The organism is Alcaligenes sp. CHO6 (assembly GCF_037120595.1).
Classification (GTDB): Bacteria; Pseudomonadota; Gammaproteobacteria; order Burkholderiales; family Burkholderiaceae_B; genus Alcaligenes; species Alcaligenes ammonioxydans.
The window spans coordinates 567675-682198 of record NZ_JBANCI010000002.1 but is presented as its reverse complement, the minus strand read 5'-3'; the positions used below and the strand labels follow the sequence as shown (position 1 = coordinate 682198).

Annotated in this window: 104 protein-coding genes, 1 tRNA gene and 2 pseudogenes (2 of these 107 cut by a window edge); 53 read left to right on the top strand and 54 right to left on the bottom strand. The window is 57.5% G+C overall.

Features of this window, described 5'->3' with window-relative positions; translation table 11 throughout:
- Positions 1 to 275, top strand: the 3' end of a protein-coding gene (locus V6936_RS11140) for a GNAT family N-acetyltransferase (protein WP_336579867.1). The gene continues 277 nt to the left of window position 1, outside the view; the window shows 275 of its 552 coding nt (coding positions 278–552); its start codon lies beyond the left edge, outside the window; its stop codon occupies positions 273 to 275.
- 135 nt (positions 276 to 410) lie between these two features.
- On the opposite strand, the gene dld is transcribed toward V6936_RS11140, so the two are convergent.
- From dld to lldP, 4 genes are all read right to left on the bottom strand, one after another.
- Entirely contained in the window at positions 411 to 2132 is a 1722-nt protein-coding gene (gene dld / locus V6936_RS11135) for a D-lactate dehydrogenase (protein WP_336579865.1), read from the bottom strand.
- 2 nt (positions 2133 to 2134) lie between these two features.
- Positions 2135 to 3274, bottom strand: coding sequence for an FMN-dependent L-lactate dehydrogenase LldD (gene lldD, locus V6936_RS11130; protein ID WP_003804027.1), 1140 nt, complete (start codon positions 3272 to 3274; stop codon positions 2135 to 2137).
- Positions 3271 to 4050 (bottom strand): transcriptional regulator LldR, encoded by a 780-nt coding sequence (lldR, locus tag V6936_RS11125; protein WP_003804025.1) that lies wholly within the window; start codon positions 4048 to 4050, stop codon positions 3271 to 3273. Before lldR ends, lldD begins: the two co-directional genes overlap by 4 nt.
- Positions 4051 to 4127: 77 nt before the next feature.
- Positions 4128 to 5795, bottom strand: a complete 1668-nt coding sequence (lldP, locus tag V6936_RS11120; RefSeq protein WP_003804023.1) for an L-lactate permease — start codon at positions 5793 to 5795, stop codon at positions 4128 to 4130.
- Between the two features lie 470 nt (positions 5796 to 6265).
- Between lldP and V6936_RS11115 the strand changes: the two genes are divergently transcribed.
- Together V6936_RS11115 and V6936_RS11110 are read left to right on the top strand one after the other, a co-directional pair.
- Complete coding sequence (locus tag V6936_RS11115; protein ID WP_131071248.1) at positions 6266 to 6694, top strand: hypothetical protein; 429 nt, start codon at positions 6266 to 6268, stop codon at positions 6692 to 6694.
- Positions 6695 to 6808: 114 nt separating this feature from the next.
- Entirely contained in the window at positions 6809 to 7513 is a 705-nt protein-coding gene (locus V6936_RS11110; RefSeq protein WP_336579861.1) for a GntR family transcriptional regulator, read from the top strand.
- A gap of 42 nt (positions 7514 to 7555) precedes the next feature.
- Here V6936_RS11110 and V6936_RS11105 read toward each other — a convergent pair whose 3' ends face one another.
- Positions 7556 to 8017, bottom strand: coding sequence for an Lrp/AsnC family transcriptional regulator (locus tag V6936_RS11105; protein ID WP_003804018.1), 462 nt, complete (start codon positions 8015 to 8017; stop codon positions 7556 to 7558).
- Positions 8018 to 8160: 143 nt separating this feature from the next.
- On the opposite strand from V6936_RS11105, the gene kynU reads away from it, so the two are divergent.
- The 14 genes from kynU (at position 8161) to V6936_RS11035 (ending at position 21684) form a co-directional block, all read left to right on the top strand.
- Positions 8161 to 9411: a kynureninase gene (gene kynU / locus V6936_RS11100; protein ID WP_003804016.1), complete on the top strand. Its 1251-nt coding sequence runs from the start codon at positions 8161 to 8163 to the stop codon at positions 9409 to 9411.
- Positions 9412 to 9447: 36 nt separating this feature from the next.
- The gene (locus V6936_RS11095; protein WP_003804014.1) at positions 9448 to 10821 is read left to right on the top strand and encodes an amino acid permease; all 1374 of its coding nucleotides are present in this window, start codon (positions 9448 to 9450) and stop codon (positions 10819 to 10821) included.
- Positions 10822 to 10988: 167 nt separating this feature from the next.
- A complete protein-coding gene (locus V6936_RS11090; RefSeq protein ID WP_336579860.1) occupies positions 10989 to 12851 on the top strand; it encodes an amidohydrolase in 1863 nt (620 codons plus the stop codon).
- Between the two features lie 170 nt (positions 12852 to 13021).
- The gene (locus V6936_RS11085; protein WP_003804007.1) at positions 13022 to 13792 is read left to right on the top strand and encodes a DeoR/GlpR family DNA-binding transcription regulator; all 771 of its coding nucleotides are present in this window, start codon (positions 13022 to 13024) and stop codon (positions 13790 to 13792) included.
- The gene (locus V6936_RS11080) at positions 13789 to 14883 is read left to right on the top strand and encodes an ABC transporter ATP-binding protein (RefSeq protein ID WP_003804005.1); all 1095 of its coding nucleotides are present in this window, start codon (positions 13789 to 13791) and stop codon (positions 14881 to 14883) included. The genes V6936_RS11085 and V6936_RS11080 overlap by 4 nt, the downstream gene beginning before the upstream one ends.
- 19 nt (positions 14884 to 14902) lie before the next feature.
- On the top strand, positions 14903 to 16165 hold the full coding sequence (locus V6936_RS11075; protein WP_003804003.1) for an ABC transporter substrate-binding protein: 1263 nt from the start codon (positions 14903 to 14905) through the stop codon (positions 16163 to 16165).
- A gap of 12 nt (positions 16166 to 16177) precedes the next feature.
- Positions 16178 to 17068 (top strand): carbohydrate ABC transporter permease, encoded by an 891-nt coding sequence (locus tag V6936_RS11070; RefSeq protein ID WP_003804001.1) that lies wholly within the window; start codon positions 16178 to 16180, stop codon positions 17066 to 17068.
- On the top strand, positions 17068 to 17910 hold the full coding sequence (locus V6936_RS11065) for a carbohydrate ABC transporter permease (protein ID WP_059318538.1): 843 nt from the start codon (positions 17068 to 17070) through the stop codon (positions 17908 to 17910). Before V6936_RS11070 ends, V6936_RS11065 begins: the two co-directional genes overlap by 1 nt.
- Positions 17911 to 17919: 9 nt before the next feature.
- Positions 17920 to 18729 (top strand): phosphodiesterase, encoded by an 810-nt coding sequence (locus V6936_RS11060; protein ID WP_336579859.1) that lies wholly within the window; start codon positions 17920 to 17922, stop codon positions 18727 to 18729.
- Positions 18730 to 19111: 382 nt separating this feature from the next.
- A complete protein-coding gene (locus V6936_RS11055; protein WP_059318540.1) occupies positions 19112 to 19813 on the top strand; it encodes a TerC family protein in 702 nt (233 codons plus the stop codon).
- A 100-nt stretch (positions 19814 to 19913) separates the two neighbouring features.
- A complete protein-coding gene (locus V6936_RS17380; RefSeq protein ID WP_003803993.1) occupies positions 19914 to 20195 on the top strand; it encodes a peptidylprolyl isomerase in 282 nt (93 codons plus the stop codon).
- A 311-nt stretch (positions 20196 to 20506) separates the two neighbouring features.
- Positions 20507 to 20773 carry a hypothetical protein gene (locus V6936_RS11045; RefSeq protein WP_003803991.1) on the top strand — a complete coding sequence of 89 codons (267 nt, stop codon included), beginning with the start codon at positions 20507 to 20509 and terminating at the stop codon, positions 20771 to 20773.
- 3 nt (positions 20774 to 20776) lie between these two features.
- A complete protein-coding gene (locus V6936_RS11040; RefSeq protein ID WP_003803990.1) occupies positions 20777 to 21238 on the top strand; it encodes a YaiI/YqxD family protein in 462 nt (153 codons plus the stop codon).
- Positions 21239 to 21309: 71 nt separating this feature from the next.
- Positions 21310 to 21684 (top strand): nucleotide pyrophosphohydrolase, encoded by a 375-nt coding sequence (locus V6936_RS11035; protein ID WP_003803988.1) that lies wholly within the window; start codon positions 21310 to 21312, stop codon positions 21682 to 21684.
- A 24-nt stretch (positions 21685 to 21708) separates the two neighbouring features.
- Here the strand turns inward: V6936_RS11035 and V6936_RS11030 are convergent, their stop codons facing one another.
- The 7 genes from V6936_RS11030 to V6936_RS11000 all read right to left on the bottom strand — a co-directional run bounded on the left by V6936_RS11030 (position 21709) and on the right by V6936_RS11000 (position 29133).
- Positions 21709 to 22350, bottom strand: coding sequence for an HD domain-containing protein (locus V6936_RS11030; protein ID WP_301606578.1), 642 nt, complete (start codon positions 22348 to 22350; stop codon positions 21709 to 21711).
- 104 nt (positions 22351 to 22454) lie between these two features.
- Complete coding sequence (locus V6936_RS11025; protein WP_003803983.1) at positions 22455 to 23429, bottom strand: Bug family tripartite tricarboxylate transporter substrate binding protein; 975 nt, start codon at positions 23427 to 23429, stop codon at positions 22455 to 22457.
- A gap of 30 nt (positions 23430 to 23459) precedes the next feature.
- Positions 23460 to 24614 carry a mandelate racemase/muconate lactonizing enzyme family protein gene (locus tag V6936_RS11020; RefSeq protein WP_131071254.1) on the bottom strand — a complete coding sequence of 385 codons (1155 nt, stop codon included), beginning with the start codon at positions 24612 to 24614 and terminating at the stop codon, positions 23460 to 23462.
- 300 nt (positions 24615 to 24914) lie between these two features.
- Positions 24915 to 25295, bottom strand: coding sequence for an RNA-binding S4 domain-containing protein (locus V6936_RS11015; protein WP_003803980.1), 381 nt, complete (start codon positions 25293 to 25295; stop codon positions 24915 to 24917).
- A gap of 78 nt (positions 25296 to 25373) precedes the next feature.
- Complete coding sequence (locus V6936_RS11010; protein WP_336579856.1) at positions 25374 to 26687, bottom strand: ferredoxin reductase family protein; 1314 nt, start codon at positions 26685 to 26687, stop codon at positions 25374 to 25376.
- Between the two features lie 262 nt (positions 26688 to 26949).
- The gene (locus V6936_RS11005) at positions 26950 to 28125 is read right to left on the bottom strand and encodes an amidase (RefSeq protein WP_336579855.1); all 1176 of its coding nucleotides are present in this window, start codon (positions 28123 to 28125) and stop codon (positions 26950 to 26952) included.
- 15 nt (positions 28126 to 28140) lie between these two features.
- Positions 28141 to 29133, bottom strand: a complete 993-nt coding sequence (locus V6936_RS11000) for a Bug family tripartite tricarboxylate transporter substrate binding protein (protein WP_003803973.1) — start codon at positions 29131 to 29133, stop codon at positions 28141 to 28143.
- 156 nt (positions 29134 to 29289) lie between these two features.
- Here V6936_RS11000 and V6936_RS10995 point away from each other — a divergent pair, with 156 nt between their 5' ends.
- Positions 29290 to 30183 carry a LysR substrate-binding domain-containing protein gene (locus V6936_RS10995; RefSeq protein WP_003803971.1) on the top strand — a complete coding sequence of 298 codons (894 nt, stop codon included), beginning with the start codon at positions 29290 to 29292 and terminating at the stop codon, positions 30181 to 30183.
- Here V6936_RS10995 and V6936_RS10990 read toward each other — a convergent pair.
- Complete coding sequence (locus V6936_RS10990) at positions 30175 to 31029, bottom strand: AraC family transcriptional regulator (protein WP_003803969.1); 855 nt, start codon at positions 31027 to 31029, stop codon at positions 30175 to 30177. The genes V6936_RS10995 and V6936_RS10990 overlap by 9 nt on opposite strands.
- A 131-nt stretch (positions 31030 to 31160) precedes the next feature.
- On the opposite strand from V6936_RS10990, the gene V6936_RS10985 reads away from it, so the two are divergent.
- The gene (locus V6936_RS10985; RefSeq protein ID WP_003803967.1) at positions 31161 to 31703 is read left to right on the top strand and encodes a carboxymuconolactone decarboxylase family protein; all 543 of its coding nucleotides are present in this window, start codon (positions 31161 to 31163) and stop codon (positions 31701 to 31703) included.
- 64 nt (positions 31704 to 31767) lie between these two features.
- Here V6936_RS10985 and V6936_RS10980 read toward each other — a convergent pair whose 3' ends face one another.
- Positions 31768 to 32079 carry a monooxygenase gene (locus tag V6936_RS10980; RefSeq protein ID WP_131071260.1) on the bottom strand — a complete coding sequence of 104 codons (312 nt, stop codon included), beginning with the start codon at positions 32077 to 32079 and terminating at the stop codon, positions 31768 to 31770.
- A gap of 166 nt (positions 32080 to 32245) precedes the next feature.
- Between V6936_RS10980 and V6936_RS10975 the strand changes: the two genes are divergently transcribed.
- From V6936_RS10975 to V6936_RS10955, 5 genes are all read left to right on the top strand, one after another.
- Entirely contained in the window at positions 32246 to 33130 is an 885-nt protein-coding gene (locus V6936_RS10975; protein WP_336579854.1) for an EamA family transporter, read from the top strand.
- 93 nt (positions 33131 to 33223) lie between these two features.
- Positions 33224 to 35128, top strand: a complete 1905-nt coding sequence (gene htpG, locus V6936_RS10970; RefSeq protein ID WP_003803961.1) for a molecular chaperone HtpG — start codon at positions 33224 to 33226, stop codon at positions 35126 to 35128.
- 412 nt (positions 35129 to 35540) lie between these two features.
- Complete coding sequence (locus V6936_RS10965) at positions 35541 to 37736, top strand: TonB-dependent receptor (protein WP_003803960.1); 2196 nt, start codon at positions 35541 to 35543, stop codon at positions 37734 to 37736.
- Between the two features lie 99 nt (positions 37737 to 37835).
- Positions 37836 to 38516: a Fe2+-dependent dioxygenase gene (locus tag V6936_RS10960; RefSeq protein WP_336579853.1), complete on the top strand. Its 681-nt coding sequence runs from the start codon at positions 37836 to 37838 to the stop codon at positions 38514 to 38516.
- Positions 38517 to 38537: 21 nt separating this feature from the next.
- A complete protein-coding gene (locus tag V6936_RS10955) occupies positions 38538 to 39650 on the top strand; it encodes an alpha-hydroxy acid oxidase (RefSeq protein ID WP_131071262.1) in 1113 nt (370 codons plus the stop codon).
- Here V6936_RS10955 and ampD read toward each other — a convergent pair.
- From ampD to V6936_RS10940, 3 genes are read right to left on the bottom strand one after another with little or no spacing between them, the layout of a single operon-like run.
- Positions 39638 to 40273, bottom strand: a complete 636-nt coding sequence (gene ampD / locus V6936_RS10950; RefSeq protein ID WP_131071263.1) for a 1,6-anhydro-N-acetylmuramyl-L-alanine amidase AmpD — start codon at positions 40271 to 40273, stop codon at positions 39638 to 39640. The two genes, V6936_RS10955 and ampD, sit on opposite strands and share 13 nt — an antisense overlap.
- 4 nt (positions 40274 to 40277) lie before the next feature.
- On the bottom strand, positions 40278 to 40529 hold the full coding sequence (locus V6936_RS10945; RefSeq protein ID WP_131071264.1) for a PP0621 family protein: 252 nt from the start codon (positions 40527 to 40529) through the stop codon (positions 40278 to 40280).
- Positions 40522 to 41373, bottom strand: a complete 852-nt coding sequence (locus tag V6936_RS10940; RefSeq protein WP_003803955.1) for a cytochrome C assembly family protein — start codon at positions 41371 to 41373, stop codon at positions 40522 to 40524. Before V6936_RS10940 ends, V6936_RS10945 begins: the two co-directional genes overlap by 8 nt.
- 103 nt (positions 41374 to 41476) lie before the next feature.
- Between V6936_RS10940 and ffh the strand changes: the two genes are divergently transcribed.
- Positions 41477 to 42901, top strand: coding sequence for a signal recognition particle protein (gene ffh, locus V6936_RS10935; protein ID WP_240208942.1), 1425 nt, complete (start codon positions 41477 to 41479; stop codon positions 42899 to 42901).
- Between the two features lie 155 nt (positions 42902 to 43056).
- On the opposite strand, the gene lysM is transcribed toward ffh, so the two are convergent.
- The 4 genes from lysM to trmB all read right to left on the bottom strand — a co-directional run bounded on the left by lysM (position 43057) and on the right by trmB (position 45584).
- Positions 43057 to 43500: a peptidoglycan-binding protein LysM gene (lysM, locus tag V6936_RS10930; RefSeq protein ID WP_003803953.1), complete on the bottom strand. Its 444-nt coding sequence runs from the start codon at positions 43498 to 43500 to the stop codon at positions 43057 to 43059.
- Positions 43501 to 43629: 129 nt separating this feature from the next.
- Positions 43630 to 43830, bottom strand: a complete 201-nt coding sequence (gene thiS, locus V6936_RS10925; protein ID WP_059318612.1) for a sulfur carrier protein ThiS — start codon at positions 43828 to 43830, stop codon at positions 43630 to 43632.
- 42 nt (positions 43831 to 43872) lie between these two features.
- Positions 43873 to 44820 carry a prolyl aminopeptidase gene (gene pip, locus V6936_RS10920; protein ID WP_003803951.1) on the bottom strand — a complete coding sequence of 316 codons (948 nt, stop codon included), beginning with the start codon at positions 44818 to 44820 and terminating at the stop codon, positions 43873 to 43875.
- Entirely contained in the window at positions 44817 to 45584 is a 768-nt protein-coding gene (gene trmB / locus V6936_RS10915) for a tRNA (guanosine(46)-N7)-methyltransferase TrmB (protein ID WP_336579850.1), read from the bottom strand. The genes pip and trmB overlap by 4 nt, the downstream gene beginning before the upstream one ends.
- A 202-nt stretch (positions 45585 to 45786) precedes the next feature.
- Between trmB and V6936_RS10910 the strand changes: the two genes are divergently transcribed.
- Together V6936_RS10910 and V6936_RS10905 are read left to right on the top strand one after the other, a co-directional pair.
- Positions 45787 to 45860, top strand: a tRNA-Gly gene (locus tag V6936_RS10910).
- Positions 45861 to 46333: 473 nt separating this feature from the next.
- Positions 46334 to 47371, top strand: coding sequence for a DUF72 domain-containing protein (locus V6936_RS10905; RefSeq protein ID WP_336579849.1), 1038 nt, complete (start codon positions 46334 to 46336; stop codon positions 47369 to 47371).
- Between the two features lie 56 nt (positions 47372 to 47427).
- Here V6936_RS10905 and V6936_RS10900 read toward each other — a convergent pair whose 3' ends face one another.
- The 10 genes and pseudogenes from V6936_RS10900 to V6936_RS10855 all read right to left on the bottom strand — a co-directional run bounded on the left by V6936_RS10900 (position 47428) and on the right by V6936_RS10855 (position 58289).
- Positions 47428 to 48561: a calcium:proton antiporter gene (locus V6936_RS10900; protein WP_336579848.1), complete on the bottom strand. Its 1134-nt coding sequence runs from the start codon at positions 48559 to 48561 to the stop codon at positions 47428 to 47430.
- Between the two features lie 334 nt (positions 48562 to 48895).
- Positions 48896 to 49723 carry a response regulator transcription factor gene (locus V6936_RS10895; protein ID WP_240208945.1) on the bottom strand — a complete coding sequence of 276 codons (828 nt, stop codon included), beginning with the start codon at positions 49721 to 49723 and terminating at the stop codon, positions 48896 to 48898.
- A 740-nt stretch (positions 49724 to 50463) separates the two neighbouring features.
- Positions 50464 to 51071, bottom strand: a pseudogene (locus V6936_RS10890) (2-hydroxychromene-2-carboxylate isomerase).
- Positions 51068 to 52396, bottom strand: coding sequence for an MFS transporter (locus tag V6936_RS10885; RefSeq protein ID WP_240208947.1), 1329 nt, complete (start codon positions 52394 to 52396; stop codon positions 51068 to 51070). Before V6936_RS10885 ends, V6936_RS10890 begins: the two are co-directional and overlap by 4 nt.
- Positions 52397 to 52435: 39 nt before the next feature.
- Complete coding sequence (locus V6936_RS10880; RefSeq protein WP_059318619.1) at positions 52436 to 53221, bottom strand: aldolase; 786 nt, start codon at positions 53219 to 53221, stop codon at positions 52436 to 52438.
- A 180-nt stretch (positions 53222 to 53401) separates the two neighbouring features.
- Positions 53402 to 53581, bottom strand: coding sequence for a hypothetical protein (locus tag V6936_RS10875; protein WP_131071271.1), 180 nt, complete (start codon positions 53579 to 53581; stop codon positions 53402 to 53404).
- Positions 53582 to 53594: 13 nt separating this feature from the next.
- Positions 53595 to 55007 carry a GNAT family N-acetyltransferase gene (locus tag V6936_RS10870; RefSeq protein ID WP_336579847.1) on the bottom strand — a complete coding sequence of 471 codons (1413 nt, stop codon included), beginning with the start codon at positions 55005 to 55007 and terminating at the stop codon, positions 53595 to 53597.
- A gap of 370 nt (positions 55008 to 55377) precedes the next feature.
- Positions 55378 to 56547 carry a YncE family protein gene (locus V6936_RS10865; protein ID WP_336579846.1) on the bottom strand — a complete coding sequence of 390 codons (1170 nt, stop codon included), beginning with the start codon at positions 56545 to 56547 and terminating at the stop codon, positions 55378 to 55380.
- A 259-nt stretch (positions 56548 to 56806) separates the two neighbouring features.
- Positions 56807 to 57280, bottom strand: a complete 474-nt coding sequence (locus V6936_RS10860) for a nucleoside deaminase (protein WP_003803938.1) — start codon at positions 57278 to 57280, stop codon at positions 56807 to 56809.
- 172 nt (positions 57281 to 57452) lie between these two features.
- On the bottom strand, positions 57453 to 58289 hold the full coding sequence (locus V6936_RS10855) for a bifunctional allantoicase/(S)-ureidoglycine aminohydrolase (protein ID WP_131071273.1): 837 nt from the start codon (positions 58287 to 58289) through the stop codon (positions 57453 to 57455).
- Between the two features lie 410 nt (positions 58290 to 58699).
- Here V6936_RS10855 and V6936_RS10850 point away from each other — a divergent pair, with 410 nt between their 5' ends.
- A complete protein-coding gene (locus V6936_RS10850) occupies positions 58700 to 59605 on the top strand; it encodes a LysR family transcriptional regulator (RefSeq protein WP_336579845.1) in 906 nt (301 codons plus the stop codon).
- 42 nt (positions 59606 to 59647) lie between these two features.
- Here V6936_RS10850 and V6936_RS10845 read toward each other — a convergent pair whose 3' ends face one another.
- From V6936_RS10845 to V6936_RS10835, 3 genes are all read right to left on the bottom strand, one after another.
- Positions 59648 to 60544: a cation diffusion facilitator family transporter gene (locus tag V6936_RS10845; protein WP_003803929.1), complete on the bottom strand. Its 897-nt coding sequence runs from the start codon at positions 60542 to 60544 to the stop codon at positions 59648 to 59650.
- 195 nt (positions 60545 to 60739) lie between these two features.
- Positions 60740 to 62809 (bottom strand): methionine--tRNA ligase, encoded by a 2070-nt coding sequence (gene metG / locus V6936_RS10840; RefSeq protein WP_336579844.1) that lies wholly within the window; start codon positions 62807 to 62809, stop codon positions 60740 to 60742.
- Positions 62810 to 63025: 216 nt separating this feature from the next.
- A complete protein-coding gene (locus V6936_RS10835) occupies positions 63026 to 63283 on the bottom strand; it encodes a hypothetical protein (protein WP_003803926.1) in 258 nt (85 codons plus the stop codon).
- Between the two features lie 102 nt (positions 63284 to 63385).
- Between V6936_RS10835 and apbC the strand changes: the two genes are divergently transcribed.
- From apbC to gcvH, 7 genes are all read left to right on the top strand, one after another.
- Positions 63386 to 64471, top strand: a complete 1086-nt coding sequence (gene apbC / locus V6936_RS10830; RefSeq protein WP_003803924.1) for an iron-sulfur cluster carrier protein ApbC — start codon at positions 63386 to 63388, stop codon at positions 64469 to 64471.
- Positions 64472 to 64477: 6 nt separating this feature from the next.
- The gene (locus V6936_RS10825; protein WP_003803922.1) at positions 64478 to 66256 is read left to right on the top strand and encodes an autotransporter assembly complex protein TamA; all 1779 of its coding nucleotides are present in this window, start codon (positions 64478 to 64480) and stop codon (positions 66254 to 66256) included.
- Positions 66256 to 70305, top strand: coding sequence for a translocation/assembly module TamB domain-containing protein (locus tag V6936_RS10820; protein ID WP_336579843.1), 4050 nt, complete (start codon positions 66256 to 66258; stop codon positions 70303 to 70305). Before V6936_RS10825 ends, V6936_RS10820 begins: the two co-directional genes overlap by 1 nt.
- Positions 70306 to 70432: 127 nt before the next feature.
- Positions 70433 to 70996 (top strand): dCTP deaminase, encoded by a 564-nt coding sequence (gene dcd, locus V6936_RS10815; protein ID WP_003803918.1) that lies wholly within the window; start codon positions 70433 to 70435, stop codon positions 70994 to 70996.
- A 9-nt stretch (positions 70997 to 71005) separates the two neighbouring features.
- Complete coding sequence (locus V6936_RS10810) at positions 71006 to 73279, top strand: arginine/lysine/ornithine decarboxylase (RefSeq protein ID WP_003803916.1); 2274 nt, start codon at positions 71006 to 71008, stop codon at positions 73277 to 73279.
- A gap of 6 nt (positions 73280 to 73285) precedes the next feature.
- A complete protein-coding gene (locus V6936_RS10805; protein WP_081050091.1) occupies positions 73286 to 74509 on the top strand; it encodes an aminoacetone oxidase family FAD-binding enzyme in 1224 nt (407 codons plus the stop codon).
- A gap of 92 nt (positions 74510 to 74601) precedes the next feature.
- On the top strand, positions 74602 to 74976 hold the full coding sequence (gene gcvH, locus V6936_RS10800; RefSeq protein WP_039943780.1) for a glycine cleavage system protein GcvH: 375 nt from the start codon (positions 74602 to 74604) through the stop codon (positions 74974 to 74976).
- Between the two features lie 355 nt (positions 74977 to 75331).
- Here gcvH and V6936_RS10795 read toward each other — a convergent pair whose 3' ends face one another.
- The 3 genes from V6936_RS10795 to V6936_RS10785 are packed head-to-tail and all read right to left on the bottom strand — an operon-like array spanning position 75332 to position 77050.
- On the bottom strand, positions 75332 to 75823 hold the full coding sequence (locus V6936_RS10795) for a dihydrofolate reductase (RefSeq protein WP_003803908.1): 492 nt from the start codon (positions 75821 to 75823) through the stop codon (positions 75332 to 75334).
- Positions 75820 to 76620: a thymidylate synthase gene (locus V6936_RS10790; protein WP_003803907.1), complete on the bottom strand. Its 801-nt coding sequence runs from the start codon at positions 76618 to 76620 to the stop codon at positions 75820 to 75822. The genes V6936_RS10795 and V6936_RS10790 overlap by 4 nt, the downstream gene beginning before the upstream one ends.
- A gap of 7 nt (positions 76621 to 76627) precedes the next feature.
- The gene (locus tag V6936_RS10785; RefSeq protein WP_003803905.1) at positions 76628 to 77050 is read right to left on the bottom strand and encodes an OsmC family protein; all 423 of its coding nucleotides are present in this window, start codon (positions 77048 to 77050) and stop codon (positions 76628 to 76630) included.
- A 539-nt stretch (positions 77051 to 77589) separates the two neighbouring features.
- On the opposite strand from V6936_RS10785, the gene V6936_RS10780 reads away from it, so the two are divergent.
- Genes V6936_RS10780 through coq7 form a run of 6 tightly spaced genes read left to right on the top strand, consistent with a single transcriptional unit; the run spans position 77590 to position 82478 of the window.
- Positions 77590 to 79245 (top strand): cbb3-type cytochrome c oxidase subunit I, encoded by a 1656-nt coding sequence (locus V6936_RS10780; RefSeq protein ID WP_039943885.1) that lies wholly within the window; start codon positions 77590 to 77592, stop codon positions 79243 to 79245.
- A 7-nt stretch (positions 79246 to 79252) separates the two neighbouring features.
- A complete protein-coding gene (locus V6936_RS10775; protein WP_003803902.1) occupies positions 79253 to 79843 on the top strand; it encodes a cbb3-type cytochrome c oxidase subunit II in 591 nt (196 codons plus the stop codon).
- A gap of 55 nt (positions 79844 to 79898) precedes the next feature.
- Positions 79899 to 80486: a c-type cytochrome gene (locus tag V6936_RS10770; protein ID WP_336579842.1), complete on the top strand. Its 588-nt coding sequence runs from the start codon at positions 79899 to 79901 to the stop codon at positions 80484 to 80486.
- Positions 80487 to 80507: 21 nt separating this feature from the next.
- Complete coding sequence (locus V6936_RS10765; RefSeq protein WP_003803897.1) at positions 80508 to 81143, top strand: SCO family protein; 636 nt, start codon at positions 80508 to 80510, stop codon at positions 81141 to 81143.
- Positions 81143 to 81778 carry a hypothetical protein gene (locus V6936_RS10760; protein WP_003803896.1) on the top strand — a complete coding sequence of 212 codons (636 nt, stop codon included), beginning with the start codon at positions 81143 to 81145 and terminating at the stop codon, positions 81776 to 81778. The genes V6936_RS10765 and V6936_RS10760 overlap by 1 nt, the downstream gene beginning before the upstream one ends.
- Positions 81779 to 81809: 31 nt before the next feature.
- Positions 81810 to 82478, top strand: coding sequence for a 2-polyprenyl-3-methyl-6-methoxy-1,4-benzoquinone monooxygenase (gene coq7 / locus V6936_RS10755; protein ID WP_003803894.1), 669 nt, complete (start codon positions 81810 to 81812; stop codon positions 82476 to 82478).
- A 207-nt stretch (positions 82479 to 82685) separates the two neighbouring features.
- Here the strand turns inward: coq7 and V6936_RS10750 are convergent, their stop codons facing one another.
- The 7 genes from V6936_RS10750 to gcl form a co-directional block, all read right to left on the bottom strand.
- Positions 82686 to 82985 carry a hypothetical protein gene (locus tag V6936_RS10750; protein ID WP_336579841.1) on the bottom strand — a complete coding sequence of 100 codons (300 nt, stop codon included), beginning with the start codon at positions 82983 to 82985 and terminating at the stop codon, positions 82686 to 82688.
- 610 nt (positions 82986 to 83595) lie between these two features.
- Entirely contained in the window at positions 83596 to 85017 is a 1422-nt protein-coding gene (pyk, locus tag V6936_RS10745; protein WP_003803891.1) for a pyruvate kinase, read from the bottom strand.
- A gap of 29 nt (positions 85018 to 85046) precedes the next feature.
- On the bottom strand, positions 85047 to 85445 hold the full coding sequence (locus V6936_RS10740) for a GlcG/HbpS family heme-binding protein (RefSeq protein WP_003803889.1): 399 nt from the start codon (positions 85443 to 85445) through the stop codon (positions 85047 to 85049).
- Between the two features lie 23 nt (positions 85446 to 85468).
- Entirely contained in the window at positions 85469 to 86746 is a 1278-nt protein-coding gene (locus tag V6936_RS10735) for a glycerate kinase type-2 family protein (protein ID WP_131071278.1), read from the bottom strand.
- A 223-nt stretch (positions 86747 to 86969) separates the two neighbouring features.
- Positions 86970 to 87854, bottom strand: a complete 885-nt coding sequence (locus V6936_RS10730) for a 2-hydroxy-3-oxopropionate reductase (protein WP_003803882.1) — start codon at positions 87852 to 87854, stop codon at positions 86970 to 86972.
- Positions 87855 to 87893: 39 nt separating this feature from the next.
- A complete protein-coding gene (gene hyi / locus V6936_RS10725; RefSeq protein WP_131071279.1) occupies positions 87894 to 88682 on the bottom strand; it encodes a hydroxypyruvate isomerase in 789 nt (262 codons plus the stop codon).
- 28 nt (positions 88683 to 88710) lie between these two features.
- Positions 88711 to 90486 carry a glyoxylate carboligase gene (gene gcl, locus V6936_RS10720; protein WP_003803878.1) on the bottom strand — a complete coding sequence of 592 codons (1776 nt, stop codon included), beginning with the start codon at positions 90484 to 90486 and terminating at the stop codon, positions 88711 to 88713.
- A gap of 110 nt (positions 90487 to 90596) precedes the next feature.
- On the opposite strand from gcl, the gene V6936_RS10715 reads away from it, so the two are divergent.
- On the top strand, positions 90597 to 91514 hold the full coding sequence (locus V6936_RS10715) for a LysR family transcriptional regulator (protein WP_003803877.1): 918 nt from the start codon (positions 90597 to 90599) through the stop codon (positions 91512 to 91514).
- Positions 91515 to 91574: 60 nt separating this feature from the next.
- On the opposite strand, the gene V6936_RS10710 is transcribed toward V6936_RS10715, so the two are convergent.
- The 6 genes from V6936_RS10710 to uraD form a co-directional block, all read right to left on the bottom strand.
- Positions 91575 to 92453: a hypothetical protein gene (locus tag V6936_RS10710; RefSeq protein ID WP_003803868.1), complete on the bottom strand. Its 879-nt coding sequence runs from the start codon at positions 92451 to 92453 to the stop codon at positions 91575 to 91577.
- Between the two features lie 200 nt (positions 92454 to 92653).
- The gene (locus V6936_RS10705) at positions 92654 to 94138 is read right to left on the bottom strand and encodes a nucleobase:cation symporter-2 family protein (RefSeq protein ID WP_003803867.1); all 1485 of its coding nucleotides are present in this window, start codon (positions 94136 to 94138) and stop codon (positions 92654 to 92656) included.
- Positions 94139 to 94506: 368 nt separating this feature from the next.
- The gene (locus V6936_RS10700) at positions 94507 to 94692 is read right to left on the bottom strand and encodes a 4-oxalocrotonate tautomerase (protein ID WP_003803864.1); all 186 of its coding nucleotides are present in this window, start codon (positions 94690 to 94692) and stop codon (positions 94507 to 94509) included.
- Between the two features lie 23 nt (positions 94693 to 94715).
- The gene (locus V6936_RS10695; protein ID WP_415302146.1) at positions 94716 to 95507 is read right to left on the bottom strand and encodes a class II aldolase/adducin family protein; all 792 of its coding nucleotides are present in this window, start codon (positions 95505 to 95507) and stop codon (positions 94716 to 94718) included.
- Positions 95504 to 96016, bottom strand: coding sequence for an ureidoglycolate lyase (locus V6936_RS10690; RefSeq protein ID WP_336579840.1), 513 nt, complete (start codon positions 96014 to 96016; stop codon positions 95504 to 95506). The genes V6936_RS10695 and V6936_RS10690 overlap by 4 nt, the downstream gene beginning before the upstream one ends.
- Positions 96017 to 96162: 146 nt before the next feature.
- On the bottom strand, positions 96163 to 96693 hold the full coding sequence (gene uraD / locus V6936_RS10685; RefSeq protein ID WP_003803856.1) for a 2-oxo-4-hydroxy-4-carboxy-5-ureidoimidazoline decarboxylase: 531 nt from the start codon (positions 96691 to 96693) through the stop codon (positions 96163 to 96165).
- A 291-nt stretch (positions 96694 to 96984) separates the two neighbouring features.
- Here uraD and V6936_RS10680 point away from each other — a divergent pair, with 291 nt between their 5' ends.
- From V6936_RS10680 to V6936_RS10640, 9 genes and pseudogenes are all read left to right on the top strand, one after another.
- Complete coding sequence (locus V6936_RS10680) at positions 96985 to 97941, top strand: LysR family transcriptional regulator (RefSeq protein ID WP_003803852.1); 957 nt, start codon at positions 96985 to 96987, stop codon at positions 97939 to 97941.
- Between the two features lie 200 nt (positions 97942 to 98141).
- Positions 98142 to 99266, top strand: a complete 1125-nt coding sequence (locus V6936_RS10675) for an MraY family glycosyltransferase (protein WP_003803851.1) — start codon at positions 98142 to 98144, stop codon at positions 99264 to 99266.
- Positions 99267 to 99321: 55 nt separating this feature from the next.
- Positions 99322 to 100596 (top strand): Vi polysaccharide biosynthesis UDP-N-acetylglucosamine C-6 dehydrogenase TviB, encoded by a 1275-nt coding sequence (gene tviB, locus V6936_RS10670; protein WP_003803850.1) that lies wholly within the window; start codon positions 99322 to 99324, stop codon positions 100594 to 100596.
- A gap of 14 nt (positions 100597 to 100610) precedes the next feature.
- On the top strand, positions 100611 to 101636 hold the full coding sequence (locus tag V6936_RS10665) for an SDR family oxidoreductase (RefSeq protein ID WP_336579838.1): 1026 nt from the start codon (positions 100611 to 100613) through the stop codon (positions 101634 to 101636).
- Positions 101633 to 102994, top strand: coding sequence for a murein biosynthesis integral membrane protein MurJ (murJ, locus tag V6936_RS10660; protein WP_003803848.1), 1362 nt, complete (start codon positions 101633 to 101635; stop codon positions 102992 to 102994). Before V6936_RS10665 ends, murJ begins: the two co-directional genes overlap by 4 nt.
- A 39-nt stretch (positions 102995 to 103033) precedes the next feature.
- Entirely contained in the window at positions 103034 to 104143 is a 1110-nt protein-coding gene (locus V6936_RS10655) for a glycosyltransferase family 4 protein (RefSeq protein ID WP_336579942.1), read from the top strand.
- Positions 104144 to 104206: 63 nt separating this feature from the next.
- Positions 104207 to 105334: a glycosyltransferase family 4 protein gene (locus V6936_RS10650; RefSeq protein WP_059318632.1), complete on the top strand. Its 1128-nt coding sequence runs from the start codon at positions 104207 to 104209 to the stop codon at positions 105332 to 105334.
- Positions 105331 to 106395 (top strand): annotated as a pseudogene (locus V6936_RS10645) (glycosyltransferase); the annotation flags it as partial. The gene V6936_RS10650 and the pseudogene V6936_RS10645, both read left to right, overlap by 4 nt.
- Before the next feature lie 207 nt (positions 106396 to 106602).
- Positions 106603 to 107718 carry a glycosyltransferase family 4 protein gene (locus V6936_RS10640; protein ID WP_059318800.1) on the top strand — a complete coding sequence of 372 codons (1116 nt, stop codon included), beginning with the start codon at positions 106603 to 106605 and terminating at the stop codon, positions 107716 to 107718.
- 161 nt (positions 107719 to 107879) lie between these two features.
- Here V6936_RS10640 and V6936_RS10635 read toward each other — a convergent pair whose 3' ends face one another.
- Positions 107880 to 109268 carry a phosphomannomutase/phosphoglucomutase gene (locus V6936_RS10635; protein WP_336579837.1) on the bottom strand — a complete coding sequence of 463 codons (1389 nt, stop codon included), beginning with the start codon at positions 109266 to 109268 and terminating at the stop codon, positions 107880 to 107882.
- A gap of 128 nt (positions 109269 to 109396) precedes the next feature.
- Here V6936_RS10635 and V6936_RS10630 point away from each other — a divergent pair, with 128 nt between their 5' ends.
- Complete coding sequence (locus V6936_RS10630; RefSeq protein ID WP_336579836.1) at positions 109397 to 110812, top strand: FAD-binding oxidoreductase; 1416 nt, start codon at positions 109397 to 109399, stop codon at positions 110810 to 110812.
- Between the two features lie 16 nt (positions 110813 to 110828).
- Entirely contained in the window at positions 110829 to 111515 is a 687-nt protein-coding gene (locus V6936_RS10625) for a phosphatase PAP2 family protein (protein WP_003803841.1), read from the top strand.
- Between the two features lie 193 nt (positions 111516 to 111708).
- On the opposite strand, the gene fahA is transcribed toward V6936_RS10625, so the two are convergent.
- The 3 genes in view from fahA to V6936_RS10610 are tightly spaced (at most 14 nt apart) and all read right to left on the bottom strand, a layout consistent with a single transcriptional unit that may run on beyond the window.
- Positions 111709 to 113034, bottom strand: a complete 1326-nt coding sequence (gene fahA / locus V6936_RS10620; RefSeq protein WP_059318636.1) for a fumarylacetoacetase — start codon at positions 113032 to 113034, stop codon at positions 111709 to 111711.
- Positions 113031 to 114335 (bottom strand): homogentisate 1,2-dioxygenase, encoded by a 1305-nt coding sequence (gene hmgA, locus V6936_RS10615; RefSeq protein ID WP_003803824.1) that lies wholly within the window; start codon positions 114333 to 114335, stop codon positions 113031 to 113033. Before hmgA ends, fahA begins: the two co-directional genes overlap by 4 nt.
- Positions 114336 to 114349: 14 nt before the next feature.
- Positions 114350 to 114524: the 3' portion of a DUF2783 domain-containing protein gene (locus V6936_RS10610; protein WP_003803823.1), read on the bottom strand. The gene runs 35 nt beyond the window's last position; 175 of the gene's 210 nt are visible here — the last part of the coding sequence; the start codon falls outside the window, past its right edge; its stop codon occupies positions 114350 to 114352.

Sequence of the window (114524 nt, the reverse complement as noted above, 5' to 3'; positions counted from 1 at the left end):
TGCCTCTGGGCCCGCAAGGCGATTGGCGTCAGCTTTTCTTCCTGCATGTCAGCCAGGCGCTGCGTGGGCAAGGCATGGGGGCCTGCTTGTTGGATCAGGCCAAGAAACAGGCGATCCTGTGGGGGGCGAAGGCGGTCTATGTCTCGGCCACGCCTTCAGTCAATACCGTGGACTTTTATAGGGCGCAGGGCTTTGTGATCGCACCCGAGCCGGACCCACGTTTGTTTGCGCTGGACCCCGAGGATATCCACCTGCTTTGCCATCTGGCTACCTGACGGAGCTCGACGGCGCGACCCCCGCCATCAAGCCCCGGCACACTCCTTCAGATAACCACGTTATAAGCAGCACGAACGCGTGTGCTGACTATAGCGCCACGTCCCGTGGGAGTGAGGCCTTCCAGAAGCGGGCATTTAGTCGTGTTTGCCGGCGCAGCATGCACTCCACCATTTACGGCGCGACGTATGACCGATACCGGGGTTGAACGTGTTGGTAGGGTCCAGTTCGCGGTAGAAACCCGCCAGTGCAGGTTTGGCGACGTACAGGTGGCCCACATTGTGCTCGGCTGGGTATTCAGCCTGACGCTCATCCAGTAGTTTCCACATACGGTGTTCCATCTCCAGAGGCGCCACGCCTTTTTTGATGATGTAGTCCTGATGGAACACGTGGCACAGGAAATGACCGTAATAGAGTTTGTGGACGATATCTTTCTCCATATCGTCGGGCAGTTGCTCTACCCATTCCCGGTCGTTGCGGCGCAAGGCAATATCCAGCGCCACAATGTCCTCCACGCTGTTGGGATGGGATTCGCGGTAGCGGATGGCGGCACCGGCGATCGCAAAGCGGTGCAAAAAGGCTTTGCGGCCTTCTTCGGCATCACACTCAAAATACGCGCCCTGCGTGCTGTCGCCAAATTGTTGCTGTAGATAATCGCGGGTGGCCTGGGCGGTGTCGTTGGAGACGCGTAGCAGCAGATGATGCTCGAAACGGTCACGCCATTGCCGCATCCGTGCGGGCAGGTGACTGGGCAGACGATTCATGACGGCCTGAATCACACGATCGGTGACGCCGCGCCAGCCAAAGCGTTCAAAAAAGCCGTCGATACGACTTTTCATCGCAAAGGCGGAGGGCACTTTGGCAGTCCCAAAGCGGTCGATGAGCAGGAACGTATCTTTACCGTACTGCTCACCAATATCGTAAGCGGTGCGATGGATGTATTCGCCCGCAATGGGCAGGCGTGGCAACTGGGTCAGCAGGTGTCGGCGGACAGCCGTCAGCTCGTCTGGCTCATTGGTGCCAATGTAGAACACCGTACTGGATTCTTTGGGAAAGGTATCCAGACGCACGGCAAAAATGCACAGCTTGCCCGCTGAGCCCGAGGCTTCGTACAGGCGGGAGGGGTCAGCATTGAAACGGGCAGGAGTTTGGGCATCCACGTCGCGTACGTCGTCGGCGTAACGGGGATCGCTGGCCTTGCGTTGCGGATCGTTGAGGATGTCGGCAGCACGGTAGTTGCCCTGTTCCAGGCGGCTCAGGATTTCTTCGGGCGTGTCGCCCAGATGGATACCCAGGTGATTGACCAGTTGCAGACTGCCATCGTCCCGCACTTGGGCGTACAGGGTCAATTCCGTGTAGGCGGGTCCACGGCGTACCAAGGCACCGCCGGAGTTGTTGCAGACCCCGCCCAGCACAGAGGCGCCAATACAGGAGGAACCAATGACCGAATGAGGCTCGCGCCCCAGGGGGGCCAGTGTCTGTTCCAGACGATCCAGCGTGGCACCGGGCAGGCACACAACCTGTTCGCCATCGTTAATGACCTGTATACCTTGCAGGCGCATGGTGTTCATCAACACGATGTCGCGGTCGTAGTCGTCGCCGTCGGGGGTGGAGCCCCCGGTCAGGCCCGTGTTGGCCGCCTGCATGATCACGATGCAGTCCGCGGCGACGGCTGCTTGCAGGCTGCGCCACTGCTCCAGCAGCGTTCCGGGCCGAACCACGGCCAGTACCTTGCCTTCACCTGTGCGGTGGCCCTTGCGATAGCGGCGCGTGCTGCGATCGTCGGTCAGGACGTGTGCCTGGCCGACAATAGAGCGCAGTTGCTGCAGCAGATCCGTGCGGATGGAGGAAGCGGTCATTCTCAAGGCTCCCGGACAAGCAGCTCGGAGGTGATCTGAGAGATACTGCTGACGCTGGTCAGCGTCATGGCGACGCGGATTTCTTTTTCAATCAGGCCCAGCAGGTGGTCGACGCCGGATTGTCCGGCGGCGGCCAGTGCATAGATGTAGGCGCGTCCCAGCATGGCGGCATCGGCACCCAGGGCAATCATGCGCACTACGTCCAGACCACTGCGGATACCGGAGTCCGCCAGAATCTTGATCTGGCCTTTGACAGCATCGGCAATGGCCGGCAGGGCGCGGGCCGAGGACAGGACGCCGTCAAGCTGGCGGCCACCGTGGTTCGAGACGATGATTCCATCCGCTCCAAAGCGCACGGCGTCGCGGGCATCATCCGGGTCCAGGATGCCTTTGATCAGCATGGGGCCTTTCCAGAATTCACGGATCCACTCCAGGTCCTTCCAGGAGATGGATGGGTCAAAGTTGGCGCCCAAGTAACCCATATAGTCTTCCAGGCCCGTGGGTTTGCCCAGGTAACGCGAGATATTGCCCAAATCGTGCGGACGACCCAGCAAACCTACATCCCAGGCCCAGCGCGGATGCATGACGGCCTGAGCGTAGCGGCGCAGGGCGGCGTTGGGGCCGCTCATGCCCGAGTGTGCGTCACGGTAGCGCGCGCCGGGTACGGGCATATCCACGGTAAAGACCAAGGTGCTGCAACCGGCAGCCTGGGCGCGTTCCAGTGCATTGCGCATGAAGCCACGGTCTTTCAGCACGTAGAGCTGAAACCACATGGGTCGGCTAAGACGAGGCGCCACTTCTTCGATCGGGCACACGGATACGCTGGACATGGTAAAGGGAATACCGCGTGCATCGGCGGCCCGGGCAGCCTGAACTTCTCCCCGGCGTGCGTACATACCCGTCAGTCCGACCGGAGACAGAGCCACCGGCATGGACAATTTTTCGCCAAACAGATCAATGCTGGTGTCCAGCTGGCTCATGTCTTTGAGGACGCGCTGGCGTAGGGCGACCTCTGCCAGATCGTCCACATTGCGGCGCAGGGTGTGCTCGGCATAGGCGCCGCCATCGATGTAGTGGAACAAAAAGGGAGGCAGCCGTTTTTGGGCGGCACGCCGGTAGTCGGTCGAGGAGGAAATAATCATGGCAAGATGGGGTCGGGTAAGACGGAGGGAGAGGTCTGCAAGCGCGCGGCACGTTCGCGGCGGGCGAGGTCTTCGTCCGCCTGAAGAAGCGTGTTGCGTACGTAGCCTAGATGTTCGTTCACGACATGGCGCGCATGGGCCGCGTCGCCATCGATAATGGCCTTGACCAGGGCTTCGTGCTGGGCGGTCAGGTGGGTGAGTGTTTCGGGACTGTCATGGACGAACATGATGATGTCGCGGTTTTGTGTCACGCTGCTCAGCACCAGATCGAACAGTCCGCGCATGACCTGAACCAGAACCAGATTGTGCGAGGCTTCGGCGACGGCCAGATGGAATTGGGCATCGGCCCGGGCCGACAGATCGGTATCGCCGCTTTGCTGGTAGCGGATCATCTGCTCAAAACATTGCAGGATCTTGCTCTTGTCCTCGGGCGAGGCGCGCAAGGCAGCGTGCCAGGTCGTGCTGCTCTCCAGTGCGATACGGGCTTCCAGTACGTCGTATCGGTATTGCGGATCGGACAGCATCAAGGCGGCCAGCGGGTCCACCGAACGCTGGGTCCACTGCGGCGTTTGAGAGGTCAGGTAAGTACCTGATCCGACCTGACTGCGCAAAATGCCTTGGCTGGTCAGTTGCTGAATGGCCTCGCGCAAGGAGGCGCGAGATACGTTCAATTGGGCTGCCAACGTGCGTTCGGCGGGCAAACGTTGCCCCGCTTTGAAATCGCTGGACTGAATGAGCGCCAGCAATTGTTGGGCAACGTGATCAGAGAGGCGCATAGTTCTTGAGGTACCGAAAAGATAAATCTGCAAGGCACGAGTCTACGGCCTTGCAGATGAAGGATGAGGGCGGGCCCTTAGGGGATCATCCAAGGTAACACATAGGCTTGCAGGGTGGTCAGCAGGCCAATCAGAACGGCGAAGATCAGGCTGTGTTTGACGGTGAAGCGGAACAGGTCGGACTCCTTGCCAGCCAGGCCGACGGCGGCGCAGGCAATGGCAATGGACTGGGGAGAAATCATCTTGCCGGTCACGCCACCCGTGGTATTGGCCGCAACCATCAGCACTTCAGGCAAACCCAGTTGCTGGGCCGTGGTGGCTTGCAAAGCACCAAACAGGGCGTTGGCCGAGGTATCGGAACCGGTCAGAAACACGCCAATCCAGCCCAGGAAAGGGGAGAAGAAGGTGAAGGCTTTGCCGGTGTGGGCCAGGGCCAGGGCCAAAGTAGCCGACAAGCCGGAATAGTTGGCGATAAAAGCAAAGGCCAGCACCATGCCGATCGAGTAAATGGGAACGGCCAGTTCCTTGAAGGTTTCACCCAGTGTTTCCACTGCTTTGGCGGGCTTCATGCGCAGAAAAAGAATGGTCAGCAAGGCGGCAATCAAAATGGCTGTGCCGGTAGCCGAGAGCCAGTTAAAGGCATAGACCGCGCCATAAGGAGTAGCCGAGGCGACGACGGGAGGGGCTTTTTCGACCAGATTGTGCAGGAAAGGCACAGGAATGTTCACAATGGTCGAGGCCAGCGGACCGTTGGCGGCAAACAGTACTTTAAAGGGCTGCACGCTCCAGATCGTGACCATGACGGTCAGGATGATGAAGGGCGACCAGGCTTTGATGATGCGACCGGTAGTCAGCGGCAGAGTAGCTTGTTGGGCCACATCGCTCTGGACCGGTGTAGCTTCTTGCTCGTCAAAGCGGAAGATGCGCTTGGGCTGCCATACCTTCAGGAACAAGGTCAGGGCTACCAGGGAAACCAGGGCCGAGGTAATGTCGGGCAGTTCGGGGCCAATGTAGTTGGCCGTCAGGAACTGCACCAAGGCAAAGGAGCCGCCGCCGACCAGCACGGCAGGCCAGGTTTCTTTGATGCCGCGCCAGCCGTCCATGATGGCCATCAGCCAGAACAGCACAATGATGGTCATAAAGGGCAGTTGGCGACCGGCCATTTGTCCAATATGGAAGGGATCAATGCCCGAGACCTGGCCAGCCACAATGATGGGAATGCCCATGGCGCCAAAGGCTACGGGAGCCGTATTGGCAATCAGACACAGACCAGCAGCGTACAAGGGGCGGAAACCCAGACCGGCCAACAGGGCTGCGGTAATGGCGACGGGAGCGCCGAAGCCGGCCGCGCCTTCCAGAAACGCCCCGAAGCAAAAACCGACCAGAATCAGCTGCAGGCGCTGGTCAGGGGTGATGGACAGGATAGAGGCACGAATAATGTCGAACTGTCCGGTTTTTACCGAAATCTTGTACAGGAATACGGCTGCCACAATGATCCACGCGATGGGCCACAGTCCGTAAAAAAAGCCATAGACCACCGAAGCGAAGGCGGTGGAGACGGGCATGCGATAGAAAAACAGGGCTACGCCCAGTGCCAGCAGCACGGTAATGGTGCCTGCCTGATAGCCCTTCATGCGCAACTTGGTCAGGGCCAGGAAAAAAAAGATGATGGGAATAAGGGCGATCAGGGCCGACAGCCAGATATTGCCGGTGGGATCGTATTGCTGCAGCCACGCTTGTTGCATGTTCTTCTATCTCCGCAGGAGCAAAGGGGGGGGCGCTTGTAGAGGAAGCGTACCAGTAGGTCGCCAAATTGGTCTGACCATTAAAGATGTGGTCAAGAGTAGAACGCATTGTATCCAAAGGGTAATTTGATTGAATGTCAGTGTTTACCCTAATAATTTAGAGCTCAACGCCTTTTTATGTTGATAATTGGTCTGACCAATTTAAGCGCGGCAGTGGTGTGTGAAGGAGGTCAACGCTAGCGTTCCTAGCGTGGCTTCATAGGGGAAAAAGGGCGTTTTGTGCAGAAGAAGACACTGGTCGCCATACCGGACTACCAGGGACACTATCGTCTGTTTGCGTTGGGAGGGGCCGGAGTCTGCGTGTCCTTTTGACCGTGGCTAATACGTGTTTTCCCGTCTAGTGGGAGCGGGGTTTTGATATGACAATGTTTTTATTGTCATAACAATAACGATGGAACAGGAGCCAGTCAGTGAAAGACCCACATTGTCATTCCAGCAGCATCTTGGTGGAGCGCCCGGCACAGGTCGCTTTTGAAATCATGTCCGATGGCCTCCTGCAAGGTCAGTGGGCTTGGGGCAGTGCGAATCGTAGCGAAGTGGAACCGGGCTTGTTCAAGGGAACCTCGGTCTTTAGCGGTCAGGAAACCTATGTGCGTCTGAATGTGGATGCAGCGCGTTTGCAGGTGGATTACGACGTGGGGGCCAGCAAAGAGGTGATGCAGTTTCGCAATATGTCGCGTGTCATTCCCGGCGAGGTGCTCAAGCTGGGGGCGGATAAATGTGTAGTGAGCTTGCTCACCTGGCGCCTGGCCACGCAAAGCGATGCCGCCTGGGAGCAGATCTGTTGCGTCCACGAAGCCGAGATGTTTCTGATTAAAGGGCTCTTGGAGCGCGAGTAACAAGGTGGTTTGCAGGCAGGGAAAGCCAGGAGAGACGGCTGAACACAGCAGGGTGAATACCGCAGGTGGGTGGGGCCAGCCGCACATGGCCATCAATGGGGATGAAATTACGCAGTGGGTACAAAACCGCTCTACGAACAGCTTGCTGACAAGCTGACCCGCTATATCCAGGACGGTCGCTTAAAGCCGGGCGACCGTTTGCCCACGGAAGCCGAGCTGGGGGAAATGTTTGGTGTCAGCCGCATTACGGTACGGCAGGGTCTGGCAATCCTGACCCGTAATGGCCTGATCGAGCGCTTTCCCAGCCGTGGCTCCTTTGTGCTGGAGCGCAAGAATACAGGTTCCTGGGAGCTGAACTCCCTCAATGATCTGGTCCAGCTGGGCAAGGACACCAGTACCAAGGTTGCCCGGTGGGAATTGGTCGCCCCTCCGGCGGAGATTGCCGAATTCTTTGCGTCCGACGAGCCGGTGTATAAGCTGCAAGCGGTGCGCTACAAGTCTGCCGTGCCGCTTTATTTTGCAGAAAACTACGTGCTGCGCTCGATTGGCGAACGTCTTGGGCAACAGGATCTGGAAACCCGCACCATGGTGGAGATGCTGACCTCTGTGCTGAATGTGCCCATCAAGCATGCGCAAGAAGAGATCAGCATGGCCGATGCCTCAGCGGAGATGGCCAAGCAGTTGTGGATCAAGGAAAACCAGGCAGTGATCGTGCAGCGTATCGACTTGTTCGATGTCGATGACAAACCGGTACAAAGTGGCAAGGGCTGGTGGCGCAGCGAGCATTTCAAACGCCGCTTCACGCTCAATTACCTCTGAGTGCAAGCGTTGGCCTTATGCCAGCCCGTGCCGCGACGGCGGTTACACCGGCAAGCGTTGCCCCTTGGCTTTGATGCAGGACAGCACAATCTGTGAATGGATTTTGGTGACGCCGCGCAGGGTATTGAGCTTGTGAACGACAAAGTTGGAGAAAGTCTCGAAATTGCGCGTGCGGATGTGCAGCATGTAGTTGGCCTGACCCGTCACGATGTAGGCATGCAGGACTTCATCCATGGTGGCCAGTGCTTTGCTCAGGTACTGGTGTTCGCTTTCATTGAGCTGGGCGATATTCACTTCTACAAAGGCTTCAATGGCAAAACCCAGTTTGCTGGCGCTCAAGTTGGCGCTGTAGTTTTCAATGAGTCCTTCCTGCTCCAGGATTTTCACGCGTCGGTGGCAGGAGGAAGGGGAAAGGGCCACCAGATCAGCCAGTTCTTGGTTGCTGAGTCTGCCGTTATCCTGCAAAAGACGCAGGATTTTAAGGTCTGTCTCGTCTAGTCTCATGTTTTAGAATTATCTTCGAAAAGAGTTTTTAAAAAACGATTTTTCTTCCAAATTTAATCATAATGTTCGTCACTTTGGAATAATTTGCCAGAGCCTCGATGCTAGACTAAATGACGTAAAAAGCAGAATCGAGGAGCATGAACATGATTACCTTGCAGCAATGCGAGCAGTGGGATCAGGCCGACGAACTGGCTGGCTTCAAAGCCAGGTTTGATCTGCCACCCAACACGATTTATCTGGATGGAAATTCCTTGGGCGCCATGCCCCGACACGCGATGGAGCGTGCGCAGCAAGTGATTGCCCAGGAATGGCGTACCGACTTGATCAACAGCTGGAACAAGGCAGGCTGGTGGACCTTGCCTGTGCGCCTGGGCGATCAGATGTCTTCGCTGATCGGTGCTGGCCAGGGCGAAACCATCGTGAGTGACAGTACCTCGGTCAATCTGTTCAAGGTTCTGGCTGCGGCTGTCAATTTGCAAAAAGAGCGTCATCCGCAAAAGAAAGTCATCCTGGCCGAGCGCGACTCTTTTCCAACGGATCTGTACATCATTGAAGGGTTTAACGCCTTTTTTGGTAAAGACTATAGGCTGGAACTGATTGATGAGCCGGCCGATCTGAAAACCGCCATCAATGACGAAACTGCCGTGGTGGTCTTGTCCCATGTGAATTATCGTACCGGCTATCTGCACGATATGCAGGCCACTAACCGTCTGGCACATGAGCACCATGCGCTGGTGATCTGGGACTTGTGCCACTCGGCGGGCGCCTTGCCCATCGAGCTCAAAGCCAGCGGTTCTGATTTTGCCATTGGCTGCACCTACAAGTATTTGAACGCCGGTCCTGGCGCACCGGCCCTGTTGTGGGTGAATCCCGAGCTGCTCGACAAGATCAGTCAACCTTTGTCGGGTTGGTGGGGGCACAAGCATCCTTTTGCCATGAGCCCCTCTTATGAGGCGGCCAGCGGGATCGAGCGTTTCTTGTGCGGTACCCAGCCTATTGTGTCCCTGAGCCTGGTTGCCTGTGGCGTGGACGTTTTCTTGCAAACCGATTTGCAGGCCGTGCGTCGTAAATCCCTGGCCTTGACTGATCTGTTCATCCGTCTGGTCGAGCAGGAATGTGCCGAGTTTGGCTTGCGCCTGATCACGCCCCGCGATCATCATTTCCGCGGCAGTCATGTCAGTTTTGCGCATGAGCAAGGTTACGCCGTTGTTCAGGCCCTGATTGCACGGGGTGTGATTGGCGACTATCGCGAACCTGAAGTGATGCGATTTGGCATTACCCCTTTGTATCTGTCTTTTGTGGATATCTGGCAGGCCGTCCAGCATCTCAAGGCGGTGCTGACGGACAGGGAATGGGACAAGCCGGCCTACAAAACCCGCTCCAAGGTGACTTGATCGCACTCATTAAAAAAACAATCATAAGGAGGAGACATGAGCCGATTTGAACAGATTCAATCGCGCGAGGCCGGACTGCACAAGAGGCTGAATGCCCGTCAGATGAGCATGATTGCGATCGGGGGGGCCATTGGTACCGGCCTGTTCCTGGGCAGCAAGTTTGCTATTGGCTTTGCGGGACCCGGGGTGGTGCTGAGCTACGTCATTGGTGGTTTTATTGCCCTGGTGCTGATGGGGTGCCTGGCAGAGATGACGGTAGAGCATCCTACCTCGGGCTCCTTTGGCGCGTATGCCGAGTTTTATATTCATCCGCTGGCCGGTTTTCTGGTGCGCTACAGCTATTGGGCCTGCATTGTGCTGGCTGTCGGCACTGAGGTGACGGCGGTGGCCGACTACATGAAGTTCTGGTTTCCGGAGGTATCGCCGTGGATCTGGATCGTCTTTTTCTCGGCCGTGCTGATTGCGGTCAATGCCTATAGTGTTAAAGCATTCGGCTCGGTGGAGTATTGGTTTGCCCTGATCAAGGTATTTGCCATTATTGCTTTTATCGTCTTGGCCATTGGCATGTTGACGGGTTATTACCAGCCCGCACAGGTGCAGGAAAACCTGTTGGGCCAGGGTGGCTTCATGCCCAATGGCTGGTATGGAGTCTGGGTGGGCGTGATTATTTCCATCTTCAGTTATCTGAGTATCGAGATGATTGCGGTTGCGGCGGGCGAGGCAGAAAACCCTGAGCAGGCGGTGCGCCAGGCGTTCAAGGCAACCATCTGGCGCTTGATCATTTTCTACCTCTTGTCTCTGTCCCTGATTGTGATGCTGGTGCCCTGGCAGGTGCTGATTGCAGATGGCACAAGCAGCCCCTTCATTACGGTGATGCAGTCGGTGGGCATTCCTTATGCAGACAGCATTTTGAATTTCATCGTGATTATTGCTGCTTTGTCGGCCATGAACAGCATGCTCTACATTTCTACACGCATGATGTTCAGCCTGTCGCGTGCGGGGGATGCGCCACTGGTACTGGGTAAGGTGGCACGCAATGGAGTGCCGTTAAATGCCCTGGCTTTGTCGGCCAGCGGGGTGGGTGTGGCGGCCGTGGTGTATGCCTACAATCCGGAAACGGCGTTCCCGGTGATGATTGCCTTGTCCATGTTCGGTGCCCTGTTTACCTGGGGCATGATTTTCCTGACCCATTTGTTTTTCCGCCGCCGCGTGGCGCAGGAAGGGGTGCAGCTGCGTTTCCGGATGCCGGCCTATCCCATCGGCACCTTGCTGGGTCTGATCGGTATTGTGGCGATTCTGATTACCACCTGGTTCATCAATATCTTCCATTACACCCTTTTGTTTGGTGTGCCGTTCTTGCTGACCTTGATCGTGATTTATTTTGTACGCTCAAAAAGCCGGGTCGCGTAACCGTGTAGCCGCATAGCGTGGTCCCGTTCATTCGTGCTCAGTCTGGGGCTTGGCACGAATGAGCGGCAGCATGGCCAGCAAACCGATACAGACAGCAGGACAGAGCCGGTCTCCTTGTGGCACAGTAAACGAGTTGGCCACTTTTTTCTGAGCAGAAAGGGGAGCATATGTGGTTCAAAAACATTCTGAAAGTGTCTGTGCTGGCGGGCAGTCTGGTGATGGCTGGCTCGGCCTGGACAGCGGAAACGGCCGATCAGATCTGGATGGGCGGGCCGGTCTTGACGATGAGTGACAGCCAGACTGCTGCCGAAGCGGTCGCGGTCAAGGAGGGGCGGATTCTGGATGTGGGTACCTTGCAGGCGATGCAAGCCTATAAAGGTCCAAACACCTCTGTGATCGACCTGCAGGGCAAGGCTTTGCTGCCGGGGTTTGTGGATGCGCACAGCCACGCCTTCATGATTGGTGTGCAGGCCATGTCCGCCAATCTGCTATCGCCCCCGGATGGGGCGGTCAAAGACATCGCCAGTTTGCAGGAGACGCTCCGGCAATGGCTGGATGAGCAAGGTAAAACCAGGCAGGTGGGCTTGATCCTGGGCTTTGGGTATGACGACGCCCAACTGGCAGAGCAGCGCCACCCCACGCGACAGGAATTGGATGCAGTGTCCGAGTCCGTGCCGATCATCATCATTCATCAGTCCAGCCACATTGGCGTGCTCAACAGCAAGGCGCTGGAGATGGCGGGCATTTCCGCCCAGACCCCGGATCCGGCAGGCGGTGTCATTCGGCGGGAAGAGGGTAGCACCCAACCCAATGGGGTGCTCGAAGAGATGGCCTTTTTTTCAAGCGTGGCCAGCCAGATGGGCAAACTCACACCCGAGCAGGTTCAGGCCCTGTTTGTGGCCGGGACCGATCTGTTAAAGCGTTACGGCTACACGACCGGACAGGAAGGGCGGGCCACGTCCGATACGGTGCCTTTGATGCAGGCCGCGGCGTCGGCGGGCAAGATCGATATTGATGTCGCTGCCTACGTCGATGTGCTCCAGGACCGGGACTTTATCGCGCGTCATGTATCGCGGCATTACACCGATGGTTTTCGGGTGGCCGGTGCCAAGCTCACGATTGATGGCTCCCCTCAGGGGTTTACGGCCTATCGCGACCGCCCCTATTACAAGCCACCAGCAGGCTACCGCGCCGATTACCGGGGGTACGCAGCGGTCACGCCCGACCAGGTGTTTGATTCGGTGGACTGGGCCTTCAAGAACGATATACAGCTGCTGACTCACGCAAATGGCGAGGCCGCCTCGGATCTGCTGTTGGCTGCGATTAAAACAGCACGTGAAAAGTATGGTCCCCGGGATCGGCGGGCCGTCTTGATTCACGGGCAGTTTCTGCGCCGGGACCAGATAGCGTCCATAGCAGAACTGGATGTCTTTCCGTCCTTGTTCCCCATGCACACCTTTTATTGGGGAGACTGGCACCGTGACCGTACGGTGGGGCCGGTCAATGCCGACAATATTTCTCCCACTGGCTGGGTGCGTGAGCATGGCTTGATGTTTTCAACCCACCACGATGCGCCCGTGGCCTTCCCGGATTCCATGCGGGTGTTGTCGGCGACCGTCACGCGCCGCACCCGATCGGGCGATATTTTGGGGCCGGATCAGAGGGTAGATGTCATGACGGCCCTGAAGGCAATGACGATCTGGCCGGCTTTCCAGCATTTTGAGGAGAAGGAAAAAGGGTCGATTGAGCCGGGCAAACTGGCGGACTTTGTTGTCCTGTCGCAAGATCCGACAGCGGTCGATCCCGAGCAATTGGCCAGCTTGCGCGTGGTTCAGACCATCAAGCGAGGCAAGCTCATTTATGAACAGGACGATGCATCGGAGACCGAGCAACTCAGCCAGGCGCAGACTGGGCAGATGCTTTCCCGTTTTCTGAATGAGTGGCAACACCAGGCATCTGAAACAGGCGCTGCAGAGCACGCGCATGGGCCTGAGTTGCTGATGGGGGCTCTGTTGCGAGGTTTTGAGTAAGGCCAGTCCGTCACTGACACCAGGCGGCCGGCGCGAATGCTGTCTGGATTGAGCGCCGACATGTTCATATGAACATGTCGGCGTCATAAAACTTTCATCTGAGCGTCACTGAGTCGTCATGTCGCGTTCCTACACTGCCAGGTATTCAAACGAAACCTGTATGCCGTGTTATGAACCTATCCGTCAGGCAAAGCATTATTGTGGATTTGCTCGCCGCCCAGGGGGCGGTGTCCGTTGATGGCCTGGCCGCGCATTTCGGGGTGACGCCCCAGACGATACGGCGCGACCTGAACCACCTGTATGAGGCCGATCTGGTGCGTCGTCGTCATGGCGGCGCCGAGCTGAACGTGGTCGAGCGCAATGCGCCTTTTCAAACGCGCCGCATTACCCACTTGCAAGCCAAGGCCCGTATTGGTCGAGCCGTTGCCAAGCTGATCCCTGCCGGTGCCAGCCTGCTGCTGGGTTTTGGCACCACTCCCGAACAAGTTGCCTTGGCGTTGGCAGATCACCGAGATCTTACGGTGGTGACCAACAACATCAGTGCCGCCTTGGCCCTGTCGCACAATATGAGCCATCGCGTGGTGCTGACGGGGGGCGAGCTGCGACAACCCAATCCTGAAATTCTGGGCCCCGGTGCCGAACGGCTGTTCAACAGCTTCAAGGCAGACTTCGGGGTGTCCGGGGTTGGGGGCTTTGATTCGGATGGTGCCTTGCTGGACTTTGATATGGCCGAGTCCGACTGCCACAAGGCGCTGCGGGGCAATTGCCGGGTGCGGATTCTGGTGCTGGACCATACCAAGTTCGGTCGGCGCGCCCCGGTGCGCAGCGGCTCCTTGGACGATGTGGATATTCTGGTCAGCGATCAGCCCATTCCCGAACCTTACCGCGATCAGATTCCTGCGCGTGTTCAGCTTGTGATTGCGGATGAGGTGCAGGTATGAGCCGCAGCGCGATCGAGTTGCAGGGCATAGTCAAATCCTGGGGCGAGCAGGCTGTGCTCAAGCAGATGGATCTGACCATTCAGGAAGGAAAATTCACGGCCTTGCTGGGCCCATCGGGCTGTGGCAAATCGACCTTGCTGCGCATTATTGCCGGGCTGGAAGCGCCCGATCAGGGCCGTTTGCTGATTAATGGGCACGATGCCACCCATATGGAACCTGCCAAGCGCGGCTTGAGCATGGTGTTCCAGTCCTACGCCCTGTTTCCCCATTTAAATGTGGCCGACAACATCTTGTTCGGCTTGCAGGTGCGCCGTGCGGACCGCCGGCAGCAACAAGAGCGTCTGCGCGAGGCCTTGGCCCTGACCAATCTGGAAGGGCTGCAAGAGCGCAGACCCGGCCAGCTCTCGGGAGGGCAGCGACAGCGGGTGGCCCTGGCGCGCAGCATTGTCTCAGGGCATCGCATTTGCTTGATGGACGAGCCCTTGTCGAATCTGGACGCCAAGCTGCGTCACACCGTGCGCCACGAAATTCGCTCCCTGCAACAGCGTCTGGGATTGACGGTGGTCTATGTCACTCACGACCAGACCGAGGCGATGGGGATGGCGGATCACGTGGTGTTGCTCAATGCCGGTCGTATTGAACAGCAGGGCCGTGCCCAGGACCTGTATGGCCAGCCTATGAGTGTCTTTACCGCCAGTTTCATCGGCAGCCCGCCCATGATGATGATTCACAGTGACCAAGTGCCCCTGGGACTGTGGCCTTCACGTCGGCAGTACGACCAGCCGCATCGTGTACTGGTGGGCGTGCGCCCCGAAAACCTGAACCTGCACGAGGCGGGCGAGCAGTTTGTGGCGGCCACCGTGGTGCATCAGGAATTTCAGGGGGCAGATGCTTATGTGTACGTGCGACTTGATGATGGGCATACCTTGATCGTGCGTGCCCCGCACAGCCACCGTTTCGAGGCGGGTACACGTTGTGGTCTGAGCTGGCATCCCGCTGACGCTTTTTACTTTAATCAGGACAGCGGCGCTCGCCTGCCGACACCGTCTGCCGATGCGCTGACCGCTGCTTCTTTTGCTGTTGTTCCCTAAACGTACTGCGAGTCTACTCATGTTGAAGAATTGTCTGCTTGCCACTTCCAGCGCTTTATTGATGGGCCTGGGCACCAGTGCCCACAGCGCGGTGGAATTGACCATGTATTACCCGATTGCCGTGGGTGGTCCGCTGACCGAGGTGGTCGATGGAATGATCAAGGACTATCAGGCCCAGAACCCGGAAGTGACCGTGAAGGCCGTCTATTCCGGCAACTACGATGAAACGCGGGTGCGTGCCTTGTCGGCCCTGCGTGCGGGCGAGCCGGTGCAGCTTTCTGTGCTGGGCGCACTGGATACGCATGATCTGGTGGAGCAGGGCCTGGTCGAGGCTTTTAGCGATGTGGCTCAGGATGCCCCCAGCCAGGACTGGCTCAAGAGCTTTTACCCTGCGTTGATGGCTAACGGCACCTTGGAGGGCAAGGTCTGGGGCATTCCCTTTCAGCGTTCGACCATCGTCATGTTCTACAACAAGGATATGTTCCGTGAGGCGGGTCTGAACCCCGATCAAGCTCCCAAGACGTGGGACGAGCTGGTGCAAACTGCCCAGAAACTGACTAATGACAAGCATCACGGCTTGATGATTCCATCGACGGGCTATCCCTACTGGATGTTCCAGGCCATGGCCTTGCAAAACGGCCGTCAGTTGATGAATGAAGAAGGCACGCAGGTCTACTTCAATGATCCCAAGTCGGTGCAAGCGCTGCAGTTCTTCCACGATCTGGCCTACAAGCACAAGGTCAGCCCCGCGGGCACGATTGAATGGGGTACCTTGCGCCAGGCCTTCGTGCAGGGCAAGACCGCCATGATGTGGCACACCACGGGCAACCTGACGGCCGTCAAGAACGAAGCGAAGTTCGACTTTGGCGTGGCCATGCTGCCCGCAAAGGAAAAAGCGGCTTCTCCTACCGGCGGTGGCAACTTCTACCTGTTCAAGGGCGCTAATGACGAGCAGAAAAAAGCCGCATTGGATTTCGTGCGCTGGATGACGGCCCCCGAGCGTGCTGCCAAGTGGTCCATGGCCACGGGCTATGTGGGTGTCAGCCCTGCAGCCTACGAAACACAGGCGCTGCTTGACTACGCCAAGACCTTTCCACAGGCCGTGGTAGCGCGTGATCAACTGGCCGTGGCCTCGCCCGAGTTTGCCACGTACGAAACAGCGCGTGTGCGTGAACTGTTGTCCAACGCCGTGCAGGCCGTGCTGACCAATGCCAAGACGCCTCAAGCCGCCCTGGATGAGGCCCAGGCCGCCGCGGATCGCTTGCTGCGTCCTTTCAACTAAGCAGGTGCAGGAATGGCTGAACCATTGCGTGTGCTGCGTAAAGAGTGGGTATTTGCCTACCTCTTGCTGACGCCGCTGTTTGTGCTGCTAAGCGTGTTTGCCTTTATCCCGGCGCTGCACACGTTTTGGTCCAGCCTGTTAAGTAAAGGCACGGCTCGTCGTCCGGCCCAGTTTGTGGGCATGGACAACTACGATGCCATGCTGGCTGATCCGACTTTCTGGCTGGTTCTGAAGAATAATCTTTGGTACGCCGCCATTGTGATTCCGGTGTCCATGGCACTGGCCTTGCTGATGGCCTTGTGGGCCAACCGGGCCATGAGCATGCGTGCCTGGGTGCGCTGCGCTTACTTCACGCCCACCATGTTGCCCATGATCGCCGCCGCGAACCTCTGGCTGTTTTTTTACACGCCGGATCTGGGTTTGCTGGATCAGATTGCCAAGCTGTTTGGCGCCGGGGCCACCAATTGGTTAGGTCAGCCTCAAACTGCCCTGGGCGCAGTCATGGTGGTGACCATCTGGAAAGAGGCCGGATTTTTCATGATTTTTTATCTGGCCGCCTTGCAAACCATCCCGCCCGAACTGCGTGATGCTGCCCGTCTGGAAGGCGCAAGCCGCTGGCAATATGGGCGCCGTGTACTGCTGCCCTTGCTGGCTCCCACCACTTTATTCATTCTGATCAATGCATTGATCAACTCGGTCAAACTGGTTGACCACCTCTTTATCCTGACCAAGGGCGGCCCCAATAACGCTTCCAAGCTGATGTTGTACTGGATCTGGGAAACGGCTTTTGCTTACATGGATACGCCCGCGGCTGCCGTACTGACGGTGGTGCTCTTGTTGGGTCTGGGCGCCGTTGCTATTTTTCAATTCCGCTACGCCGAACGACGCGTGCACTACCAGTGATGAACATGGACACTGTTTTGACTGCCCCCAGCCGCCCGCTGCGTTTGCCCTCACTGGATACGGTAGGAGCGCACGTTTTGGCCCTGCTGTGGATCGCGCCTTTGCTCTACGCGTGCTGGGCTGCTTTTCGTGACCCGTCAGCGGCCTTGCGTTTTGACTGGAGCGCAGGTTGGACCTTTGATAACTTTGCCGCGGCCTGGGATCGTGCGCCCTGGCTGCGCTACATCTTCAATACGACCGCGTTGGTGCTGACGATTCTGATCGGTCAGTTTGTTCTGTGTACGCTGGCTGCCTACGCCTTTGCCCGCTTTCGTTTCTTTGGCAGCCAGTTTCTGTTCATGCTGCTGCTGTTGCAATTGTTCATTTTGCCCGAAGTGCTGATTGTGGAAAATTACCGCATGGTGGCCTGGCTGGGCTGGACCGATACGGTATGGGGCATGGGTGTGCCTTATATGGCCAGTGCGTTTGGGGTATTCCTGCTGCGTCAGGCCTTCAAGCAGGTGCCGCGTGAGCTGGAAGAGGCGGCGCGTCTGGAGGGCTGTAGCCGTTTGGGGGTGTTGTGGCGTGTGTATGTACCCTTGGTCAAGCCTGTTTACCTGGCTTATGCCCTGGTGTCGGTGTCAACGCACTGGAACAATTTTTTATGGCCATTGGTGATCAGCAGCTCGGATCATACACGGCCTTTGACTGTGGGCTTGTCCCTGTTTGGCGCGCCTGAAAGTGGTGTCAGCATTTCCCTGATCAGCGCCGCCACCATCATGACGATCCTGCCGCTATTGCTGGGCTTTCTGCTGTTTCAAAAGCAGTTCATGCAGGCTTTTTTGCGCGCCGGCATTCGTTAAGGAATTCTGATGAAGATTATCCAGTTTTCGGATTTGCACATTACCCCGCCCGATGGCCTGTTGTTTGGTTCGGACCCTCTGGATCGCTTGCGTCACTGTGTGCAGCACATTAATCGCCATCATGCCGATGCGGATCTGTGCGTGCTGACGGGCGATCTGACCCATGCCGGTCACCCACGCGCGTACGAGCGCCTGCGTGAAGGCTTGCAAGACTTGATTCCGCCCGTGCGCTTGTTGATGGGCAATCACGATAGCCGCAGCGCGTTTCACCGTGTGTTTCCAGACGCCAGGACCGATTTGTCCGGGTTTGTGCAATATGCCGAAACCATGCGCGATTGGCGTCTGATTTATCTGGATACCTTGGAAGACAGCTACACCAACGGTTATCTGTGCGCGCGGCGTCTGCAGTGGTTGCAGCAGGAACTGGCCTCGCATAACGGGCCGGTGATGCTGTTCTCGCACCATCCTTTGCCCGCCTTGCAGTATCCCTCCATGGATTGGCTGCGTTTGAGCAATGCCCTGGAGCTATTGCCTGCGTTGAAGGCGAACCCAGCACCCGTACATTTGTTTTCCGGTCATGTGCATCGCTGTGCCAGCGGCGTGTGGAACGGTCTGCACTTTGTAACGGTCAGTGGCACCAACCATCAGCATGAACTGGATCTGGAGCGCGAGGGAGTGGCAACGTCCACTTTTGAACCGGCCAGCTACGCGGTAATCCTGCCCAATGCAGACGGTCTGACCGTGCATTTTCAGCCCTTTGCTTACGAAGAGCTGCGCTTTCCGTACACGGGAGACCTGAACGCGTTGAAGTGTCTGTAAATGCGGGGCGGTCGATTTTGAGGTTGGCATGCAACGCGGTCTTCGAACGTGTACTGAAAAACCGCCATGTTCGGCGAAACGCTTTGTTGTTTGCCACAAGATCGCTATACTTGCGAACTATCAGGGGGAGTAGCTTACTTTCCGGCGCATCGTCATCACGGCAATTTGTGTTTTTCACCGATTCCCGGTGCCCGGGCAGCCTTAGGGTTGCAAGCGAGACCTTGCCATTCATGGGCAAGGTGCATCCTCAAAAAAGATGGCCTGTGTCCTTAATGGATCAGGCCATTTTTGTTTTGTACAACAGCGGTCATTTTCTCGTTGTACAGTCATGCAAGATGGTCGTCGGGTTTCAATTAAACAATATGAAAAGGCGGTCTTATAAATGATTGAATTTTTGCAGACAATGAGTTGGGCGGCGGTATTTCAGATCATCCTGATCGATATATTGCTGGGAGGCGATAATGCTGTGGTGATTGCCCTGGCATGTCGCAACTTGCCTGCACAGCAGCGCGTAAAAGGTATTTTGTGGGGAACGGCAGGGGCGATTGGTCTGCGCGTTGTCCTGATCGCGTTTGCTCTGACCTTGCTGTCCGTTCCATTCCTGAAAGTGGTGGGTGCCTTGTTGCTGGTCTGGATTGGCGTCAAGCTGCTGATCCCCGAGGAAGATGGTCACGGCAATGTGGAAGGGGGGGCAACCTTGTGGAAGGCCATCAAGACCATTATTATCGCGGACTTTGTGATGAGTCTGGATAACGTGATCGCGATTGCGGGTGCCGCTCAGACGGCTGACCCGGATCATCAGATTGGTCTGGTGGTCTTTGGTCTGGTGGTGAGCGTGCCCATCATTATCTGGGGCAGCACACTGGTTCTGAAGCTGATCGACCGTTTCCCCATTGTGGTAACGCTGGGCGCCGCGTTGCTGGGCTGGATTGCCGGCGGCATGCTGGTGACGGACGTTAAATACATCGAGTACTTCGGCGAGCCTAGCACCACCATCAAGCTGGCTGCGGAAGTGGCTGGTGCCTTGCTGATTGTCGCGTTGGGTCACGGTATTGCGGCCTACAAGCGCAAGCAGGCTGCCTGAGTCTGAAATTGAAACAGCCCGTATAAAGCCATGCCGGAGACTTCGCTTCCGGCATGGTTCTGGGTTAAGCTCAAACGATTTTCTAAAAAAGGAGTACACCATGGCACAAGCCTCCGCACGCCACATTCTGGTCAGCACCGAAGAGAAAGCGAATGAACTGAAAGCCGCTATCGAAGGTGGTTCTGACTTCGCTCAGGTGGCCAAGGACAATTCCAGCTGCCCATCGGCCCGCATGGGCGGTGAGCTGGGAACTTTTGGTCGTGGCCAAATGGTGCCCGAGTTCGATCAGGTTGTGTTCAGCGCCCCCGTGGGCGTTGTGCAAGGCCCCGTCAAGACCCAGTTCGGCTACCATCTGGTAGAAGTGACTGCACGTCAGGACTGATACGATCAGGCCAGAAAAACCCGCTTCAGCGGGTTTTTTTGCGCCTGCTGCGCCTGTGTATGCTGGGCAGGGCTTGAACTGTTTTGGCAAGCGCAATCCCGTCTTTTCGCGACGGCGATGTCAGTAGGCTCTTGTTCAATAGGCCTGGCTCTGGAGTGGCTTCATGCTGGTATTTGCCAGACATATACATAAAAAGTCTGGACATTTATCCACAAGCTGCGCAGTATGCCAGCCATGCCGGCTCGTGGGGCCTTGCCCACGCCTTGCTCGCTTGTTTCGAGCAATTCAGCCCATTCTTATAAAGAAATCCCATGAAACGCACCGATATGGAAAAACTCAGCGCCGTCAAATTGCTGGGAAATGTAAAAAAGGCGGGCACGCCACAACGCTTTGCAGCTGATTCCGCCGTGGCCGACCGGCGCGAACAACGTCGTCTGGATCAGGCTGCTGGCCTGGTGTCCTTTCCCGTTAAGCTGACGCAGCCTGTTATTGATGCCGTGCGCGCTCGCGCTACCGAGCAAGGTGTCTCGACCAATGAGGTCATTGATCGTCTACTGGCCCAAGCCTTGGACCTGTAATTTATGCAGATCTGGGTAGATGCAGACGCTTGTCCGGTCGTCATCAAAGAAATTTTGTATCGCGCCGGGCAGCGCTGGAGTCGCCATGTGATCCTGGTGGCCAACCAGATGCTGCGCACTCCCCCTTCACCCTGGCTGCGGGCCGTGCAGGTGGCGCGTGGCTTTGATGTGGCGGATGACTATATTGTTCAGCACGCCAGTGTGGGAGATCTGGTGATTACCGCCGATATCCCGTTAGCGGCGCAGGTTCTGGAACGTCGGGCTCTGGTCCTGACCCCCAGAGGTGAGCGTTTGGATGTCAATAGCATAGGCGAGCGTCTGGCCATGCGCGACATGATGGAAGAGCTGCGCAGCACCGGCGTGGACATAGGCGGTCCGGCGCCCTTCAGCCAGGCTGACCGGCGCGAGTTTGCCAATGCGCTGGATCGTCTAATGATGAGTCTGAATAGCGCAGCCCGACGATGAGCAGACTTGCCTTGGCGGCCACCTTTGTGTGAGTCTGTGGTCGGATTGAATTTTTTTAAGTGAAGTACGCAATGACAGACTCAAACCGTCCTTTGATGAATTTATCCGGTCTGAATGAGGCCGTCGCCCAGTTTGCGCGCGAGCGTGAGTGGGACCAGTTTCACAGCCCTAAAAACCTGGCCATGGCCTTGACCAATGAAGTGGGCGAACTGATCGAAATTTTCCAATGGCTGACAGAAGCGCAATCGCACGAGGTGGCTAGGGACCCGAAAACTGCCGAAGCCGTGCGTGACGAACTGGCGGACGTGCAGATCTATTTGAGCCGTCTGGCGTTCGTGTTGGGCGTGGACATGAACGACGCGGTCGCCTGCAAACTGGCGAAAAATGCGCAGAAGTATCCCGCCGACAAGGTGCGCGGGACGAACAAGAAATATACGGAACTGTAAGAACGTCGCGGCAAACGCGCTGCCTTACAGCTCCCTCAGCAGATCCTGCACAAACTGCTCCATCCGCTCGTGTCTTTCGCGGGCGATTTCCTGTCCTCGTTTAGTCTGAAAGCCCTCAGCCAGTTTCAACAGCTTGGCCGCAAAGTGGTCCAGCGCGTAGCGCTTGTCATCCAGGGGGCGGTGTTGTGCCTGCGGGTCGCAGGGATCATACAGGCCCGAGCCCATGCGCCCGGCGGTATAGAAGCAGCGAGCTATCCCTAAGGCACCAATGGCATCCAGCCGGTCGGCGTCCTGCAAAATGCGGGCCTCCAGGCTGACCGGCCTAATGTTGGCTGAAAAGCTGTGGCTTTGGATAACCTTGCCCACGGCCTCGCAGTCCTGCCTGGACCAGCCTATCTTGGCCAGAATGTGTTGTGCCTGTTCCGCTGACAGGGTGGAAGCGCGCGAACGCAGCGGCGAGTTCTTTTCTACCGCAACGCAGTCGTGCAGCACCGTTGCTGCCAGCAAAATCCGCAGATCCCCACCTTCTTTTTCCTGAATCGCACAGACATTCTTCCAGACACGCTGCAGGTGTGACTGGTCGTGAGAGCCATCGTTATGGCTGGTGCTGCTATGGGGCAGGAGTTGAGTGGCAAGCGCCTCAAAGGGATGAAAAGGACGGGTCATGGTCATGGTCTGCAATCGTCAGGCACACAGCATACCGCGAAGCAGTCCAGGACAAAGAAAAGGAGCTGCACCAGGCAGCTCCTTTCTGGCCTGAGTCCAGCAATTTAAAAGTCGCTCAGGCCCAGATCACTGACAGCATCGGCCCAATAGTTCAGTTCCTGATCCACATATTGTGTGAACTCGGCAGGGCTATTGGTAAGCAGGGTGGCCCCGTTGCCTTGCCAGATCTCCTTGATCTTCTCAGTGTCCAAGGCTCGATGAATGCTGTCCGCGACGGCTTGTACCGTGGCATCAGGCACGTCACCCTGCATGAAGATGCCATACCAGGTCTGGGCGGTGATCTCATCCATACCCAGTTCTTTGAGCGTCGGCACATCAGGCAGGGCAGCCGCGCGCTCCGGGCTGGAGACGGCCAGAGCGCGCAAGCGGCCATTGCGGATCTGTGCGACAGCCGAAGGCATGGTCTCGAACATGAAGTCCACCTGATCGCCACTGATCAGCGCCATGACGGCCGGGCCGCTGCCTTTGTAATGCACGGCAGTCATGGTGGTGCCAGAGCGTTTCTCCAGCTTGCCCGCCATCAAATGCAGCATCGTGGCCACGCCGCTCGTGCCATAGTTCACGCCTGCGCCTTGCTTGGCCGCAGCCAAGAGGTCATCCACGCTCTTGTAGGGCGAGTTGGCATTGACCACCAGCACGTTGGGCATGGCAGCAATCAAGGTGACCGCTTTCAAGTCTTTGCGGGTGTCGTAGGGGAAGTTCTTCAACACGGCAGGCGCAATCATGTGATGCACGGCACCAAACAAGAGCTGATTGTCTGCGGGGCTGGAGTTGGCGACCATGCTGGCACCCAGCACACCACCGACACCACCTTTATTTTCTACGACAACGGTTTGACCGATTTCATTACCCAGTGCTTCGGCCAGAGGGCGAGCCAGGGTGTCGCCCGAACCACCTGCGGCAGAAGGGACGATCAAGCGCACCGGGCGCTCGGCCCAGGCGGGGGGAGCTGCCCAGCTTTGGGGTGCGGCAGCGACGATAAAACTGAGGGCAAGTACAACACGGGACCAGGGTTTCATGTTTTTTTACCTCCTCGGTAGTCGGTGGTTTCAGCCTTTGCCGGAGCCCAGGCTGCCAGGGTTGCTGCGCAGCTTGTCGATCTGATCTTGCCGGGGACTCAGACCCAGCCCGGGGGCGTCTGGCATGTGTAGCCAGCCTTGTTCGGGCTGGGGCAGGCCGGTGTAGATCTCGGCCATCATGGCGCTGGCGGCCAGATGCCATTCCACATCACCGCCATTGAGCAAGCCGCAGTGCAAGTGACCGTTGTGGGAGGGGAATGCCCCGCCATTGGCTACCGAAGCATTAAAGCTTTCAGCCAGGGCAAAGATCTTGCGGGACTGGGTAAAACCGCCGGATATCAGTACGTTAGGCTGCACAATGTCCACCGCCTGCTGCATCAGCAGATCGCGGAACCGATAGGCCTGGCCTTCGTTCTGGCCGGCCGCCACAGTGATGCCCGTGCTCTGGCGCAGTTCACGCATACGCCCGGTGTCATTTTGTGTGATGGGTTCTTCAAAGAAACCTACATCCAGGTCACGGGCGTGGCGCGCAATGGTCTTGGCGTGCACATAGTCCAGACTACAGTTGCCATCGATATACAAGGGCATCTCGGCAGGAATGGATTCTCGTACCAGGCTCATGCGGCGCATGTCCTGACGAATCAGCTCGGCTAAGGGGCGTGGTTCATCTCGGCGTTGCAGGCCGTGATGGCCCACGACCATCTTCAAGCCTTTGAAGCCTTGGTTGACGCAGTCCTGGGCGACCTTGACCAGTTCCTCCTCGTTCAGGAAGGCAAAGCCAAACGTGGCATAAGCGGGCACTTTCTCACGGGCGCCACCCAGCAGTTTCCAGACAGGCAAACCCAGGGCCTTGCCCTTGATATCCCACAAGGCAATGTCCAATGCAGAGATCGCATGCATGGCATAGCCGGTCTGGCCGCGAGGGCATACGTTCCAGTACATGCGATCCCACAGACGCTCCGTGTTCAAGGGGTCTTGTCCGACCAAATCACTGGCCAGGATGTCGTTGATGGTGCTGGCCACGGGGTGCTCTTCGGTAATGGCACTCAGGCCATAACCGGTAATGCCTTCATCCGTTTCGATTTCCACATGACAGATGGCCAGATTGCTGGGTTTTTTGATGCCCGCGCTATGGAACTGAAAAGGTACGTTCAAGGGAATTGCGCGTACTGCCGTGATTCTCATTCTCCGTTCTCCTCACATTTTTTAAATGCGTTTGCATGTAATTGTTTTAGGTTTATAGCGTTTTGGAGAATAGGTGGGCAATGGTGTAAACCCTTGATTTTATTGATATATAAAAGCCATTTCTGATATATCAAAAGGACAGGTTCAGGAGTGTAGAGAGTCGCACGCGGTGGGAAAAAGATGCAGGAGAGTGGTGATGTACGCCACTAGGCGCTCTTGGCCCTTGTGCATGCAAAAGGCCCTGCCAGGCAAGGCCTGGCAGGGCCGGTGAACTCTCGGGATGTATGAGCAGTGAGTGGCTTATTTACCCCGCAGTAACTGCATCTGACGACGATCTTTTTTAGTCGGGCGTCCCGCGTCAAAATCCAGGGCAGGCTCAGGCGCCAGACGGCGCTGTTCCGCGGCCTGCGCGCGTCGTGCACTGCTTTGCTCGGTTTCTTGATAGAGAGTGCGCGCCACGGGAGCGGGGCCACGTACCCCACTCAAGGCTTGAACGTGAACTTCCATGGCTGGCGTTTCCTTGCGCAGGGTAATCAGATCCCCTACCGATACCTCGCGGGCCGGCTTGGTGCTTTGCTGATTGAGCAAAACCCGTCCTTTAGTGATCTCTTCACTGGCCAGGCTGCGCGTTTTGTAAAAGCGCGCCGCCCAGAGCCATTTGTCCAGTCGTAATTTGTCCATGCCGTATTGTAAATCCAGGCCGGGCCCCCGTGAAAGGCGGAACCCGGTGTGACGAGCTTGCTGGTGGCCAGCCCGGTTCTAGCGGAACTGAAAGTGTTCCTTATGCAAGGTCCAGGACTTAGCGGGCAAGGCACGCTTGAGCTCCCGCTGCAGCTGCTTGCCCATCCCGGCAGGGCCACAAAACCAGATATGTAATGGTCTGCCCGCCTGATAGTGCTGCACTACCTCTTGGGGAGTCCAGCGGCGGCCATCGGCATAAATATCCAGCTTGACATCTGGGTGCTCTTTGGCGGCGTTGCTCAAGGCCTGGGCGAGTGGGTCGGAACTGTGCTGACAGGCATATTGCAGATAGGCGTAAGGAGCATGGCCCTCCTCATGCTCCTGGCTTAACCAGGACAGAAAGGGGGTCGCTCCCACTCCTGCGCCGACCCAGATATAAATCCCCTTGTCGTCACGGCCCGGTGGAGTGAAACGGCCATACGGGCCATCCAGCTCGATGTTCTGTCCGATATGCAGGCGCTCTGGCAGGCGGCGCGTCCAGTCGCCCAGTTGCTTGATGTGAAAACGCACAATCTGGTCATCCTGATCGGCGTCGGACAGGGTGAAGGGGTGAGACTCGGTTTCGCCTTTCAAACGCAGGAAGGCAAACTGGCCCGCCTGATGACCCGGCCAGGATTGATCCATGCGGCATTGCACTTCTAGGACATCGCCTTGCGGGGTACAGGAAATGACGGTACCGGTGTGCGGGTAAGCCGAACTGAGATTGCGTAACAGCTGAATGCTGGCGGCTACTGTTCCGATCACTAGGCTGACGGCCAGCAGCCAGCCACCTATCCCGCTCCAGTAGGCAGGTGGGGTCAAGACTACGCCATGAAAGACCAGAATCAGATAGGCAACCGGCATTAGCCGATGCAGGCTGTACCATTTTTTATAGGAAATCGTGCGGTGCGCCAGGGTAATGATCAACATCACAATCAGCGCGTAGAACGTCCATTCCCCCAGCGTCTTGGCATAGGGCTTGAAGAGGCTGACCCATTCGGGGACGGGCACTTTGGCCAATTTGCCGCTGGTGCCGATGGCGGCGGCTATCAGGTCTTTGGATTGTTTGCTTAGCCAATGCGCCAGGCTGAGCAAAATCGCCAGGATGCCCAGGTACTTGTGTAGCTTGTAGGCTTTGTCCATGCCACCGAGCCACGGTTCCAGGCGACGGGGGCGTAAGGCCAGGACCATAATGGCCGTCATGGTGCCCAGCGCCAGAATGCCGGTGAGCAGCATGCCTTCCTGCCGGATTACCCACAGCGTGTCGCCTGGGGGCGAGGGAGAGAGCCACAAGGCTTGTACAGCCCAGATCAGAAAGAAGGTGGAGAGCAGCAGAAATAGAGGGCGACGCATGGCCTTTTCCGAATGATGGGTGGGCCGGGAGCTGGCAAGTCGCACCATGCAAAAGTACCGACGCAGCGCACCGGGGACATCTGTCCATCTTAGTGCGTAGCGTGGCGGTCTGGGGTGTTTGTATTCAGGCGTGAATTGAGAAAACTCAAAATACCCCTAAATAGTTGTTATTTAAAGTATTTGTTAATGATTCTGGTTGCTGTTTATCGTGTTGACCCTGCCGGGGGCGGTTTCGGAGGGACACCGCCTGGCAGGGCGTTTTTCAGTGGGCCTGTTCAGGACTGAGCAGTACGGCCAGATCCAGCAAGGCCGCGTCCTGATGGGCTTGTCCGATCAGTTGCAGTCCCAGGGGCAGCGGGGAGTCCTGAGCGGGCGCGGGCAGGCTTAAGGTCGGCCAGCCTAACAAGGACCACGGGCGGTTCAGAATCGAGGAGCCTGTGCTGTCCAGCCCATAGGGCGCGGGGCCAGGGGCCGCCGGAGTTAGCAAGGCATCGAAATGAGCATATCGGTCCTGCCATTCTGTCTGGAGCTGGCGACGGCGTGCCTGCCAGGCGTGGTAGTCCGCCGGGGGCAATTCCAGGCCTTGCTTGATCGCTTGCACGGTAATGGGTCGCAAGGCATTGGGGCTGGCTTGCCAGACGGGCAGCAGGCTGCGGGCCATTTCGTAAGCCATGATCTGGCCTTGCAGGATCAGCAGCTCTTTCAGTTGCGGGTCCGCGGGCAGACGCTCCAGTTGGGCACCTTGTTGTTCCAGGTGCAGGCAACCTTGCTCCAGAGCAGCAAGGGCAGCGGGGGTAATTGGGCCCAGATCTTTGCCATCCAGCACGCCGATGCGGGGACAGGTGGGCATCTTAACATCGGGCAAACCTTGCAGAACCGTCGCCACACGGCGCAATACGGACAAGTCGCGGCTGAAGTAGCCGATGGTGTCCAGACTGTCGCATAGCAGGAAAAGACCGCTGCGATGAATGGCACCAAAACTAGGTTTGAAGCCGACAATGCCGGTAAAGGCAGCAGGGCGCATCATGGAGCCGCCCGTTTGGGTTCCCAAAGCGAAATCGACCATGCCCGCGGCCACGGCAGCCGCAGACCCACTGGAGGAGCCACCGGGAGTGTGCTCCAGATTCAGCGGGTTACGGGTCGGGCCGGGCGCCGCATAGGCAAACTCTGCCGTCACGGTCTTGCCGACTGGAATGGCACCGGCCCGGCGCAGCACGGCCACACAGGCCGCATCATGCTGCGCGGGCAGCGCGTCGGGGAAATGGGCCCCGTAACGCGTGGGCATGCCTTGCACATCCAGCACGTCCTTGACGCCGAAGCTCAGGCCCGCCAAGGGGCCCTCGGGGTGGGTGCTGATACAGGTAAGCGGGTCCGCCAGCCAGGACCAGGCCTGAATGGACTGGTCCTGCACAGCGAGAGGAGAGGGATGGGCAGTCATAGCGCAGAGTAGCAATTACTGAATCGAGATGTTTTGTGCCTTGATCAGTGCCGTCCAGCGCTTTGCTTCTTCCTTGATGAAAGCAGAGAACTCTGCAGGCGTGCCGCCCACCACTTCTGCGCCCTGGGATTCCACAATCTTGCGGTACTCGGGGTCTTGCAGTGCATCGTTGACGGCTTTATTCAGTTTTTCCAGCACATCGGCTGGAATGCCTGCGGGAGCAATCACGCCAAACCAGTTGGAGGCGACCAGATCCACGCCTTGCTCTTTGAAGGTGGGAACATCAGGCATGGCCTTGACACGCTCTTCAGAGGTCACACCCAGAATGCGCAAACGTGGATTGTCGATTTGCATGTGCGGCAAGAACAAGCTGGCCAATTCCAGGTAGAAGGAGATATTGCCGGCCAGCAGATCGTTGGATGCCGGTGCGCCACCGCGGTAAGGAACGTGTACCGCGTCAAAACCCGACGTGGCTTTGAACTGCTCGGTCAGCAGGTGCGAGGCGCCGCCCGCTCCGGTCGAGGCATAGTCCAGTTTTTGTGGGTTCTTCTTGCCGTCGTTCACCAGGTCGGCCAACGACTGGTAGGGCGAGTTGCTGTTTACACCCAAAGCCATGGCGCCACGCTCAATCAGGGCGATGGGCTGCAGATCCTGTTCGGGATCAAAGGGCAGGTTGCTGCCGTACAGGGCTTTGTTCACGGACATTGGACCAAAGTTGCCCAGACCGATGGTGTACCCGTTGGGCTTGGCACGGGCAATCATGCTGGTGCCGATATTGCCGCTGGCGCCAGGCTTGTTCTCCACCACAATCGTCACGCCCAGACTATCGCTCATTTTCTGAGCCAGCATCCGCGAACGGGTGTCCGAGCTGCCGCCGGCCGCATAAGGCACAACAAAAGTAATGGCTTGCGAAGGGTAGGGGGCGTCGGCCAGTGCCGAGCCGGAACCCAGCAAAGTCAGTGTGAGTAGGCCGCCCAGCAATGAGGCACGATGCTTGAATACCGTCATGTTCATCTCCTGCAATGGGCCAAGATTCGCCGTGGCGTGCAGTATGGCCCTGTTTTTTTGATAGAAGTCAGAACGGATAGTAGAGAGAGCTTATTATGTTGTCTAATATTAAAAATAGTCATTATTAATCTTTTTAAAAACCTAATTGGTGGGCATATGCTGGACTCCAAATTAAGTGAAATGTTTTTGGTTCTGGCCGAAGAGTTGCACTTTGGTCGTGCGGCACAGCGTCTGTTCATGACCCAGCCTCCCTTGAGTCAGGCCATACGCAGGCTGGAGGAGCAGGTCGGGGCCACCTTGTTCATCCGCACGACGCGCACGGTGCAACTGACTGCGGCCGGCGCGGAGCTGCAGCGCCGCCTGCGCCTTATCGGCAATGAGATGGAGCAGACTTTGCAAGCGGTGCAGCAGGTTCACCGCGGGGAAACCGGTATGTTGCGTATCGCCCTGACGCCCAGCAGTGCCTATGCGGGCGTATCACGGCATTTGTACCGGTTTCGTCAGGACTTCCCGCAGGTGGATATGCAGGTTTACGAGATGAACTCCAGTGACATGCCTGCCGCCTTGTATGAGCGCCGGGTGGATGTGGCGTTGATCCGCCCCTCTTTTGCGGTGCCCGATCTGAATCCGCAATTGGTGGAGTCCGAACCCATGATGTTCGTGCTCAGACGCGATGATCCCCGTGCGCAGGAACATAGCCAGGGGCTGACGCTACATCAGGCGTTTTCTTACGAAATGGTGGCCTATTCACGTCAGCAATCGCGCTACTTCCATCTGCTTCAACAACGTTTGCTGCAGCGTTCGGGCTGCCTGCCGCGCTTTGTCCAGGAGAGCATGGTGCCCACGGTGTTGATTATGGTGGAGGCGGGGATCGCACCGGCTATCGTGCCGGCCTCCCTGGCTCGGCTGCGCACGGATACGCTGGTGTATCTGCCCTTGCTCGATGCTGCCGATATTGCGGCCGAGCTGATGAGCGCCTACATTTCCGACAATACCAATCCCGCGCTCCAGAATTTTCTTGCGGTGCTGGAACAGGATCGTTCAGTCTGACTGGCGGGCAGCCAGCCATTGGCGCATGGATTGACCGGTGCGCTGTCGAAACAGGCGTGACAGGGCCGAGGGATTGGCGTAGCCCAGATCCAGTGCGATGCGTTTGGCGGACTGGCCCTGGGTCAAGCGCTGGCAGGCCAGCGACAGACGCCATTGGGCCAGATAGTCGGCCGGCGTGTCACCCACCCACTGCTTGAACTGGACGGCAAACGCGCTGCGCGAGAGCTTGGCTTGTTCAGCCAGCGATTGCACAGTCCAGTCTCGTCCCGGGTCGGCCTGGATGGCCAGCAAGGCGCGGGCGACGGGAGGATGGGACAGCCCCCGGAACAGGCCCACGGGAATATCGCAGCGGTCGGGATGGTCAAACAACCAGCGCAGCAGTTGCAAGAGCACGATTTCAAACAGACGATCGGCCAGCAAACGATGGCCGCAACGTACTGATTCTGTTTCTGCAAATAACAGGCTCAATGCTTGCTCCAGACCTGCCGCCTCCTCCAGGGGAACAATGATCAGGTCCGGCAGCGACCGGGCCAGCGGGTGATGTTCACCACCGTCAAAATCCAGGGTGGCGCAGGTAAAGTCCGAGCCCTCCTCGGGCATATCGTAGAAAGTATGGTCCAGCGGACGTGGATAGAACAGCAGGCTGGGACGATCAATCGTCAGGATTTCCGGCACTGGATCGCGCGGATCGTGACGCACCCCCAACTGACCCCGTCTGAGGATGTGCAAAAAGGCCCGCCCGGGCTGAGCCGCAAAGCGGGTCATGCCGCATAAGGAGCCGTTGTAAAACAAATGGGCCCGGACACGGAATTGTTCCAGCAAAAGAGAGAGGCGATCCAGATTCATGAAATCATCCCTTTCTGGATGAAAAGATAAGTTGTCGGGACTAATCTTATCCAATGATCTTGATTCTGGCGAGACACTATCCCTGTCAGATTCATTTTGGCCCTCAGGGCCTACTTCACCAGGAGATCACCATGTCCCGTCTTACGTTGCCTGATGTTGCTCAAGCTCCCGCCGCCAGCCAACCTGCTTTGCAGGAAATTCAAAAGGCTTTTGGCGGCAATGTGCCTGCCATGTTCCGAATGGTGTCCAACTCGCCCGCCGCTTTGCGCAGCATGTGGGGGTCTTTCGGTGCTTTTGCGGGTGGCAAGCTGGGTGCAAAACTGGGCGAGCAACTGGCAGTGGCTATTGCTGACCGCAATCGTTGCGAGTATTGCCTGGCTGCCCACAATGTGCTCGGTGCCAATGCTGGTTTGAGCTCGGAGACTCTGGCCCAGGCCCAACGTGGTCAGTCTGATGATCCACGCACGGCGGCCGCCCTGAAGTTTGTGCTCAAGCTGGTCGATCAGCGGGGTCAAGTGTCGGCGGCGGATGTGCAAGCCGTGCGCGACGCAGGTTTTTCCGAGGGTGAGGTGGTGGAGCTGGTCGGTGTCACGGCCTTGAATCTGTTCACCAATTACATCAACAATGCGCTGGATGTTCCGGTCGATTTCAAAGCGGTTGAGCTGACGGCTTAAACAAGGTTTGATGACCCGCTTGCTGGAGAGGCAGGCGGGTTTTACTGCGTCGGTACGGCCGGCGCTAGTTGCCGGACAACGGGCCGGCGTTAATTTCGCTCAGTGCCGGATTTACATCAAAAAAGCGGGCGTCGATGCCGGTGATACCAACGCTGTTGAGCCGCTTGCTGTGCATGTCCAGATAGGCCTGTGCGCTTGCCTTGTCACTGAACAAATACACCCCGCCAGCCTTGGACTGCTCCTGATTTTCCGTCCAGAGTTTCCAGATCAATCCCGGTTCCTGCGAAATGGATTGCGCCAGTTCTTTCATGGCGATGGCCATGTCCTCGCCCCAGGGGCCGGAGTAGGGAAAATCAACATACAGCAAGGTGCTCATGGTCGGCTCCAAATCAAAATACGTGACGATCATCATACCCTGATGATGGAATGCTCCCGTATTGTCTCTTATTTGTCATGGGACGTTGGAAGCGGCGTGATTGGCTGGCCTCGCCCCTGAAGGGGGCGTATAGTTTTTGTTTTGCGATTTGCCGGTGGAAGCCCTCATGTCCTGGACCGCTGTGTTGTTGGTGGTGTGTGCTGCGTTCATTCATGCGGGCTGGAATCTGCTCTCCAAACGAGCGGCGATGGCAGGAGCCCATTTTGTATTTGCGTACTCCTTTTTTGCCATCCTGTTTTATTTTCCCATCATGTTGTGGGTGGTGTTTACCGAAGGCAATATGCCTTGGACCACCGAGACCGTGACTTGTCTGGTGTTAAGCGCGTTGCTGCATATGGGCTATAGCCTGAGTCTGCAAAAAGGCTACCAGGTGGCGGACTTGTCGGTGGTCTATCCGATTGCACGCGGCACCGGTCCCATGCTCTCTTCCGTGGGCGCCTTCATTCTGCTCGGTGAGCCGGTACGGCCTGTGGGGGTGCTTGGTATCTTGCTGGTGGTGATGGGAATCTTGCTGATTGCCACGCAAGGTCATTTGCGGCGTTTCTTCAACCCCGCTGCGCTAACCGGCGTGCGCTGGGGCATGCAGACGGGGATTTTAATTGCGGCCTATACCGTGGTGGATGCCTACGGCGTCAAAGTATTACTGATCTCGCCGTTCTTGTTGGACTGGTTCAGCAATGTGCTACGTCTGGGCATGCTGGCCCCCTTCATTGCCAAGCGTGGACGGGAAGGCTTTATCAAACTGAAGCCTTATTGGAAGCTGGCGGCAGCCGTGGGCCTGCTCTCGCCCATGTCTTACATACTGGTTTTGCAGGCGCTGCGCCTGGGAGCCCCCCTGTCCATGGTGGCACCAGCTCGGGAAATGTCCATGATGGCGGGCACGCTGCTGGGCATGGTGGTCCTGCGCGAGAAAGCCAATGCCTGGAGTTTGCTGGGCTGTGCCGTCATGATCGCCGGGGTGATCGCCCTGACTGCCGGACCGTCTGCCTGATTGCTCTCTTGAAATATGCGGGGCCGACCCTATCTGTCTGCAATAGGGCGCGCACCTGCGCGTGGCCATCAACCCATTTTTTGCTTTTTCACCATGAGCCAGACTGACACTGCGAATACGTCCGAAACCTTGGGTTTTCAGGCTGAAGTCAAACAATTACTGCATTTGATGATTCACTCCTTGTACAGCAACAAGGAGATTTTCCTGCGTGAGCTGGTATCCAATGCGTCGGATGCCTGTGACAAACTGCGCTTTGAGGCCATCGACAATCCTGCCTTGCTTGAGGGCGACCCGGAACTGCGCATTCGTGTGGACTTTGACAAGGAAGCACGCACGATCACTATTTCCGACAATGGCATTGGCATGTCGCGTGATGAAGCCATTGCCAACCTGGGCACGATCGCTCGGTCCGGCACCAAGGAGTTCTTCTCTCAGCTGACAGGCGACAAGCAAAAAGACACCCAACTGATTGGTCAGTTCGGGGTGGGCTTTTATTCCTCGTTTATCGTCGCCGATAAAGTGTCGGTACTGACACGTCGTGCCGGCGAGGACCAGGAAGCCGTCTTGTGGGAGTCCACCGGCGAGGGCGAATTTACCATCGCGTCTGCCGAGAAAGCCGAGCGCGGCACCAGCATCACCTTGCATCTGCGCGAAGGCGAGGATGAGTTCCTGGATGGCTGGCGTTTGCGCAATGTGCTGCGCCGCTACTCGGATCACATTTCTTTGCCGGTACAAATGCGCAAAGAGGACTGGGACGAAGACAAGCAGCAGCAGGTCAAACAAGATGAATGGGAAAGCGTGAACCAGGCCAGTGCCTTGTGGACGCGCTCCAAGTCGGAAATTAGCGACGAGCAGTACCAGGAATTCTACAAACACATCGCTCACGATTACGAGAACCCCTTGGCCTGGACACACAACCGGGTGGAAGGTCGCAGCGAATACACCCAACTGTTGTATGTGCCCAAGCAGGCTCCTTTTGATCTGTGGGATCGTGACGCTCGCCGCGGCGTGAAGCTGTACGTCAAACGCGTGTTCATCATGGACGACGCTGAGCAGTTGTTGCCGGCCTATCTGCGGTTTGTGCGTGGCGTGATCGACTCGGCGGATCTGCCCTTGAACGTCTCGCGCGAAATTTTGCAGGAAAGCCGCGACGTACGCGCCATCCGCGAAGGCAGCGCCAAGCGCATCCTGTCCTTGCTGGAAGATCTGGCGGAGAACCAGCCCGAGCAATATGCTGAGTTCTGGAATCAGTTCGGTCAGGTGCTCAAAGAGGGCACGGGCGAAGATATGGGCAACCAAGCCCGGATTGCGGCCTTGCTGCGCTTTGCGTCCACGCATCAGGAGGGCTCGGCCCAGACGGTGTCCTTGAACGACTATATCGGTCGCATGAAGGAAGGCCAGGACAAGATTTACTATGTGACGGCAGATACCTTCGCCGCCGCCTCCAACAGCCCGCATCTGGAAGTGTTCCGCAAGAAAGGGATCGAGGTGCTGCTGATGTCTGATCGCGTGGACGAGTGGATGTTGTCTTATCTGCGCGAATTTGAAGGCAAGCAACTGGTTTCCGTGGCCAAAGGGGGGCTGGACCTGGACTCGCTGGCTGACGAAGAGGAAAAGAAACATCAGGCTGAAGTCGCCGAGACCTTCAAGCCTTTGGTGGAGCGTCTGAAAACCACGTTGGGCGACAAGGTCAAAGAGGTGCGTATTACGGCCCGTCTGGTCGACTCCCCGGCCTGCGTGGTGGTGGACGCCAACGAACTGAGTCCGCACCTGCTGCGCATGTTGCAGGCGGCGGGGCAGGAAGCGCCGGAGGTCAAGCCGATTCTGGAAATCAATCCAGAGCATGCTTTGATTGCCAAGGTGCAAGCCGCTGACGATGAAGCCTTTGGGGAGTGGGCGCAACTGCTGCTGGAACAAGCCATGCTGGCTGAAGGTGCCGCATTGCAAGATCCCGCCAGTTTCGTAAAACGGGTGAATCGTTTGTTGTTGAATCTCTAACCTTGTATGGACTGTGCGTAAAGCGCAGTCCGGGACTTCTTGGAAAAGCCCTGATCCTCTGTACGAGGATCAGGGCTTTTTTGTGTTTGTCAGTCGGCTAACGCGGCGCAAAAGCCCAGAATCCTCATCAGGAAGCGATAGGTATTAAGCGATTTTTCACTTTTTGTCTATCTTAATGAGAATTGATCTCAGTACGATGCGGGTACGCCACACTCTGGTGCTGATCCTGCTTTTTTTCAGCAGAATTTAAGGAAAAGGCCTGTTTTGGATGGACTTAGTAATAAGAATGATTAATATTACGTTTCCTTTATTAAAAGAACTTATCAAGCAGTGAGAAGCCGCCGACGCAAGCGATTGGCCTGGCTCCCTTAGTCCTGTCTTGAAAAAGTGATACCTACCATTTGGAGCTGGTATGTTGTTTGTTTCTTCCGTACCGCCTCGCCGCTTTGCCGAGACGGTTTTGTCTGCTGCCTTGTTTGCTGCCCTGACCGCGCCTGCGATGGCGCAAACCGCTGATCCGGGTGTGACCGAGTTGCAGTCGATTAAAGTGCAGGGTTCGGCAGACGCCAATGGCATAGATGGCTTTCAGGCCCACAAAGCGCAGTCGGTCAAATTCTCTGAGAGCTTGTTGAACACACCGCGTTCCATCACCGTGATTCCAGAGGAGGTGATCCGGGACCGTGGCGCGACCTCGCTGCAAGATGTGCTGCGCACGACCCCTGGCATTACGCTAGGATCGGGTGAAGGCGGCACGCCCGTGGGGGACCGTCCTTTTATCCGTGGTTATGAAGCCAGTACCGATATTTTTATCGATGGTGTGCGCGATTACTCTCGTGGCTCGCATGAGACCTTCAATCTGGAATCGGTTGAGGTTCTGAAAGGCCCCAGCTCGGCCTATACCGGCCGTGGCGGCACGGGCGGCAGCTTGAACCTGGTGACCAAGTCGCCCAAGCTCAAGGACTTTTTCCAGGTGGAAGCGGGTTATGGCACTTCGGACCAGTATCGTCTGACTGCCGACGGCAACTATGCGTTTTCGGATACGGGGGCAATTCGCTTGAACCTGATGCGTATGGGCGGCGATGTCCCGGGTCGCGATGGGGTAAAAATCGACCGGTGGGGAATCGCTCCTTCGATTGCCTTTGGCTTGGGCACGCCCACGCGTGTTACGTTGTCCTACTCCCGGCTTGAAAACAAGGATATGCCCGATCTGGGCTTCCCCTTCAAGAATGCCGCCAACCCGGGCCGTGTCACGCCTTTGGAAGCGGATCGTGACAATTTCTACGGTCGTCACAATGTAGATTTCCGCAAATACATTGCTGATACCGCCTCAGCCAATATTGAGCATGATCTCAATGATCGTTTCACGGTGCGTAACGTTACCCGTTACAGCAAGACGCTGAACCATTACCTGATGACCCGTCCGTCCTTTGACAATTGCGTGGCAGGGGCGGGTGGTGCTTGCGCGTCGGAGGGACCTGGTCTGCAGTTTCGTCGCGATGACCGGACGAATTACCGGGTGGCTGAGTCCTTGCTGAACCAGACTGATGTGTATGGCAGCTTCAATACCGGTTCGATCAAGCACGATATTGTGGCGGGTGTGGAGATCAGCAAAGAGGAAATTCACAACAAAGCCATGACGGGCGGGCCAGGCCGTGACACGGACTCGTTCTACAACCCCGACCCCAATCGTCAGTACAACTATTCCTTGCAGTACGGTCCCAAGACCAAGACAGGCGACATCAATACCCGTTCCGCGTATCTCTTTGACACTTTGACATTGAACGAGCAATGGATGGTGAATGGCGGCCTGCGCTTTGATCGCTTTGAGGCCGACAATACCAAGGACTCCCGCACCGACGATATGTGGAACTATCAGCTGGGCGTAGTCTATAAGCCCGCTCAGAACGGTTCCATCTACTTGAGTTACGGTACGTCCTCCAACCCGACAGGCGAAAATCTGGGGCAGGCTGGGGGAGCAGATGGCCCGGCAGGCGGCGCGGCCATCCGTGATCTGAAGCCCGAGCGCAGTTACAGCTGGGAGCTGGGTACCAAGTGGGATGTGGCCGACGAAAAATTGTCGCTGACCGCCGCCGTATTCCAGACCGACAAGAAAGATGCCCGTTCTACCGACCCGCTGACCGGTGATGTGTCGTTAAGCGGCAGCAATCGTGTGCGGGGCCTGGAGCTGGGTGCGGCTGGCGCGATCACGCCGAACTGGAATCTGTGGGCAGGCTATACCTACCTGGACCCCAAGATCAAGAAGTACCGCAATGGCAGCAACGTCTTTGACGGCAATCAGATGAAATTCATCGCCAAACAAAGCTTCAATATCTGGACGACTTACAAAGTGATGCCCGAGCTGACCTTGGGTGCAGGCGCCACCTTTGTGGGCAAGCGGTTTGTGGATGATGCCAATCAGCTGAAGCTGCCGTCGTACTGGCGTTACGATGCGATGGCGCGCTACGAGCTGAACAAGAACGTGTCCTTCCAGTTCAACGTCAACAACATCAGCAATGTACGCATGTATGATGCTTCCCACGTGGGGATTTTTGCCAACGTGGGCCCCGGCCGCTCTTACATGTTCAATGCGTCTTACCGTTTCGAGTAAATTGCCTCGGGTAGGCTGATGGCAGATGGGCCGCCCGCGGGGGCGGCTCATCTGCTTTTTCCGCGTTCCGAGGTGTGTCTTTGTTCTCGCAGGTCTCTCATGCTGATTACTATTCCCGACGTTCTCGATGCCGAGCAATTGCGCGATTGTCGCCAGGCCCTGGAGCAGGCGCAGTGGGAGGACGGACGCACGACGGCAGGCTATCTGGCCCAGCACAGCAAGCGCAATTTGCAGTTGCCTCTGGATGCGCCTCTTGCCCGTCAGATGGGCGAGTTTCTGATGCACGTACTGGGGCAGCACAGCGGCTTTATTGCCGCTGTCTTGCCACTGCGCATGCTGCCGCCACGCTTTAATCGTTACGAGGGTGGCGGGGAATATGGCAACCACATTGATAACGCGATTTTTACCGTTCCTGGCACGCCCCAGCGCCTGCGTACCGATGTGTCCACAACCTTGTTTTTCAGTGATCCCGACGAGTACGAGGGGGGCGAGCTGATCATCGAGGATGTGTACGGCACTCAATCCATCAAGCTGCCTGCAGGGCATATGGTGGTGTATCCCGGTACCAGCTTGCATCGCGTAGAGCCGGTAACGAAAGGAACGCGCTATGCCTCCTTTTTCTGGACGCAAAGCATGGTGCGCCACGCGCATCAACGCAAATTGCTGTGGGAGCTGGATCAGAGCATTCAGCAACTGGCCAGGCAGAATGCGGATGCCCAGGAGCTGTCACGCCTGACGGGGATTTACCACAATTTGTTGCGTGAATGGAGCGATGTCTGATCGCCTGGAGCTTGATTGACCATGTCCCACGAACGATTGCCCCCACTCACTCACATCCCGGCCCAGATTAGCTGCCTGAGGGATTACGAATCCTATGCCCGTCAGCGTATGCGTACGCAGGACTGGGCTTACTTCAGCACGGGGGCAGCCGATGAGCTTACCTTGCAAGACAATCTGGCCAGCTTCGGGCGTTGGGGCCTATGGCCTGCTGCTCTCAGCGAATTTGATCAGCCCTCGACCCGCTTGACGCTGCACGGGCAGTCCATGGATTACCCGATTCTTCTGGCTCCCGTGGCTTATCAGCGCCTGGCTCACCCTGACGGTGAATTGGCCAGTGTGTTGGGCGCGGGTGCGATGGGGGCGACTAGCGTAATCAGCATGCAGGCCAGTCATTCCTTTGAAGAGATCGCCGCACGGGCGCACGCCCCTTTGTGGGCCCAGTGGTACTGGCAAACGGATCGCGCCTTTACTGTGGATTTATTGAGGCGGCTCGAAGCGGCCGGTTATGCCGCGCTGATGTTGACGGTAGATGCTGCGGTTAATGGTGTGCGTAATCAGGAGCAACGTGCCGGCTTTAGCCTGCCTGAGGGGGTGGACGCCGTGAATCTGCGGGGGGCGCCCAAGCAACAGGTGGTTTTGGGTGCAGCAGGAACCAGTCCTTTGTTTGCTAGTGGTTTGTTGGATACGGCGCCGACCTGGGAGGATCTGGCCTGGTTGGTGCAGAACAGTCCTTTACCAGTATGGGTGAAGGGTGTGATGCGACCCCGAGACGCTCAGCGAGCCCTGGATAGGGGGGTCGCCGGAATTGTGGTGTCCAATCACGGAGGGCGAACGTTGGATGGTGCTCCCGCCTCTGTGGACGTCTTGGCACAGGTTTGTCAGGTCGTGCAGGGCAGGGTGCCGGTCTTGATGGATGGCGGTATTCGACGCGGAACCGATGTGCTCAAGGCATTGGCGCTGGGTGCAACAGCCGTGATGATTGGCCGTCCTTATATTTATGGTCTAGCCGCCGCAGGAGCGGCCGGCGTGGCGCACGTCCTGCATATTTTGCGGGCGGAACTGGAAGTGGCAATGGCTCTGACGGGTTGCAACACCTTGGCTGATATTGGCCCTGAACTGCTTTATCGATCCTGAGCGGGCACTGGTTGCGGCTTGGGTTCCAGCTCTTGCTCCGGCAGGCTTTCTTTGGGCCAGCCATGTTCCCGCTTCACCCTTTCCCAATCAAAGCATGGCCCCGGATCGGTCTTGCGCCCCGGGGCGATATGCTCGTGTCCACGTACTGCGGTCAAGTTATGACGCATACGCAGGGCGCGGCTCAGACGGGACAGTTCCCGGTACTGCGCTTCTGTAAAAGGCTCGAAATCGCTGCCTTCCAGCTCGATGCCAATAGAGAAGTCATTGCAGCGCTCACGGTCTTCAAAGCGTGACACACCCGCATGCCAGGCGCGGCGGGTAGTGGGCACAAACTGGATGATATGGCCCGTGCGCTGAATCAGAAAGTGCGCTGATACTTTCAGGTCCCGGATATTCTCGAACCAGGGATGAGCACTGATATCCAGCTGGTTCTGGAAGAAATCCCGAATATAGGGTCCGCCAAACTCCCCGGGGGGCAGGCTGATGTTGTGCAGCACCAGCAAGGTCGGGGTGTCGCCCTCGGGGCGCTCATCCTGATTGGGAGACAGGGCCCGCAGGACATTGGCATGAGGTTTGAGCCAGCCCTGGCGATCCAGGTCGTAGGCGTGGTGCATGCGAGCCATAGCTTCAATTGCGCGGGCCGCGCTTGGCGTGTTCCAGGCTGCACCAGGTGTGATGATTGCTCATCAGGGCTTCAGAGCGCGGCAGGTAAATGCCACAGTGCGCACAACGAACCATCTCTTCGGCACCGCCTTTCTTGCGTGGGGGGCGCGTGGTCGGGTTGGGTGGAGTGCGCTTGCGGGCCTTGTTTTGTGACACGATGCGGGCAATGATCATGGCCCCCAGAATGACCACAACCCAGAATAAGACTTTACCCAATTTTCCCTCGTTGCAAGATGACGTCCAGTACAAAGTGGCTGCCTGTATAGGCGAGTAGCAGGAAGGCAAAGCCGGCCAAGGTCCAGCGCAAGGCTACCCGACCGCGCCATCCATACTGTTTTCGACCCCATAATAAGCCACCAAATGTAACCCAGGACAGCAAGGTAAAGACAGTTTTATGGTCCGCTGGCAGAAATTTACCATCTATGGCCATGGAGACAGCGGCTCCGCTCAAAATCGTGAGGGTCAGAATAAGGAAAGAGACGCGGATCAGACGAAACAGCAGCTCTTCCTGGACCAGCAGGGGCGGCATGGTGTCCAGCACCCGGCTGAACAGGCCGCGTTGCTCCTGATGAGCCACGGGGCGGTGCAGTTGACGGTCCAGCGCGGTCATCAGGACGGCATGCAAGGCAGCCACTGTGCTGAGACCATAAGCGACCAGGGCGATCATCAGGTGGATGCGCAACCATTCATTGCCCACATGGTTGACGATATGGCCCTGGGGAAAAGCCATGGCCAGCAGGCTGACGATTGTGGCTGCAGGCAGTAGAATGAGCAGCAGGCTGTCCAGACGCAGATACAGGCTTTGGAACCAGAACACCACCATACCCAGCCAGATTGCCGCCGATAGGGCCAATGCCCAGCTCAGATGCAGCCCCTGGGGCTGCACAATCGTCAGCAACAGGCCCGCTCCATGCACAATGATGGCGCATAGCAAGGCTACCCGGCTGGGGGCGTTCAGTACGGTTCGGGTGCTGCCGCGAGTCAATGGACGCCAGAGCGAGATCGACAGCACGATGTACGCCAGTGCGGCGAGCAAGTGAAATACAATACTTGCAGACATAAGTCCCGGTTTTCCTGAAAAACGGTACGGGGCGTACCTCAAGTGGCCATTTTATTCTTATTCGTAGACCACACGATAACCTAGTTTAAGCGAACCCAGTCCTATGTTTGAAAATCTGACCCAGCGTATGTCACGTGTGGTGAAAACCATGCGCGGCCAGGCTCGTCTGACCGAATCCAATACTCAGGATATGTTGAGGGAAGTGCGTCTGGCGCTGCTGGAGGCGGACGTGGCCTTGCCGGTCGTGCGCGATTTTGTGGCACGGGTCAAGGAAAAGGCACTTGGTGTTGAAGTTGCCGACAGCCTCAATCCGGGGCAGGCGCTGGTAGGGGTTGTTCATCAGGAGCTGACCAACTTGATGGGGGCAGACCTGGGCGACAACGCCAGCGAGCTGTCCTTGGCTGCCCAGCCTCCCGCTGTGATTCTGATGGCGGGTTTGCAAGGGGCCGGTAAGACCACGACCACTGGTAAGCTGGCCAAATGGCTTAGCGAAGGCGGCCATATCCAGCATGGCCGCAAGACAGGCAAGAAAAAAGTGCTGGTGGTCAGTGCCGACGTCTACCGTCCTGCCGCTATCGAGCAGTTGAAAACCGTTGCCGGGCAGGTCGGTGTGGAGTTTCTGCCTTCCGATCCCAGCCAAAAGCCTGCAGACATTGCCCGTCATGCCTTGGATCATGCCAAGCGTCATCACTTCGATGTGTTGATTGTCGACACGGCCGGTCGTCTGGGCATTGATGAAGAGATGATGCGCGAGATACGCGCGCTGTACGATTTGCTGAACCCGATCGAAACCTTGTTTGTGGTCGATGCCATGCAGGGCCAGGACGCGGTCAATGTTGCCAAGGCTTTCGCCGACGCTCTGCCCCTGACCGGTGTGGTCTTGACCAAGCTCGACGGTGATGCCCGAGGTGGTGCAGCCTTGTCGGTACGCCACGTCACCGGCAAACCGTTGAAGTTCGTGGGAGTATCGGAAAAACTGGACGGTCTGGAGCCTTTCCACCCCGAGCGCATGGCTCAGCGGGTGTTGGGGATGGGCGATATTGTCTCTCTGGTCGAGCAGGCTCAGCGCAACATCGACATTGCCGACGCGCAAAAGATTACCGACAAGATCAAGGCCGGCGACAAGTTCGACCTGAACGACTTTCGCGATCAGTTACAGCAAGTCAAAAAGCTGGGCGATATGGGCTCTTTGCTGGAAAAACTGCCTGCCCAGTTTTCTCAGGCGGCGTCCCAGCTGCAAGGCGGTCAGGCTGAGCAGCAATTGCGCCGTACTGAAGGCATCTTGAATTCCATGACTCCTGCCGAGCGTGCCAAGCCTGAGTTGCTGAAGGCGTCGCGCAAGCGTCGCATTGCGGCTGGTTCGGGCGTGTCGGTGCAAGAGGTCAACCGTCTGCTTAATCAGTTCGAGCAGATGCAGGGCATGATGAAACAGATGAAAAAGGGCGGCATGGCCAAAATGATGCGGGGCCTGGGCGGCATGGGAGCCTTGAAAGGTCTGGCCGGTAAAGGTTTCAAGGGTTTTCGCTAGGCAGCCGTTAAAGTCGGCGGGAGTGGCGTGATCCGCTTCTCCTGGAGGCTTGAGTCAATAAAAAAACGCCCGATGCACTGCATCGGGCGTTTTGTTTTGGCTTGAGCGAAAATCCAGGCCTGTCACCGATGGACAAAGACCGGTACAAGCCCGTTTTACAGGGCAGGAATACGCAGTACCTGACCGGGATAGATCTTGTCAGGATGGCTGAGCATGGGTTTGTTGGCCTCAAAAATGACCGTGTACTTGGCCCCATGGGTTGTGCCGTAATGGACTTCGGCAATTTTCCACAAGGTATCGCCTTTTTGGACGGTGTACATGGTGGCCTCGATGGACGGCTGTGCCACCGTCAACTGGTTATCGACTTGTGCCACACCCAAGGTATTACCCAGTGCCAGTACGATTTTTTCCGCCTGTTCGGTGGAGGCAACCTGACCGCTGACCGTGACCTTATCGCCCTCTACCGTCAGATTCAGACCGTCAGCGGACAGCTGGTGTTTGGCCAGTTCTTTCTGCAGTTCGTCTGCGGTGGCTGCTTTGGCCTCATTGGCGCCAAAGAGTTTTTCGCCGACATCTTTAAGAAAACTGAATACGCCCATCGCTTTGCTCCTGAAGTTAGGGTTCTATGGCAGCCTGCTCGCTGGCAGGCCAATCCACCCATTATGACCGCATTTCTAACGGTGAAGCGGTACCGGAATGTCAGCAATTGTGCATTTTAGGAAGGGGCGTCAGCCGCCTCCGACCGCAACCACGATTTCAATCGTGTCGCCGTCCTTGATAGGGGTATTGGCATGCTGGCTTTTGGGCACGATATCGCCGTTAAGCTCTACAGCAATGCGCTTGTTCTCGTAGCCTAGCTCGCGGATCAGCGAGCCAACCGTATCGGAGTTTGCCAAAGTCTTGCTCTGGCCATTCAAGGTAATGTTCATTCTTGTCTCTGGATAGGGCCCGACAAGGGTCGGACGCGTGATTCAGATGGCAAATTTCCGGGTGGCAGCCAACAAACGGGCCAAAATACCCGGTTCGTCATAAGCGTGACCCGCGTCGGCCACCATATGGAATTCTGCTTGGGGCCAGGCGCGATGCAGTTGCCAGGCTGTATGCGCCGGAGTGCACACATCATAGCGCCCCTGGACGATTACCCCGGGAATGCCGTGCAGGCGGTGGGCATTTTTGAGCAGTTGATCCGGCTCCAGAAAGCCCTGATTCATGAAATAGTGGTTTTCAATACGAGCAAAAGCCAAGGCCGCCTTATCACTGGATTTGGCGTCCAGGTGATTCTGGCTGGGCAACAGTGTAATGGTGTTGCTTTCCCACTGTGACCAGGCATGCGCGGCCCGCAGCTGTACAGCAGGGTCGTCACCTGTCAGACGCTTGTGGTAGGCCGTGATCAAATCATGGCGCTCGTTCTCGGGAATGGGGGCCAGGTACTGTTCCCACATATCGGGGAACAGGCGCGAGGCACCGTCCTGATAAAACCAGTGCAGCTCTTGCGGGCGCGCCATGAAGATGCCCCGCACGATCAGTTCGCTGACGTGCTCGGGGTGAGTCTGGGCATAGGCCAGCGCCAGAGTCGAACCCCAGGACCCGCCAAAGACCAGCATCTTGTCCGCTTTGAGCTTTTCCCTGCGCAAGCGCTCCATATCCTCAACCAGATGCCAGGTGGTGTTGTTCTCCAGGCTGGCATGGGGGTATGAGCGCCCGCAACCGCGCTGATCGAACAACAGCACATTGTATTTTTGCGGGTCGAACAGGCGGCGATGATCGGTAGAGCATCCTGATCCCGGTCCACCATGCAGGAAGATGGCTGGCTTTCCGGCCGGGTTGCCGCAGCATTCCCAGTAGATATGGTGGCCATCATCGGTATGCAAGGTGCCTTGTGCGTAAGGCTCGATCGGCGGGAACAGGGTTGCGCTCATTGTTCTTTCTTGGGCCAGTTCAGTTCAGGGGTAGGGGTGTCATTGCGCGTGAAGATCAGATCCCATACGCCATGACCCAGACGCAGTCCGCGATTCTCAAATTTGGTTAGCGGCCGAAAGTCGGGGCGAGGTGCGTAGCCCTCGTGCGTGTTGGTCAGCATGGGTTCAGCCGACAGCACTTCCAGCATCTGCTCCGCATAATTTTCCCAATCGGTTGCGCAGTGAATATAGCCACCGGGCTTGAGGCGGCTGCTGAGCAACTGAATAAAGGGCGACTGGACCAGTCGGCGCTTGTGGTGGCGTTTTTTGGGCCAGGGATCGGGGAAGTAGATGTGAATGCCAGCCAGCGAAGCAGGCGCGATCATGTCGCGCACCACTTCCACTGCGTCATGCTGAATGATGCGGATATTGCTGATCTGATTGTCATCAATACGCTTGAGCAAAGCGCCGACACCGGCGTTAAACACTTCCACACCCAGGAAATTGTCATCGGGTCGGGCCTGGGCAATTTTCTGGGTGGTTTCACCCATGCCGAAACCAATTTCCAGAATCACGGGCCTGTCGTTGCCAAACACCGTTTTCGGTTTCAGGATGTTGTCGCGGTAGCTGATCGACCACAGCGGCAAGAGGCGCGCCAAGGCTTGCTCCTGGCTGGGCGTGATGTGCGCGCGCCGATGAACAAAGCTACGGATATGGGTCTCGCCGGAATTGCTGTTGGCGACAGTGGGCGACAACAGGGATTGTTTTTCGTTGCTGGAGGTCATGGTTGGGGCGCGGGCATCGGAAACGGCTCGCGTATCAGCTAAAAGCGGGAAAGCTCTATTGTAGTGAGTCTTGCCGCCAAATTCATGTGGTGGTCGGTGAAAAAGATAGGGCGGGTGTGACGCACAGCCACCAGATCGCGCTATAATTTTCGCTTCCCCTTTCGCGGGACCGGCTGCGTTTGACGCAGACCTCTCCAACAGGGCGGGTGTAGTTTAATGGTAAAACTGATGCTTCCCAAGCATCCGTCGTGGGTTCGATTCCCATCACCCGCTCCAGTTCTGCTTTGTTTCCAACTCCCCCGTTTTTCTGCAACGTTTTCCCAAGCCAGGCTTTGCCGCTCTCGGGATTCGGGTGTGTTGGGCTGCAACACGACTGCATTTCTACCTCTTAGGCTGTGGTAGCCGCTGATTCTTTCAGCGAAACTGGATGCACGTCGCTATGTATTGAAAATAGGTACACCTTTTATCGACGTGTCACTGGTGACGACATAAGGCGGCAACCTGTCGACGAAATCGAGATTTGGCATCATGACGCTTGATGCTGTGTGGAATCCGAGCCAGCCTTATATCCAGCTACCTACTTCGCTGCCCAAGCATGCACTGGACAGTCGTGTTGTTCTAAAAGCCCGCATTGAGGTGCGCACAGCATGGGCGGAGCTTAAGCAAGCTGCGCAGCTGATTCCTCATCAAACGATGCTGATCACGTTGCTCATTGGCGACCAGCTCCTTCCCATGGCACTATATTTGGCATGCAAGAAGATCTTTTCGGCGATGCCATTCCTCAGCCGCCCGCCTCAAAGCCCGCCGCCCCCTCGCGACGCAAAATCACCAAAGTCAGCCTTGCTGCTTCCGCCCTGGAGCTAAGCGAGCTGGCAGCTCAGCTGCCTGAAACCCTGCGTTTCGGTGTCTCCACCTGGTCTTACCCCGGTTGGCAAGGTTTGGTCTGGGATGGCGAGTACGAGCCAAGTACCTTGTCCAAGCACGGCCTGGAGGCCTACCACCAACACCCCTTAATGCGCACGGTGTGCATTGATCGGACTTTCTGGCGTCCTTTGACGGTCATGCAGTATGGCGCCTACGTCGCGCAGGTCGATAAGGATTTTCGCTTCGTGGTGAAGTGTCCATCCCTGATTACGGACGCGCAAGTGCGCGATGAGCAGGGCAAGGTGCGCAAGTCCAATCCCGACTTTTTGAACCCGCGTCTGGCGGTGGAGCAGTTTGTGCAGCCTGCCGTGGAGGGCTTGGGGGCCAGCCTGGGGGTACTGGTCTTCCAGTTAAGCCCACTGTCCTGGGCTTGGTTGCATCGGCCCGCCGACTTGTTCCATAAATTGGGGCACATGCTGGCGGCGGCACGCGAGGCTTTGCCTCAAGGCTCCTCAGTGGTGCTTGCCGTAGAAGTGCGAGACCCCGAGCTGCTGAGTCAAAATCTGGTCGATACGCTCAAGGCCAATGGAGCAACGTTTTGTCTGGGCCTGCATGGCAAGATGCCGCCCATCGAGGAGCAGTTGCCGATATTGCGCGCCTTATGGCCCGGTCCTTTGGTGTGTCGCTGGAATCTGAATCGGGAGTTTGGGGCCTACGGTTATGCCGATGCTCAGAAAAAACACACCCCTTTTAATGCCATTGTCAGCGAGGACTTGCCTACGCGTACCGTGCTGGCACGCACGATTGGCGGCATCACGGGGGCGGGCCAAGCTGCTTATGTGACGATCAGCAATGATGCAGAAGGCTGCGCACCGCTGTCCATTCAGCGGCTGGCGCAGCTTATTGCGGCGCAGAAAAAGTAAAGGCGAGGCGGGCGGGCCCGTTTGTCTGCGTCAAGAGGGGGCCTTTTGGTGCCTAATCAGGGATAAAACAGCAGCAGTCCGAACACGGCAAAAACCATCAGGTGCATATAGCCGTGAATGGGAGAGGTACGTGGGCCGCCAAAGCTCAGCATGCTCAGCATGACGGTAAGCAGAAACAGCACCATGTCGGTATTGCTGATACCCATAACGACCTGTTTACCGCTTATCAAGCCGATAAGCAGGACCACGGGTACGGTCAGCCCAACGGTAGAGACAAAGGCCCCTAGACAAAGATTGATGGCGCGTTGCATTTCATTGTTCATGGCAGCCTTGATGGCGGTAATGGACTCGGGGGTGAACACGATAATGGCAATCAGCACCCCCCCGACGGCGACGGGCGCGCCGGAGGCGGCAATCCCGTAATCGGTCACGATGGCCAAATCATGCGCCAGCAAGACAATCGGCAAAATCAGGGCGATCAGCACCAGGCTGCGTATCAGCATGGCGCGGGTAGCCTGGGGATCACGCGGTGGGGGCGTTGCGTTCTTGGCGCCTGGCACAGTGTCATGGGGTTGCATATAGTCATGACGACGGCTACCCATTTGCAGAGACAGGAACAGGGCATAGATCAGGCCCGTCAGTATCGAAATGCCGATGGCCTGTGTCGTGCTGAACTCGCCCGCAGTGCGGGTGTAGTTGGGCAGTATCAGCGCCATACTGGTCAGCAAGACGATCATGGACAGGTAGGTGCGGGTACCTTGACGGTTGAACGCCTGATCGCCATTGCGCGCCGCGCCGGCAATCAGGCACAGCCCAGTGATCAGATTCAGAATAATCATCATCACCGCATAGATCGAATCTCTGCCTATGGTGGGAAAGTCGCCCGGCCCCAGCAGCACCGAGGCAATCAGAATGACCTCGATCAGCACAATGGATAAAGTCAGGATCAGGGTGCCGTAAGGTTCGCCCAGTTGATGGGCCAGATGGTCTGCCTCACGAACGACGCCAAAGGAGGCGGCCAGAATGGTGATGAACAGAACCAGAAAGACGAGGGTTGCCGTAGTGCCGTTCAGGGAGTCGCCCAGCCATTGACTGCCAAAAACCGTGAACAGACCCACAATGGACCAGGAGCCGAACAGGCGTAACCAGGTGACAGGTGCAAGCAGAGGGGAGGAGCCGGTGTGTTTCATGGTTGTTGTTTCCCGCGCGCAACGCTGAAGATGGCCAGGCGACGCGATGCGTCGTGCTCAAAAAACAGGCAGGAATGGGAAGCAGGAACATGCGCCAGGGCATGTGAGGGTGAGGCAGGGTGGACCATCGTGGATGCTCCTTTTGAAGGAGTAGGGCCGTCCCTGTATTGAAAAGGCAGATCCAGGTCGTCCCGGATCTGTTTTGAATTGAGCTATTCAAGCCCACGATTTTATCATCCTGTGCCCATACGGCAAGTCGGGGCCTTCCCAAGTGGTGCTTTCGCGGACGGGAATCTTCTTTTGCGCACCTGCGTGCCGCTTTATTCCCTCCTATTTAAGGTGGGCACCATTCTGATGAAAAAGAGGGAGAACCCAGGGATCGAAGAGCAGGTGTTTTTTCTGTGGGGAGTTTGTTTTTTTCAATGGCCTGTCTGAATTTGCCAGGCGCCACACCTGCATAGGTTTTGAATGCGGTCGAGAAATTGGCCGGGCTGGAAAACCCCAAATCCGTTGCGATGACATCAATTTTCAAGGCGGTCGTTCGTAGCAGATACTCAGCCCGATACATACGCTGCAGTCGGATATAGCTGCTGACGCTCAAGCCGAAATTGCGCTGAAATATATTCATGATTTTTCGTCTTGAGATCTTGAACATATCGCACAGTTCTTTCTGGCTGGGCGGTGAACCCAGATTGGCATCGATTGTTTTTTGAATGGCGTAGATCAGCATGCTGGTTTCAGCAGTGGTGCTGGGCCGCTGGGTCAGAGTCTTGCCGGCAGAGAGGTGGGAGAGCGCCTGTTTGGGATTACGTAAGGGAACGTTGATGCGCTCTTTGACTTCGTCAACGGCATAGGGATTGCCAATGTAATCAACGGCTCCTGCCTTCAGGAAATTGACGCATTCTTCACTGCTGCTTTCGCTGCGTGAATCCAGAATGATGATGGGAATGTGGGCGGTTGCTTTTAGCCCTTGCAGCATGTGTGTCAGCGATAAGGCATCAATCCCGCCTACTTGTTTATCCATCAGGATAAGTTCGGGTAGCGTTAGCTGGGCCTTGGTGTAGCCTTGCACTCCATCAGCGGCAACAGAAACCCGAAACGCTCCAGCCAGCAGAGATTGCAGAAGGTGTTCGTGCTGTCGAGTGTTATTGGAGATCAGCAAAATCCTGGTTTTTTGATCCGGCTGACACTTTATAGTGGCGTATTTGTTCAATATAAAGCCCCGCGCCCTTCTTCTGTCGAAGACGGCTACCTTTACTGGCATTGCTCAAGTAGCCAATTCCTTCAGAATACAGACTCTATGAATAGATAAAATCTATCGATATGATTCGTACGGCAGACATAACATTTTGTATCAACGGAAAAAGTAAATTTTCAAAATTGCTCATTGCATTTTATTTTTGGCAGGCGGCGTGCTGAAAGCCGGAATCCCGGGCTTTAGGCCGAACCCAGAAGTCGATTCTCAGCAATGCTACGTTGACGTATGGGTGAATTTTCCTGGCAGGAACAAGCGTGATTCTACGGCTTTTAAGACCGAACGAATGAGGGGGCTTTGGCAGGTCTGCCGTTGCTTTTCAGGTCTGCGCGTGTAGCCGTTCGCAGGTGTTTCACCCGAGCCTCCCCGTTTTTTTGTGAGGACTCATCCGCGGCACTCAGTCAGTCAGTGAACGAGCATCGACGTGAACCCTGGGGGGCTGAGTGTTGAGCTTTCTCAAGCGCCGGGCTTCGGTGTTGGGATGGTTTTTAGACCGTTTTGGGGTCCCCGCTCTTGAATGACATTGAGCAGGATGGAGACGGGGCCCAGCCAGTCTCTGACGCGACTATTGCTAAGGGCAGAACAAGCTTGGTAGCCTTGTTCTGCCCTTGCTGTAAAACCCGTTGAACACTAGTCGGAACGTCGGTTTAAGCCGGGGCAGGATGCGTGTGGATGGCCTCGTCCAGCATGTCCAGCCTGTCTTGTCCCCAAAACAGCTCGCCCTGATACACATAGGAGGGCGAGCCGAATACACCGGCTGCAATCGCTTCGTCGGTATAAGCCTGATAGCGTTGTTGCATGTGCGGCGCCTGTTCAAACCAGTAGTCAGCGTCCAGGTGCTGTGACTGCATGATTCGAGCCAGTTCTGCTGGATCGGCAATATTGCGCTCTTCACACCATTGCGCCCGCAGTATGGCCTTGTACAGCTCTAGGACGGGCAAGCGGCCTGATTGATGGCGATGACCACGGTCGAGGCCAGCGTGGCATCCGGGCACATGAAGCGGGGCGTGGGGTTGATGGGGATGCCCAGCTTGCGGCACCAGCGCTGCAGTTCAGTGATCCGATAGGCCTGGCGTTCGGGGGAGCGTTGTCCGAGCAGCACACCTCCTGTACGGGCATACACCTGCGGCAAATCGACGGGCTTGTAATGGATGGGGACACCCTGTTTGCGGGCGATCGCCTCCAGACGGTCGGCTCCCAGGTAAGCCCAATCCGAGTTCATCCAGAAGTAGTAGTGAATGCCGGCCGTGCTCATGTGCGCACCTTGGGACGGGACAGATTGGGCAGGGAGAAGTGGGCCGGTCCGTGCATGAACCAACTGCTGGCAAAAGCGATCAAGCCCAGCGCACTCAGATACCAGACGATGTAGTCAGGTTGTCCGTCTCCATAGGCCAGTAAGGAAGTCGCCACCAAAGGGGCCAGACCGCCACCGATGGCGCCAGAGACCTGGACAGCGATTGAGATCCCGCTGTAGCGTACCTCGGGGGGGAACTGCGTGGAAAACAGACCGCCCTGCGGGCCATAGAGTGCTGCATAGACCAGACCAATGGCAATGACCAGCGCCAAGGTGATGGTGCCGGTGTCCAGGCTGCCCAGCATGGAGAAGAAAGGCGAGGAGAATGCCAGCATGCAAAGCGTACCTGCCATAAAGACCCATTTAAAGCCGAGACGGTCGCCCAGTACGCCAAACAGGGGCATGGTGAACAGCGCGGCAAAGGCGCCCCATACCGTGGCATTGAGCATCACACTACGCTCTACCCCGAGGGTGGTGGTGGCATAAGCCAGGGCGAAGGTCACCACCGTGTAAAACCAGGTGACTTCAGCCAGGCGGCCGCCGACCACCAGCAGAACTTCACGGGGGTAGTGACGCAGCACTTCCAGGGCGGGAATAGCGACCTGCTTGCCCTTTTTGCTCATCTGCTCAAAGTCTGGAGATTCGGCCACTTTGGCTCGAATCCACCAGCCTACCAACAGCAGCGCGACACTGGCCAGAAAGGGCAGGCGCCAGCCCCAGCTCAACATGTCTTCTTCGGGCAGGCTGGCAACGGCTCCCATCGCCAAAGAGGACAAAATAAGGCCCGGCGCGACCCCGGTCTGGGGCAGACTGCCAAAAAAACCTTTTTTACCATCCGGGGCGTGTTCCACCGCCATCAGGACAGCGCCACCCCATTCACCTCCCACGGCAACCCCTTGCAAAAAACGCATCAGGACCAGCAGGACGGCCGCCCAATAGCCAATACTGTCGTAGGAGGGAATCAGTCCGATCAGGATGGTAGGAATACCCATCAGAAACAGCGTAATTAACAGCATGGATTTTCGGCCCAGCTTGTCCCCGAAATGGCCGAACACAAAACCGCCCAGGGGACGGGCAAAAAAGCCTACGGAATAGGTGGCAAAGGCCGCCAGAGTGCCCGTAATCGGGTCGAAGGCGGGAAAAAAGATCTTGTTGAAGATCAGTGCGGCAGCAGTGCCGTAGAGGAAAAAGTCATACCACTCTATGGTGGTTCCCATCATGCTGGCCAAGCCAGCAGTGACGTACTGGCGCGACGAACGCGCCTGTCCGGTGTGAGGCATCGTCATAGCGACCTCCTGGTGGAAGCGGGGTGTTGAGTGTGGGCGTCAGCGAGTCGTTGTTAAGGGCGCAATGCCTTGGGTCTGACGGGACCAGTAATCGAAGGTCGCGTTCACAATGGAGGGCTTGAGCAGGTAGTCGTGGGCCTCGGCCGCCAGAGTGTCATCGACGGGAGTCAGCGGGCCAAACGCCGCTTGCGCACGCACCTGCAGGCGTGCCGCACGCTCCAGGTAGACCGACAGGTAGGTCGCCTCCTGGCAGCTTTTTCCCGCAGTTAGGTAACCGTGGTGAGCCAGGATGATGGCGCGTTTGTCGCCCAGCGCTTTGGAAATGATAACGCCCTCCTGGTCGGCAATGGGTACACCGGGCCATTCGCCCAGAAACGCACAGTCATTGTGCAACGGCGTCATGTCCATTTGCGAAATCACCAAAGGCTGGCGGGCGGTCGCCAGCACGGTCGCCCAGGGTGAGTGCGTGTGAATGATGGAGTTGACGTCGGGGCGGGCTTCGTACACCCACAGGTGAAAGCGGGTGGCGGGGTTGGCCATGCCCTGGCCGCTCAGGGTGTTCAGGTCGCGATCAACTTCAATGAAGTCATCGGGTGTGGCTTCATCAAAACCCAGACCAAAGCGCAGGGTCCAGTAGGCCCCGGGACGCTCGGACCGGACACTGATCTGGCCGGCCAGACCGGCCTCCTGTTCGGTCATGGCCAGAATGCGACAGGCAAACGCCATGGTTTCGCGGGTGTCGCGCTGGACTTGGGGTAGATGCGTGGCCATCTCTTGGGTGGCACGTTCATCGAAATAGGATTTGTCTCTGAGGGGGGTATCCATGCGATTTTTCTCCTTTAGCATGCTTCGCCGGTCTATGCGCCGACGATGGGGTCATTGTCTTGATTTAAATCAAAAGGAGCTATGTGCCTTGGCTCATAGCTCCTATTCCATTTGGCATGAAGAGGGATCGCATATGCTGGCCCGGCATGAGCCGGGCGCGGCGACTTTTCTCCTTTGCGTTTATGCCTGACGCCATCGGGAGCGCTCGCGTCGTCGCGAGCGGGACCAGGGGTGTTGCACTTTATGCGGCTGTGGCCGGGGATCGGGTGGATGTCGCGTGTCATTATTTTCCACGGGATTGGAGTCCGGTTTGGGCGAGTCCAGAAAGACATCAATGGAACAATCGCAGTCGAGGTACATGGACAGTCCTTTGTCAGCGTGAAGAAAGGGGAGGTAGTAGCGCAGCCCCGTTGCGGGCTTGCGTCTCTCCTGAAAAAAACGTGTCATAGCGCTCTAGCAAGGCTTGCAGAATCAACTCAGGGTAGTTGTCCTGCTCAACCGGCAGGCGCGCCTGCAGGTGCGCCAGATGTTCATTATCTTGTTGCCCGCCCCAGTGCTTGTGGTAGTGGCCTTGTTGATAGCCACGTAGCTGGCGCAATCGGTTCAGGGCATTTTTGCCGACGTAGGCATGGTAGAGCGTATCCAGCGTCAGACCGCACAGGCCTGCCAGCAAGGCAAAGCCCTCAAAATCAAAGTGACGGGTTTGCAGTACTCGCAAGGTAAAGCGTTCCAGGGCATGCATGAGCGTGGTGGAATCACCGGCGGCTGTGTCTTGGGCGTGTTGGAGCTGTTCCAGCGCGGCAGCGGCTTCTTGTTCGCGCAAGGCATCGTTAGCGCGAAGCACATCACACAGTCCGAAATGCAGAATATCGATTAACTCCAGCTGTAGTTGCGGCAGATTTCGTTCGGACTGTTGCCACCACTTCCAGTCCAGGTAAGCAGCCAGCTCCGCGCATTCCACCCAGATTGCGCGGTAGTAGTCCTGTTTGGCTACTCGCCAGTTCGGGTCAATCAATTGATTCAGCTCGGATTGCAATGCGAGCATCTGCTGGAGTCGGCGCACGCCCGCAGCGGTGGGGGTGGGCGTTACATGCTGACCCAAACGGTGCTTTTGTTGACCCTGCCCGTCAAAGTTTTCCGGGGCCAGCCACGTCTGGAAATTTGTTTTCAGGGCAGGCCATTCTTTATCGGTGATGGAGAACCAGGCTGTGTCGCGTGAACGGCCCTTATAGACAACGGCCTGACGGAACACCCCCTCGTAACGAAAGCCTAGACGCCGTGCTGCTGCTTGTGAGGGGGCGTTGTGCGTGTCGCATTTCCATTCGTAGCGACGGTAGCCCAACTTCTCAATGGCGTAGGCCATCAACAGATAGTGGGCTTCGGTGGCCAGGCGGGTTTGTTTCAAGGCGGGTGACCAGGCGACAAAACCTACCTCGATACAGCCGTTTTGCGCGTCAATCCGCATGAGGGCCAGGGTGCCTAACGCCTGTCCGGTCGTCTGGTCTACGACGGCGTAATGCACGGCATTGCTGGCCTGGCTGATGGCGTGCAGGTGCTGATCGAACTGTATCCGGTTGCTGAAGGGCCCGACTGACAGATAGGTCCAGTCGCGCCCGTCGCGGGCGCGGCTGTAGGCCTGATACAAGCTGTCGCCATGCTTGTCGGGGTCCACGGCTTCCAGGCGACAGTATGTGCCCTGAAGAACGCAGCGTGCAGGTTGGGGGCGGGCTTGCCAGTGGGCAAGCGCGGGGCCAATAGGCTGATGATAAGCGTTTAGCTGAACCATAGGTCATCTGCAATAGAAAACGCTCCAGAGATGCCTGTGTGGGGCATCTCTGGAGGCGGAAAAGGCATGGACTTGGCCGGGAATCGGCAGGCGTCTTGCTAGGTCACTAATTGATTCTATTGATCAAGTGGCAGGTTGCAGCAATCCGCTTTTGGCCTGGTTTCCAGACCGCTTTGTGTCAAGGGGAGTGACATGCGTCGGGCGCACCCCGAGGTTGACCTGGAAAGAGGGTAGGAGCCAGGGGCAAAACCAGGCTGGATGCGAGGCTCAGAAGGGGTTACGCGGGTGGGCGGACCCCAGAGTGAGGTAAAAAAAGCCGGCTTGGCACAGTGGACAAACCAGGCTTTGGGATGGGTATCAGACCGCAGGTTTAGAGTTGGTTCAGGTTCAGACGCAGCACGCTATCCTTGGCCCCTTTCAGGTAATGGGGGCTCTTGTCGCCATGCGGAGCCTTGATGGTCACAAAAGCGGTCTGGCCGTCTGCGCTCAAGGTGACGCTGTTGGGGTGAATGGGGGCGCTGAGGCGATGTTTCACGGTCAGAGTTCGGGCATCCAGAATGTTGATGGCGCCGGTGCCAGCAGGCGAGTCACGATCCACGCCGCGGTTGGTGGCGATCAACTCCTGGCGAGCCGGGTTATAGACGATATCGAGCAGCCCTGGGCCGACGTCAACCGAGTTTTCCACTTTCCCTGAGGTGGTATCAAAGACGTAGATCTTGCCGGTATTGGCATCGGCGCCGAACAACTGCTTGCCATCCGCACTCAGGGCCACATTCACAAAGAAGTGACGCGAGTCCTCACGCTTGTCGCTTTTGGCATCGCCCGTGCTAAAGCGCTGCTCGATCGTGCCGGTGGCGGGGTTGATGACCGCAATCTCTTCCTTGCCGCCCTGACCCACGAACAGACGCTTGGTGTTGGCGTCATACGCGGCACCCGCAGGCCACAGTCCCACATTGTCGATATTGTGCAAAATACGGCCTTGGGTGCCGTCCACAATCCACACACGCCCCCCTTCAGCGGGGTTGGTCACAAAGATGCGGTTGTCTTGTTCATCAATGATGACCTTGCGGGTATGTTCCCAGCCTCCCTTGTCCTCTTTCTGGCCCAGCTGAATCAATTGTTTGACCGTACCGTTCAGGCTATTGAGGGCCAGTAAGGAGCCATCCAAGGTATTGCCCACGTACAGGGTGTGTGTTTTCTGGTTCAGTCCCAAGGCAAATGCCCGTCGTGGCAGTTGGATCAACTGTGTTGGTTGCAAGGTGTCCTGGTCCAGAACATGCACAAAGCCGGCGGTGCGATCCTCAAACAAAGGGGTGGCAGCCACGAACAATTGATTGCTGTCCTTGGCGGCCAGCACTTCGTAAGCCCCTTCGATTGAGTCCTGGCGAAAGCTCACCTGCGCCTGCGGGGCTGTGTTGGCACGAGACGCGTTCAGGCCCGACTGTTGAGATTGCGGTGTGCTTTGGCAGGCGCTCAGCAGCAAGGCCCCCATGACAGAGGCAACAATCATTTTCAAGGAGGCGGGGCGGCACACAATCATGGATTTCCTTTGGACGTGAATAACAACAAACTGACTGCAGAACGGGCGTGAGGCTGCCGTCAGCCCCAATGCGTCAGAGCCACAGTGCTTACGGCCATAACCACATTGCGGACCTGTACAGTCGCCTGTTCTGATTCGGTAATAAATTAATAAATGAGAATCGTTACTGTAATCAATTCGATTTATAAGCTTTTCTTGTCATTCTGTCCATGCCAATACGCAAGACCCTGCGCGAACGCAGGGTCTTGAAGGTGCTGGGCTAATCCTGTGCGGGGCCTTGACCAAAACGGGCTTGCCAGTCTTCGTAGACTTGGCGTTTTTCAGCCAAGGGCAAATGTTCCACTTTCACACCCTGTTGTCCGAAGTCCTGGCGCATTTTTTGATAGAAGGCTTGGGTGGACCAGCCAAAAGGAGCCCCTTCCTTATCATCGGCGCAGTACACCACGCGCTCTACGCCTGCCGCGATCATGGCAGCCATGCACATGGGGCAGGGGATGCCGCTGGCATACATGGTACTGCCGGTGTGCTGGCTGCTTTTGAAGGTTTGGCTGGCATTGCGCAGGGCCTGGATTTCCGCATGCGCGGTAGGATCATGGGCGATATAGGTTTCATTCACCCCTTCGGCCAGCACCTGGTCGTTACGTACCAACACCGCACCAAAGGGCTGACCGCCACGGTCAACGTTCTCTTTCGCAATCTGGATGGACCGCAGCAGATAGTGTTTATCGTTCATGTTTTTCTCCCTGAGAGAGCAAAGCTTGGAATAAGTCCTGACACGCGGGGCTGTGTCGTGTTCGGTGTGCCGACTCTACCTTAAAGAGGTTAAAGGCGGGCAGTTCAGATTGGGCCTGTCTGCAACGCAAAACAGCCGCTGGCAGGCAGCGGCTGTTCGGGTTCAGGCCATATTAGCGTTTGCCGCCAATGGTCAGGTTGGCATGACGGTTAACGTCTTTGTACAACAGGTAGCGGAAACGGCCAGGGCCGCCGGCATAGCAGGCCTGTGGGCAAAAGGCGCGCAGCCACATAAAGTCGCCGGCTTCCACTTCAACCCAATCCTGGTTCAGGCGGTAAACCGCCTTGCCTTCCAGAACGTACAGGCCATGTTCCATGACGTGCGTTTCTGCAAAGGGAATCACGCCACCGGGTTCAAAGTTCACGATATTCACATGCATATCGTGGCGCATGTCGGACATATCGGCAAATCGGGTGGTGCTCCAACGACCATCGGTGTCAGGCATGACGCGGGGTTCAACGTCTTTTTCGTTGGTCACGAAAGCCTCGGGGGCATCCAGACCTTCGACACGCTGGTAACGCTTGCGGATCCAGTGGAAGTTGGCCAGTTCGTTGCTGCGGTTGTGCAAGGACCAGTTGGTAGACGGAGGAATAAAGGCATAGCCGCCTTCTTCCATGATGTGTTTGGTGCCTTCCAGAACCAGTTCGAGCTGGCCCTTGACGACAAAAATCACGCCTTCGGCCTCGGGGTCATCCTCAGGGTGGTCGCTGCCACCTTGCGGGCCGACTTCCATGATGTATTGCGAGAAGGTCTCGGCAAAGCCGGACAAAGGCCGTGCCAGTACCCACAGACGGGTGTTTTCCCAACCGGGCAGGTAGCTGGTCACGATGTCCTGCAGCACGCCTTTGGGCAGCACGGCATAGGCTTCGGTGAACATGGCGCGATCCGTCAGCAGCTGTGTCTGTGGCGGATGCCCGCCTGGCGGGGCGTAGTAATTGACTTTGGACATGTTGATTCCCAATGAAATTCAGTAAGGAAAAATCTGTCGAACGGCACGGCGCAATCCCTGCGGCGGCCCAAAGGCAGAGGCGGGATGTCGTTGTAATGCGCGGGACCAATACACATTAACGAGAGCTGGTGATATTTACAAATTAAATGTATAAATCTCTTGTATTTGTTTTTTGAATAGCTGGAAGCGTGGGCTCGGATTTGAAACCTGGCGCGCAGTGGGCCAGACAGGCGCCCTCAGGATCTGCATTCGTCTCCCACCATGCTCTGACGCGGCAGCGCGGTCAATTCACAGGCAGACTCCGTTTGCCACACCGCAAGATGCGTCTTAACGGCCGGTGTGGCAGCTTGAAAAAATCGTTCTGCCACGCCCCGGGCGCTCATCGAGAATAGAGAAAAGGGGGTGAACACATGGATCATCAACGATCCAGCAGTCCCAGTCTGAACCGGCCTTTGTATGACCTGGATCTGCTATTGGCCTTGTTGACGGTTGTTGACTGCGGCAGTTTTACAGCGGCAGCCAGTCGTTTGCACTCAACACAGTCCACGATCAGTCAGAAGGTGCGTCGTCTGGAGGAATTGGCAGGACTGCGTTTGCTGGACCGGGCCAGTCGTGGTGTCAGCACGACAGAGGCGGGGCAGACCTTGCTGGCTTACGCGCGTCAGATGCTGGCCTTGAACCATCAGCTCTCTGAAGCCTTGTCGGGTTCTTTGGTAACCATCTCCGTGCGTCTGGGTGTGCCGGAGGACTTCACCAATGGCCAGACCATGCGGGCGTTGGCTGGTTTCAACCGCCGGTTTCCACAAGTGCGCCTGGAGGTCAGCAGTGGTTTGAGCAGTGATTTGCTGGCGGCCTATGATCAGGGTGAGCTGGATCTGGTCTTGGTCAAGCAGCGGCATAATGCCCGCGAGGCGGTGGCTTGTCTGCCCGAGCAGACGGCGTGGGTCGACAGTGCCACTGATCCTGTCTTTCATTTGGACCCTATTCCTTTGGTCACCTTCCCGCGTCGCGGTGTTTACCGCGAAGAGATTATCAGTGCCGTGGAATCCTTGGGGCGGCGCTGGCGCATCAGCTTCACCAGTTCCAGCTTGAGCGGGATTCAGGGGGCTGTGGCCGATGGAATGGGCATTAGCCTGCTGCCGCGGCGTGCGGTACGTCAGGATCATATTGAATTGGGACAGGCTCAGGGACTACCGCGCATTGACGCTTTTGAGCTGGCGATATTGCATCGGCCTCACGCCAATGAGATGGTGACCGCCTTGTCCCGGGTGCTGGTCGAGATGCTGGCCCCCGAGAGCGCCCGCCGCGCGTCATAGCCGGGCGGGCCGCCTGGACCAGTGATCCAGGTAAGTGCAATCTTACTGTTTGGGGGTGACCGGATCAAAGTGCGTCATTACATCCAGTACCGGCTCTTCAGCCATGACGCGATCTCTTGCCGCCACAGCGATGGCATGGCCTTGGGCAATCGTTAAGGTGCCGTCCATTTCCAGATCGACTTCCACCCAGATCATGTCGCCCAGTTTGCGGGTGCGCAACTGGTGTATCCCTTCCACCCCGGGTGTCTCGCGTAACAGCTTGGCGATGCGCTCCTCGGTTTCCTGATCAACGGCTTTGTCGGTCAGGTCATGAAACGCGCCGATAGAAAATTTCCAGCCCATGCGCACAATCATCAAGCCCACGATACTGGCGGCCAAAGGGTCGCCCAAGGGCAAGCCTGCCAGGTTGGCCAGGACGCCGAGGCTGACAACCAAAGAGGAGGCCGCATCGGAGCGGGCGTGCCAGGCATTGGCAACCAGCAAGGTTGAGCGCAGACGTTTTGCCACGCGCAGCATGTAGCGAAACAGGAGCTCCTTGCTACACAGAGCGGTAAAGGCAACGAGTAGGGCAACGGGATGGACGGCCTCGATGCTGCTGGGGTCCCGCAATGAAGAGATGGCATTCCAGAGCATGCCGGCGCCTACGGCCAGCAACAAACCGCCAATCGCCAAGGTGGCAGCGGTCTCGTAACGCAAATGTCCGTAGGGGTGGTCGGCATCGGGGCCGCGACGGCTATGGTGATTGGCAATCAGCACCACAAAGTCCGAGAACAGGTCTGACAGGGAGTGGATGGCGTCGGCAATCAGGGCCTGGGAATGGGCGAAGATACCCACCACAATTTGCAGCAGGCTCAAGCTGATATTGACCAGAACACTGACCCAGGTTGAACGCTGGGCACCATGGTGCCGATCCAGATCAGAGGGGGTGAGATTTTCCATGCCAGAAGGTCCTTGCAGCCAGAGCGTCAGGCTGTGTATCAATACAGCGCTTTCAAGGTAGAGAGTGTATCGGCTTTCCTGCAGGCAGGGGCGCCCCAAGAGCTTGAACCGCTTGTTTTGAACAGATTCTTTGGTTTATAGATACAAAAAAGCCTCGCTTTGGGACGAGGCTTTTTTGCGTATCAGGAATGCGTCTTAATTGATGCGCATACCGGGCTGAGCGCCGGGGAATGGCTCCAGAATATAAATACCTTGATCGACGGCCTCATCCGCGTGGCTGGCTGCTAGAACCATACCTTCGGATACGCCAAACCGCATCTTGCGAGGAGCCAGGTTAGCCACCAGCACCGTCAGCTTGCCGATCAGATCTTCGGGCTGGTAGGCCGATTTGATGCCCGAGAACACTTGGCGCAAACGACCTTCGCCCGCGTCCAGGCTCAGACGCAGCAGTTTGTCCGAACCGTCTACGGCCTCACAGCTGACGATTTTGGCAATGCGCAGGTCCACCTTGATGAAGTCCTTGATGTCGATGGTGTCGGCAATGGCTTCACCACCGGGCAGCACGACAGGGGCGGGTGGGGGAGCCAGCAGCTCATCGACCATGGCGCTGTCGACGCGTTGCATCAGGTGTTTGAAGGGAGCGATGTGATCGGGCAGGGCGGCCACGTCATCCCATACAAAACTGCGGTCCAGGCCGAACAGTTCACGCGCCACGCGATCGGTCAGGGTAGGCAAAATGGCGGTCAGCATGACGGACAAGCCCTTGAAGCCAGCCAGGGTGCGCGAGCAAATGTCTTGCAGCGCATCTTTCTGGGCTTGTTCGGCAGTCGCAATGCCTTTAGCCATGACCCAGGGCTGCGCCGTATCAAAAGCCTGGTTGATGAGGTCGGCCTGAGCCATGATCTGGCGTACGGCACGGCCGTACTCACGGCTTTCCAGATCGGCGCGGACTTTCTCGGCAACGTCCTTGAGCTGGTCTTGCAGCTCGGAGGTGTCACCCTGGTAAGCCAGCTTGCCATCAAAATGCTTGCTGATGAAGTTGGCGGCACGGCTGGCGATGTTGACGTATTTGCCAATCAGGTCGCTATTGACGCGGGCGATGAAGTCGTCAGGGTTGAAGTCCATGTCTTCAACGTGCGAGTTCAGCTTGGCGGCCATGTAATAGCGCATCCACTCGGCATCCATGCCCAGTTCCAGGTAGCGCAGGGGCGAAATGCCCGTGCCACGGCTCTTGGACATTTTTTCGCCGCTAACCGTGATGAAACCGTGCACGTTCAGTGCGTCAGGCACTTTACGGCCGGAGAACTTCAGCATGGCAGGCCAGAACAGGGCGTGGAAGTACACGATGTCCTTGCCGATGAAGTGGACTTGCTCCGTGTTGCCTTCCGGGTCCAGCAAGGCATCAAAGTCCAGACCTGCCTTGGCACAGTAGGCTTTCAGGGAAGCCAGGTAGCCAACAGGCGCGTCCAGCCAGACGTAGAAATATTTGCCGGGTGCATCCGGAATCGGGATGCCGTAATAGGGTTCGTCGCGGGAGATGTCCCAGTCGTTCAGGGAGGCCTCAGCACCTTCACCGGTACCCAGCCATTCGCGGGTCTTGCCTAATACTTCCGATTGCAGGCGTGGCTTGCCCTGGGCGTTCTTGCCCGTGGTCCACTCTTGCAGGAAGGCCACGCAGCGCGGGTCGGACAGGCGAAAGAAGAAGTGTTCCGAGCTCTTTAGCACCGGACGCGCATTGGTCAGGGTGGAGTAAGGCTCGATCAGTTCGGTAGGGGCGTAGACCGCGCTACAGACTTCACAACTGTCGCCGTACTGGTCCTTGGCGTGACACTTGGGGCATTCGCCCTTGATGTAACGATCGGGCAGGAACATGCCTTTGACTGGGTCATAGAACTGTTCGATGGTGCGTGTATCGATGAAACCGGCGCTTTTGAGCGTACGGTAGATATCCTGGGCCAGCTCGACGTTGTCTGGCGAGTCGGTACGGTGCCAGTGGTCAAACTTGATGTGAAAACCGTTCAAATAGCTGGGGCGTTCCGCCGCAATCTTGTCAACCAGTTGCGCTGGGGTGATGCCCGCACTTTCTGCTTTAAGCATGATGGGAGCGCCATGAGCGTCATCCGCACATACAAAATGTACCGTATGTCCCGACATTCGCATGGACCGAACCCAGATGTCGGCCTGGATATATTCCATGATGTGGCCGATGTGAAACGAGCCGTTGGCGTACGGCAGGGCAGTCGTAACAAATATCGTTCGTGACATGACTTAACACAATAAAAGAGAAAGGGAACAAGGATTCTACGGTCTATTGCCCACTTGTGCTGCGCAAGACAGAGAAACGTACACGGGTCAAGCCCGATCAGGCAGTGTGAATCACACAAATGCACACACCCTGAGCCTTTGCGGACTCAGGGTGTTCGAAAGCCTACCTGTTCAGTGTTGCTGTTCGTCCAATGCAGGATAAACAGTCAAGAACTGTTAAGGGATCTCGCGCATCTCTATGTCGGTCACATCACGCGAACGGGGTGAGGACGACTGTCTGCTGGCAGTAGCGGGGCGGCGGCGCTGATCCCAATAGGCTTTGACACCGAAAGGACGGCCACTAATACGCGCCACAATGTATAAAATGCCGATCGCAATAGCAGTGGAAACCATGAAGATAAACGCCATGATTGCACCGAAAATTGTCAGCAAGACAAAGAGGGCTGTGCGGATAATCTGGTTAAATGTGTTCATAGGGTTAGTATGACATCATAAGTGTAAAAAAATTCCCCTTGAACCGCTAATTTTCTGGTTTAAAGGTATGGTGATGTTTCTTTATATCAAGGTTTTGGATAAATGACAGTGAGTTCTGAGCGCGTGTTGCAAGCCCTGGCGAGTGTGACCGATCCCAACACGTTAAAGAAGTTATCGGTCGATGCGGGTCGATGCGAACTGAGCATTGACCAGAATCAGGTTGAACTGACCTTGCATCTGCCCTACACGGCTTATGACATACAGGGTCAACTGCGTGAACGCATTGAGCAGGCCTTGGCAGGCGTGGGTGCCACCCTGTCCAAGTTGCACCTGAATCCGCGCATTGGCGTGCATGCCGTGCAGGAGGGCCTGCGCCCCATGCCCAATATCCGCAACATTATTGCGGTGTCATCGGGCAAGGGCGGCGTGGGTAAAAGCACCACCTCGGTGAACTTGGCCTTGGCCCTGCATATGCAAGGTGCCCGGGTCGGACTGCTCGATGCGGATATTTATGGCCCCAGCGTGCCCACGATGCTCGGTTTGCACGAGCGTCCCCGTAGCGCAGACGGCAAGATGATGGAGCCGCTGATCGGCCATGGTCTGCAGGCGAACTCCATCGGCTTTCTGCTGGACGAAGACGCTCCTGCAATCTGGCGGGGCCCGATGGCCACTCAAGCCTTGACCCAATTGCTGACACAGACGCGCTGGGACAACCTGGATTACCTGATTATCGACATGCCTCCCGGGACCGGTGACATTGCCCTGACCCTGTCTCAGAAAGTACCGTTGACTGGTGCGGTCATTGTCACCACGCCTCAGGATCTGGCGCTGGTGGATGCCAAACGAGGCTTGAAGATGTTCCAGAAGGTCAATGTGCCTGTGCTGGGCATTGTGGAGAACATGTCGGTTCATATCTGCTCGAACTGTGGTCACGCTGACCCGGTATTCGGTCAGCATGGTGGCCGCGATATGGCCAGCCAGTACAACGTGCCCTGGCTGGGTGCCTTGCCCTTGGCAATGAGTATTCGTGCGCAGACCGACTCCGGAACACCTACCGTCATTGCCAATGCGGACAGCCCCGAGGCCCGCCTGTATCACGAGATTGCCAATCGCGTGTCGGCCAACGTGTCTCAGTTGCCACCTGATACGTCGGGGCAGCGCCCCAAGGTTGTTCCCCGTCCTCTTTGAGCACGTATGCGCAAATCCGGCTTTTGCCTGCTGTTCTCAATGGTCCTGAGCCCTGGTGCCTGGGCGCAATCGTCTGTCCCTGAGGTCATTATTGATCCAGGGGGCGTGCCGCCCCAGGCACTCAAGGAAATCCAGCGTGCAGTCGGTGCGATCACACGGCTGGCTGAGGACCAGGATCTTGGGGAGGTCACGCGCTTGCGTCGCCGGGCGCATGACGCGACTGTTTCTGCTTTGCAGACGCAGGGCTACTTTGATTCCGTGGTCACCCTGGAAGTGGGGGAGGACGCGGGCGGAGAATACTGGGACATCATTATCCGTCCCGGGGAGCTCACGCGGGTGCGTGATGTCAATCTGGATTTCAAAGGCAAGATTCAGGAGCCGGAGTATGAGGTGCGCCTTGAAGGCATCAAGGCCAGCTTCCCCCTGAAAAAAAACGATCCGTTTCTCAATTCGGTCTGGTCGTCGGCCAAGGCTGATTTGCTTGAAAGCGTGCAGCGCCAGGATTTTTATTACGCGCGTTATGTGGACACGCGGGCCACTGTCTACGCCGATGAAAGCGTGGCCGATCTGTCCTTGAAGGTGGACAGTGGGCCGCGGGTTCGCATGGGGCCGCTGGAGATGACGGGGCTAAAACGGGTACCGCAGTCCCTGGTGGATCGGTATGTGCGTTACACCCCCGGCGACCCCTACGATCAGGACAAGCTCGATGAGTGGCAGCAGTCCCTGGCTTCCACCACGTTTTTCCGGGGGGCTTTTGTCACCTTGAATCAGGATGCCAGCAAGAAAAAAGAGCTGCCTGATGGGGACGTGGAATTGCCTGTTCAGGTGCGGGTCACGGAGGCGCCTTCCAAGCAGTTTACGGGCTCTTTGGGGGTGGACAGTGACCACGGTTTGCGAGTTGAAGGCCTGTATCGGAAAAATATTGTGTTTGGCCTGCCTGTTTGGACAGAGGCGGGCATTGGCGTGGATAAAAAGCGTCAGCGTGCTTTTTATGACGTCCATCTGCCGCCGACGCTGCGCGGCTATAAAAACAGTTTTGGGCTTTTGTACGACCGCTCTGACATTGAGGGTCTGGATACGCAGCGCGCCGCCGTGGGCTGGAAACTGCGGCAGGAGCGCAAGGCAGCAGGTAATAGTCGGGTCGAGTACGAGACCGAGTGGGGCTTGCTGGGGGCCTGGGATAAAACCCAGATCATCGGTTTGCCGACCCGTGAAACACCGTCTGCGATTGCAACCTGGCAGTGGCTGCGTCGTGACGTGGACAAGAAATACGATCCACGAGACGGTAATCTGATCGACTTTGGCCTGGGAGCCGGTATCACGCTGGATCGAGGCGAGCGCTTCTACCGCAGCAACTTGCGCTTGCAGCAATGGTGGCCCATCGGAGATCGGGATGTCTTGTCCATACGGGGCGAAGTCGGCAAAGTGTGGGGCATGACGGATCGGACGCCGCCGGATTTCGGTTATCGCACCGGGGGCGCACGCAGTATCCGGGGCTACAAATATCAAAGTATTGGTCTGCAACGCGGCGAGGCTGTGATTGGTGCGCCTGCCATGGCAGTTGCCAGTGTGGAATATACGCACTTTTTCACCAGCATGTATGGCATGCGGGCGTTTGTGGACGTGGGCGATGCCGCTCCCAGCTTTGGTGATATGAATTTAGCCTGGGGTTACGGTCTGGGGGCTGTGGTTCGTACTCCAGCCGGGCCCTTCAATCTTGATCTGGCCTATGGTCAGCGAGACAGGCGTGTCCGTTTGAGCTTTTCTTTGGGAATCGCATTTTAATGGCCTGGGTTCGGCGCTGGTTCCGGTATTTCGCCTTATGGGGCATCCCTTTCATTGTGGTTGCCCTGCTGTTGGTGTGCGGCTTTTTGTACTGGGTATTGGCCAGTCAGGTGGGGACACGCTGGGCGCTGCGCACGGCTTTGCCTTATGTACAAGGCAGCGCGCAAGGTGTGCGCGGAACCATCTGGGATGGGCTGAGCATCGATCATTTGGTGTTGGGCTTGCCCGATACTCATATCGATATCGAGCGTTTGCGCCTGGAGGCTAACTGGGACGAATTGTGGGACCGCCGCTTGCATGTGGTGGAGTTAAGTGCCCATAAAGTAGATGTGGCCTTGAGCACGTCGGATGCGCCCAAGTCTGATGAACCGTTCAAAATGCCGCAGCTGCCGGTCAGTATTGCGGTAGACAAGCTGGCACTTGGCCAGTTTTTGTTGTCCCAGGATGGCACCCCCTTGCCCGTGGCCCTAGCGGACTTGTCCTCGGCGCTGGCGCTGGAGTCGGACCGTGCGCAGCTACGCCTATACGATTTGATGGTGGCCAACGAGTCCATTCGTGCCGGCTTTCAAGGCGAGGTGGAGCTGGCGGGCTTGGAGGCGCCCTACCCGGCACGAGCTGATATACAAATTATTGCGCGTGGTTTAACTGCAGAGTCGCCCATTTGTGCCAAGCAGTATCTGCCCGCTTATGCGCAGCCTCACAAAACCAGCGCACCCGCGACAAAATCAGCCCCCGCTGATTCGTCCCGCAACGTGACTGGCTCTGCCAGCGCAGCGCCCGCTACCGCGCAAACCTCAGTCAAGGCGACGGAAATGTCCGCCAGCCCGTCTGTTGACTCAAAGGGAGCGTCAGCGGCTCAGGGTGCAGCCGCTCCCGAGCAGCACCATGATGCTCAGGGCGCTGCGGGGCTGATCCGTTCTGCACCGTCAAACGGTACAGGCGTGGTGCTTGACGAGCGTATCAAGGAGCCGGTTGCTGTTCCTGAGCCCGAGCCCTTGCCTGATTGTGTGGTGAATGCTCAGATCAAGCTGGATGGCTCTTTGGAGCAAGCGACCTTGTCCCTCACGGGGCAGGGTCAGGGCTACAGCCTGGATGTTCAGGCAGATTTGAGCCCCTTGGCTTCCGTGCCGGTCAGGCAGGCTCAGCTGGCGGTGAAGTTACCGGATGAATCCACGCTGGACGCGGACTTTACCTGGGACGCCACGCAGGACAGCGGGCACGTTCAGGACCATTTCAAAGGCCAGTTCCGCAGCGATAAGCTGGATTTACACGCCTTGTTGGGCGATGTTCTGCCCGATGCATTGATCAATACGCAAGGCCAGTTCGATGTGGTGCTGGCCGATAAAGAACAATTGCTCCGGGCAGATGTAGACATCCAGCTTTTGCAGGGTAGCCGTTGGAACAGGCAACCCGCTCTGGGACAGATCAAGGCCAAGGCGTCCGCGCCGGCTCAACCAGGTCAGCCCGACTGGTGGCGTTTGCTGAATGTCTCCGAGGTGCTTACGGATATGAAAGTGGGAGACAACCAGGTCCAGCTAAAAGGGGGGTTCGGCATGTCGGGTAAAGCCGAACTGGATTTGCTGGCCCGTATCCCACGCGCCGAGCAATTATGGCCTGGACTGGAGTTGGGCAAGGCGTCGGTACAAGGCCAATTGCGCGGGGACATCGCCCGTCATGTTTTGCAGTTAACTGCCCAGTACGATCTAGGCGGCAAGGCGAAAGGGCAGTTGGGTCAAGGTCTGGCCGAGGCGGATCTGGCCTTGGAAGGCGGCTGGCACTTTGCGGAACAGGGCCAGGCGGCATACTGGGACGGAAAAGTCAGTCGGCTGGTAGCCGATCATGCCGGTGTGGCACTGCGTTTGCAGTCCGCTCTTCCTGTACGCTTTACCGATGCGTTGCGGGCGCCCAAGACTCCCGCTCTGGAAACACAGGTTCGTTCTGGGGATCAAGACAGGACAGGCACCACCGCTCAGCAGGCGGCTGGGTTGGCGAAGAGTGAGACGGCGTTGTCAACGTCGGATGAGGCGGCAGCACAGGCTGTCGCACAGCGAGAAGCCGGGTCACCAGCGCAAGCCAAACCCGGCCAGACGGATAAGGCGGGCACCCGCTCAGACAACGCCGGCAGGACATCGCAGGCTTCCGAGCCATTGGCTCCCTGGTCGGTTCGGGTTGGAGCTGCTACGGTGAGTACGTCTGTTGACGGAGAGTCGTGGATCAATCTACGGCACCAGGAATCCAGCTACCAGCCCGGCCAATGGGCCAGCCGCGGCGAGGTCCTGGACTTGGTGTTGTCCGAACCCCGTATTGCCCGTTTGCTGCGCAAGGTGGGCATAGAGGAAAACACAGACAAAGACCAAGGGGGTGTCAGGATTGTCAAGCACAAGAAAACCCAGCCCCCGGAGATTGATCTTCAGGCGCGTTGGGATCTGAAGTTTGCCGGCGCTTTGTCGGGGCAGTTGCGTGTAGACCGTGTGGCCGGTGATGTGCAGGTCTTTGCTGATCCGCCCACCTCCCTGGGTCTGCAAGACCTGAGCGTTGTCGTCAACGCTAAGCCCGTCTCGGCCACCAGCAGTCGCCTGGATGCTCAACTGGACCTGCGTACCAAGGAAATGGGCTATTTGACCGCCAAGGCGCAGACGCAGATTCATGGGCTGGTCTTGAGTGAAAACGATCGTAAAACCGTCAGCATTCAGGCCAATATTGATGATTTGAGCTGGACACGCCTGTTCCTGGGCGATGCCATGGAGTTGGGCGGGCGTTTGAATGCGGACGTCAATATTGATGTGGGCGCCAAATGGGCCTGGACCAGCCGGGGCACAGTAACGGGGCGCGAGCTGCGCTTTACCCGACTCGATGACGGTATTCGCCTGATTGACGGTGAGCTGGATGCCCGTTTTGATGGCGATGTCTTCAGGCTGGAGTCCTTGACCTTTCCCGCTCGTTTACGCGTGGAGCCCCAGGAGTGGCGTACGGCGACCTGGTTGAAAGAAAGCCCGGATGCCAAGGATGGCAAGCTGACTGTTGCGGGCCAGTGGAACCTGAGCACCCAGCAGGGAGCGTTTGATGTTGATATTTTCCGCTTCCCCATTTTGCAGCGTTCCGATCGTTACGCCATGATTTCCGGCAATATCAATCTGGACATGGAACTGCCCCGCATTGCCATTACTGGCAAGGTGGTGGCGGATGCTGGCTGGTTCAATCTGGACATGTTGGGCGGCATTCCCACCGTAGACAGCGATGTGGTGATTGTGCGGGCCGGTGATGAGCCTGCCGCTGAGCCATCTGCCGCCACGACGGACATGAGCCTGCAAATTGATGTCGATCTGGGACCCCGTTTTTACCTGACTGGTTATGGCGTGAACTCGGGTCTGGTGGGCAGTCTGAGAATCACCATGATGGACGGCAAACTGACGGGTATCGGGGCCTTGCGCACTCGGGGTGGGCGGATCGAACTGTATGGGCAGAAACTGTTGCTCAGACGCGGTACGGTGACGTTTCAGGGCGATATCACCTCTCCGATCCTGGACATTGAAGCCTTGCGTACCGGCCAGGCTGTAGAGGCAGGTGTTAAGGTAGTGGGGACGGCCCGCAAACCCCGAATCGACTTGGTGTCCTATCCAGAAGTCAGCGAGGTTGAAAAACTGTCCTGGTTGCTGCTGGGCCATGGCCCGGATGACTCCGGTGGTGATATGGCATTGCTGCTCAGTGTAGGCACTTCCTTTCTGGGAGATGGCGAGCCTTTCTACCGCAAGTTCGGTATTGATGAGGTGTCCATGCGCTCGGGCGATCTGGGCAGTGCCGGCAGCATCTTGCCGGTGGAAAGTGTGGTCAAATCCCTGAACAGCGGCACCAGCAACGAAGAGCGCAAGTTCATTGCCATTACCAAGGCATTGACGGCTGATTTTTCGATCAGCCTGGAGCAGGCCATGGCCGATACCGGCACCGTGGGTCGGGCCAGTTACCGCCTGGCACGGGGCCTGACCGCTGAAGTCAGTATCGGCACCGTCAATGGTCTGGCCCTGATTTACCGCTGGTTCTCGAAGGATTGAGGCGGACTTGTCTGGCGCAAAGCGGACAGGCAATTGTGGTGCAAAGACAAATTTGCATCGCAGTTGCCTTGTGCAAGTCTCTAAACGATAAAATAACCGGTTACTGATTTAAGGCGGCTAATTTCTTATGAGTATCAAAAGCGACCGTTGGATTCGGCGGGCTGCTGCCCAAGGCATGATCGAGCCTTTCGAGCCAGGCCAGGTGCGCAGTGTGGACGGTCAGCGCATCGTCAGCTACGGCACTAGCAGCTATGGTTACGATGTGCGCTGTGCCAACGAATTCAAGATTTTTACCAACATCAACTCGACCATCGTCGACCCCAAGGCGTTTGATGAAAAGTCCTTTGTGGATTTTGTCGGTGATGTGTGCATTATCCCGCCCAACTCCTTCGCTCTGGCCCGCACGGTTGAATACTTTCGTATTCCCCGCAGTGTGCTGACGATGTGTCTGGGCAAAAGCACCTATGCCCGTTGCGGCATCATTGTGAACGTGACCCCGCTGGAACCCGAATGGGAAGGCCATGTCACGCTGGAGTTTTCCAACACCACTCCGCTGCCCGCCAAGATTTACGCGGGGGAAGGGTGTGCCCAGATGCTGTTCTTTGAAAGCGATGAAGTGTGCGAAGTCTCGTACCGCGACCGTGGCGGTAAATATCAAGGTCAGCTGGGCGTCACCTTGCCCCGTACCTAGGAGTTCTGGATGAAGTTTCGTTTTCCTATCGTCATCATCGACGAAGACTACCGTTCCGAAAATACGTCGGGTCTGGGTATTCGAGCCCTGGCTGCGGCGATAGAGGCCGAAGGCGTGGAGGTTCTCGGGGTCACCAGCTATGGTGACCTTAGTTCTTTTGCGCAACAGCAAAGCCGCGCGAGCGCCTTCATTTTGTCGATTGATGATGAGGAATTCGATGTGGATTCCCCAGAAGATGTCGCCAATGCGATCAAGAACCTGCGCTCCTTTATTGGCGAGCTGCGGTTTCGCAACGAGGACATCCCCATCTATCTGTATGGCGAGACGCGAACTTCGCAGCATATCCCCAACGATATTTTGCGCGAATTGCACGGCTTTATTCACATGTTCGAGGACACGCCCGAGTTCGTGGCGCGTCACATTATCCGTGAAGCACGTTCCTACCTGGAAAGTCTGGCGCCGCCGTTTTTTCGCGAACTGGTCAAATATGCATCGGACGGTTCCTATTCCTGGCACTGCCCGGGGCACTCGGGTGGCGTGGCCTTTCTGAAAAGCCCGGTTGGGCAAATGTTTCACCAGTTCTTTGGTGAAAACATGCTGCGCGCGGACGTCTGTAATGCGGTGGACGAGCTGGGGCAGTTGCTGGACCATACCGGTCCGGTCGCGGATGCCGAGCGCAATGCCGCGCGCATTTTCCATGCTGATCACTGCTTTTTCGTCACGAACGGCACGTCCACGTCCAACAAGATCGTCTGGCATGCCAACGTCGCCAACAATGATGTGGTGGTGGTCGATCGCAACTGCCATAAGTCGATTCTGCACGCCATCACCATGACGGGCGCCATCCCGGTGTTCTTGCGCCCTACGCGCAATCACCTGGGCATTATTGGCCCCATCCCGCAAGAGGAGTTCTTGCCGGAAAACATTGCACGCAAGATCGAGGCGAACCCTTTTGCCAGCAAGGCCAAGAATAAGAAACCCCGTATTTTGACGCTGACGCAAAGTACCTATGACGGGGTGATCTACAACGTGGAAATGATCAAGGAAACACTGGATTCCAAGATCCCTACGCTGCACTTTGATGAGGCCTGGTTGCCGCATGCGGCCTTCCATGACTTCTATCACGACATGCATGCGATTGGGGCGGACCGTCCACGTACCAAAGACACCATGATTTACGCCACGCATTCCACGCACAAAATGCTGGCCGGCTTGTCGCAGGCGTCCCAGATTACGGTACAGGATGCGGAAAACCGACCGCTGGACCGTAACGTGTTCAATGAAGCCTATCTGATGCACACCAGCACCAGCCCGCAGTACGCCATTATTGCGTCCTGCGATGTGGCGGCAGCCATGATGGAGCCACCGGGTGGCACTGCTCTGGTTGAGGAAAGCATTTGCGAGGCCATGGACTTTCGCCGTGCCATGCGCAAGGTGTCCAAGGAGTACGGCGAGAACGACTGGTGGTTCAAGGTATGGGGCCCTGACACGCTGCCCGAGGAAGGCATAGGCGAGCGCGAGGACTGGATTTTGCGCTCCGATGCGGAATGGCATGGCTTTGGCAAGTTGTCCACCAACTTCAATATGCTGGACCCGGTCAAGGCGACAGTCGTCACACCCGGTCTGGATATTTCTGGCACCTTTGCCGAGCAGGGCATCCCGGCCGCTCTGGTGTCCAAATACCTGGCCGAGCATGGCGTGGTGGTGGAAAAAACCGGCCTGTATTCCTTTTTTATCCTGTTCACCATTGGCATCACCAAAGGTCGCTGGAATACCTTGCTGACCGCCTTGCAACAGTTCAAGGACGACTACGATCGCAACCAGCCCATGTGGCGCATCTTGCCGGATTTTTGCAAGGCTCAGCCCACCTATGAACGCATGGGCTTGCGTGACCTGTGTCAGCAGATTCACCAGGCTTACCGCAAGTACGATCTGGCCCGCCTGACTACCGAGGTTTACCTGAGCGATATGATTCCTGCTCTGAAACCGTCGGATGCGTATGCCAAGATGGCGCATGGCGATATCGAGCGCGTGGGCATTGATGAGCTCGAGGGCCGGGTGACCGGTGTGTTGCTGACCCCTTATCCTCCCGGTATTCCCTTGCTGATACCTGGCGAACGCTTTAACTCCCGCATTGTGGAGTACCTGCAGTTTGCGCGCGAGTTCAATGCGCGTTTTCCCGGCTTTGAAACCTATGTGCATGGACTGGCGCAGGATATTGGCCCCGATGGACTGCCGCGCTACTACGTAGATTGCGTGCTTGAGTCTGAACCCAACGAGTAAATTTGCGTGATCCCTTTTTTTGATGTGGCCGTCATAGGCGCAGGTGCAGCCGGCATGATGGCTGCCAGTATCGCAGGCCAGCGCGGCCTGCGAGTGGTATTGATTGATCACGCTGAAAAGCTGGCCGAGAAAATCCGTATTTCCGGTGGAGGACGTTGCAACTTCACCAATACGGGCACGTCGCCCGAGAATTTCCTGTCCAAAAACCCGCACTTTTGCCGTTCGGCGCTGGCCGGTTATACCCCGCAGGATTTCTTGCAACTGGTGCGCGACTATCGCATTGGCTTTCATGAGAAGCACAAAGGTCAGCTGTTTTGTGATGACTCCAGCGAGTCCATTATCCAGATGCTGCGTCAGGAATGTCTGAAAGGGCAGGTGTCCTGGCGCATGCCTTGTTCCGTTCAGTCCATCGGTCGTACTGAGCAAGGCTTTGTGTTGCGCACCAGTCAGGGTGAGCTCAATGCCCAGCAAGTCGTTATTGCGACAGGGGGCATGGCCATTCCGCAGTTGGGTTCTACGGACTATGCCCTGCGTGTGGCGCGTCACTTCGGTCTGAAAGTAATTGAGCCCCATCCCGCACTGGTGCCCCTGACTTTCGACGGTCGTGACTGGAAGCCATTTTCTGCCCTGAGTGGCGTGGCGTTGGAAGTGGAAGTCAGTACCGGGCAGGGTAAGCAGCGCCAGGCTTTTCTGGAAGACCTGTTGTTTACGCATCGCGGCTTGTCAGGGCCGGGTATTTTGCAGATTTCCAGCTACTGGCAGCCAGGTGAGAGCATTTGTGTGGATCTGGCACCGGGCCAGGACATTGCCCAGCAGTTGCTGGACTTGAAGGCGGGGAATCGCCAGCAGTTGGTGACGGTGTTGTCGACATTGTGGCCGCGTCGTTTGGTGGAGCAGTGGCTCGATACCTCGGAGCTGTTGCCCAAGGGCGTAGGCCAACAACGTCTGGCCGATTTGCCGGATCGCGTCTTGCGTTCCGTGGGGCAAGTGATTAATGCCTGGGCGTTGAAGCCCAGTGGCACTGCAGGCTATAAAAAGGCGGAAGTGATGAGCGGCGGCGTGGATACCCGTGAGCTCAATCAGAAAAGCATGGAAGCACGCAAGGTTCCTGGCCTGTTCTTTATTGGCGAAGCGGTGGATGTTACCGGTTGGCTGGGCGGGTACAACTTTCAATGGGCTTGGGCTTCGGCAGCGGCTTGTGCGCGGGCACTGAAGGCGCAGGCGGCTTAATGTTAAGCAAGCGGGTGAAGACGGCAGGGCCCCGATTGGGTGGCCGTTTTTGAAATCAACACAGGTGTTGGCTGGTTAGTCAGGGAGGCAATATGCAACTGCCAGTAGATAGAAAGTACGTAGCAAGTCATGAGTGGGCCAAGGAGGAAGGCGGAGTTGTGCTGGTAGGCATTACTGACTTTGCGCAGGACCAGTTGGGTGATTTGGTTTTTGTCGGGGACTTCACTCCTGGGACCCGGCTGGCCGCCGGTCAGACGGCAGGGGTGGTGGAATCGGTGAAAGCTGCTTCCGATATTTATGCGCCGGTTTCGGGTGAGTTGGTGGAGTTCAACCAAGCCTTGTCGGATGCGCCGCACCTGTTGAATGAAGCCCCGTTCGATACCTGGATTTTCAAGCTCAAGGCTGATAATCCGGCGGATCTGGACGGTTTGCTGGATGGTCCGGCTTACGCGGCGGTCGCGGAGTAAGGCCAGACGTAGAGCCCGTACGAATGCAGTTTGGCCTTGCCTGATGCAGGCGGACTGATCGGAAAAAAGCCTGAATCCGTTTGACGGGTTCAGGCTTTTTATTTGGCTTCGGGCGTCAGCAGGGTGGTGTGCAGAGGTCCCGGTGCTTGCTTGAAGCCCGTGCCTGACGCCTGTCCCGACAACTGAAACGATGCGAAGCCCGAGCCAGGGTTTTTGGGCTTTGGTGACTGTCAGCTCGATAGAGCGGTGGTGGTCAAAGGCTTGCAAGGCATGAAAAACAACGCCTTGACCTCATTGCCAGGAAGTCATGCGCCGCATAGTGACTAAGCGCCCCGCTCGTTGCTCTACGGCTTTCTTAGCGGCGACGATAGGTGACATAGTCGTAAGTAAAGCCATTTTCCTCAGGCTGGGGAAGGCGTTCAATTTCTTCCCACTCACCTTCCGGCAGTATCGGGAAGAAGGTGTCGCCGTCCACCTCTGCCTTGATTTCAGTGGCAATCAGCTCCTGAGCGATGGGCAGGGCCAGACGGAAAAGCTGTTCGCCGCCAATCACGCAAACGGTGTCATAACCGGGGCAGGCCGCCAGAGCATCGTCCAGATTGCTGAAAACCTGCGCGCCCTGGGCCTGATAGTCCGCATTGCGGCTGATCACCAGATTCGGGCGACCCGGCAAGGGCCGGCCCAGCGACTCCCAGGTCTTGCGGCCCATGATGATGGGCAAACCCATGGTCACACGCTTGAAGTGCTGCAGGTCGGACGGCAGACGCCAGGGCAGGTCCTGATCTTTGCCAATGCAACGGTTGGCCGCATACGCGACAACCAGACGGATAAGTGGGAGGGTGCTCATACGGCAACGGGCGCCTTGATATGGGGGTGAGGATCGTAATCGGTGATCTCGAAGTCTTCGTACTCGTACTCAAACAGGCTGGCCGGCTTGCGCTTGATGGTCAGCTTGGGGTAGGGGCGCGGGTCGCGTGAGAGCTGCAGTTCAGCCTGCTCGAAGTGGTTCGAGTACAGGTGGCAGTCGCCTCCGGTCCAGATGAAATCGCCGACCTCCAGATCACATTGCTGGGCCACCATGTGGGTCAGCAAGGCGTAGCTGGCAATGTTGAATGGCACACCCAGGAAAATATCCGCGCTGCGCTGGTAGAGCTGGCAGGAGAGCTTGCCGTTGGCAACGTAGAACTGGAACAGGGCATGGCAAGGGGGCAGGGCCATCTGATTGACATCGGCCACATTCCAGGCAGAAACGATCAGGCGGCGCGAGTCGGGATTGTTGCGAATCTGCTCTACCACCTGGCTGATCTGGTCAATATGACGCCCATCGGGAGTGGGCCAGGAGCGCCATTGCACGCCGTAGACGGGGCCCAGATTGCCGTTCTCGTCAGCCCACTCGTCCCAGATAGAGACGCCACGCTCTTGCAGCCACCGCACGTTGGAGTCGCCGCGCAAAAACCATAGCAACTCGATAAAGATGCTGCGGGTGTGCAGCTTCTTGGTGGTGATCAGTGGAAAGCCCTGCGACAGATCGAAGCGCATTTGGTGGCCAAATACCGAGTTCGTACCGGTGCCGGTGCGATCCCCTTTGGGAGTGCCTTGGGTGTAGACCAGGCGCAGCAGGTCTTCGTAGGGATAAAGGGACATGGCGAACTCAGGCTTGCTCAATAGCGACGGAATAAGTGATCTCGGCGGTCTTGCCCAACATGGCCGAGGCTGAACAGTACTTGTCATGCGACAGCTGCACGGCACGCTCGACGGCGGCTTGAGGCAGGTCCTTGCCGGTCACCACAAAAGTGAAATGAATCTTGGTAAAGACTTTGGGATCGGTGTCGGCGCGTTCAGCCGTCAGTTTGACCTGACAGCCGGTAATGGCATGACGACCTCGCTTGAGAATCAGCACCACGTCGTACGCTGCGCAGCCGCCTGCGCCGGTCAGCAACATTTCCATGGGTCGGGGAGCCAGATTATTGCCGCCTCCTTCGGGAGCGCCGTCCATGGCCGTCACATGACCGCTGCCCGTACGGGCAACAAACAGCATGCCGTCCTTGCCGCCCCAGTCGATTGTGCATTCCATATGAATTCCTTTGTTGTCAGTGCGAGCCAAGACTCGTCAGTAGATTGTCAGGGGTGATTGTACTTTTTGACGCGCTCGCGTGCAGCGTCCGCATCTGACCTGTGGGGCGATGGCTACTGCCACTGAACGGCATGCCGGTGCTTGTCGTCCTGTTCCAGGCCCATATAAGAAAAACCGTATGGACAAATCGGGGCAGAACCACGCTCTTTGTAAGATTTAGACTGGTTTTGTTTATTGTCCTAGGATAAACTTCGGAGCGGTACACGGCATTTTGAAACAGATATGTCACACGGGTTTACCCTCGCCTATAATGACAGTCGCCCGTATACCAAAAAATGTCGTGCTCGTATTTGTCCTGTCTCAATAAACCTTGCTTTCAATGGGGGCTTTATTCAGACGTCACAGACGGGTGTTTTAACATGACGGCTCTCGCGACCTAGGCAGTCGCAGATTTTTTGCGTCCATGCTCTTTCGATCTGCGACGCGTCAAGTGCCGCCGAGCTGCTTGGCAGCTTCACATTAACCAGGCCTGGATCATTGTGAATACCGTTTCAATACTGCTACTAGCTTTCATATTGTCCGTTACCGGACTTTTTGTCTTCATCTGGTCGTTACGTCGTAACTTCTTTGACCACAGTCCCGCCGCCTCGCGAGAAATTTTCTCCAAAGGCGAGATCGGGCAGGTAGATGACCCTTCCGCCACCCCTGAACAACGTCAGGCACTTCAAGATGAAATGGGCCACAAGACCATTTCTGCTGAGGATCGTCAGGCGCTGAGCGTTGAACTGGCAGAACGTGTGGAAGCCGACCGCTCCACCGCGTCGGTCACCTTCATTTTGCTGGCCTGTTCGGTGTTCTGGCTGATTGTGGCCTCGACCGCGGGTCTGATCAGCTCGATCAAGCTGCATGAGCCCGAGTTCTTGACGCAACACGCCTGGATGACGTTCGGCCGTATGCGCACCCTGCACCTGAATGCGGTCGCTTATGGTTGGGCCCCGATGGCCGCCTTTGGCGTTGCCATGTGGATGCTGCCCCGTCTGCTCAAGACCCCCCTGATTGGTGCCCGATACGCCATCACCGGCGGTGTCTTGTGGAACCTGGGTCTGGTCGGTGGGCTGACCTGTATTGCGATGGGTATTACTGACGGCATGGAATGGCTGGAAATGCCCTGGCAGGTTGATATCCTGATGGTTATTGGCGGCGCGCTGGCAGCCATGCCTTTGATCTTCACTTTGCAAAACCGTCGTGCCCACCATCTGTATGTGTCGGTGTGGTACATGGGCGCGGCGCTGTTCTGGTTCCCCATCCTGTTCCTGGTCGGCAACCTGCCAGCCGTACACGTGGGTGTTGAGCAGGCAACCATGAACTGGTGGTTTGGTCACAACGTGCTGGGTCTGTTCTACACTCCGATGGCCCTGGCGTCGGTGTACTACTTCCTGCCCAAGATCATCGGTCAGCCCATCAGCTCCTACAACCTGTCTCTGGTGGGTTTCTGGGGTCTGGCGTTTTTCTACGGTCAGGTCGGTGGTCACCACCTGGTTGGCGGCCCTGTGCCGCAGTGGATGGTGACGCTGTCGATTGTGCAAAGCATGATGATGATCATTCCCGTGCTGGCTTTCTCGATTAACCAGCACTACACCATGAAAGGTCACTTCCGCACCCTGATTCACTCGCCCACCCTGCGCTTTATCGTGCTGGGCGGCATGATGTACACCGTCAGCTCCATTCAAGGTTCCTTTGAGGCGCTGCGCAGCATCAACACAATCACCCACTTCACGCACTTTACGGTGGCCCACGCCCATATCGGCTTGTACGGCTTCTTTACGATCGTGATGTTCGGCGCCATTTACTACGTGATGCCGCGCGTGATGTCCTGGGAATGGCCTTACCCTAAACTGATCTCCCTGCACTTCTGGCTGGTGGTGATCGGTTTTGCCATCTACGCAATCGGCCTGAGCATTGGCGGCTGGCTGCAAGGTCTGGCGATGCTGGACCCTGCCAAAGCCTTCATGGAATCGGTCTTTGTCACGATGCCTTATCTGAAGTCGCGCTCGATTGGTGGTGGTTTGATGACTTTGGGTCACCTTGTGTTTGCCTTCCACTTTGTGGCAATGGCTTTGCGCTATGGCAGCCGTCGTATTGGTCCAGCCCTGTTTCACCAGCGCTCGGCAACTCGCAATGTAGTGGAGGCATGATTTAGTCATGGAAAGCGAATACAAACTATTGGGCGGCGCCATGGTGACGCTGGCCCTGGCCACATCGGCTCTGGTCGTTGTTCCTTACCTGCAGGTTGAGAAGGTGGAGCCCTCTCCGGGGCTCAAGCCCTACACCGAGGTGGAACTGCGCGGCCGTCAGCAGTACATCGACATGGGCTGTGTGTACTGTCACTCGCAGCAGCCACGCAGCCAGAACCAGGCTCCTGACTTTCAGCGCGGCTGGGGTCGTGCCTCGGTGGCCGGTGACTACTACTACGACACGCCGCACCTGCTCGGTACCATGCGTACCGGTCCCGATTTGCTCAATATCGGCGCCCGTCAGCCTAGCGTGGACTGGCACCTGGGGCACTTGTACCAGCCTCGCGCTTATACCCCTGGCAGCAATATGCCGTCCTATCCTTTCATGTTCGAGCTCAAGGACAAGGCTGACGAGGGCGATAAAGTTGTGAATCTGCCTGGCGATTTTGCCCCTGAAGGCAAGGTGGTGGTAGCCAAGCAAGAAGCCCTGGACCTGGTTCAATACCTGTTGGCGCTGGATCGTACGTATCCCGTATCGCCCGCCAGCGTTATCAAATAAGCAGGCATTGTTGAGCTAGTGCGCCCCGCAAGGCGGGGCGCCTCGGAGAATTAGAATGAGCGACAATCGTAAATATGACGCGCAGTTGCGCGAAAATGCGGATCCGGAAGAAAACGCGGCGCCTATCCCCTGGGTCGTCCTGGTGATTATTGCCGGTCTGTTCCTGTGGGGCATCTACTACATTTTCAGCAGCGATCTGAGTCACGACGCCACAGTGGGCGACAACCGTATCGTTGCCGATTTCGAGCTGCCAGAAGGCGCCGTGGATGGTCAGCAATTGTTTGTGGCCCAATGTGCGGCCTGTCACCAGGCAACCGGTGCTGGTGTGCCGGGCGTATTCCCGCCCCTGATTGGTTCGGAGTGGGTGCTGCGCAAGCCAGAAGTTTTGGTCCAGATCATGCTGCACGGTATTGTTGGCGAACTTACGGTCAAGGGTAATAAGTACAATGGTGCGATGCCCGAGTTCCGCGAGAAGTTCAATGACGAGGAATTGACGGCAGTGGTCAATTACCTGCGTACTGAATTAGGTGGCAACAGTGCTGATCCTGTGGATGTGGCCTTTGTCAAAGCCGAACGTGAAAAAACTGCTGATAAAACTGATCCCTGGAATGGGGATGCCGACCTGGCTCCCATGGAAGAGTAGGACTGAAATGATGGGCCAGAGATGAGACTGTTTCTAAGTATTCTCCTGGTTGTTGCCCTGGGTATCGGGGCTCTGGCCCACCTGACACAAGGCTTTACTGCCTTGACCGCCGAGACAGCCCGTCGCAATGACGTGGCTGCCTCCCCGCGCTTGATATCCGATGTAGAGGTACTGCTTCCGACCGGGGGTAGTACGCCGCTAAGTTCCTTGTTGCAAAACGATGGTCGCATCACCATCGTCAACTTCATCTACACCCGTTGCGTCACGCTTTGTCTGGCGATGGGCTCGGAGTATCAGCAGCTGCAAAAAGCAATTCTGGACGAAGGCCTGCAGGACCGTGTGCGCCTGTTGAGTATCAGCTTCGATCCTACCGATTCGCCCGATCATTTGCGCCGTTACAGCAAAACCATGAAAGCCGATCCGGCTGTCTGGCAGTTCGTGACCATGATGCCAGGGGAACAGCGCCAGCGTGTACTGGATGATTTTGGCATCATCGTGATTCCCGCTCCCTTCGACGAGTACGAGCATAATGCGGCCTACCACGTCGTCAGCCCCGAGCCGCGCCTGGGGCGAATCGTGGACTATGGCGAACCCATGCTGGCCCTGGCCTATGCGAAACGGGCCTTAGAGGACCTGGACAAGAAGGAGGACCGGTAATGTCGTTGAAACGTGTTGTTGCGCCCTCCACGATACGTCCCTATTTGGGCAGCGCACTGGCGTTGCTGGCCGCCGTGCTGTTTGCTGCTGCTGCATACTGGGACCGCCCCCTGACTGCCTCCATGAGCCTGCATATGCTGGTTCATATCCCGCTACTGGTCCTGTCCGGTGTCGCCTTGCAGTCGGCCTTGCGTTACCAGGGTGTGGGCCGCTCGGCCTTTGTGCAGTCCTTGCTGCGTCCCTACTACGCCCTGAATGAATACGGTTTGCCCGGTTTGATCCTGGTCAGCTTTGCTGCGGCTTACTGGATGGTCCCCAAAGCGCTGGACGATGTTCTGGTGTCGCCTCTCATGGCAACGGCCAAGTATATTGGCCTGGTGCTGATGGGCATGGTGTTCATGGAATCCTGGCGTCGCGCCCATCTGGTGTTTCGCTTGTTCTTTTTTGGTAACTTCAGCTGGATGATGGCGATTGTAGGTTTGTTGTATTACGACAATCCGGTTCGCCTGTGTAATTTCTATCTGCAGTCCGATCAGGAAATTGCCGGCATAGGTCTGGTCATCATGGCATGTGTCTTGCCTTTGCTGTGGCTCTTGTCCGAAAGCAAGGCTGTGATCGCCTTTTTGCGGCAATAATACCCCTCTATTTTGTTTTGCAGGTGTCCCTATGAGCCATACTGTTTCCAACAGCGATACCCGCTTGTACCGGCGCAATAACTTTTTTGATCAGATTCTCGGCGAGACCAATCGGGCTCTGGAAGTCCTTGGGCGTTCGGCCCGAGCATCACGTCCCAATCCGGCAGGCAAGGAAGTGTCCGAGATCAGCGTCGACGAGGCTCGTCATGCCGCTGGACTGATGCGAGTGAACCATGTGGGCGAAATTTGCGCTCAAGCCTTGTATCGCAGTCAGGCCATGTTGTGCAAAGATCCCCAGGCAACGGAGGTGCTGCTGCAAGCCGCGCAGGAAGAGGTAGATCATCTGGCCTGGTGCGATGACCGTCTGCGTGAACTGGAGAGCCGCCCCAGCGTGTTCAACCCCTTGTGGTATGCCGGCTCTTTTGCCTTGGGCTTGCTCGCCAGCCGTGCGGGTGTGCCGTATAACCTGGGTTTCATGGCCGAAACCGAACGTCAGGTGGAAGAGCATCTGGAAAGTCACCTGGAGTCTTTGCCCGTTAATGATCATCGTTCCCGCCGCATCGTAGAGAAAATGCGGGATGACGAGATCGAACATCGGCGTACGGCAGAAAATCACGGGGCAGTGGGTTTGCCACCTCCGGTGAAGACCCTGATGCGCATGATGTCTAAAGTGATGACGACCACGGCGTATCGTTTGTAATGCTTGTGCCGGGAGCGTGGCAAAAGCAGATCTTCAGTCTGATTCTCTGGCGGTAGAGGCGGGCCCATGACGGGCCCGCTTTTCAATGCAGGTGCAGGGCACGCAGAAATTCCAGGCGCAGGGGGAGCCAGGCAAGCAGCCTGGACCGGGTCCGGTGCATCAACGGCCTAGAAGGGACCTCAGCGCCCGAAACGCTCAGTATCGATACTATACCGGTCGGGCCACCGCGATGAGGGGCTCCAGACGCTCGCGCTGCGCTTTTTCTTGTTTGTGAAGCTCGACAAACTTGTCACGGTCTCGATGGTACAGACCGCTGACGGGCTGTACTTTCTCCAATGCGGCACGCAATTCCCTGATGTAGTCATTGTCTGTGTGAATTTCGCCAGTCAGGCGGGCAATTCCACGGTCGCGCTCTTCAAACATGGGATTGCATTGCACAACAGTGGCACTCCATCCTTCATTGAAGTCGACCTGTATGCCCGCTGTGAGTCCGCGAGCGTGTCCCATAGCCTAACCCAGTGATTTGGCGAGGTATTCATTTCCGAAGCGACCTGTCCTGTCAGCGTTTCACTTGTTGTGCGCATGGGCAGTGAGGCACGGGAGAGGTGCACGATTGCGGTCTTATGAGAGGGCAAAATGCAGGCATTATGCTGATTTGCCTGATGTCGGACTGCCGCTCTTGAACCCTGTTTCGGCGGCTTAGGGTTAACGACTAGATACCCGATCAAGAATTTGCGCTAGGAAATTGATGTATTAAAGCGACAAGATCAGCGTCTAAGGGTTTTCCACGGTATTTATCTTGCATTGCACCATTTTTGTAGGTAGACTTTAGTTATTGGATGTTGAAAAGAAAGCAGGAAAAACAAGCGTAATAACCCTTAGCTTTCTGGCTCGATATTGTATCTGGTAGCCCAACTTGCCACGATTGTCTCCTCCACCCTCCTCCTTTGGTGGATTTGCCCGAGATCTTTAGATCTCGGGTTTTTTTTTGCCTGTATCCGTGCAACTTTGTTCTTAGGGCTTGTTATGTCCATGCATGATGCTGGCGCCTGACGGTAAAAAAACCTTGTCCAGCATAGTGATGGACAAGGTTTTTTTTGACCTGCTTGGGACGAACTTACTTTTGTGGGACGGTCGCCACGTGCAGCAAGTTAGTGCGTCCACTGGTGCCAAAGGGGACACCGGCAATCATCACGATCGTATCGCCGCCCTGGGCGAACTCGTGTTGCGCTGCCATATCAGTCGCATGATCGATCATTTCGCCCAGATCACTGACATCCTCGCAGGGAATGGCATGCACGCCCCAGGCAAGGCTTAGACGGCGTGCGGTTTCCACACGGGGCGTCAGTGCCAGGATAGGGGCGATGGGCCGTTCACGACTGGCGCGCAAGGCGCTAAAGCCGGTGGTGGTGTAGGCCACATTCGTTGCGGGTTCCAGAATGCTGGCCACACGACGCAGGGCGCAGCAGATCGCGTCTGCGGTGCTGGCTTCTGCCGTGCTGTGGTTGGCTTCCAGAATGGTGCGCCAGCTGGGATCGTTTTCGATCTCCTTGATGATGCTGTCCATGATGGATACCGCTTCCAACGGAAACTGGCCGGAGGCCGATTCGGCGGACAGCATGACGGCGTCAGCACCCGAGTAGATGGCGGTAGCCACGTCGGAGGCTTCGGCGCGTGTGGGAACCGGCGAGGTGATCATGGATTCCAGCATCTGTGTGGCGACGACTACCGGACGGCCTGCCGCGCGGGCAGTACGCACGATTTGGCGCTGCAACACAGGCACGCGCTGGGGTGGAACTTCCACGCCCAGGTCGCCACGTGCCACCATCACGCCATCGCACAGCTGGACAATTTCTTCCAGGTGTTCGAGTGCCTGTGGCTTTTCCAATTTGGCCATGATCCAGGCCTTGTCGCCGATCAGCTCGCGGGCTTCACGAATGTCGCCAGGACGTTGTACAAAGGACAGGGCAACCCAGTCTACGCCCAGTTCAAGACCAAATTTCAGATCGATCAGGTCTTTTTCGGTCAAAGGCGAGATAGGCAGTACCACGCCGGGTACGTTCACGCCCTTGCGGTCGGACAGCGGGCCGCCGACCATGACCGTGGTTTCTGCAAAATCCGGACCAAAGCTGTCCACACGCAGACGCAGCTTGCCGTCATCGAGCAGCAGGTCTGTCCCGTCTTCCAGAGCCGCGAAGATCTCGGGGTGAGGCAGGTAGGCACGCTGGCTGGTTCCCTCGGCGGGGTCCAGATCCAGGCGGAATTTCTGGCCGGTTTCCAGTGTCACGCGGCCATCTTTCATTTTGCCAACGCGCAGCTTGGGACCTTGCAGGTCCATCAGAATACCGATACTGCGACCGGTTTCCTTTTCAATCTGACGAATGGTGTGATAGCGCGCGGCATGGTCTTCATGTGTGCCGTGGCTGAAGTTCAGGCGGAACACATCAGCGCCGGCCTCGAACAGTTCACGAATGCGTTCTGGCGTAGAACTGGCAGGACCCAGGGTAGCCAGAATGCGGGAATGACGTTGACGTTTCATGGGTTGTTGTCCTTAGGGGGATCGATAGCTCAAAGAGCAGCGATACCGGCGCGGGCGATCTGAGCGTCTTCGGGTGCTTTCACGCCGGACACGCCGACAGCACCAATCACTTGACCGTCCACCACGATTGGCTCGCCGCCCTCCAGTGGTGTGATGGGCATGGACAGAGCGGCAAAGCGACCATTGTTGACCATGTCTTCAAAGACCTTGCTGGGTTTGCCACCGCCCAGCACGCAGGTTTGCGCTTTTGCCGGGGCAACCTGGGCGCTCATCAGGGGAGCGCCATCCATGCGTTGCATCCACAGCGCATGACCGCCCGCGTCGCAAATGGCGATGCTGACGGCCCAGTTGTTTTTCAGTGCTTCTTGCTCGGCTGCAGCGGCCATTTTTTTGACATCGGTCAGGGTCAGTGCTTTTGTGTCTCTCATGTCCATTTCCTTTAAGAAAAGCGTTAATCGCTAGGGGATAAAACCAGAATTGCGCGAAAATCGTTGACATTGGTCAGGGTCGGACCCGTAACCAAGGCATCGTCCAGGGCTTCAAAAAAGCCGTGACCATCATTATTGTCCAGACTGGCCCTGGGGCGTATACCTTGTTGCCAGGCACGCTCCAATGTGTCGGGACCGCAGAAGGCACCGGCAATCTCTTCCTGGCCATCTACCCCGTCAGTATCGCCTGCCAGACCATAAATGTCGGCTGCGCCGTTCAAGGCGATCGCCGTGGACAGCAGAAACTCCACATTGCGACCGCCACGGCCCTGGCCACGCAAGGTCACGGTGGTTTCTCCGCCAGAGAGCAGGACGCAGGGAGCCTGGGCGGGCTGCCCGTGTTTGGCCACGCTCAGGGCAATGCCGGCCATGACCTTGCCGACCTCGCGGGCCTCGCCCTCAATGCTGTCGCCCAACAGGACCGGGTGGACACCGCTGGCCTGGGCGACCCGAGCGGCAGCCTGCAAAGCCAGTTGCGGCGTGGCTACCAGATGGGTGGTGACATGAGCCAGGCGAGGGTCATCGGGTTTGATGGTTTCGCCTTCGCCGCTTTCCAGCCGGGCACGGGCAGCGGCAGGGATGTCAATGCCATAGCGCTGAATGATGTCCAGCGCTTGTGCGCAGGTGGTGGGATCGGCCACCGTGGGGCCCGACGCGATGTCCATGGGCTGGTCGCCCGGGACATCCGAAATGAGCAGGTTCAGGACACGGGCAGGCGCACAGGCCGCCGCCAGACGCCCCCCTTTGATGGCCGACAGGTGGCGACGCACCGTGTTCATCTCACCAATCGAGGCGCCCGATTTCAGCAAGGCCTTATTGATGGCTTGCTTGTCGGCCAAGGTAATGCCTTCCCCGGCTAAAGGCAGCAGAGACGAACCGCCGCCGGAAATAAGACAGATCACCAGGTCATCTTCAGTGAGATTGCTGACTGTTCGCAAAATTTCGCGGGCGGCATCTTCGCCAGCCTGGTCAGGCACAGGGTGAGACGCTTCCAAAATGGTGATGTGGTCGCAGGGTACGCTGTAGCCGTAGCGGGTGACGACCACGCCGCTGATGGGGCCTTTGTCCCAGTGACGCTCCAGCGCCTGGGCCATCGCTGCCGATGCCTTGCCGGCGCCAATCACAATGGTGCGTCCTTTAGGAGCATCGGGCAGGTAGGGCGGGATGCAGTGTTCGGGTTGAGCCGCGTTGACGGCAGCCTGAAACATTTTGCTGAGTAAGTCTTGTGGCTCGATCTTCATGGGTCAATCCTAAGGCAGAGCGATGGCAACTGACCATCTTACCGCGCTACAACACGCCTTCATGAGATCACTGGGACTTGCTGCCCCCCTGGGGAGTGCAGGCTGTCCTGGTGAGGTCCGGCGGTAAAAAAAGCGGGCTGCAGCCCGCTTGCTGGAGGCCACGCCTGTGCTGGTCTGGTGCATGCAGCAAACCAGCACGGGCGGGAACCCCCTTGAACCGGTCTTATTGACCAATCTCGTAGTTGGCCATGATCTCCAGGGCCCGGACCATCGCGGAGTGGTCCTGTGCAGCGCCACCGTGCGCGGCGCAGGTGTTGAACAACTCCTGTGCGGTAGCGGTGTTGGGCAGAGCCACGCCTAGCTGACGCGCGGTGGTCAGGGCCAGGTTCAGGTCTTTCTGGTGCAATTCGATGCGAAAGCCCGGGTCAAACGTGCGCTTGACCATGCGCTCGCCGTGAACTTCCAGAATGCGCGAGTTGGCAAAACCGCCCATCAGGGCCTCACGGACCTTGCCAGCATCGGCACCAGCCTTGGAGGCCAGCAACAGGGCTTCGCCCACGGCTTCAATGGTCAGGGCCACGATGATCTGGTTGGCAACTTTGGTGATTTGACCGTCGCCGTAGCCACCCACCAGGGTGATGTTCTTGCCCATCAGTTCGAACAGCGGCTTGACCTTGTCGAAGGCTTCCTGCTTGCCACCGACCATGATGGTCAGGGAGCCGGCCTTGGCGCCGACTTCCCCGCCAGAGACGGGAGCGTCCAGGTACTCGCCGCCCAGCTTGACGATGCGTTCGGCAAAGTCCTTGGTGGCGACCGGGGAAATGGAGCTCATGTCCACCACGATCTTGCCAGCGCTCAGGCCCGCGGCCACGCCGTTTTCACCAAACAGGGCATCTTCCACGTGGGGGGTATCGGGAACCATGGTGATGATGATGTCAGCCTGGCGGGTGACTTCGGCGCCATTCTCGCAAACGGTAGCGCCTGCTTCCTTGACGCTTTTGGGGAAGTCGCCACGGGTGTAGGCGAACAGTTCATGACCGCCTTTGATCAAGTTGACCGCCATGGGTGCGCCCATGATGCCCAAACCAATAAAACCGATTTTAGCCATTGTGTAATCTCCTAATAATTATCTGCAGGTATCCGACGATCAGGCGGTGACTTCTGTCAGCTCCGTCATCCAGCCCAGGCCATCCTTGGTCACGCCAGCGGGCTTGTACTCGCCGCCGATCCAGCCTTGATAGCCGATGCTGTCGATGTACTTGAACAGCCAGGCGTAGTTGATCTCGCCCGTACCCGGTTCGTTACGACCGGGGTTATCTGCAATCTGAATGTGTGCGATCTTGTCCAGGTGCTTTTTCAGTGTGTTGGCCAGCTCGCCTTCCATGCGCTGGGCGTGGTAGACGTCGTACTGAATGAACAGATTGTCCGAACCGACGTCCTGCAACAGAGCCGCAGCCTGTTCGGTGCGATTCAGGTAGAAACCGGGGATGTCGAAGGTGTTGATGGGTTCAACCAGCAGACGCAGACCAGCGTCTTTCAGCTTGGCTGCCGCAAACTGCAGGTTGCTGACCAGCGTTTTGTGGGCCACTTCGCGATCAGCGCCGTCGGCCAGTTTGCCGGCCAGGCAGTTCACCTGTTTGCAGCCCAGCGCGGTGGCGTATTCGATGGCACGGCCAACGCCGTCCTGGAATTCGCCCACACGCTCGGGCAGGATTGCAATGCCGCGCTCGCCGCCGTCCCAGTCGCCCGCAGGCAGGTTGTGCAACACCTGGGTCAGACCGTGTTGTTGCAGTTTGTCAGCCAGCTGCTGTTTGTCGTAGGCGTAGGGGAACAGGTACTCCACTCCCTTGAAACCGGCTTGGGCCGCTGCCTGGAAGCGATCCAGGAAGTCGTGCTCGTTAAACAGCATGGTCAGGTTGGCGGCAAATTTTGGCATAGTGCTACTCCGTTTTTTAAATCAGCAATCAGTCCATCAGCGAGATGGCGGTGGGGGCGTCAATACCCGCTTCGGCCAGGGATTCGAACTCTGTCACATTGTGCAGTTCGGTGCCCATGGCAATGTTGGTGACGCGCTCCAGGATCAGTTCAATCACAACCGGCACGCTGAATTCTTTCATCCATGCACGAGCCTGTTCAATGGCAGGCTGAATGTCTTCGGGTTTGTGGACGCGGATGGCCTTGCAACCCAGACCTTCCACCACGGTGATGTGATCCACGCCATAACCTTCGGTTTCAGGGGCATTGATATTGTCAAAGGCCAGTTGCACACAATAGTCCATCTCAAAGCCGCGTTGTGCCTGACGAATCAGACCCAGGTAGGCGTTGTTGACCAGAATGTGCAGGTAAGGCAGCTTGAATTGTGCGCCCACGGCCAGCTCTTCAATCATGAACTGGAAGTCGTAGTCGCCCGAAATGGCCACCACTTCACGGCCTGGGTCAGCCGCAACCACACCCAAAGCGGCAGGAATGGTCCAGCCCAGTGGGCCTGCCTGACCGCAGTTGATCCAGTGGCGTGGCTTGTACACGTGCAGGAACTGGGCGGCGGCAATCTGCGACAGACCAATGGTGCTGACGTAGGTGGTGGAGGGGCCAAAGGCGCGGTTCATCTCTTCGTAAACGCGCTGCGGCTTCAAGGGCACATTGTCAAAGCTGGTCTTGCGCTGCAAGGTGGCTTTACGTTTCTGGCATTCTGCAACCCATGCGGCGCGGTCACGCAACTTGCCGGCAGCCTTGTACTCTTTGGCCACTTCAATAAACAGTTTCAGCGCAGCACCGGCGTCCGAGGCAATGCCCAGGTCCGGACCGAACACACGCCCGATCTGGGTGGGTTCAATATCCACGTGCACGAACTTGCGGCCTTCGGTGTAGACGTCAACCGAACCGGTATGGCGGTTGGCCCAGCGGTTGCCGATACCAAATACAAAGTCCGATGCCAGCAAGGTCTGGTTGCCGTAGCGGTGCGAGGTTTGCAGTCCGACCATACCGGCCATCAGCGGGTGATCGTCAGCCACGGTGCCCCAGCCCATCAGGGTCGGGATGACCGGCACATTGACCAGTTCAGCAAATTCTTGCAGCAGCTCGGAGGCGTTGGCGTTGATGACACCACCACCGGAGACGATCAGCGGACGCTCGGAAGCGTTCAGCAGTTCGATGGCTTTTTCAGCCTGAGCGCGGGTGGCCGTCGGTTTGTACGCTTCCAGGGGCGAGTAGGTGTCCAGATCGAATTCGATCTCGGCCATCTGCACGTCGATAGGCATATCAATCAGCACAGGACCGGGGCGGCCCGAGCGCATGATGTGAAAGGCTTGCTGGAACACACGCGGGATCAGATCGGGTTCGCGAACGGTCACTGCCCACTTGGTCACGGGTTTGGCAATGGATTCGATGTCCACAGCCTGGAAATCCTCTTTGTACAGGCGGGCGCGAGGGGCCTGGCCGGTAATGCACAGAATCGGGATCGAGTCAGCCGATGCGGAGTACAGACCGGTAATCATGTCTGTGCCAGCGGGGCCGGATGTGCCGATGCACACGCCGATATTGCCGGGATTGGCACGGGTAAAACCTTCGGCCATGTGGGAGGCACCTTCCACGTGGCGGGCGAGAATGTGATCAAAGCCACCTTCTTTGCGCAACGCGGAGTAGAAGGGGTTGATGGCGGCGCCGGGCACGCCAAATACGGTGCTCACGCCTTCTTTACGTAAAATTGCGGCGGCGGCGTCCACTGCTCTCATTCGAGCCATTGATATCTCCTAGATCATCGTTTGACGAAATTCACAACTCGATAATAAGGAGTGATAGACCTGCCTAGAAATGGTGGTACGATTGTTTCTATCGATACTTGGAGTATTGAATGAGCCGTTACACCGAAATTAGAAGTTTTGCGTTGGTCGCTGAAAAAGGCAGTTTTGCGGCTGCTTCCGTGGTCGAGGGCGTGACCCCCGTGGTCATGGGCCGTCGCCTGGATGCACTGGAGCAGCGTCTGGGCGTACGTTTGATGCACCGTTCCACTCGTGGTCTGACCCTGACGGATTTGGGCGAACAATTTCTGGAGCAATGCAAGCAGATCCTGAAAGACTTTGAGGAGGCGGAGGCCAGCATCAGCGCCCAGCGCAAGGTGGTGCGTGGGCACCTGGTGGTATCGGCTCCGGCGGCCTTTGGACGGCGCCATGTAGCCCCGCATGCCTTGTCCTTTAAAAAACGCTATCCCGAACTGAAGCTGTCCTTTAACTTTACGGACAGCGTGGTCGATCTGGTGCGCGAAGGCTATGACATGGCCTTGCGGATTGGCGAGGTCACCGACCCCAATTACGTGGCGGTGCGCTTGTATCCGAACCGTCGGGTAGTGTGTGGTACGCCCGGGTATTTTGAGCGCCACGGCGTGCCGCGTGTGCCCGAGGACCTGGCGCGTCACAATTGTCTGGCGTTCAATTTGCAGGGCGGGCAGCAGCGGGGCTGGACCTTTTTGCGTGATGGCCGGCCTTTTGCGGTACGAGTCGATGGAGACCTCGATTGCAATGACGGTGAGCTGCTTTTTAACTGGGTCAAGCAGGGCTGGGGCATAGGCTGGCGGTCCACTTGGGAGATCCAGCCCGAACTCAAGCGAGGCGAGCTGGTCACCGTGCTTAATGAGTTCGAAGTCCCCAGCTATGACATTCAGGCGGTGTATCAGCAGCAACGCTATTTGCCCGCCAAGGTGCGGCGCTTTATCGATTACCTGCGAGTCATCTACAACACGCCAGGCTACTGGGATGGCGAGGTGCAGTTCTAGACGGGGGCTGTTTTCTGATGAAAAAACCGCTGTGAGAAGCGGTTTTTTCTTGTCTCCTGCTTAGAAATGCCATTCCACCTGTACGGTCGGAGCGCTGGTTTTAATACCGGGCTTCAGGTTGCCGTTCGCCATGTAGCGGTTGCCGAATTTGTTGTGCCAGTATTCATAGCCAATGCCCACCCACAGGGTGTTTTTCTTGTCGAAGGCCACTTTGCCTACGTCCGCCATCAGGGAGGTACGCACCAGGACTTCAGACTTGGTGCTGATCCCGGCGTAGTCATGGCCTTTGGGGCTGGCATAGTTGGCAAAACCCTGGAACTTCAGCGGCAAGGCGCCTACCTCGAAAGGCAGGTTCCAGTTCAGACTAGCCATGAACTGAGGGTCAAACGAGCGGCGGCTATCGGGGCAGGCTGGTGCTCCCAGGCCGCAGTGGTTCCATTCTTTACCGATCATCAGGCTGAGATCGACAAAGCCGCGGGGCACATCAAACTTGAAGGTCGGGCCCAGCACCAGCAGACGCTTACGAGGTGCAAAGGCGGTGTTCTTGGTGTTCAGATCAAAGCCTGCCGTGATGGCTACGTCCTTGACCGGTCCAAAGCCCAGGTCCTTGTCGAACACTTTGCCCATGGAAAGCTGGTGGCGGTAGGTCGCGTAGAACTCGGTGGCGCCATTGCTGCCATTTCCGCTGGACGGGTCGTAGCGGTCGGACTGCAAAACATCCAGATTAAAAAAGTTCTGTCCCAGGCTGTAGCCGTTGACGTGCGTCAGGCTCAGGATGTGCTTCTGGATAGTCCGATCGTTCATGGGCTCGGTGTATTGCGTGCTGAAGCGATAGCCCAGGAACGTGTCGCTCCAGTCTGCGGCCAGAGCAGTGCCCGATAGCAGGGGGGCGGCCAGCAAGGTGCATGCCCAACGGGCGGCGGGGCGTCGATGTTTCATGGTGTCTCCTCTTTGTTTGAGCGCAAGCAGGCCTTTGGGATCTGATGTCCCTTTCGGCCTGAGGCTTTGGTTTTTGGATAGGGGGTGCTACTGACTGTGCTTAGATTAATTATGGACAGTCGATACTTTTCCGTATGTACTGCGGAAATTTGAGTAAGCGCCCGTTTCAGGTCGGGCGCTTACTCGAAAAGGAGGGCGGCTTAGCCGTTTTGTGCGGCCAGATGGTTGCTGCTGTCTTCGGTCGTTTCGGCTGCGTCGGCCTGCTTGCGGGCCTGGGTGGCGGCAGTGGATTCGACCGTGTGGCCCTGATCTGCGTATTTCTGAACACCGTTGAAAAACAGATTCAGCACGATGGCAGAGACGGCGGCCAACAGGATTCCGCTGTGCAGCAGGGGAGCCAGAGCGGGAGGCATCTTGTCCAGCAGGTGCTCGGCGACCAGGGGAATCATGCCAAAGCCCAGGCTGATGGCCACGATGTAGGGGTTGTAGGGGTTGCGATTCAGGTTGGCAGACATCAGGATCTTGATGCCGGTGGCAGCCACCATGCCAAACATCACGATGCCGGCGCCACCCAGAACGTAGTTGGGGATGGAAGCCACGACAAAGGCCATTTTGGGAAACAGGCCCAGTATGATCAGGAAAGCACCGCCCATGACGCATACCCAGCGGCTGCGTACGCCGGTCACGCTGACCAGCCCCACGTTTTGCGAGAAGGAGCTGTGTGGAAAGGTGTTCATGATGCCACCGACCAGCGTACCCAGCCCATCAGTGCGCAGGCCACGCACCAGCGCTTCACGGTCAGTAGGACGGCCACAGATGGAACCCAGTGCCAGGAACATGCCCAGGGATTCAACCATGATGACCACCATGATCAGTGACAATACTGCCGCCGCGCCCAGCAGTGCCCAACTGAATGTGGGAACCCCGAAGTGAAAGGGCGTCACCACGGCAAACCAGCTGGTCTGATCCAGGCCATCGAAGGTGATGCGACCCATGGCCAGTGAAACGAAAAAGCCCGCAAGCAGCCCAATCAGCACCGCTACGTTTGCCAGAAAGCCGCGTGCGAACTTGGTGATCAGCAAGATGACGGTCAGTACCATCAAAGCAATGGCCAGGTTCTCCAACGAGCCGTATTCAGGGTTGGGCATGGACAGGCCAGTGGCTGGGTCAGTAATCGTTGGAGAGCCGCCGCCGATCCAGTTCAGGCCCACACGCATCAGCGTCACGCCAATGACGGTAATGATGATGCCAGTCACAACGGGCGGAAAAAGCCCCATCAGACGGCTGAATACCGGGGCGATCACAATGCTGAAGATACCGGCCAGGATGGTGGCACCGAAAATGCCCGGCAGACCCAGTTGAGGGTCCAGGCCAATGGCAATCATGGGGCTGACTGCCGCAAAAGACACTCCCATCATCACCGGCAGCTTGATGCCGAAGATACCCAAGCCGCGAGCCTGGATGATGGTAATCAGGCCACAGCACAGCAGGTCAGCATTAATCAGGAATGCGATCTGTTCTTTGGTCAGGCCCAGGGCGGCGCCAATAATCAGGGGGACAGCAACTGCACCTGCGTACATCACCATGACGTGCTGTAAACCAAGGGTTGCCAGGCGCGCCGTTGGCAGGCGCTCGTCTACACCGTCGCAAGCAGTGGGTGTGGACACTTCTGGGTTGGCGGACATCCGGGTCTCCTTATTTAATACGTTATGCGCAGCCGATGCCTGGGCCGCGTAAGCATAAAGTTATCGGATGGGCGGTATCACTGGAAGGCGGTACGGCTTGATAAGTAGAATACGTAAAAACATATGGCAGGCTGATCGGTGCAAGGGTGAAAGGATATAAGCCCGGTAGACGGGGGGCTATGTTCACGCCGTAGTCGAGTCTATTCCTGCTTTTTTCAGGTGTTTTTCGCTGCTAGGGGTATTGCCCACCTAGTCCAGCGTCAAAAACCGTGTTAGAAGCCGCCAAATTACTGATTCGTGCCAGCTTGTCGCGGGATGACGAGGCTGATGAAAAAAAAGCGGCTTGCCAGCCGCTTTGGGAAATTCGCTTATTTGTCCGACCACAGGACACCGGCTGTGGCCCAGTTCTCGCGCTTGACGTCGGTAAAGACAATATCAACCGCCTCTGGGGAACAGCCAAGCACGCGACAGGCTTCTTTGGTCAGGGCCTGAGCAAGTTCACGCTTGATTTCCACTGGACGGCCGTCGAATAGTTGTACGTTGATAGAAGGCATAAAGACTCCGTAAGGGGGATGGATTAGCGGCAAAAATCCGGCTCGCTCTGGTAGAGCTTGCGCAGCAGAGCCGGCCATTCTAGCAAGCCCTCGGGCTCGTTCCCCGGTAAAAGCTGGCGATGTGTCAAATCCAGCACATCCTTCGGGGGCAGATGCAGTTGCGGGCTGGCTGCCATGGCCGAGAGCTGAATGCGGCAGGCGCGCTCCAGAGCATCCATCAAGACATAGGCTTCGGCAACGGTGCGCCCACAAGTCAGGGCGCCGTGATTACGAAGCAGCAGGGCCGGATGGGCACCTAGCTGCTGCAGCAGGGCTTCTTGCTCCTGAGGCGGGAAGGCCAGTCCAGCATAGTCGTGATAGCCGATGTCTTGCCAGAAGCGCATGGCGTGCTGTGACAGGGGCAGAAGTCCGCAGGGCAGCGCTGATACGGCGATGGAGGCGTCGGTATGCAGATGGATGACACAGTGTGCATCCGCACGGGCGCGGTGAACCGCGCCATGAATGGCAAAACCACTGGGATTGGCACGGCGACCGGTTCCGTCCGCGACCTGCCCTTGCGTGTCAATCAGCAATAAATTGGACGCGCAGATTTCCGCAAAGCGCAAACCAAAAGGATTGATCAGGAACAGCCCATCCTGGCCCGGCAGACGCAGAGACAGGTGGGTGTAGATAAGGTCGTCCCAGCCCTGGCGGGCGGCCAGCCGGTAAGCAGCGGCCAGATTGACACGGGCGCGCCAATGCTCGGGGTCAATATCTGCCGGACGATGCGCGTAAATGGGCGCTAGGTCCGGCGTGATCGGACAGGACTGGCTCACGCTGCGGTGGTCTCCAATTCTGCGATGATGGCTTTTTCTTCCAATTGGATGACATCGCAGTTGTCACCCGGGCCTTTACGGTCGATGACGATGAAGTCGGCGACCTGATTCAATGCCATCAGCGGATGGTGCCACACGCCGGTCGCATAGTTCACACCCTGATCGCCGCGGGCCAGAAACAGACGCAATTCGCTGGCTTTGGGGGCGGGACCGGCGGGGGCCACGATGACCAGGTAGGGTTGGCCCGACTGGGGGATGAAGGCTTGGCTGCCTTTGGGATGACGTTCCATCATCTCCACGGTAAAGGGCAGGCTGCGCGGCTGGCCGCGAAAAATCGAAACGATGGCTCGACCGTCCGTGCCGGGGTCAATGTTGGCCAGGTCGTGGTAGCGCTCGGTATTGCCTTCGTTGATGGTGAAATGCTGCACCGTGTCGCTCGCCTCGATAACGTCGCCAAACGGGGCGAAGGCATGAGCGGTCAGGGTTTCCAGCTTCAATGTGATGGTCATGGCAGATCCTCGATGAGGCAAAGCTGCGCGGTGTGGCAAGCAGCCCCGCGCAGGCAAGGTCAGAGCAAACAAAGGGCAGCGTGCCGCAGGCTGTCGCTGCCCTGATAATCTTGTTGGATCAATGCGTGATCCGGCAGGCTTCAGGTTCAGGCCAGCAGCGCGTCCAGACGGAAGCGGGCGATCTTGCCGATTTCGGTCAGGCAGGTCTGGAACTCGGTTTCAGCGCTGTTGTTCAGACGCGCTTGAACCGTGTCCATGATCTGGTAGCGGCTCAGTCCTTTGACAGCGATGACAAAGGGAAAGCCAAAGCGTTCGCGGTACTGTGCATTCAGACTGCGCAGGCGAGCCAGCTCCTCGGCTGAGCACTGGTCCAGGCCGGCGCCACGCTGCTCACCCGTTGACGCCGTGGTCAACGTGCCTTGCTCGGCTTCTTTGCCCGCCAGTTCGGGGTGAGCACAGATCAGGTTTTTCTGTTCCTCGTAAGAGGCTTGTTCGACCACATGCACCATGCAGGCATGCAGTTGATCCACGCTCTCAAAGGGACGTTGGTTCCAGCTACGCTCAGGGACCCAAGGGGAGTGTTCAAAAATACCTTCGAGCTTGTCCACAAATTGGCTCTGGTCCAGGCTGGAGAGTTCAGCCAGCGCCTGGGAGGTGGTGAGGGTTTGAGTAGTCATGTGTCAGTCCGATTGTCTAAGCGTAAAGAATGCGAGCCGAGCCGACTCCAGGGCCAGGCCTGGGAGCCGTTGTATCAAGGGTAGTGGGGAGGCGTTTACATGGTTTGCTTGTTTTAATCAAACCCTTATAAACCACCGCCAGGGGGGGCTATGATTTTCTTATGTGGGACCAGTTTAAGTTTTCTGCTTATAAATAAAATAGAATTAGGCGTATAAATGATATATGCCATCTCGTATTGTGCATGTATGTCATTATCATGCTGGAAAAAAGCGTAAGAAGGAGAGACCAGGATGGCCGCCCGACGTGGGGATAACCCGCTTGATACCTATCTTTTGAGGGTGTTTTGCCTACTCGTTACCGAGCGCAGTGTCTCGCGTACCGCGTTCAAAATGAACCAGTCGCAGCCTGCTATCAGTGCGGCTCTACGACGCTTGCGCGACATTATTGGCGATCCATTGCTGGTTCGTGAGAAAGGCGGCATGGTGCCTACCGAGCGTGCCATCAGTCTGCTGGCTCACGCCAAGGGCGCTTTGGCTGAAATTGATTGCATGGTCAATGCGCCGGACAGTTTCGACCCGCAGGTCAGCCGTAGCGAATTTCATATCGGCGCGCCGGATTACCTGGCGCCTGTTTTTATTGGTGGGGTCGTCGAGCGTCTGCGCCGGGAAGCACCGGGCGCACGCCTGAATTTGCATTCCCTGGATGCCAGTTTCGATTTTGAGCGTTCGCTGGCTGAAGGGGATCTGGATATGGTCATCGGCAACTGGCCCGAGCCGCCCGATCGCATGCACTTGTCGGTGCTGTTGGAAGATCAGATCGTCTGTCTGGTCGCGGCGACCCACCCTTTGGCGCGCAAGGGCCTGACCCTGGACGATTATGTGCGTGCACGCCATGTGGTGCCCATGCCGTATTCCATCAATCAGCGCGGTGTCATCGACACTACCTTGTCGGCTCTGCGCATTCAGCGTGATGAGAGTGTCGTGGTGCAGTCTTTTTCGGCAGCACCGTATTTGCTACAGAATACAGACTTGGTGTTTACCACTTCGCGCCACTTTGCCGAGTTCTATTGCCGCCTGCTGCCCCTGGCAATTCTGGAGGCTCCGCTGGAGTTCCCGCCCATGCGGTTTTATCAGCTCTGGCATGAACGCAACCGGCACTCGCCCAGTCATCGCTGGTTGCGCCGGCTCTTGACCGAGTGCGGCAATCAACTGGCTTCTACCGAACCGTTGCCCCAACCCGATTCCTGAGCGTCAATCCCGCAAAATACTTGCTTTCGGGCTCGCGCTCGGGCAAATTAGCGAGCTACTCCTGCCTATGCGAAAGTGATACGGAACTTGACGGAAATTGTTGCACTTAATGCGACTGGTCACGGACACAATCCGGAAGGCAGGTTGATAATAATGTAGTTCCTAACCTTGCAGGGTGTTACGCGGTGTCTTTACCTCAGATGGGGGAATCCTTTACCTGGTTGTATATCTGTGTCGTGGCTTTTATGGTCGGCGGGCTGATTGTAGCCTCCGAACGTTGGCACGGCCGCTTGACCGGGGACAGCGACCTGAGCAAGCCCCAGGCTTCCCATTCCCGCCCCACACCCCGCGTGGGGGGGCTGGCGGTGGTGGCCGGCAGTTTGGCCGGTTTGCTGGTGCTGGGTCCGAGCAATATGACCTTGACCTGGTTGTGGCCGGTTTTGTTTCTGGCCGCCATGCCGGTGTTTGTGGCGGGTCTGGTCGAGGACATCACCAAGGATGTGGGTTCCCTCAAGCGCTTGCTGGCCGCCTTTTTGTCGGCAGCCATCGCCTGGTGGCTGCTTGGCGGAGTCTCGCGTGTGGGGGTCAGTTGGGCAGATTGGGTACTGGGTTTTTGGCCCATTTCCTTGCTCTTTACCATGATCGCTGTCGGTGGCTGTACACATGCCCTCAATATTATTGACGGGATGAATGGCCTGGCCGGCATGATTGCCACCTTGATGGCCTTGTCCTTGGCGCTGGTAGCCTTGCAGGTGCAAGACATTCCGATTTTTCTGATTGCCGCCTCGTTGGCCTCGGCCACCTTGGGATTTCTGGTCTGGAATTTTCCCTTCGGGCGCGTTTTTCTGGGCGATGGCGGGGCGTACTTCCTGGGCTTCATGCTGGCCGAATTGGCTGTCCAGCTCGTTGTGCGCAATCCCAGCGTATCGCCCTTCTATGCCCTGGCGGTATTGTTTTACCCTGTTTTTGAAACCCTGTTTTCGATTTGGCGCCGGCGTTTCAAACGCGGTGTGCCCGTGGATCAGCCCGATGCCTTGCACTTGCATCAACTGGTGTTTCGCCGTCTGGTGCGCTCCACGTTCAGTCGTGACAGTGGCGGGGCCTTGCCCGCGTTTTGTAACGCCATGACCTCGCCTTACCTGTGGGTGCTGGCTTTGATCGGTTTGGTTCCGGCAACGATCTGGTGGGACAATACCTGGGCCTTGTGCGCCAGCATGTTGGCCTTTTCACTCGTTTATATCTGGCTCTATTCCCGTCTGGTTTCGTGGCGTCGCCCTTCCTGGTTGCTGCTGCCCTCGGTAAGGCGGCGGGCAGACCGGGACTAATACTGTTAGGCGTTCAAGATTATTCCTTGCGCATAGCGCTAACTGGAGAATGAAGTTGCAACTTGAGAATGTGAAACTGGCCGTAGTCGGCTTGGGATATGTCGGTTTGCCTTTGGCAGTGGAGTTTGGCAAAAAGCGTTCCGTTATTGGGTTTGACATTAACGCGCGTCGTGTCGCCGAACTCAAGGAAGGGGTGGATCGCACCTTGGAAGTCGAGAGCGAAGAGCTGGCCCAGGCCACCGGCCTGAGTTATTCCTGCGAGGCCGATGAGTTGGCCCAGGCCAATGTGTTCATCGTGACCGTGCCCACGCCCATTGATGAGTTCAAGCAGCCTGACCTGACCCCCTTGGTTCGAGCTTCTGAAACCATCGGTAAAGTGCTCAAGCGTGGTGATATTGTCATTTACGAATCGACGGTGTATCCGGGCGCGACCGAAGAAGTGTGCGTGCCCGTGCTCGAACAGGTATCGGGCCTGCGCTTTAATGAAGATTTTTATGCCGGTTACAGCCCTGAGCGGATCAACCCGGGTGACAAGGAACATCGCGTCTCCACGATCAAAAAAGTGACCTCCGGCTCGACCCCCGAGGTTGCAGATCTGGTCGATGCCCTGTACCGCGAGATTATTGTTGTCGGTACCTTCAAGGCCAGCTCCATTCGTGTGGCAGAGGCTGCCAAGGTGATCGAGAACACCCAGCGCGACGTGAACATTGCGCTGATCAACGAATTGGCCCTGATTTTCAACCGTCTGGGCATTGATACCCTGGACGTGCTGGAGGCGGCCGGCACCAAGTGGAACTTCCTGCCGTTTCGTCCCGGTCTGGTTGGCGGTCACTGCATTGGTGTGGACCCGTATTACCTCACCCATAAGGCTCAGGCTATTGGCTACCATCCCGAGATCATTCTGGCTGGCCGCCGTCTGAACGACTCCATGGGCGGCTATGTAGCATCCCAACTGGTCAAAGCCATGACCAAGCGCCGCATTCAGGTGCAAGGCTCTCGCGTGCTGCTGCTCGGCTTGGCTTTCAAGGAAAATTGCCCGGATCTGCGCAACACCCGTATCGTCGATATCGTGCATGAGCTCAAGCAATACGATGTTCATGTGGATGTCTATGATCCATGGGTTGATCCGCAAGAGGCAGAGCACGAATACGGCATTACCCCAATCGAGACTCCCCAGGCAGGCGAGTATGACGGGGTGATTGTGGCTGTGGCCCACAACCAGTTCAAGGAACTGGGTATTGAAGGGGTGCGCCAGTGGGGCAAGCCCGAACATGTGCTCTACGACTTGAAGTATGTGTTTGATCGCGACCAGTCCGATCTGCGCCTTTAATTTTGGAAAGCATTATGAGCTCTGCATTTGAACAGGCGAGCCAGCAGCTGCGTAATCAGCCTAAAACCTGGTTGGTGACGGGCTGTGCCGGCTTTATCGGTTCCAATCTTTTGGAAGCGTTGCTGAACCTGGATCAACAGGTCGTAGGGCTGGACAACTTCGCGACTGGCCATCAATACAATCTGGACGAAGTGCGTGATCAGGTTGGTGCCGAGCGCTGGGCCCGTTTCCGCTTTATCGAAGGGGATATCCGCAATCTGGACACCTGCCGACAGGCCGTCAAGGGCGTGGATTATGTGCTGCATCAGGCGGCCCTGGGCTCAGTGCCTCGCTCTTTGAACGATCCATTGACCTCTAATGAGGTCAATGTGAGCGGCGCCTTGAACATGATGGTGGCAGCGCGTGACGAGCAGGTCGGCGCTTTTGTCTATGCGGCCTCCAGTTCCACCTATGGCGACCATCCCGGTTTGCCCAAGGTGGAAGATACCATCGGACGCCCCTTGTCTCCGTACGCGGTCACCAAGTTCGTGAACGAGTTGTACGCAGACGTGTTTGCCCGTGCTTATGGCTTTTCCAGCGTGGGCCTGCGTTATTTCAACGTGTTTGGTAAACGTCAGGACCCCAATGGCGCATACGCGGCCGTGATTCCCAAATGGGTATCGGCCATGATCCAGAACCAGGACGTGCAAATCAATGGTGATGGTCAGACCAGCCGCGATTTCTGTTTCATTGATAACGTGATCCAGATGAATATCCTGGCCGCTGTGCATCAAAAGCCCCGCACGGCCGAGGTCTACAACGTGGCACTGAATGCCCGAACCAGCCTGAACGAGCTGTTCGGGTATTTGCAGCAGACCTTGAGCCGCAACGGGATCAACTACACCAAGCAGCCTGTTTATGCGGACTTTCGTGCCGGGGATGTACTGCATTCGCAAGCGGATATCTCTAAAGCTCGCACTGAACTGGGCTACGAGCCGACTCACACAATTTTGCAGGGCCTGAATGTTGCCATGCCCTGGTATGTGGCGTTTCTGAGTTGATTTGGACCGGCCTGAAAGCACGTCTGTCTAGTCTGCATGACGACCATCGTCGCATCGCCCTGGGGGCGATGCGGGTGGCGTTTTTTCTATTGCTAGGCAAGGCGGCGGGCGCTTTCAAGGAAATGGCCGTGGCGTATCGCTATGGTGTGAGCGATGTCGTCGATGCCTATCAATTCACGATGGTCATGGCCAACTGGCTGCCCGTCACCATTGTCGGTTCCATGTCGGTTGTGTTGATTCCCGTTCTGGTGCGCCTGCATCGCCTGGAACCGGCTGCGCGCAGCCGCTTTTTAGGGGAACTCAAGGCCTGGTGCATCGTGCTTGGCTGTGTGCTGGGCGCACTGATCTGGATCAGCTGGCCCTGGGTGCTGAAATGGACTGGGCAGGGCTTGAGTCCCGCGGTTCATGAAATGAGTCAGGAGCTGCTGTTTGCCTTTGCGCCAGCGGCTGTGCTGACCCTGATGATAGGTTTGAGCGCCGCTCGTCTGCGCGCTCATGAGCGCCACATCAATACCTTGCTCGATAGCGTTCCGGCCTTTGTCATACTCATCTGGGTGCTGGCGGCAGGGGCCAATGCGGGCATTGGTCCGCTGCTGTGGGGCACCTTGCTGGGCCTGACTATTCAGGCGCTATGGTTGATGGTCCTGGCCTCACGGGCCGATCAGATCTGGGCGCGCCCCAGTATCAGCTTGCGTGCCGAGCAATGGCCCGATCTGCTCAAGGCGGCCACCATCATGCTGGTGGGGCAGGTGGCCATGAGTTTTGTCGGTCCGATCGACCAATATACGGCTGCCAATCTGGGTGCCAATGCCAACGCCACGTTGGGCTATGCCACGCGTTTGCTGGCGCTGGTGCTGGGGGTGGGGGCCGCGTCGGTAGGCCGTGCCGCCTTGCCGGTACTGGCAGATGTCCAGAGTCGGGGAGATCAGGCCCGTGCCCGCTCCATGGCCTTGAAGTGGTCAGTCATGATGTTGCTGGCTGGTGCGGGAGCAGCGGCCATTGGTGTCTTGCTGGCTCCCTGGGGCGTGGCGCTGCTGTTTGAGCGCGGCGCCTTCACGGCGCAGGATACGGCCACGGTCGCCCAGGTGTTTCGGTGGGGGCTGGTGCAACTGCCTTTTTATTTTGGGGTGCTGATTTTGGTGCAGTTGCTGGCCAGTCAGAACCGTTATAAATCCATGGCAATCATTGCCGTGATCAATTTTCTGGTGAAAGCGGCCTTGAATCCGGTGCTGGCGGCACGCATGGGTCCTTCGGGAATCATGCTGGCGACCAGTCTGATGTACGCGGCCTCTTTTACGTGTTATTTCATTTTGGCCTTAAAGCCAGCCAGCGCAACGGCGTCTGGTTCGCAGGAATAGGAAAACGTGCACAGTCATTCGGTAGTTCGCCCTCATATCATGTTGCTGATCCACTCTTTGGGTGGGGGCGGGGCGGAACGTGTTGCAGTCGATTTGAGCGCAGCCTGGGTGGCGCGTGGCTATCGAGTGTCCCTGGTGACGCAGGCCGGTTGTGACCAAGACGCATATACCGTGGCGCAAGGAGTGGAGCGTCATGTTCTGGGGACGGCAGGCAACAGCCGGGGCCGTCTGGATGCCTTGTGGAAAAACTGGCGTCGTGTCAGCCGCTTGCGTGCTTTGTTGCGAAAAACCAAGCCCGATGTCGTTCTGGGCATGATGACCACCTCCTCTGTGCTGGCTATCTCGGCCGCCAAAGGCCTGCCCTGCAAAGTGATTGCAACCGAGCATACCCACCCACCGTCTCAATCGTTGTCGCCTTTCTGGCAGAAAGCCCGCTTACGTACTTATCCGCAGGCACACGCCGTTATTGCCTTGACCGCCGGCACCGCAGACTGGCTGCGTGAGCATGTCCCTGGCAGTCAGGTACACGTGATTCCCAATGCAGTGCGCTGGCCCATGGACAGTGCCGAGCCTTTGGTGCCGGTTCCCGCCTTGCCAGATGGGCGCAAGCGCCTGCTGGCGGTGGGCCGCTTGCACCCGGTCAAGGGTTTTGACACCCTGATCGAGTCCTTTGCCATGCTATCGAACTATTTCCCCGACTGGGATCTGGTGATTCTGGGCGAAGGCGAGCAGCGGGGGGCGCTGGAGGCGCGGATCCAGGAGCTGGAACTGCAGGAGCGGATTCAGCTTCCGGGGCGTGTTGGCAATATGGTGGACTGGTACGAACAGTCGGATCTGTATGTGCTCAGTTCCCGGATGGAGGGCTTGTCCAACAGCCTGCTGGAGGCGATGGCCAGTGGCCTGACCGCGGTGGCTTTCGATTGTGATACCGGACCTCGTGAGATTATTCGCGCCAATATTGATGGTGTGTTGGTGCGCCCGGTTGAGGATATCGAGGCTTTGGCGGCGCATTTGTCCGACCTGATGGCCAATGAGGACAAGCGCCAGCGCCTGGCGCGTCGAGCCACCGATGTGCGTGACCGTTTTTCCTCGGCCCGCGTTCTGGCGCTATGGCAGCAAGTGTTGGAACAGTGCCTGCGTCGGACTTAAAATGGCGCTTTGCGTCGTGTCGGTAGACTCTCGCTATCCGGTCGATGAGCCCACGGAGGCCCAGTGAATATTCTGTTTTTCGTCAGCTCCCTGAACGCAGGCGGCGCCGAGCGTGTCGCCTCTACCTTGGCGAATGCCTGGGGCTTGCGAGGTGACCAGGTGACCCTGGTGCCAACCTACAGCGGGGGAGGCACTGCTTTTTACCCAATCGATTCCAGGGTGGAGGTGGTGTGGCTGGCCCATCGCATGCGCGGCAGCTGGCTGCCCAAACCCCTGGCCAAGCTGCGTGCCATGCGCAAGCTGGTGCATGAAAAGCAGCCTGACGTGATCGTTTCTTTTCTGACCAATGTGAATATCAATGTGTTGCTGGGGCTGGGCAAGATGGGCGTTCCCATTGTGGTGGGCGAGCGTACCAATCCGGCCTTCAGCAGCAGTGCCGGCAAGCTTTTGCAAGGCCTGCGTCGTCGTCTGTATCCCCAAGCCCAGGTAGTTACCGTCCAGACCCGCGCCAGTGTCGCAGCGTTTCAGGCCATGGTGCCGGGCATGAAACAGGTCATGGTTGTACCCAACCCCTTGCCCCAGGCGCTGGATGCGGTACAACGCGAGGTGCGGGTGGAGGAAAACCGGCATTGCACCTTGATGGCCATGGGCCGTTTGGTGCCCTCTAAACGCTTTGACGTGCTGATTCGCGTGTTTGCAGGACTGGCTGCCGATTACCCGGAGTGGAAACTGAAGATCTGGGGCGATGGCCCGCAGCGTGCACAGTTGGCACAGCAGATCGCCCTGTGCGGGGCGAGCGACCGGATTGAGCTGGCTGGCAAAACGGCCCAGCCCTGGCAGGAGATGGCGCGCTCCCATGCCTTTGTCATGACTTCGGAAGTGGAAGGTTTCCCGAACGTACTGCTGGAAGCCATGGCGATGGGCTTGCCTGCCGTCACGGTGGACTGTCCCAGTGGCCCGCGCGAGATCAGTTCCGATGGCAAAGATGCCTTGCTGGTGCCGGTTGGGGACGAAGGCGCCTTGACTGCTGCCTTGGCCGAGCTGATGGGGGATGGCGTTTTTCGGGGTGTGCTGGGGCGTCGCGCTGCGGCCGCGGTGCGCCAGCGTTATGAATTAGAGCAGGTTTTGCTTAACTGGGACCAGGTCTTTCAGGCCGCCCGTGGCGGTATAAAAGAGGGAGCCAAAGCATGAGTGCAGTGCAACCAGCGTCGTTGAGTCAGGAAGCGGATGAGGACAAGGCAGGAAAAACAAGGCCCGCCTTGCGGGTCGTGCATATTATTGCCGGGCTGGGGCAGGGGGGAGCGGAAACGGTTCTGTTTCGTCTGGTGACGGCCCCCGGGCAGGACACTGAACATATTGTGATCTCGTTGGGTGACGAAGATGTTTTTGGGCCGCAGCTACGTGCGGCCAATATTCCTCTGTATTGCCTGCACATGCAGTCACCCCTGGGTTTTCTGAAAGGGCTGGGGGCATTGACGCGGGTGCTGCGCGAGGTGCAGCCCGATGTTGTGCAAACCTGGATGTACCACTCTGATCTGATTGGCGGCGCGGCAGCGCGTCTGGTGGGCATTCCGGCGGTTTCCTGGGGCATTCGCAACTCGGGGGCCAACTTGTATCAGGGCAGCCCGAAAGCGCGCCTGGTGGCCTGGTTGTGTGCCCGCCTGTCGCGCCTGATTCCCAATCTGATTGTGTCTTGCGCCGAGAACGCGGCCCGACGTCACAAGCAATGGGGGTATCGCGCCGACATCATGAAGGTGATTCCCAATGGCTACGATTTGAGCCGCTGGCATCCCGATCAGCAGGCACGCGAAGCAGTGCGTCAAGAGCTGGGCCTGTCGCTGGATACGCCCGTCATAGGCAGTGTGGCCCGCTGGAATCCCTTGAAGGATCACCCCAATTTGCTGGCGGCCTTGGCTCGCAGCCTGCACCGGCATCCCACTTTGCGTTGCTTGCTGATTGGTGATGGCATGGACAGCAGCAACGAGACCTTGATGCGTTTGCTGGATCAACATCAATTGCGTGACAGTGTCATTTTGATGGGGCGTCGCAGCGATGTGCCTCGTCTGATGAATGCCTTGGACGTGCATGTCTTGTCCAGTTCGGCAGAAGGTTTCCCCAACGTGGTGTGCGAGGCCATGGCTGCCGGTGTGTCCAACGTGGTCACTGATGTGGGCGATGCGGCCCTGATCGTGGGCAATGAGGGGTGGATCGTGCCGCCCAGCAATGCCGAGGCGCTGGCCGGCGCCATCAACAGCGCCGTCGATGAGCTGGGTGCGCCATCCTGGCAGGCGCGGCATGAGCATGCCCGTGAACGGGTGGCCCGTCTGTTTTCCCTGGAAGGCATGGTCAAGAATTACACGCAGGCCTGGAAGACCTTGACGGCCCAGCATCCACCCAAACGCAAGCGCAGCCGTCAGGCCCTCAGTGTGTTGACCGATGAGTCGGGTAACAAAACCCGCATGCTGATGTTTGTGGTGAATAATCCGGCTTTTTTCCTGTCGCACCGTTTGCCCTTGGCGCAAGCTGCGCAGCGTGAAGGGTACGATGTGCATGTCGCTACCATGGACGGCCCTGCTGTTGCCGACATTGAGCGCCACGGCTTGCAGCATCATGCACTGCCCATGACGCGCAGCGGGACCAATCCCTTACAGGAGTTGCAAACCATCTGGGCCTTGTGGCGCCTGTTCCGACGGGAGCGCCCCGAACTGGTTCATGCCGTCACCATCAAACCTGTTTTGTATGGCGGCATTGCGGCGCGGCTGGCTGGCGTGCCCGGTTTCTTGGCCGCCGTGTCCGGTCTGGGGTATGTGTTTACTCAACGCGAGAAGTCCTTTGACCCCGTGCGCTGGATTGCTTTGCTGCTCTATCGTATTGCCTTGGGGCATCCCAACAGCCGTGTGATTTTCCAGAACAGCAATGATCGTGATGTGCTGCTGAACGATCGCGTGGTCAAACGCGACCAATGCATCCTGATTCGTGGCTCCGGAGTGGACCTGAACGAATTTCAGGCTGTGCCCGAGCCGCCGGGCCCGCCCGTCGCCTTGATGGTGTCTCGCCTGCTGGTGGACAAAGGGGTGCGAGAGTTCGTGGAGGCGGCCCGCATCAGCGCCGCTCAAGGCAGCCCGGTTAAGTGGGTGTTGGCCGGGAGCCCCGACCCGGGTAATCCGGCCAGCATCAGCGATCAGGAGTGGCAAGGCTGGCAGCAACAAGGCCTGGTGCAGTGTCTGGGGGAACGGCGCGATATTGCGCAGCTTTACGCCCAATCGCATATTGCTGTGCTGCCGTCTTACCGTGAGGGCTTGCCCAAATCCCTGGTGGAAGCCGCTGCCTGCGGACGGGCGGTGGTCACAACCGATGTGCCCGGTTGCCGCGATGCGATCGAGCCAGGAGTCACTGGCGTGCTGGTGCCGGTGCGAAATGCACAGGCATTGGCAGAAGCCGTGATGGAACTGGGTGAGGATACGGTCAAGCGACAGGCGATGGGCGTTGAAAGTCGGCGCCTGGCGCAAGAGGCATTTGATATAGACCGGATCAGTCAGGCCCATCTGGATCTGTACCAATCTTTGAGCCGATAGGGTGTTGACCGCCTTGGTTCAAGACCAAGGTAGACAAAACGGGCTGAACGGTCGTTGAAGTCTTGGATTCACAACCAAGTCATCGCAGACAGTTCAGCCCGTTTTTTTAGATTGCCAGAGCCTGGAGCAGGGCTACTGGACGCTAGTGAATCAACGCGACTTTAGAAAGGCAATGCCGCATCCGGCTTCAAGGCCAGCAGTGCCGCCCGGAACTCCCCTTGAATCCGATCGAGCGCGTCTTGGGACTGGGCCTCGAAACGCAGCACAATCACGGGCGTGGTATTGGAGGCGCGAGCCAGACCGAAGCCATCGGGATACTCGGCACGCACGCCATCAATGGTGTTGAGCTGATTGGCGCTTGGGAAACGCCCTTCTTTTTGGAGCCGGGCAATCAGGGCATGGGGCTCACCCTCGGCCAGTGGCAGTTTCAGTTCGGGTGTCGACAAGTCCTGGGGCAAGGCTTCCAGTTCGGCCGTGGGGTTGGCTGTGCGCGAGAGAATCGCCAGCAGGCGTGCACCGGTGTACAGGCCGTCGTCAAAGCCATACCAGGCTTCCTTGAAGAAAACGTGGCCGCTCATCTCGCCAGCCAGGGGGGCGCCCGTCTCGGCCAGCTTGGCCTTGATCAGGGAATGACCGGTCTGCCACATCAAGGGTTGGCCGCCAGCCATGGCAATTTCCAGAGCGACATGGCGGCTGCATTTCACGTCAAAAATGATGGTGGAGCCAGGTTCGCGTTGCAAAATATCGCGTGCATACAGAATCAGTTGACGGTCTGGCCAGATGATCTGGCCCGAGCGCGTCACTACGCCCAGGCGGTCGGCATCACCGTCAAAGGCCAGGCCCACTTCACAATCCGTGTTTTGTACATGCGCGATCAGGTCTTGCAGATTGTGCGGCTCGGCCGGGTCAGGGTGGTGGTTGGGGAAGCTGCCATCCACCTCCTCAAACAGCATGTCGACCTCGCAGCCCAGGGCCTTGAACAGCCGGGCGGCAACGACGCCGCCCACGCCATTGCCACAGTCCAGGGCGATCTTCATCGGGCGCGCCAGGGTGACGCGCTCGGCGATCGTGCGCACGTACTGGTCCAGCATATCTTTCTTCTGGCCTGTACCGGGTTGAGGCGCTGGCTGGGCGCCGGCCTGCATGCGTTGCATCAGGCCCTGGATGTCCTGCCCGTGCAGGGTCTTGCCGGCCATCATCATCTTGAACCCGTTGTAATTGGATGGGTTATGGCTGCCGGTAATGGCAACCCCCGAGCCTGTTTCCAAGACATTGGCGGCAAAGTAAACGACCGGGGTGGGTACCATCCCCAGGTCCACCGTGTTGACACCCCCTGCCTGGATGCCTTTTTGCAGGGCCTGGGACAGAGAAGGGCTGCTATGGCGGCCATCGTAGCCCACGACCAGGGTTTGAACGTCTTGTTCACGGGCACTGGTGGCCAGTGCCAGGCCCAATTGATAGGCGAAGTCTGGGTTCAGTTGTTCGGGAACCGTGCCTCGAATATCGTAGGCCTTGAAAACAGCAGTCGGTAGGGCAGGAAGCTGGGTCACGTCGTGTCCTGAGTGGATAAGTAAAGAATGTAGTTTAGCGTGAATGCCCCCCGCTTTCGTGAGTTACCATTAAGAGCTGTAGCGCGACAGCAAGAGCGCCCGACTGTTTTTCTTGAGTGGCTTGGGTCATGACTTTTCTAAACGAACTTGAACAGCGTATTGGTCAGCAACATGTGCTGACAGGACAATCCATGCAGCAGTACCTGGAGGATTGGCGAGGACGCTATACCGGCACTGCGGTGGCGGTTGCCCGACCAGCAACGACGCAGGAAGTGGCCCAGGTCGTGCGCCTCTGTGCTGAACATCGTGTGCCTATTGTTCCGCAGGGCGGCAATACGGGTCTGTGTGGCGGCGCGACGCCGGATAACACGGCCACCGCACTGGTATTGTCCCTGGAGCGTTTGAACAAAATTCGCAGCGTGGATACCGAGAACGACACCATGGTGGTGGAGGCGGGCTGCATTTTGCAGAATGTGCAGCAGGCCGCCCGCGACCATCAGCGCCTGTTTCCCTTGAGCCTGGCCGCCGAAGGCAGTTGCACCATTGGTGGCAATCTGGCCACCAATGCGGGCGGCACGCAGGTTCTGCGTTACGGCAACGCGCGTGATCTGACGCTGGGCCTGGAAGTGGTGACCGCCCAGGGCGAAATCTTGCACGGTCTGCACGGCCTGCGCAAAGACAATACCGGTTACGACCTGCGTAATCTATTCATTGGCAGTGAAGGGACGCTGGGCATCATCACGGCAGCCACCATCAAGCTTTATCCCCAACCTGTTGCTGCCAGCACCGCCTTGCTGGCGCTGGACACCATTGAGGATGCAGTACACGTGCTGGCCTTGGCACGCCAGGGTCTGGCAGCCTCCCTGACCGGTTTTGAGTTGATTGCGGGCAATTGTCTGCAAGCGGTGCTGCATTGCTATCCCGATCAACGCATGCCGTTTCAGGGGCCGGCGGCCCAGGCAGCCTGGTATGCCCTGCTGGAGCTGTCTGATAGCGAAAGCCTGGAGCATGCGCGCGAGCGCTTTGAAAGCGTGATCGGGCAGGCCCTGGAGCAGGAGCTGGTACAGGATGCGGTCATTGCGGAGACCATTGCGCAGAGCAAGGCGCTGTGGCATTTGCGTGAGAGCATTCCGCTGGCCGAGAAAGCCTATGGGAAAAGCATCAAGCATGATGTTTCCATTCCCGTCTCCCTGATGGCTCAATTTGTGCATGAGACGGACCAGGCCTTGCAGGACGCTTTTCCAGGCTTGGAAAACGTGACTTTCGGACACCTGGGCGATGGCAATTTACATTACAACGTGGCACGTGGAACGGCTTTTACGGAAGAAGAGCTGTTAAAGCGCCAGGACGAAATCTATACCCTGGTCCACGATAGCGTCCATCGTTTTCAGGGCTCCATCAGTGCCGAGCACGGCGTAGGTCAACTCAAGCGTCAGCTTTTGCCCCGCTATAAAGACCCGGTGGCGTTGAGTCTGATGAAACAAATCAAGCTGGCGCTGGACCCCTTGGGGATTATGAACCCCGGCAAGGTCTTGCCTGACTGATTGACGTGGTGGCCGGATGCTTTTTCGCCCTTATATCCTCGGTAGTGCGGTCTTTTTCCTTGTTTTGGGAGTTCTGGCCTCGGTCACCATGGGCTCGGCAACGGACTTGTCCTTAAGCGCCTTTTTCTTCGATCCTCAGATGCGGGACTTCCCCTGGCGATTGCAGCCGTTTGTGGATTTGTTCGGTCGCAAGCTGGTGTGGTTCGTGCCCTTTGGCGGGGCAGTCATCGCTGCGGTTGTGGCCTGGCGCTTACCCAGGGGCTCTTGCCGGCAGTTGGCCTGGGCAGGGGCCGCTTTCTACATGGGCAGCGGCCCCTTGCTAATAGGCGTATTGAAGCATCTGACCGCCATGCCAAGGCCTTTTAATCTGGCCCTGTTCGGTGGCACGGAATCAATGCCTGATTATTTCTGGGCCCATTCCTGGGCCCAGGCAGGTAACGCCTTGCCCAGCGCTCATGCTGCATCCGGCTTTGTGCTGCTCTCCCTGTTTTTTGTGGGTGTCATGGTAGGCTGCCGCAAACTGACTGCCGGAGGATTTGTTCTGGGACTGGGCGCGGGCCTGTTGTTTGGCTTTTTACGCATCATGCAGGGTTATCATTTTCTCAGTCAGGTACTGGCCTCCGGCGCAGTACTGGGCCTGTATGGTTGCGTTCTGTTTTATCTTTTATGGACCTGGGCCAGACACAAACCGTTGGAATCTTGATGGTTTGATCCATGCTAGCCTGCCCGCCGAGGCATTTGTCTGTCTGGAGTGGCCCGAAGAGTTGGCTTGTTACGGCCTGATGTTAGCCCGACCAGCCGGCTCGAATGGCGTATAAAAAACACCCCGGTTTCTGATACGGAAACCGGGGTGTTTGGCTCAAAGGCGCTCAAAAAGGGCCTGACAGCCTCCTTGCCTACACAATAGCGGGCAAGACGCGTCCGGCACATTCGCCAAAAGAGAGGGTCGGGTAGCCATCCTGGCGGCAGAAACCCTTAAGAATGACCTCGTCCTGATCTTCCAAGAAATTGCGCTGCTCTCCCCAAGGCAGATCAATCGGGTTCTTGCCCCCCTGGTTCATTTCCAGCAAAGAGCCTTCCTGACCTTTGCCCGGACCGGACAAGGTGCCAGTGCCCAGCAGATCACCGGTTTGCAGATTGCAACCGTTGACGCTGTGGTGGGCAACGAGTTGGGCCACGGTCCAATAGGCTTGCTTGAAGTTGCTGCGCGAGAGCAGGGCCGGATCTTTGTGTTGCTGGCGTGACTGCTCGGTGCTCAGGTACACCTCCAGCTCCACATCCAGCACGCCGCTTTCCAGATTGGCCTGGTCCTGCAAATAGGGCAGGGGCTGAGGATCGGATTCAGGACGACTGAATGGGCGACGGAAAGGAGCCAGAGCTTCCAGTGTTACTACCCAGGGGGAGATGGTCGAGGCAAAGTTCTTGGCCAGGAAGGGCCCCAAAGGCTGGTATTCCCAGGCTTGCAGGTCGCGTGCCGACCAGTCATTGAACAGGCACAGACCAAAAACGTGCTCGTCTGCCTGACCGATAGGAATACGGTGACCCGCTTTGTTGCCTTTGCCAATCAGAATGCCCATTTCCAGTTCAAAGTCCAGGCGCTGACAAGGACCAAAGTTGGGCTGCTCCTGCCCCTCGGGTGGGCGGGTCTGGCCGATGGGGCGCGGGAACTGCTGGCCAGACACACCGATGCTGGACGCCCGGCCGTGGTAGCCAATAGGCACCCACTTGTAGTTGGGCAGCAAGGGTGCATCGGGGCGGAACTGTTTGCCCACTGCTGTTGCGTGGTGCACGGAAATGTAGAAGTCGGTGTAGTCGCCAATCTGGGCGGGCAGGGCGTATTCCAGCTTGCTGCGTTCGATCAGCATGGGGCGCAGGCGCGATTCGGCCGAGGAGCCCTGGCGCAAGTCCTGCGACAAGGCGGCACGCAGTGCGCTCCAATATTCCTGACCCAAGGCCATCAGATCATTGAGAGCCGGTTTGACGCAGGCTGCCAGGGCGTCGGCGGCTTTGCCGTGCCAGGGGGTATCGCAGGCCAGCAGGCCCAGATCCAGGGCGTAGGGGCCGATCGCCACCATGACACGGAAGTCTTCCTGACTGTCACGGCGGCGCGCTACGGCAAAGGGCAGGTTCTGGATAGGAAAGCCGTTGTCGGCCTCGTTGGCGCCGGGCACCCAGCTTTGCAGCGTGGGATCGTGAGTGTCATTCAGATAAACGTGGGTCATGCCTTTTGTTCCGTAGAGAAATGTTTTTCCAGACCGTCCCAGACGGCATCGTAGTTAGCCTGCAGGCTGTTGCTTTGCAAGGCCCGAGGCGAGGGACGAATCACTTTGCGGGTTTCAAACATAAAGGCCATGGTACCGCGCAGATAGTCCGCCTTGCTCAGATCTGCGCGGCTGGCCTTGTCAAAGGTGCTGGCATCGGGGCCGTGCGGGCTCATGCAATTGTGCAGGCTGGCACCGCCCGGCGCAAAGCCATCGGCCTTGGCATCGTACACACCCTGGATCAGACCCATGAACTCGCTGGCGAAATTACGGTGGAACCAGGGTGGGCGGAAGGTATTTTCCATGGCAAGAATGCGGGGCGGGAAAATGGCGAAGTCCAGGTTTGCCGTGCCCGGCGTGTCCGAAGGGGAGGTCAGCACAGTGAAAATACACGGGTCGGGATGATCGTAGCTGATCGAGCCGATGACATTGAAATCCCGCAAATCGTATTTGTAAGGCGCATGCGTGCCATGCCAGGCCACCACATCCAGTGGCGAATGGCTTAATGCGGCGACCCAAAAGCCGCCGGTAAATTTGGCGATCAGTTCATGTGGCTCGCTGACATCCTCGTACCAGGCGACCGGTGTCTTGAAATCGCGTGCATTGGCCAGACCGTTGGAGCCGATCGGACCCAGTTCGGGCAAGCGCAGCGGCGCGCCGAAATTCTCCAGCAGATAGCCCCGGGCGGTATCGTCCAGCAGCTCTACCTTGAAGCGCACGCCACGAGGCATGACGGCAATTTCGCAGGGTTCGATTTCCAGGATGCCCAGTTCGCTGAGCAGACGCAGACGCCCTTGCTCGGGCACGAACAGCATCTCGGCATCGGCGTTGTAAAACACCCGGCGTCCCATGGACTGGTTGATGGCATACAAATGGATGGCAATGCCGCTTTGCGAGTCGCTGCTGCCATTGCCTGCCCAGGTGTGAACGCCGCCCAGAAAATCAGTGGGTGTATCGGGCAGGTTCAGCGGATTCCAGCGCAAGCGGTTGGGGTTGGCCGGCCCGTGTCCGAAGTCCTCATTCCAGTAGGGGGCTCCCTCAAAAGCGGCAAAGGCTCCCTGTTTGGCGCTGGGGCGAATGCGATACAGCCAGGAGCGGCGGTTATCGGCGCGCGGCGCCGTAAAGGCGGTACCGGACAGTTGCTCAGCGTACAAGCCGTAGGGGCAGCGTTGGGGCGAGTTGCGCCCAAGGGGAAGCGCACCGGGCAGGGCCTCGGTGGCAAAGGCATTACCAAAACCAATCTGATACTTCAAAGCGCTCATTGGGATCTCCAGATTCAGGCGGCCTGCTCCAGGCAGGTCTGGCGGGCGGCATCCAGGGCTTGCTTGATCACGTCCAGCGAGCCGATATGATTGCACAGCAACAGTACCAGGGCGGCATTCATGGCATGGCTTTGGGCCGTGCTCAGGCCCTGGTGGGCATCGATCAACATCTGGTAGAAGTCGTCAGCC

Coding starts and splice junctions, on each gene's coding strand:
- dld (WP_336579865.1), bottom strand. CDS start 2,132: ATGACCGCTTCCTCCATCCGCACGGATCTGCTGCAGCAACTGCGCTCT.
- lldD (WP_003804027.1), bottom strand. CDS start 3,274: ATGATTATTTCCTCCTCGACCGACTACCGGCGTGCCGCCCAAAAACGG.
- lldR (WP_003804025.1), bottom strand. CDS start 4,050: ATGCGCCTCTCTGATCACGTTGCCCAACAATTGCTGGCGCTCATTCAG.
- lldP (WP_003804023.1), bottom strand. CDS start 5,795: ATGCAACAAGCGTGGCTGCAGCAATACGATCCCACCGGCAATATCTGG.
- V6936_RS11105 (WP_003804018.1), bottom strand. CDS start 8,017: ATGAGACTAGACGAGACAGACCTTAAAATCCTGCGTCTTTTGCAGGAT.
- kynU (WP_003804016.1), top strand. CDS start 8,161: ATGATTACCTTGCAGCAATGCGAGCAGTGGGATCAGGCCGACGAACTG.
- V6936_RS11095 (WP_003804014.1), top strand. CDS start 9,448: ATGAGCCGATTTGAACAGATTCAATCGCGCGAGGCCGGACTGCACAAG.
- V6936_RS11090 (WP_336579860.1), top strand. CDS start 10,989: ATGTGGTTCAAAAACATTCTGAAAGTGTCTGTGCTGGCGGGCAGTCTG.
- V6936_RS11085 (WP_003804007.1), top strand. CDS start 13,022: ATGAACCTATCCGTCAGGCAAAGCATTATTGTGGATTTGCTCGCCGCC.
- V6936_RS11080 (WP_003804005.1), top strand. CDS start 13,789: ATGAGCCGCAGCGCGATCGAGTTGCAGGGCATAGTCAAATCCTGGGGC.
- V6936_RS11075 (WP_003804003.1), top strand. CDS start 14,903: ATGTTGAAGAATTGTCTGCTTGCCACTTCCAGCGCTTTATTGATGGGC.
- V6936_RS11070 (WP_003804001.1), top strand. CDS start 16,178: ATGGCTGAACCATTGCGTGTGCTGCGTAAAGAGTGGGTATTTGCCTAC.
- V6936_RS11065 (WP_059318538.1), top strand. CDS start 17,068: ATGAACATGGACACTGTTTTGACTGCCCCCAGCCGCCCGCTGCGTTTG.
- V6936_RS11060 (WP_336579859.1), top strand. CDS start 17,920: ATGAAGATTATCCAGTTTTCGGATTTGCACATTACCCCGCCCGATGGC.
- V6936_RS11055 (WP_059318540.1), top strand. CDS start 19,112: ATGATTGAATTTTTGCAGACAATGAGTTGGGCGGCGGTATTTCAGATC.
- V6936_RS17380 (WP_003803993.1), top strand. CDS start 19,914: ATGGCACAAGCCTCCGCACGCCACATTCTGGTCAGCACCGAAGAGAAA.
- V6936_RS11045 (WP_003803991.1), top strand. CDS start 20,507: ATGAAACGCACCGATATGGAAAAACTCAGCGCCGTCAAATTGCTGGGA.
- V6936_RS11040 (WP_003803990.1), top strand. CDS start 20,777: ATGCAGATCTGGGTAGATGCAGACGCTTGTCCGGTCGTCATCAAAGAA.
- V6936_RS11035 (WP_003803988.1), top strand. CDS start 21,310: ATGACAGACTCAAACCGTCCTTTGATGAATTTATCCGGTCTGAATGAG.
- V6936_RS11030 (WP_301606578.1), bottom strand. CDS start 22,350: ATGACCCGTCCTTTTCATCCCTTTGAGGCGCTTGCCACTCAACTCCTG.
- V6936_RS11025 (WP_003803983.1), bottom strand. CDS start 23,429: ATGAAACCCTGGTCCCGTGTTGTACTTGCCCTCAGTTTTATCGTCGCT.
- V6936_RS11020 (WP_131071254.1), bottom strand. CDS start 24,614: ATGAGAATCACGGCAGTACGCGCAATTCCCTTGAACGTACCTTTTCAG.
- V6936_RS11015 (WP_003803980.1), bottom strand. CDS start 25,295: ATGGACAAATTACGACTGGACAAATGGCTCTGGGCGGCGCGCTTTTAC.
- V6936_RS11010 (WP_336579856.1), bottom strand. CDS start 26,687: ATGCGTCGCCCTCTATTTCTGCTGCTCTCCACCTTCTTTCTGATCTGG.
- V6936_RS11005 (WP_336579855.1), bottom strand. CDS start 28,125: ATGACTGCCCATCCCTCTCCTCTCGCTGTGCAGGACCAGTCCATTCAG.
- V6936_RS11000 (WP_003803973.1), bottom strand. CDS start 29,133: ATGACGGTATTCAAGCATCGTGCCTCATTGCTGGGCGGCCTACTCACA.
- V6936_RS10995 (WP_003803971.1), top strand. CDS start 29,290: ATGCTGGACTCCAAATTAAGTGAAATGTTTTTGGTTCTGGCCGAAGAG.
- V6936_RS10990 (WP_003803969.1), bottom strand. CDS start 31,029: ATGAATCTGGATCGCCTCTCTCTTTTGCTGGAACAATTCCGTGTCCGG.
- V6936_RS10985 (WP_003803967.1), top strand. CDS start 31,161: ATGTCCCGTCTTACGTTGCCTGATGTTGCTCAAGCTCCCGCCGCCAGC.
- V6936_RS10980 (WP_131071260.1), bottom strand. CDS start 32,079: ATGAGCACCTTGCTGTATGTTGATTTTCCCTACTCCGGCCCCTGGGGC.
- V6936_RS10975 (WP_336579854.1), top strand. CDS start 32,246: ATGTCCTGGACCGCTGTGTTGTTGGTGGTGTGTGCTGCGTTCATTCAT.
- htpG (WP_003803961.1), top strand. CDS start 33,224: ATGAGCCAGACTGACACTGCGAATACGTCCGAAACCTTGGGTTTTCAG.
- V6936_RS10965 (WP_003803960.1), top strand. CDS start 35,541: ATGTTGTTTGTTTCTTCCGTACCGCCTCGCCGCTTTGCCGAGACGGTT.
- V6936_RS10960 (WP_336579853.1), top strand. CDS start 37,836: ATGCTGATTACTATTCCCGACGTTCTCGATGCCGAGCAATTGCGCGAT.
- V6936_RS10955 (WP_131071262.1), top strand. CDS start 38,538: ATGTCCCACGAACGATTGCCCCCACTCACTCACATCCCGGCCCAGATT.
- ampD (WP_131071263.1), bottom strand. CDS start 40,273: ATGGCTCGCATGCACCACGCCTACGACCTGGATCGCCAGGGCTGGCTC.
- V6936_RS10940 (WP_003803955.1), bottom strand. CDS start 41,373: ATGTCTGCAAGTATTGTATTTCACTTGCTCGCCGCACTGGCGTACATC.
- ffh (WP_240208942.1), top strand. CDS start 41,477: ATGTTTGAAAATCTGACCCAGCGTATGTCACGTGTGGTGAAAACCATG.
- lysM (WP_003803953.1), bottom strand. CDS start 43,500: ATGGGCGTATTCAGTTTTCTTAAAGATGTCGGCGAAAAACTCTTTGGC.
- thiS (WP_059318612.1), bottom strand. CDS start 43,830: ATGAACATTACCTTGAATGGCCAGAGCAAGACTTTGGCAAACTCCGAT.
- pip (WP_003803951.1), bottom strand. CDS start 44,820: ATGAGCGCAACCCTGTTCCCGCCGATCGAGCCTTACGCACAAGGCACC.
- trmB (WP_336579850.1), bottom strand. CDS start 45,584: ATGACCTCCAGCAACGAAAAACAATCCCTGTTGTCGCCCACTGTCGCC.
- V6936_RS10905 (WP_336579849.1), top strand. CDS start 46,334: ATGCAAGAAGATCTTTTCGGCGATGCCATTCCTCAGCCGCCCGCCTCA.
- V6936_RS10900 (WP_336579848.1), bottom strand. CDS start 48,561: ATGAAACACACCGGCTCCTCCCCTCTGCTTGCACCTGTCACCTGGTTA.
- V6936_RS10885 (WP_240208947.1), bottom strand. CDS start 52,396: ATGACGATGCCTCACACCGGACAGGCGCGTTCGTCGCGCCAGTACGTC.
- V6936_RS10880 (WP_059318619.1), bottom strand. CDS start 53,221: ATGGATACCCCCCTCAGAGACAAATCCTATTTCGATGAACGTGCCACC.
- V6936_RS10875 (WP_131071271.1), bottom strand. CDS start 53,581: ATGTACCTCGACTGCGATTGTTCCATTGATGTCTTTCTGGACTCGCCC.
- V6936_RS10870 (WP_336579847.1), bottom strand. CDS start 55,007: ATGGTTCAGCTAAACGCTTATCATCAGCCTATTGGCCCCGCGCTTGCC.
- V6936_RS10865 (WP_336579846.1), bottom strand. CDS start 56,547: ATGATTGTGTGCCGCCCCGCCTCCTTGAAAATGATTGTTGCCTCTGTC.
- V6936_RS10860 (WP_003803938.1), bottom strand. CDS start 57,280: ATGAACGATAAACACTATCTGCTGCGGTCCATCCAGATTGCGAAAGAG.
- V6936_RS10855 (WP_131071273.1), bottom strand. CDS start 58,289: ATGTCCAAAGTCAATTACTACGCCCCGCCAGGCGGGCATCCGCCACAG.
- V6936_RS10850 (WP_336579845.1), top strand. CDS start 58,700: ATGGATCATCAACGATCCAGCAGTCCCAGTCTGAACCGGCCTTTGTAT.
- V6936_RS10845 (WP_003803929.1), bottom strand. CDS start 60,544: ATGGAAAATCTCACCCCCTCTGATCTGGATCGGCACCATGGTGCCCAG.
- metG (WP_336579844.1), bottom strand. CDS start 62,809: ATGTCACGAACGATATTTGTTACGACTGCCCTGCCGTACGCCAACGGC.
- V6936_RS10835 (WP_003803926.1), bottom strand. CDS start 63,283: ATGAACACATTTAACCAGATTATCCGCACAGCCCTCTTTGTCTTGCTG.
- apbC (WP_003803924.1), top strand. CDS start 63,386: ATGACAGTGAGTTCTGAGCGCGTGTTGCAAGCCCTGGCGAGTGTGACC.
- V6936_RS10825 (WP_003803922.1), top strand. CDS start 64,478: ATGCGCAAATCCGGCTTTTGCCTGCTGTTCTCAATGGTCCTGAGCCCT.
- V6936_RS10820 (WP_336579843.1), top strand. CDS start 66,256: ATGGCCTGGGTTCGGCGCTGGTTCCGGTATTTCGCCTTATGGGGCATC.
- dcd (WP_003803918.1), top strand. CDS start 70,433: ATGAGTATCAAAAGCGACCGTTGGATTCGGCGGGCTGCTGCCCAAGGC.
- V6936_RS10810 (WP_003803916.1), top strand. CDS start 71,006: ATGAAGTTTCGTTTTCCTATCGTCATCATCGACGAAGACTACCGTTCC.
- gcvH (WP_039943780.1), top strand. CDS start 74,602: ATGCAACTGCCAGTAGATAGAAAGTACGTAGCAAGTCATGAGTGGGCC.
- V6936_RS10795 (WP_003803908.1), bottom strand. CDS start 75,823: ATGAGCACCCTCCCACTTATCCGTCTGGTTGTCGCGTATGCGGCCAAC.
- V6936_RS10790 (WP_003803907.1), bottom strand. CDS start 76,620: ATGTCCCTTTATCCCTACGAAGACCTGCTGCGCCTGGTCTACACCCAA.
- V6936_RS10785 (WP_003803905.1), bottom strand. CDS start 77,050: ATGGAATGCACAATCGACTGGGGCGGCAAGGACGGCATGCTGTTTGTT.
- V6936_RS10775 (WP_003803902.1), top strand. CDS start 79,253: ATGGAAAGCGAATACAAACTATTGGGCGGCGCCATGGTGACGCTGGCC.
- V6936_RS10770 (WP_336579842.1), top strand. CDS start 79,899: ATGAGCGACAATCGTAAATATGACGCGCAGTTGCGCGAAAATGCGGAT.
- V6936_RS10765 (WP_003803897.1), top strand. CDS start 80,508: ATGAGACTGTTTCTAAGTATTCTCCTGGTTGTTGCCCTGGGTATCGGG.
- V6936_RS10760 (WP_003803896.1), top strand. CDS start 81,143: ATGTCGTTGAAACGTGTTGTTGCGCCCTCCACGATACGTCCCTATTTG.
- coq7 (WP_003803894.1), top strand. CDS start 81,810: ATGAGCCATACTGTTTCCAACAGCGATACCCGCTTGTACCGGCGCAAT.
- V6936_RS10750 (WP_336579841.1), bottom strand. CDS start 82,985: ATGGGACACGCTCGCGGACTCACAGCGGGCATACAGGTCGACTTCAAT.
- pyk (WP_003803891.1), bottom strand. CDS start 85,017: ATGAAACGTCAACGTCATTCCCGCATTCTGGCTACCCTGGGTCCTGCC.
- V6936_RS10740 (WP_003803889.1), bottom strand. CDS start 85,445: ATGAGAGACACAAAAGCACTGACCCTGACCGATGTCAAAAAAATGGCC.
- V6936_RS10735 (WP_131071278.1), bottom strand. CDS start 86,746: ATGAAGATCGAGCCACAAGACTTACTCAGCAAAATGTTTCAGGCTGCC.
- V6936_RS10730 (WP_003803882.1), bottom strand. CDS start 87,854: ATGGCTAAAATCGGTTTTATTGGTTTGGGCATCATGGGCGCACCCATG.
- hyi (WP_131071279.1), bottom strand. CDS start 88,682: ATGCCAAAATTTGCCGCCAACCTGACCATGCTGTTTAACGAGCACGAC.
- gcl (WP_003803878.1), bottom strand. CDS start 90,486: ATGGCTCGAATGAGAGCAGTGGACGCCGCCGCCGCAATTTTACGTAAA.
- V6936_RS10715 (WP_003803877.1), top strand. CDS start 90,597: ATGAGCCGTTACACCGAAATTAGAAGTTTTGCGTTGGTCGCTGAAAAA.
- V6936_RS10710 (WP_003803868.1), bottom strand. CDS start 92,453: ATGAAACATCGACGCCCCGCCGCCCGTTGGGCATGCACCTTGCTGGCC.
- V6936_RS10705 (WP_003803867.1), bottom strand. CDS start 94,138: ATGTCCGCCAACCCAGAAGTGTCCACACCCACTGCTTGCGACGGTGTA.
- V6936_RS10700 (WP_003803864.1), bottom strand. CDS start 94,692: ATGCCTTCTATCAACGTACAACTATTCGACGGCCGTCCAGTGGAAATC.
- V6936_RS10690 (WP_336579840.1), bottom strand. CDS start 96,016: ATGACCATCACATTGAAGCTGGAAACCCTGACCGCTCATGCCTTCGCC.
- uraD (WP_003803856.1), bottom strand. CDS start 96,693: ATGACTACTCAAACCCTCACCACCTCCCAGGCGCTGGCTGAACTCTCC.
- V6936_RS10680 (WP_003803852.1), top strand. CDS start 96,985: ATGGCCGCCCGACGTGGGGATAACCCGCTTGATACCTATCTTTTGAGG.
- V6936_RS10675 (WP_003803851.1), top strand. CDS start 98,142: ATGGGGGAATCCTTTACCTGGTTGTATATCTGTGTCGTGGCTTTTATG.
- V6936_RS10665 (WP_336579838.1), top strand. CDS start 100,611: ATGAGCTCTGCATTTGAACAGGCGAGCCAGCAGCTGCGTAATCAGCCT.
- V6936_RS10655 (WP_336579942.1), top strand. CDS start 103,034: ATGTTGCTGATCCACTCTTTGGGTGGGGGCGGGGCGGAACGTGTTGCA.
- V6936_RS10640 (WP_059318800.1), top strand. CDS start 106,603: ATGCTGATGTTTGTGGTGAATAATCCGGCTTTTTTCCTGTCGCACCGT.
- V6936_RS10630 (WP_336579836.1), top strand. CDS start 109,397: ATGACTTTTCTAAACGAACTTGAACAGCGTATTGGTCAGCAACATGTG.
- V6936_RS10625 (WP_003803841.1), top strand. CDS start 110,829: ATGCTTTTTCGCCCTTATATCCTCGGTAGTGCGGTCTTTTTCCTTGTT.
- fahA (WP_059318636.1), bottom strand. CDS start 113,034: ATGACCCACGTTTATCTGAATGACACTCACGATCCCACGCTGCAAAGC.
- hmgA (WP_003803824.1), bottom strand. CDS start 114,335: ATGAGCGCTTTGAAGTATCAGATTGGTTTTGGTAATGCCTTTGCCACC.